The following is a 111,811-nucleotide window of genomic DNA, read 5'->3' as shown; positions in this document are numbered from 1 at the left end:
CGTTCCTGATCCTGGTCGGCCTGACGAATCTGTTCGCCGCGGTCGGGATCGCCAAGGTTTTCCGGGCCATGCGCCGTGGCGAGTACGACGAGGCCGAGCTCGAACGTCAGCTCGACAGCCGGGGTTTCGTGGCCCGCCTGTTGGGCCGGGTGATGCGACGGGTCAACAAGCCCTGGCACCTGTACCCGGTGGGGTTCCTGATGGGACTGGGCTTCGACACCGCCAGCCAGGTCGCGCTGCTGGTGCTGGCGGCGGGAACCGCAGCCTTCTCCCTGCCCTGGTACGCCATGCTGGTTCTGCCGGTGCTGTTCGCGGCGGGGATGAGCCTTTTCGACAGCCTGGACGGCATCTTCATGGCGCGGGCCTACGGCTGGGCCTTCCTGCAACCGGTCCGCAAGGTGTACTACAACCTGACCGTCACCGTGCTGTCGGTGATCGTGGCGCTGGGCGTCGGGGTGATCGTGCTGGCCGGTCTGCTGGTCGAGCGTCTCGGGATCACCACCGGGCCACTCGCCCTCGTCGGGTCGGCCGACCTGGAATTCGTCGGTTTCGCGATCGTCGGACTCTTCGTCGTGAGCTGGCTTGTGGCCCTGGCGATCTGGCGGTTCGGCCGGATCGAGCAGCGCTGGGCGGCCCGGGCCTAGTCGCTCAGGCCCAGCAGGGCGTTCTCGATCACCTCGGCCAGCGCCGGGTGAATCCAGTATTGGCCCCGGGCAACCTCCTGGGCGGTCTGCCCGAAGCTCATCGCCTGGATCAGCGGCTGGATGATCGAGGACGCCTGATAGCCCATGATGTGGGCGCCCAGGATCTTGCCGGTGGTGCGGTCGCCGATCAGCTTGGCGATGCCGGTGGTGTCCTCCATCGCCCAGCCGTACGCGGTGTCGCCGTAGGCCTGAACCTTGGTGACGTAGTCGTAGCCCTCGTCGCGGGCCTGCTCCTCGGTCAATCCGACCATGGCGATCTGCGGTTCGGTGAACACCGCCGACGGCACGAACCGGTGATCGCTGCGCACCATCGCCTCGGTGTCGTCCCAATCGCGGAGCAGGTTCTCCTTGACCACGCGTGATTCGTGGTTGGCGACATGCTTGAGCTGGAAGTCGGAGGACACGTCGCCGAGTGCGAAAATGCCACGCGCCGTGGTGCGTTGGTATTCGTCGACGATGACCAGACCGTCTTCGTCCACCTCCACCCCGGCGAGCTCGGCGTCGAGCAGGTCCCCGTTGGGGATGCGGCCGGTGGCCACCAGCAGCATGTCTGCGGGCAGCGTCTTGCCGTCGTCGAGCTCCAGCACGATCTGGTCACCCTCGTGATGGGAGCCGATCACGTTCTCGTGCCTACGCAGATCCCACTTCTCGGCGGCCAGCGCACTGAACTCGTGGCAGATCGTCTCGTCGCAATGGCTGAGCAGGCAGTCGCCGCGCACCACGATCGTGACTCGCACGCCGAGTGCGGAGAACACGTGGGCGAACTCGGCGGCGACGAACCCGCCGCCGACGATCACCAGGTGCTCCGGCAGTTCGGGGATTCGCATGATGTCGTCGCTGGTGTAATACGTCACGCCGCAGTCCACGATCGCCGGTGGGACGTAGGCGCGGGATCCGGCCGCGATCACCACCTGATCGCTGCTGAATTCGTCACCGGCCTCGGTGCGCAGCGTGTAGCGACCGTCGGCGGTCTTGGGCCCGAACCGGGTGTGGCTGGCGTACACCGTGATGTCCGGATCGTTGCGGCGGTAGTCCTCGCCGCCTGCGGCGATCGGATCGATCCGGCCGAACACCCGCGCGACGATGTCGGGCCAGCGCACCTTGTCGATGTGGGAATCGATGCCGTACCTGGCGCTGGCCTTGATCGTGTCCGCCACATCGGCGGCGTAGACGAACATCTTGGTGGGGATGCAGCCGACATTCAGGCAGGTGCCGCCGAACGTGCCCTGTTCGCAGATCGCGACCTTCTTGCCGGCGTAGCGCTCGTCGAGAACGCTGTTGCCCGAGCCGGTGCCGATGATGGTCAGGTCGTAATGCTCCATGTGCGCTCCCTATCCGGAAGATGTTGTGCTCGGCCGGGTTTGCAGGTTCAGGTAGTAGTCCAGCCAGCGGTCGAGCTCGCGGTAGGCCGCGGCCCTGGCGTCGGCCGTCGACAGGAAGACGTCGTGCTTGGCGTCGGTGATCGGAGCGACGGTGGAGTGGTTACCCACGCAGCCGGACCACCGCGCGATCTGCCGGACATCGAGCACGGCGTCACCGCGCTGCATCGCGGCCGGATCGGATGTTTCGGTGACACTGCGGTCCGACCGCAGGATCAGGTTCGGCACACCGACGTCCAGGCCGCGGTGTAGCCGGGCCTGTCCGCGGCGGATCGCATTGATCCACCCGAGGGTGACGGGGAAGCCTCCCAACGGTTTCCAGTCGAGGTTGTAGTCGAACTCGCCGCCGTAGTCGCGGTGCAGGGTGGTGCCGTACCCGCCTTCGGTGGGTTTGCGGATCACCGACAGCTTGCGCAGCCGGGCCAGCGCGATCAGGGCGGCCGACGTGGGTGCGGTACGCAGGATCGCCGGTCCGTGCAGGTCGAAGAACGGACTGTTGAGGATCAGCCCGCCGACGTGATGGGTGTCGAGCCTTCCGCTTCGGCGCAGCCGGTCGGCGAACAAGGTGATGATCAACCCGCCCGCCGAGTGCCCGTACAGGCACACCGTGGCGTTGCCGGTGTCGGCGGCGATGATCTCCAGAGCCCGCTGCAGTTCGTGGTCGTAGCGCGCCAGGTCGGTGGTGAAATGTGCGGTCTGCCCGTCGCGCCGGGAGCGCCCGCACTTGGGCAGATCCAGTGCGTAGAACGCGAAGCCGCGCTCGGCGAATCGGTCCGCGAGTTCGGTGTGGAAGAAATAGTCGGTGTAGCCGTGCAATGCCAGCACCGCGTGGCCGTTCCCGTCGGGCGCCGGGCCGCGGCGAACGAGGGTGGCGACCAGGTCGCCCTCGCCGTCGGGATCAGGCCCTGCCTCGATGGTCTGCTGCCAGAACCCAGGCAATACATCCGGCTCCCAGTCGGGCTCCCGTGACGTCACGGTTCCACCCTAACCGCGCGCCGAAACTCAGAGCCGCAACGAAGCCAGGAATTCGGTGGTCTTCGCCACGGTCGAGGTGTCGCCCTTGGGGGAGGCGACGAACTCGGTGACCCCGATCCCGGCGAACCGCCGCAACTGCTTCTCGACCTCGGCCTCGTCGCCGACGATGCACACGTCACTGATGCCGTCCGCACCTTCCTTGTCCAGCACGGCGCGGTAGGCCGGTGCCTGCCCGGCGATCTCGAAGGCGGCCGCCAGGGCGTCGCGCGCTGCTTCGGGGTCGTGGGTGAGCACCACGGGCAGCCCGACGATCACCTGCGGTGCGGGTCGGCCGGCGCGGGAAGCGGCCCGGGTCAGGCGCGGAATGATGAACTGCTCCAAGGCAATCGGCCCGGCCCAACTGGTGATGGTGCCGTCGGTGAGCTCACCGGCGACGTCGAGCATGTGAGGGCCGAGGGCGGCGGTCACCACCGGTGGCGCCTTCGCGCCCGCGAGCGTCACCTGCCCGGTCGTGGTGATCCGGGGGCCGCGGTGCTCGACGGGCTCGCCGGCCAGTGCCGGGACGAGCACCTCCAGGTACTCGCGCAGGAACGCCGCCGGTCGCTCGTAGGAGTAACCCAACGCCTCGACCATGAACGGGTGGCTGACACCGATGCCGAGCGTGAGCCGCCCGCCTGCGGCGGCGTTCGTGGTCAGTGCCTGGCGGGCCAGTGCCAGCGGATGCTGGGTGTAGGCGACGACGACACCGGTGCCCAGGCCGATGCGACTGGTGCGCCCGGCGGCGACGGTCAGTGCGGTGAGTACGTCCCACGGCGCCATGCCGGCCATCGGCGGTAACTGGGGCATCCAGGCCCGGTGAAACCCGGAACGATCGGCGGCGACGACGGGCGCGATGGCCGCGTCGAGACTGTCCCGGCCATCGGGGGCCGGCCCCGGATCGGGCACGGACATGACGGAGACATGCATGCAGTGCTCCCGGAGATAGTATTCGGAGACTTCCTCCGGTTAATATATGGAGGCTGTCTCCGTTTGTCTAGATGAGTCGAGAGGAGCAGGGCGGTGTCCAACCCCAGCCCGCGCCCGTTGCGGGCCGATGCCGCACGCAACCGGCAGGCACTGCTGACCGCCGCCGCGGCCGCATTCGCCCGGGACGGTGTCTCGGCCTCACTCGACGAGGTGGCCCGGGCGGCGGGGGTGGGGCCGGGCACGCTGTACCGGCATTTCCCGACCCGGGATCAGCTGGTGCGTGCCGTCATCGACGACGGGCTGTGGGCTCTGCGTGATCACGGGGAGGCGCTGCTGGACGCCGCCGATCCCGTTGCCGCGCTGACGGAATGGCTCGATGCCTACATCACGCAGGGCAACGTGTATGACGGCCTGGCCCGCACCCTGGTCGACGCCGTACCCGACGGAGAAGGGTCGCGGAGTTGCCACGCCGCGCGTCAGTCCGGGGCCCGGTTGGTTGCCCGGGCGGTCGCGCACGGCGCGATCAGGGCTGATCTCGAAGTCGACGACGTCCTGGATCTGGCCGCCGGGATCGCCTGGGTCGGTCAGCAACCCGATCGCGACGAGAATCAGCGTGCCCGGCTGGTCGGGCTGCTCATCGACGGGCTGAGGGTACGGGCCGGGTGATGGATCGCACTACCATGCCTGGCCAACCGGGATTCGTCGCGCGATAACCTTGGCATAACAGAAAGCCGTCGACGAAGACGGGCCGCGCAATACGAAGGACGAGCGATCAGGGTGTCTGAGGCAAACGTGGGTACGACCGAGAAGACTGACGTCGTGCTGGTTGGGGCCGGCATCATGAGCGCAACCCTCGGTGCGCTGATCCGGCTGCTGGAGCCCGACTGGTCCATCACCATGATCGAGCGGCTCGACGGTGCCGCCGCGGAGAGCAGCGATCCCTGGAACAACGCGGGCACCGGGCACTCGGCGCTGTGTGAGTTGAACTACACGCCTGAGCTGTCGGACGGCTCCATCGACACCACCAAGGCCATCAACGTCAACGAGCAGTTCCAGGTGTCGCGGCAGTTCTGGGCCTACGCCGCCGAGAACGGTGTGCTGCCCGACGTGCGGGGCTTCCTGAACCCGATCCCGCACGTCAGCTTCGTGCACGGAGCCGCCAACGTCGACTACCTCAAGCGCCGCCACGAGGCGCTGGTCGGCAACCCGCTGTTCGCCTCGATGGAATTCATCGACGACAAGGACGAGTTCGCCCGCCGGCTGCCGTTCATGGCCGCCAAGCGGGACTTCTCCGATCCGGTCGGGCTGAACTGGTCGCAGCACGGCACCGACGTCGACTTCGGTGCGCTCTCGCGCCAGCTGATCGGCTTCACCGCGCAGCGCGGGATGAACACGCTGTTCGGTCACGAGGTCCGCAACCTGCACAAGGAGTCCGACGGCAGCTGGACGCTCAAGGTGACCAACCGGCGCACGGGTCTCAAGCGCAAGTTCAACGCCAAGTTCGTGTTCGTGGGCGCCGGCGGCGGTGCGCTGCCGTTGCTGCAGAAGTCGGGCATCCCGGAGGCCAAGGGCTTCGGCGGGTTCCCGGTGGGCGGCGCGTTCCTGCGGACCAACAACCAGGCGCTGACCGCCGGACATCAGGCCAAGGTGTACGGCCTTCCGCCGCTGGGTGCCCCGCCGATGTCGGTGCCGCACCTGGACACCCGCGTCATCAACGGCAAATCCTGGCTGCTGTTCGGTCCGTTCGCGGGCTGGACGCCGAAGTTCCTCAAGCAGGGCAAGTTCACCGACCTGCCGTTGTCGGTCAAGCCCAACAACATCATGTCCATGCTCGGTGTCGGGCTCACCGAGATGGGCCTGGTCAACTACCTCGTCGGCCAGCTGCTGCTCAGTGAGGCCGCACGGGTCGACACCTTGCGGGAATTCGCGCCCAGCGCAGTCGATTCCGACTGGGAGCTGGACATCGCCGGCCAGCGTGTGCAGGTGATCCGGCGCAAGGGTGCCGGCGGGGTGCTGGAGTTCGGCACCACCGTGCTCACCGCGGCCGACGGCAGCATCGCCGGCCTGCTGGGTGCCTCGCCCGGGGCGTCCACCGCAGTGCCTGCCATGCTCGACGTGCTGGAGCGTTGCTTCGCCGATCGGTACCAGAGCTGGCTGCCCAAACTCAAGGAGATGGTCCCGTCACTCGGAACCAAGCTGTCCAACGAACCCGGCCTGTTCGAAGAGGTCTGGGCGTGGGGCACCAAGGCGCTCCAACTGGACGTCCCTGTGACTGCGTGACAGGCTCGGGCGGATGACGGTCGCACTACGCCGCAGCTGGGCCAAAGACCTCGACGTACCAACGCTTTACGAGCTGCTCAAGCTCCGTGTCGAGGTGTTCGTGGTGGAGCAGGCGACTCCGTATCCAGAGCTGGACGGCCGAGACCTGCTCGCCGAGACCCGGCATTTCTGGCTGGAAAGCCCCGACGGCGAAGTGATTTCGACGTTGCGGCTGATGGAGGAACATCCCGGCGGCGAGAAGGCGTTCCGGATCGGCCGGGTGTGCACCAAACGCAGCGACCGAGGCCGGGGCCACACCGCCCGGCTGATGCAGGCCGCACTGGCCGAGGTCGGCGACTACCCGTGCCACATCAATGCCCAGACCTATCTGGTCGACATGTACGGCCGGCACGGATTCGTCCGCGACGGCGACGAATTCCTTGATGACGGAATCCCGCATGTGCCGATGGTGCGCCCCGGAATCGATATGACGCGAGAGCGAGTCTGATGACGGTGGAGACCCACACCTACCCCTTCAGCGCACTGGTGGGGCAGGACCGGCTGCGGCTGGCCCTGCTGCTGTGCGCTGTGCACCCGGAGATCGGCGGCGTGCTGATCCGCGGGGAGAAGGGCACCGCGAAATCGACTGCGGTACGCGGCCTGGCCGCGGTGCTGTCCGCGGTCGACGACGACGCCCGGCTGGTGGAACTGCCGATCGGGGCGACCGAGGACCGGGTGGTCGGTTCGCTGGATCTGCAGAAGGTGCTTCGCGACGGCGAACACGCCTTCTCGCCCGGCTTGCTGGCCCGCGCCCATGGTGGCGTGCTCTACGTCGACGAGGTCAACCTGCTGCACGACCACCTGGTCGACGTGTTGCTGGACGCCGCCGCGATGGGCCGGGTTCATGTTGAGCGCGAAGGGATTTCGCACTCACACGAGTCCCGCTTCGTGCTGATCGGCACCATGAACCCTGAGGAAGGCGAGCTGCGTCCGCAGCTGCTGGACCGATTCGGGCTGACGGTGGACGTGGCCGCGTCCCGTGACGTCGACGTCCGCGTCGAGGTGATCCGGGCCAGGATGGCGTTCGAGGCCGATCCGCGGGCTTTCGTCGAGCGCTACGCCGTCGCCGACGCGGAGCTGGCCGATCGCATCGCCGCCGCCCGCAAGGCGATCGGGTCGGTGGAACTACCCGATACCGAACTGCGCCGAATCGCGGCCCTGTGCGCGGCATTCGACGTCGACGGGATGCGAGCCGATCTGGTGGTCGCGCGCACCGCCGTCGCCCATGCGGCCTGGCGCGGCGCCACCACGGTCACCGAAGAGGACATCCGGGTGGCAGCTGAACTGGCTCTGCCACACCGGCGTCGTCGCGACCCCTTCGACGATCCGGGGCTGGACCCCGAGCGTCTCGATGAGGCGATGCAGCAGGCCGACGAGTCTGCCGCACAGTCGGGGCAGGACACCGAGCCGCCCGATCCCGACTTCGATCCTGACTTCGACCCGCCCGGCGGCGGTGCCGATGCCGGCGCTGAAAGTTCTGCGCCGCAGGGTAATTCGAAATCGTCGACCCGTCCGAGCGCGCCACCGTCGGCGGTGTTCCGGACCAGGGCCCTCGTGGTGCCCGGGGTCGGCGAGGGCGCCCCGGGGCGCCGTTCGCGGGCCCGCAACCGTACCGGCACCCCGATCGCGTCCACCGCCGAGCCCGGCAGCGGACACGGACTGCACATGTTCGCCACCCTGCTCGCCACGGCGGGCCGCCAACAGGGTGCGGGTGTGCCGAGGCCGCGCCCCGAGGACGTCCGGCGCGCGGTACGTGAAGGCCGCGAGGGCAATCTGGTGATCTTCGTCGTCGACGCCTCCGGGTCCATGGCGGCCCGTGACCGGATGTCGGCCGTCACCGGGGCGACACTGTCGCTGCTGCGCGATGCCTACCAGCGCCGGGACAAGGTCGCGGTGATCACGTTCCGGCAGCAGGACGCCCGCGTGCTGCTCCCGCCCACGACGTCGGTGCACATCGCCAGTCGCCGGCTGTCCCGCTTCGACACCGGCGGCAAGACGCCGCTGGCGCAGGGCCTGCTGGCCGCCCGCGATCTCGTGATCCGGGAGAAGGCCCGCGACCGTGCCCGGCGCAGCCTGGTCGTGGTGCTCACCGACGGCCGCGCCACGGGAGGTCCGGATCCGCTGGGCCGCACCAGGCAGGCCGCGGCCGCGTTGGTGGCCGAGGGGGCCGCGGCCGTGGTGGTGGACTGTGAGACCTCGTTCGTGCGACTGGGATTGGCCGGTCAACTGGCCGAGCAGCTGGGCTCGCCGGCGGTACGGCTCGAGCAGTTGCGTGCCGCCGAACTGACCCGGCTCGTCCAGCACCAGACCGCCGCCTAGCCTGGCACGAGATCCTGCGCAGGAAGGACCGCCCATGCCACAGGGACAGCCGCTCACCGTTCCCGACGACGGTTTGACCACCAAGGCCCGCCGCAACGCACCGTTGCTCGCCGTGCATACCGGCCCCGGAAAGGGCAAGTCCACCGCGGCCTTCGGGATGGCGCTGCGGGCGTGGAACCAGGGCTTCTCGGTGGCGGTGTTCCAGTTCGTCAAGAGCGCGAAGTGGAAGGTCGGCGAAGAGGCCGTGTTCAACCAACTCGGCCGGCTGCACGATGAGCACGGTGCCGGCGGGCCGGTCGAATGGCACAAGATGGGCTCGGGCTGGTCCTGGACCCGCAAACACGGCAGCGACGTCGACCACGCGGCCGCGGCTGCCGACGGCTGGGCCGAGATCAGACGGCGGTTGGCCGACGAGCGCCACGATTTCTACGTGCTCGACGAGTTCACCTATCCGCTCAAATGGGGATGGGTGGACGTGGACGAGGTGGTCGAGGTGCTGGCCAACCGTCCGGGCACTCAACACGTGGTGATCACCGGCCGTGACGCCCCGCAGGCCCTGATCGACGCCGCGGACCTGGTGACCGAGATGACCAAGATCAAGCATCCGATGGATGCCGGCCGCAAGGGCCAGAAGGGCATCGAGTGGTGATTTTCGGCATGCTCGTGGACGCTGAGTGTGCGCATAGTGCTGCGGTTTCGCGGCGTGTCGGGCAGCAGACACGCACGCTCGCGGTGCTGAGGTGAGCACTCCGGCGGTGGTGATCGCCGCACCGGCATCGGGCAGCGGAAAGACCACCGTGGCAACGGGTTTGGTCGGCGCGCTGCGTCAGGCCGGGCACACCGTGGCGCCGTTCAAGGTCGGGCCGGACTTCATCGACCCCGGCTACCACGCCCTGGCCGCAGGCCGTCCGGGCCGCAACCTGGACCCGGTGCTCGTCGGCGAGGATCTGATCGGCCCGCTGTACCGGCACGGGTGTGCCGGCGCCGACATCGCGGTCGTCGAGGGGGTCATGGGCCTGTTCGACGGTCGTATCGAAGGGCAGATGACCGGCGTCCCTCGCGGTTCGGCGGCCCAGGTCGCCGGCCTGCTCGGAGCCCCGGTGGTGCTGGTGGTCGACGCCCGCGGACAGAGTCACAGCATCGCCGCGCTGCTGCACGGGTTCGTCACGTTCGACCCGGCGGTGCGAATCGCCGGGGTGATCCTTAACCGGGTCGGCTCCGACCGGCATGAGGCGGTATTGCGACAGGCTTGTGAGCATGCCGGTGTGGCCGTGCTCGGCGCGATTCCACGAGCCGACGAATTATCTGTTCCGTCAAGGCATCTCGGGCTCATCACCGCTGTGGAGCACGGCAGGCAGGCGCGCGACGCGGTGGCTGCGATGACGGCTCTGGTGGCACGGCACGTCGATCTCGGGGCCCTGGTGGCGGCATCCGCTGCCCATGTGACCGGCGCGCCGTGGAGCCCCGTGGCCGAGTCGGTGACCGATGTCACGGTGGCCCTGGCCGCGGGTAAGGCGTTCAGCTTCAGCTACGCCGAGCACGCCGAGTTGTTGCGCGGAGCCGGCGCGCAGGTGGCCGAGTTCGACCCGCTGGCAGAACCCCTGCCCGCCGGGGTGGACGCGCTGGTGCTGCCCGGCGGATTCCCCGAACAGTTCACTGCCGAGCTGTCGGCCAACGATCTTGTCCGCCAGCAGATCAGGGATCTGGCCTCCCGCGGCGCCCCCATCCATGCCGAGTGCGCGGGCCTGACCTATCTGGTCGACGATCTCGACGGCATACCGATGTGCGGTGTGCTGGCCGGCTCGGCGCGGTTCACCGAGCGTCTCACCCTGGGTTACCGCGACGCGGTCGCAGTAGTCGACTCCAGCCTGCACGCGGCCGGTGCTCGCCTCACCGGACATGAATTCCACCGGACCGCAGTGGAATTCGCCGACGATCTGGCGCCGGCCTGGGCGTTCGCCGGTCCGGGACAGGCGGGTCGGCGCGACGGCGCGGTGCAGCGCGGCGTGCACGCCGGGTACCTGCACACCCACCCTGCGGCGCACCCAGAGGCCATCACCCGCTTCGTCACCACAGCAGCAACCACTAAGCTCGGCGGGTGACCACCGAGAATGCCTACCTCGTCGGCCTGCGCCTGTCGGGCAAGAAGGTCGTCGTCGTCGGCGGCGGAACCGTCGCGCAACGCCGGCTGCCCCTGCTGATCGCGCACGGCGCCGACGTACACGTGATCGCCCGGGCGGCCAGCCCCGCGGTGGAGGCGCTGTCGCACGACGATCCGGGGATCACCCTGCAGCTGCGTGACTTCCGCGCCGGGGATCTCGACGGTGCCTGGTATGTGCTGGCGGCCACCGACGATCACGAGGTCAACGCCGCCATCGCCGCCGAAGCCGACGAGCGGCGCATCTTCTGCGTTCGCGCCGACATCGCGCGCGACGGATCCGCGGTGACCCCGGCGACATTCGATTCCGACGGCCTCTCGGTGGGCGTCCTCGCCGGCGGCGAGCATCGCCGCTCGGCGGCCATCCGCACCGCCATCCACGAAGCGCTCCAGCGCGGCCTGCTCACCGCCGACTCCGGCGCGGAGCCGGGGGAGGCACCCACGGGCGTGGCCCTCGTCGGCGGCGGCCCGGGAGACCCCGAGCTGATCACCGTGCGCGGACGGCGCCTGCTGGCCCGCGCCGACGTCGTCGTCGCCGACCGGCTGGCCCCCCAGGAGTTGCTCGCCGAACTCGGGCCCCATGTCGAGGTCATCGACGCGGCGAAGATCCCGTACGGGCGGGCGATGGCGCAGGAGGCGATCAACCAGGTTCTGGTCGACCGGGCCCGCGCCGGCAAGTTCGTCGTCCGCCTCAAGGGCGGCGATCCCTTCGTCTTCGCCCGCGGCTACGAAGAGGTTCTGGCGTGCAGCGAGGCCGGCATCCCCGTCACCGTGGTCCCGGGTGTGACAAGTGCCATATCGGTGCCCGCCCTGGCCGGGGTTCCGGTCACCCACCGGGGCATGACCCACGAGTTCGTGGTGGTCAGCGGCCATGTTGCGCCTGGTCACCCCGAATCGTTAGTGAATTGGAATGCGCTGGCGGCGCTGACCGGCACGATCGTGCTGCTGATGGCCGTCGAACGCATCGAGCTGTTCACCAAGGCCCTCCTGGACGGCGGCCGACCTGCGGATACGCCGGTTCTGGTGGTGCAACACGGCACGACCGTCGCGCAGCGCACCCTGCGGGCCACCCTCGGCGACGCGCCCGAGCGGATCCGAGCGGACGGTATTCGACCTCCGGCGATCATCGTGATCGGACCTGTGGCCGCCTTCGCCGGTTAAAGGATTCTTAAGATTCCGGTAAGGTGGCCCCCTATGACGGCACTCAACGACGCAGAGCGCCAGGGCCTCGCCGCCCGCCTCCCGTCCTGGTTCCCGTCCTGGGGCTTCCTTTCCGCTGTGATCGCGATCGGCGGTATGCAGCTGCTGGCCACGATGGACAGCACGGTCGCGATTGTCGCGTTGCCACGGATCCAGGACGAGCTCGGCCTGTCCGACGCCGGACGTAGCTGGGTCATCACCGCCTACGTCCTCACCTTCGGCGGACTGATGCTGCTAGGCGGACGCCTCGGCGACACCATCGGCCGCAAGCGCACCTTCATCGTCGGCGTCGCGTTGTTCACGATCGCCTCGATCCTGTGCGGCATCGCCTGGAACGAAGCGACGCTGGTGACCGCCCGGCTGCTGCAGGGTGTCGGCGCGGCGATCGCCTCGCCCACGGGCCTCGCGCTCGTCGCGACCACGTTCCCGAAGGGTCCGGCCCGCAACCTCGCCACCGCGGTGTTCGGTGCCATGACGGCCATCGGCTCGGTGATGGGCCTGGTGGTCGGCGGTGCGCTCACCGAGGTGTCCTGGCGGCTGGCATTCCTGGTCAACGTGCCGATCGGCCTGGTGATGCTCTACCTGGCCCGTACCGCACTGCGTGAGACCAACCGCGAACGCATGAAGCTCGACGCCGCGGGCGCCCTGCTGGCGACGCTCGCCTGCACGGCCGCAGTGTTCGCGTTCACCCAGGGCCCGGAGAGCGGCTGGCTGGCGCCGGTCACGCTCGGCTCGGGCGCCGCGGCCGCGGTGTTCGGCATCGCGTTCCTGATCGCCGAGCGCAGCGCCGAGAACCCGGTGGTGCCGTTCGACCTGTTCCACGAGCGCAACCGGGTCGCCACGTTCGCGGCGATCTTCCTGGCCGGCGGCGTGCTGTTCACCTTGACGGTGCTGATCGGCCTGTACGTGCAGGACATCCTCGGCTACAGCGCACTGCACGCCGGCATCGGCTTCATCCCGTTCGTGATCGGCATGGGCATCGGCCTGGGTGCGTCCTCCCAGATCGTCCGCTTCTTCCAGCCCCGCATCGTGGTCATCGCGGGCGGCATCCTGGTGCTCGGCGCGATGCTCTACGGCTCGACCCTGCACGCAGGCATCCCGTACTTCCCGAACCTCGTGCTTCCCATCACCATCGGCGGCATCGGCATCGGCATGATCGTGGTGCCGCTGACCCTGGCCGCGATCGCCGGCGTCGGCTTCGACCGCATCGGCCCGGCCTCGGCCATCGCCCTGATGCTGCAGAACCTGGGCGGTCCGCTGGTCCTGGCGATCATCCAGGCCGTCATCACGTCGCGCACCCTGTACCTGGGCGGAGTCACCGGACCGGTCAAGGATATGAACGGTCCGCAACTGGCGGCCCTGGACGCGGGCTACACCTACGGCCTGTTGTGGGTGGCCGCGGTCGCAGTCCTGGTCGGTCTGGCGGCGCTGTTCATCGGCTACACCTCTGAACAGGTGGCGCATGCCCAAGAGGTCAAGGACGCCATCGATTCCGGAGAGCTCGAGCTCGACTGACGGCTGGCCTGATCGATGCCGCTGAATCGCCGGGACATCTCCGAGGCCGTCGGCCCGCTGGGTTGGCGCCTGGTCCTCGGCGCCGTCTACACCGAGGTGCTGGTGCCCTCGATGGCCGACGCTGCCGCTGCCGCCTCCCATGCCGTGCACGCGGCCGGTCGTGATGCCTCAGGCCATCTTTCGATCGACATCCGATCCGACCGGGCGGTGCTGCGTCTGCGCACGCGCGACGCTCATGCGCTGACCGAGCGGGACCTCGAACTGGCCCGCGAGCTGTCGCAGGCGCTGGCCGCACATGGCTTCGAACTGACCACCGGGGCCGGGGCCATCCAGGCCTTCGAGGTCGCGATCGACGCGCTCGACATCGGCGCTGTGCGCCCCTTCTGGAAGGCTGTCACGGGCTACATCGACGAACCGGGCAATGCGGACCTCAACGCCGGGCTCGTCGACCCGTTCGGCCGCGGCCCGGCCATCTGGTTTCAGCAGATGGATGCGCCCCGGCCCCAGCGCAACCGAATCCACCTCGACATCGACGTCACCCACGATGCGGCGCAGGCCCGGGTCGACGCGGCCTTGGCCGCAGGCGGCAGATTGCTCAGTGACCGCGTGGCGCCGCGCTTCTGGGTGCTGGCCGACGCGGAGGGCAACGAGGCCTGCATCTGTACCTGGCAGGGCCGTGACTGACGACACGCCTTAAGGTTGTCGGCTGTGATCACCCGCATGTCCGAGCTGTTCCTGAGAACCCTCCGCGACGACCCCGCTGATGCCGAGGTGCCCAGCCACAAGTTGCTGATCCGGGCCGGCTACGTCCGTCCGGTCGGCCCCGGCATCTACAGCTGGCTGCCGCTGGGCCTGCGGGTGCTGCGCCGGATCGAGAAGATCGTGCGGGAAGAGATGAACGCGATCGGCGGCCAGGAGATCCTGCTGCCCGCGCTGCTTCCGCGTGGGCCCTACGAGACCACCAACCGGTGGACCGAGTACGGCGACACCCTGTTCCGGCTGCAGGACCGGCGGGGCAACGACTATCTGCTCGGGCCGACGCACGAGGAGATCTTCACGCTGACGGTCAAGGGGGAGTACTCCTCCTACAAGGACTTCCCGGCGATCCTGTACCAGGTCCAGACCAAGTACCGCGACGAGGCGCGCCCGCGTGCGGGCATCCTGCGTGGCCGCGAGTTCGTGATGAAGGACTCGTACTCGTTCGACGTGGACGACGACGGCCTCAAGAACGCCTACCACGCCCACCGCGAGGCCTATCAGAAGATCTTCGGGCGCCTCGGCGTGCGCTACGTGATCGTGTCGGCGGTCTCGGGCGCGATGGGCGGCAGCGCCTCGGAGGAGTTCCTGGCCGAGAGCGAGGTCGGCGAGGACACCTTCGTGCGCTGCCTGGATTCCGGGTACGCCGCCAACGTCGAAGCCGTGATCACCCGGGCGCCGGCGCCGCTGCCGATCGAGGGGCAGCCCGCGGCGCAGGTGTACGACACCCCGGACACCCCGACCATCGCGACGCTGGTCGACTGGGCCAATTCGGCTGGTCTGGCGCAGTTCTCGGGCCGCGAGGTCACCGCCGCCGACACGCTGAAGAACGTCCTGCTCAAGACCCGTGAGCCCGGCGGCGAGTGGGAGCTGCTGGCCATTGGCGTGCCCGGTGACCGTGAGGTTGACGAGAAGCGCCTCGGCGCTGCGCTGGAGCCCGCCGAATTCGCTCTGCTCGATGACGCCGACTTCGCCAAGAATCCGTTCCTGGTCAAGGGCTATGTGGGCCCGAAGGCGTTGTTGGACAACGAGGTTCGTTATCTCGTTGATCCGCGCGTGGTGGACGGCACAGCCTGGATCACCGGGGCCGACGCACCCAACAAGCACGTGGTGGGCCTGGTCGCAGGCCGCGACTTCACCCCGGACGGCACCATCGAGGCAGCCGAGGTCCGCGACGGTGACCCGTCACCCGATGGTGCCGGTGTACTGACCTCGGCGCGGGGCATCGAGATCGGCCACATCTTCCAGCTGGGTCGCAAGTACGCCGACGCCTTCACCGCCGACGTGCTCGGCGAGGACGGCAAGCCGGTGCGGCTCACGATGGGCTCGTACGGCATCGGCGTGTCCCGCATGGTCGCGGTGATCGCCGAGCAGCAGCACGACGATCTGGGCCTGCGCTGGCCGGCGTCGGTGGCGCCGTTCGATGTGCACGTGGTGGTGGCCAACAAGGACGACGCCGCACGGACCGGTGCGACCGAACTCGTGGCCGCGCTGGACCGGCTCGGTCACGAGGTGCTGTTCGACGATCGCAAGGCCTCGCCCGGCGTGAAGTTCAAGGACGCCGAGCTGCTGGGCATGCCGTGGATCGTGGTGGTCGGGCGCGGGTTCTCCGACGGTGTGGTGGAGCTGCGCAACCGATTCACCGGCGAGAACCGCGAGATCGCAGTCGACGACGCTGCGACAGAGATCTCGGCTGCGATCAGCGAGGGCTGAGCGGCGTCGACTTCTACGCCAGGGCTGCTGCTGATCGCGGGCAGCAGCCCTCGTGTGGAAAGCGGCGACCCGGCTATTCGCCCCCGCCAGGGAAGGCGACCGTAACCGGCCAGGCGTTCACGATCGCGCGCCACTTGGCCGCCGTGACGGCCGTCTCTGACAGTGCGGTCACCGCGAACGCGCGGTCCTCGGCGCTGGTGGCCTGTTCGAGCACCGCGCGCCAGGCCACCGAGGTGTCCTCTTCCATGCGTATCGCGAGGTTGGCGGCATCGGTCGGGTCGGTCACCGGCGAGGGCAGCTGATATCCGGCCGCGGGCAGCGGCGGGGTCACCGAGCGTGCTTCGAGCATGCTGATGGCGGATTCGCGACGTGCCCGGTGTTCGGCCATCGCCGTGGCCACCAGGGCGTTGTCCTCGGCCGTCGAATGGGCCGACACCAGCCCGTAGCCGTAGATGGCGCCGTGCTCGACGGCCACCGCGTCGAACAGTGCGGCGTCAGCGGCAGTGGTCGGGCGGCTGGGTGAGGTGGTCGAGCGTGGTCCCGGTGAGGTCACTGCGCACCTCCCAGCGCGACGGTGTAGGCCGCCGTGCACGAGGCGGCGATCGATCCGAGCAGGCCGGCGCGATAGCCGGAGAGTGTGCGCGCCAGACCCGCCGCGCGCTCCGCGGACTCTTTGAGCGCGTTGGCGACGTCGTCGACCCCGGGAGCGGACCCGCCTGCCTGGGTGCCCGGGATGGTCTTGGCCGTGCTCCGGGGGGCGGTGGTGCTCGTAGCGGTGTCCGCAGGGGCCGAACCCGTCATCCGGGTCAGCTCGTCGGCCAGGGCCTTGGCGTGCGCAGCGCGATCGCCTGCGACCGCGTTCAGGGCGCGGGTCGCCGCTGCCTGCGGGGGCTGGGCGGCTGCCGCGTCGGCGGCCAGCGCACTGTCGGCCCGCGCGCGGTCCCACTGCTCGGTCAAGTCGTCCACTTCGGGCTGGGGCGGCGTCGTACCGCATGCGGCGGCGGTGGCGCCCAACAGGGCAAGGGCCGCGGCCGAGAGCAGTACGCGCCGCCGGCTGATGTCTGCATGGGCGCTCGGCACGTGAACATCCTGCCATTGCTGCCGCACCGGTCTGACGCCGCGCCGACCGGTCGGCGCGTGCCGGGGCGACGACATTCGCCACGCACCAAGTTGCGATTGACCGTTGCTACGGCGGGCCTGGCGTATCGTGAATAGGCGATTCCAGGGCCGAACCAGGTGGCTGGCCCTGGGATTTGTGTCGGAGACAATTCAAGATGAGGAGCTCGCCGTGGCACCGGATCCAAAGTTGCGGTCTGCGGATTTGCCGTCGCAGACGCAGGTGATCGAGCTACTTGACGGCGAGTTCGCGCGCGCCGGTTATGAAATCGATGATGTCGTGGTCGACGCGGCTGCTCGCCCGCCCCGCATCACCGTTATCGCCGACGGCGACGAGGGCCTCGATCTCGATTCCCTGGCCGCGCTTGCGCGGACGGCCTCGGAACTGCTCGACCAGCTGGCGCAGGGCGACACGCCGTATGTGCTCGACGTCACCTCGCCGGGTGTGGACCGCCCGCTGACGCAGGCCAAGCATTTTCGCCGCGCCCGCGGGCGCAAGGCTGAATTGACGCTGACCGACGGCTCGGTGTTCACCGGCCGCCTCGGGGAAACCGATGGCACGGTGCTCAAAGTCGTGGTGCCAGAAGGGCGGGATCTGGCCGTCCGCGAACTTGCTCTTGCCGACATCGCCAAAGCTGTTGTGCAAGTGGAGTTTTCACCTCCAAACCGACGTGAACTGGAACTGTCGGGAGAAACCGGGAAGGGGGCCGGCGAATGAACATCGACATGGCGGCGCTGCATGCCATCGAAGCGGACAAAGGCATCACCGTCGATGTGGTCGTCGAGACCATCAAATCGGCATTGCTCACCGCGTATCGGCACACCGAAGGGCATGAGCCCGACGCCCGGATCGACATCGACCGCAAGACCGGTGTGGTCAAGGTGATCGCTCGTCAGACCGATGCCGACGGCAACGTCCTGCACGAATGGGATGACACGCCTGAGGGATTCGGCCGCATCGCGGCGACCACGGCCCGGCAGGTGATCCTGCAGCGGCTCCGCGACGCCGAGAACGAGAAGACCTACGGAGAGTTCGCGGCCCACGAGGGCGACATCGTCGCCGGGGTGATCCAGCGCGACGCCCGGGCCAACGCCCGCGGATTGGTCGTCGTCCGGATGGGCAGCGAGACCAAGGGGTCAGAAGGGGTGATCCCCAGCGCCGAGCAGGTGCCGGGGGAGCGCTATGAGCACGGTGACCGGCTGCGCTGCTACGTCGTGGGCGTCACCCGCGGCGCTCGTGAGCCGCTCATCACGCTTTCGCGCACGCATCCGAACCTGGTCCGCAAGCTGTTCTCGCTGGAGGTGCCCGAGATCGCCGACGGGTCCGTGGAGATCGTGGCGGTCGCCCGCGAGGCCGGTCACCGGTCCAAGATCGCGGTGGCCTCACGGGTGCCCGGGCTGAACGCCAAGGGAGCGTGTATCGGCCCGATGGGCCAGCGCGTGCGCAATGTGATGAGCGAACTGTCCGGCGAGAAGATCGACATCATCGACTACGACGAGGACCCGGCACGCTTCGTCGCGAACGCCCTGTCACCGGCCAAGGTGGTGTCGGTATCGGTGATCGACGAGGCCGCGCGCGCGGCACGGGTGATCGTGCCGGACTTCCAGCTCTCGCTGGCGATCGGCAAGGAAGGGCAAAATGCCAGGTTGGCGGCTCGGCTCACCGGTTGGCGGATCGATATCCGCAGCGATGCGGCGCCGCAGCCCGAGCATGACGTCCGGCCCGGGGCGGTACACGATTGACAGTAGTGACCGGCGTTTCGGACCACAGCCCTCGGGGCGGTAGACTCAGCCGTGATCCAGCGCGAGACTCCGGCTCTGTCGCATCGAAGCACCTCCGACACATCTGTCGGACCAGTGCGGACTTGCGTCGGGTGCCGGAAGCGAGAGTTGGCCGCCGAGTTGCTCCGAGTGGTCGCGGTGACCGACGGGAACGGGACGTGTTCCGTAACCGTTGACCCCGCGGCGAGCCTGCCAGGGCGTGGTGCGTGGCTGCACCCCGACCAGCAGTGCGCGCAGATGGCAGTGAAGCGACGAGCCTTCGTCCGAGCGTTGCGACTCACCGGTTCACCGGATACATCCGCGGTGATCGAGTACGTCGAGAACATCGATCTCGACAGGCCCGACACCCCGGCAACAGAACAGGTAGCGAAGAACATGAGCACACCGTGAAGTCCCGATGACCATGCGTCATAGCTAAACCCGAGGCGCGGCGCCTACCACCGCTGTTGCCTCCAGACGAGGAGATGTAGTGGCAGCAGGTAAGGCCCGTGTACACGAGTTGGCGAAGGAACTCGGTGTCACCAGCAAGGAACTCTTAGCCAAGCTCAAGGAGCAGGGCGAGTTCGTCAAGTCGGCGTCCTCCACCGTGGAGGCGCCGGTCGCGCGTCGGCTGCGCGAATCGTTCGGCACAAAGGCCGGCGGTAAGAAGCCCGAAGACAAGCCGCGCCCGCAGGGCGCCTCTGGCGCCGCATCTGCGGCGCCCAAGCCCGGTGCACCCAAGCCGGCTCCGGCCAAGCCCGCCGCCGCGCCCGCGGCGCCGGCGGCCGAACCGCAGGCCCCGGCCGCTGAGGCCGCCCCGGCCGCCCCGCGGCCCGCAGCACCCAAGCCTGCGGCTCCGCAGCCCCCGGCCGCGCCGAGTGCACCGGCTGCCGCGGCGCCCAGCGCCCCGGCGGCGCCGACTCCGGGCGCGACGCCCGGTCCTCGGCCCACCCCAGGTGCCACCCCCGGCCCGCGTCCGGGCCCGGCATCCGGCGCGCCGAAGCCTGCCCCGCGCGCCCCGCGGGTCGGCAACAACCCGTTCTCTTCGCAGCAGCCCGTCGAGCGGCCCATCCCGCGTCCGCAGCCGCGGCCGGGTGCCCCGCGTCCCGGCGGTGGCCCGCGTCCGTCGCCCGGCAACATGCCGCCGCGACCGGCAGGTGCCGGTGCTCCCGGCCGTGGCGGCCCACGCCCCGGCCCGCGTCCCGGCGGTGGTCCGCGTCCCGGCGGTGCCGGTGGCGGCGGCCGTCCCGGTGGTGGCGGCGGCGGTAACTACCGCGGCGGCGGTGCCGGTGGCGGTGGCGGCGCAGGTGGTGCGGCTGCCGGTGGCTTCCGGGGTCGTCCCGGTGGCGGCGGCGGTCGTCCCGGTCAGCGCGGTGGCGCGGCGGGTGCGTTCGGTCGCCCCGGCGGTGCCCCCAAGCGCGGTCGCAAGTCGAAGCGGGCGAAACGCGCCGAATACGAGAACATGCAGGCGCCCGTCGTCGGTGGCGTGCGGTTGCCCAAGGGCAACGGCGAGACCATCCGGCTGGCCCGCGGCGCGTCGCTGAGCGACTTCGCCGAGAAGATCGACGCCAACCCGGCCGCACTGGTCCAGGCGCTGTTCAACCTGGGCGAGATGGTCACCGCGACCCAGTCGGTCGGTGACGACACCCTGGAGCTGCTCGGCAGCGAGATGAACTTCAAGGTGCAGGTCGTCTCGCCCGAGGACGAGGACCGCGAGCTGCTGGAGTCCTTCGACCTCACCTACGGCGAGGACGAGGGCGGCGAGGAGGACCTCGAGGTCCGTCCGCCGGTGGTCACCGTCATGGGTCACGTCGACCACGGCAAGACCCGACTGCTGGACACCATCCGGAACGCCAGCGTCCGCGAGGGCGAAGCCGGTGGCATCACCCAGCACATCGGCGCCTACCAGGTCGAGGTCGATCTGGACGGCACCGTCCGGCCGATCACCTTCATCGACACCCCGGGTCACGAGGCGTTCACCGCCATGCGTGCCCGTGGCGCCAAGGCCACCGACATCGCGATCCTGGTGGTCGCGGCCGACGACGGCGTCATGCCGCAGACGGTGGAGGCCATCAACCACGCGCAGGCCGCTGACGTGCCGATCGTGGTGGCGGTCAACAAGATCGACAAGGAAGGCGCCGACCCGGCCAAGATCCGGGCGCAGCTGACCGAATACAACCTGGTGGCCGAGGACTACGGCGGCGACACCATGTTCGTCGACATCTCCGCCAAGCAGGGCACGAACATCGAGGCGCTGCTGGAAGCGGTCGTGCTGACCGCCGACGCGGCTCTGGACCTGCGGGCCAACCCCGACATGGAGGCCCAGGGTGTGGCGATCGAGGCGCACCTGGACCGCGGTCGCGGCCCGGTGGCCACCGTGCTCATCCAGCGCGGCACGCTGCGGGTCGGCGACTCGGTGGTGGCCGGCGATGCCTATGGCCGCGTCCGCCGCATGGTCGACGAGCACGGCGACGACGTCGAAGAGGCGCTGCCCTCGCGTCCGGTCCAGGTCATCGGCTTCACGTCGGTGCCGGGTGCCGGTGACAACTTCCTGGTTGTCGACGAGGACCGCATCGCCCGCCAGATCGCCGACCGGCGCAGCGCGCGCAAGCGCAATGCCCTGGCCGCGCGCAGCCGCAAGCGGATCAGCCTGGAAGACCTGGATTCGGCACTGAAGGAAACCAGCCAGCTGAACCTGATCCTCAAGGGCGACAACGCCGGTACGGTCGAAGCCCTCGAGGAAGCCTTGATGGGCATCGAGATCGACGACGAAGTGGAGCTGCGGGTCATCGACCGCGGTGTCGGTGGCGTCACCGAGACCAACGTCAACCTGGCTTCGGCCTCGGACGCGATCATCATCGGGTTCAACGTCCGTGCCGAGGGCAAGGCGACCGAGCTGGCCAACCGCGAGGGTGTGGAGATCCGGTACTACTCGGTGATCTACCAGGCGATCGACGAGATCGAGAAGGCCCTCAAGGGCATGCTCAAGCCGGTGTACGAGGAGAAGGAGCTCGGCCGCGCCGAGATCCGGGCGATCTTCCGGTCGTCCAAGGTCGGCAACATCGCAGGCTGCCTGGTCACCTCGGGCATCATGCGCCGCAACGCCAAGGCCCGACTGCTGCGTGACAACACAGTGGTCGCGCAGAACCTCACGGTGTCCTCGCTCAAGCGCGAGAAGGACGATGCCACCGAGGTGCGCGAGGGCTACGAGTGCGGTCTGACGCTGACCTACTCCGACATCAAGGAAGGCGACGTCATCGAGACGTACGAACTCGTCGAGAAGGTGCGGACCTAGGGTATGGCTGATCCGGCACGGGCCAAGCGGCTCGCCAAACGGATCTCCACCATCGTCGCCTCGGCGATCGAGTACGAGATCAAGGATCCCCGCCTGGCGGGGGTCACCATCACCGACGCGAAGGTGTCGGGCGATCTGCACGACGCCACGCTGTACTACACGGTGCTGGGGTCCTCGCTCGAAGACGAACCGGACTATGCCGGTGCGGCGGCGGCGCTGGAGAAGGCCAAGGGCGTATTGCGGACCAAGGTGGGCGCCGGGACCGGGGTGCGATTCACCCCGACCCTGGCGTTCGTCCGCGATACCGTGCCTGACGCGGCGCACCGGATGGAGGAGTTGCTGGCCCGGGCGCGGGCTGCCGACGAGGACTTGGCAAGAGTTAGGCAGGGCGCCAAGCACGCCGGCGACGAGGACCCGTACCGTGTGAGCGGGGCGGAGAACATGGACGGGCTTGCCGACGGGGCAGACACAGAGGATGCCGGTGACCGCGATCGAACGGATGACTGATACTGCTCATTCGGGGGCTCCCAACGGGTGCCCTTCCACCGGTCTGCGTGTCGACGCACGTGCGGCAGCCGACCTCCTCTCGGACGCGACGAGCATCAGCGTCGTGTGCCACGTCTATCCCGATGCCGACACCATCGGCGCCGGTCTGGCGCTCGCGCAGGTCCTCGACGACGCGGGTAAGCAGGTCGAGGTAGCCTTCGCGGCTCCCGACCAGCTGCCCGAGTCGTTGCAGACCCTGCCGGGCGGGCATCTGATGGTTGCCCCCAACAGCATCCGGGATGACGCGGATCTGGTTGTCACAGTGGATATTCCGAGCGTCAACCGGCTCGGTGCGCTGCGTGAGCTGGCCGAGAACGGTCGCGAGGTGCTGGTCATCGACCACCATGCGTCGAATCAACTGTTCGGCACCGCGAACTACGTCGACCCCACGGCGGACTCCACCACGATGCTGGTGGCCGAGCTTCTCGACGCTTGGGACAAACCCATCGACAAGCGGGTGGCGCACTGCCTGTATGCCGGGCTGACCACCGACACCGGTTCATTCCGCTGGGCCACCGCCCGGGCGCACCGGCTGGCGGCCCGGTTGGTCGAACTCGGGGTGGACAACGCCTCGATCAGCCGCGCCCTGCTCGACACCCACCCGTTTGCGTGGCTGCCGATGCTGTCACGGGTGCTGGCGTCGGCGCGGTTGCTACCGGAGGCCGTCGGTGGCCGGGGGCTCGTGTATGCCGTTGTGCCGCATGATGAATGGTCCAGCGCCCGGCCGGAGGAAGTGGAGAGCATCGTCGACATCGTGCGCACCACTCAGCAGGCAGAGGTCGCCGCGGTGTTCAAAGAGATTGAGCCGCAACACTGGTCGGTTTCGATGCGGGCCAAGTCGCTCAACCTGGCCACCGTCGCCAGCTCGTTCGGGGGCGGCGGACATCCGCACGCTGCCGGGTATTCCGCGGCAGGCCCCGCCGACGACGTCGTTCAGGCGCTCGCGGAGGCGCTCGCGTAGCCATGGTTGAGCCGGAAGGCGACATCCCGGTCGCACCGGCCACCACCCGTCGCATCGCCGGCTTGGCGTTGCCTGCGCTGGGTGTCCTGGCGGCCGAGCCCATATACCTGCTCTTCGACATCGCGATCGTCGGACGTCTCGGCGCGTTGAGTCTCGCCGGTCTGGCCATCGGCGGCCTGATCCTGGGCCTGGTCAACTCGCAGGGCACGTTCTTGTCCTACGGCACCACGTCACGCTCCGCCCGCCTATTCGGGGCAGGTGACCGCAAGTCGGCGGTGGGCGAAGGTGCCCAGGCCACCTGGCTGGCGCTCAGCCTAGGGCTGCTCATCATCGTGGTGGTGCAGGCCGCGGCGGTGCCGCTGCTGACCGCGATCGCCGGACACGCCGATATCGCCGACGCCGCGCTGCCGTGGCTGCGCATCGCCATCCTGGCCGCTCCGGCGATCCTGGTGTCGCTGGCCGGCAACGGCTGGATGCGCGGTGTGCAGGACACTGCCCGCCCGCTGCGGTACGTGGTGTTCGGATTCGCGGTGTCGGCGGTGCTGTGCCCGCTGCTGGTGTACGGCTGGCTGGGGTTGCCCCGGTTGGAGTTGGCCGGGTCGGCGGTCGCGAACCTCGTGGGCCAGTGGGTGGCGGCGGTGCTGTTTCTGCGTGCGCTGGTGATCGAGAAGGCTGCGCTACGGATCCAGCCCGCGATTCTGCGGGCGCAGTTGACCATGGCCCGTGACCTGCTCATGCGATCCCTGGCGTTCCAGGCCTGTTTCCTGTCCGCGGGAGCGGTGGCGGCACGATTCGGAGCGGCCTCCGTCGCCGCGCATCAGGTCGTGCTGCAGGTGTGGAGTTTCCTTGCGCTGGTATTGGATTCACTCGCCATCGCCGCGCAGTCGCTGGTGGGGGCGGCGCTGGGGGCCGGTGAGCTCGTGCACGCCAAGAGTGTGGCCTGGCGCGTGACCCTGTTCTCCACGCTCGCCGGGGTGGTGCTGGCGGTGGTGTTCGCCGTCGGCTCGACGGTGCTGCCGTCGGTGTTCACCGACGACGCGTCGGTGCTGGCCGCCATCGGGGTGCCGTGGTGGTTCATGGTGGCCCAACTACCGGTGGCCGGAATCGTCTTCGCGCTCGACGGCGTACTGCTGGGTGCGGGCGACGCGAAGTTCATGCGCAACGCCACCCTGACGAGCGCGCTCGTCGGCTTCCTGCCGCTGATCTGGTTGTCGCTGATCTACGGCTGGGGACTGTTCGGCATCTGGTCGGGGCTGAGCACTTTCATGGTGCTGCGGCTGATCTTCGTCGGCTGGCGCGCGTTTTCCGGTCGCTGGCTGGTGCCGGGTACCGCCTAGAGTCGCACCGCGAGCGTGCGTGTCTGCGCCCCGACACGCCCTGCAGCGTCAACATTCTGCGCACGCTCACGCCGCGCGAGCTACCGCCGTGTTGCGCTGACCACCCAGGCGGCTCGCTTGCCGGCACCGTGTGCGGCCACGGACACGCCATCGAACCCAGCGTCACGACACAACGCACCGAACGCCTCGGCCTGTTGCCCCGTCCAGCCGTGGCTGGCCAATCCGGTTGCGTCATCGGGTGATTGACGTTCGATCGCGATCAACTGTCCGCCTGGCGCCAGCACGCGGCGGGCCTCGGCAACCGCCTTGTCGACGTCCTGCCAGTGGTGCACCGTGGCCAGCGCCCACACCACGGTCGCCGACCCGTCGGTCACCGGCAGGGCCTCGGCGGTGCCCTCACCCCAGGTGATGGGCGCGCGCTTCGGCGTGACCAGACGTGCGATGCGCAACATGGTGGACGACGGATCGACGCCGGTCACCCGCGCACCGCGGCGGGCTGCCACCCGGGCGGCGGTCCCCGGTCCGCATCCCACATCGACGACGTGGTCTGCCGGCGAGACCTGTGCGACATCGGCGGCCATCCTGGCTTTCGCCCGGCCGACCAGGAGGAAAAACAGCCCGCACAACACCCCGGCGACCCCTGCGAATCCGGGGTGGTCGGCATGGTGATTGATCGCACGCGTGGCGCTCATAGGTAGACCTTGCCGGTTCAAGCTGGGTTGAAGTCAAATGGGGGCATGGACGTGATCCCGATCGGCGAGGCCGCCGCGCGGTTGCAGATGAGCCCGTCGGCGTTGCGGTACTACGACGAACGTGGATTGGTGTCGCCGCGGCTGCGGCAGGCCGGCAAGCGCATGTACGGACCCGAGGAGCTCCGCCGGTTGGCATTGCTCAAGATCGTGAACCGGCTGGGCCTTCCGCTCGACACCGCGGCCGCCGTACTGGATGCACCGAGCGAGCAGTGGCGCGAGACGGTGCGCGAGCAGATCGCCGCCCTGGACCGGGTGATCGCGCAAGCGCAAGGGGCACAGCAGTTTCTGACCCATGCGCTGCGCTGTCCGAAAGACCACCCCGCTCGGGAGTGCGAAACGATGATCGGAGCGCTCGACCGGCTCGTCGACGGCATGAGCGTCGAGGAACTCGCGGCCGACCAGACCGGTAAGGGCTGGCTCGTCGACTGACCCTCATCTGCACCGCGAGCGACCGCTGATGTATGCGACACGCCGGGCATTGCTGTACAGACACGGTCGCTCGCGGTGCAGGGCGACGAAGCGGTGTCAGCGCACCTGGGATCGTCCCCGCTCGATCACGGTGCTGCGGCTGGCCGCGATGTCGTCACCGGTCGCCGTGGCCATCCACGCTCGCGCGGAGGCCGCTTCGATCCACAGGCCCTGATCGGTCTGCGCCTCGTCGATGCGGTGGTAGGACGCGAGTAGCGCACGGACGGCGGCCTGATTGTTGGCGACGATGGACGCGGCGACCGTGCGTGCCGTGGGCAGCAGCTCGTCGTGGGGGACCACCTCGGTGACCAGGCCGGCGCGCAGCGCGTCGGCCGCGGAGAGGTAGTCACCGGTGAGGCTCATCCGCCGGGCCAGACCCACGCCGACCTTCTGCGGCAACCGAACGCTCAGGCCCCAGGTCGGCAGCAGCCCGACGCGGGCGTGGGTGTCGGCGAACGTGGCCTGCTCGGAGGCGATCAGGATGTCGCAGTACAGCGCCAGCTCCAGACCGCCCGTGACCGCCGCGCCGTTGATGGCCCCGATCACCGGTTTGCTCATGGCCGGCCATTTGGGGGAGATGTCGGGCAACTCGGTGGTGTCGCCGAGTTCCTTGAGGTCCAGGCCCGCACAGAACACCGGATCGGCGCCGGTGAGGATGACGACGTCGACGTCATCATCGGCCTGCGCGGCCCGTAGCGCACCGTAGAACTCCGTACGCAACTGCGCAGAAAGCGCATTGCGCGACCGGGGCCGGTTCAGTGTCAGGGTGCGAATCCGGTCGGTGGTGTCGATCAGCAGGACGTCATCGCTCATCCGGTCAACCTATCGTGGTGTCATGTGCCGCAATATCACCGAGCTGCGCGGGCTGGAGCCCGCCGCCACTGACGAAGAGATCGAGGCCGCGGCTCGCCAGTACGTACGCAAGGTCAGCGGTATCACCCGCCCGACCGGCGCCAACGTCGAGGCGTTCGAGGCCGCCGTCGCCGAGGTCACCGCCACGACCACGCGGCTGCTCGACGGGCTGGCCCCGCGCCGGCAGCCGCCCAAGACGGTTCCGCCGCTGCGTCGTCCAGAGGTGCGGGCCCGGCTGGCAACGTGATCCAGCACGAGCTCGCCCAACCCGCGCTCAAGGAGTGGAGCGCGGCCGTGCACGCGCTGCTCGACGGCAGGCAGACCGTGCTGCTGCGCAAGGGCGGCATTCACGAAAAGCGGTTCTCGGTCGCCGCACCGAAGTTCGTGCTGTTCCCGACGATCGCGCACAGCCACACCGAACGGGTGCGCCCCGAACACCACGACCTCCTCGCGGAGGCAGCCGCAGACAGCACCGAGGACGCGGTGACGATCCGAGCCGGCGCGACGGTGGTCGAGGCGGTGGAGGTCAACCGCCCCGAGGCGATCGACGAACTCGCCGACCTGCACATCTGGACGGCCGATTCGATCCGGGCCGACCGGCTCGACTTCCGCCCCAAACACCGGCTGACCGTCCTGGTTGTTCAGGCGAGTCCGCTGCGCACGCCGATCCCGTTGCCCCGCACACCCGAATTCGCCGGGTGCAAAAGCTGGGTCGACGTGCCCGTGCCGGTGGATTGGGCCCCACCGGTGCATGACGACGCGATTTTGCGCGACGTCGCCGACCGGGTGCGTCGGTCAGTCGGCTGAGGGCGGCACCGGTCCGGCCGGCAGTACCACCCGCGACAGCCCGCCCTCCCCGTGATGCACGGTGTGGGTGGCGCGGACCAACAGAGAGCCGGAGATCGGCGGTTCGCCGGTGCCCAGATTCCGGGCGAACCGGGGATGTGAGCCACCGGCGATCAGCACCCGGATCCGCGACCCCGCCGGGAAGCGGTGTGCGACGGCATCGAGCTCGAGGCGCACCGGTCCGGTGTGACCGTTCAATCGGCGGAATCCGTCGGATACGTTGCGGGACCGGCCTTTCGCATCCACTTCACTGATCCGCACGAAGATGTCGTGATGAGGGTTGTCGCAGCTGTGCGCCAGCTCGACCACCGGGTTGCCGGCCAGGTACAGATCGGCAGGCAGCGGCTCTCCCTCGAACGACAGCACATCGCGGCGCCGGGCGAGCTTGGTGTCGTCCCGGTAGCCGCCCGCAGCGGCCAGCAGCCTGCCGCCGACAGTGGGGGTGGGGTCGGCGGGATGGTAGGTGAATGTGGACGGCGGTTCGGCCTCCGACGGCGGGGTCTGGGCCAGCCGACCACCCGGCTGCAGGAACAGCTCACGCTCGGGCATGGCCGGGGGCCAGTCGGCCATCTCCACCCAGCCGTGGCCGTTGACGTGGATCCGCACGGTGCTGCGGTCGGTCTCGCCGTCACCTGCCAGGTGAGCGCCCAACCATTCCAGCGATTCGCCCACCACGGTGGTGAGCCCCTTGGTCAGCAGTTGCGTATGAGTCCACGGCCCGACGGTCAACGCCACCGGGACGCCGCGGCGGTGCAGCTGTTCGTACTGCTCGAGCGTCTGGTCGAGGAAAAGGTCCTGCCAGCCGCTGAGCAACAGGATGGGGACCTCGACGTGCTGCAGTGCTTCATCGAACCGCAGCAGGTCCCAGAACGGATCATCGCGCTCGGGGTGCTCCAGCCAGGATTCGAACCAGGGCGCACCGGTGCCCAGCAGCCTGCGGCCGGCCGCACCCATGGGCAGCCCGGCGGTCGCCTTGGCCAGTTCCGCGGGTCCTCGCAGCTGGCGAGCCAGCGCGGCCACCACACCGGGATCCTCCTGGCGGGCCACCATCGCGCTCCAGCCCAGAAAGTCGTTGAGGGTGAACGAGCCGGTGCCCCAGGCCGATTCGCTGAAGTCGTGCGGGCCGACGGTGATCACGGCCGCTTTCATCTCCGGTGGCGGGTCGGCCAACAGCGCCCACTGGGTGAAGCCCAGGTATGACAGTCCGACCGTGGCGAAGGAGCCGGTGAACCACGGCTGGTCCCGCAACCAGGCCACGGTGTCGGCGCCGTCGGCCATTTCGTGGACCATCGGGGTGAACTGCCCGCCGGACCCGAACGTGCCGCGCACACTCTGGAACACCACGTGATACCCGCGCGCCGCATACACCTGCGCGAACACCGGTGAGAACGGGAAGCGGCGGCCGTACGGTCCGCGCACCAGCAGCGTGCCCGCCGGGCGATCGGTGACGGGCGCGTAGTGATCGGCGACCAGTTCGACGCCGTCGCGCATCGGCACCCGCAGCCCGTGCTGCACGGTGAAGTCGGTCTCGTGCGGCGGCAGGCCCAGAACCTTGCTGACCGCCTTACCGGCGTACCGGCGGAATGTGCTCACGTAGCCAGGCTACGTATCGGGGCGCGTCAGAACTTGTAGTAGGGCGCCAGTTCGTGCGCACGCTGCAGGTTTGTCTGCAGGCAGTCCGGCCGGTCCGGGGAGTGGATGGGGGAGTAGAACATCGACTGCTGGATGACGCCGTAGCTGGTGTCGAAGGCGATCATGCAGGTGATCCACCAGCGGTCGTTCCAGTCGGTGGGCTTCATGATCCAGTACTGAGCGGCCCGGTGACCGTTGATGTCCAGCTCGACCGCGTCGGGAGGGATGGTCTGCTCGTAGGTGCGCCAGACGAATGCCTCGACCGCCATCTGGTAGTTGCCGGCGTCGTAGTGGCACCGCAGGCTGTCCTCGGGCTCCGGCGGGGTGACGGCCAGGCCGATCCGCTGGACCACGTCGAACGGGATGTCGTTGCACGGATCGAACGGTGACGGGTCTGTGGTCTCGATGACCGGCCACTTGATCGTCGTCGACACGTTGGTCATCGGGAGATCCGTGACATCGAGCTGAAGCGGCCCGGAGCCCACAGCCTCGGTCGGGTTCGACTGCCACCCCACGATCACCGCCGCTACCAGCGCCGCAACCAGGCCTGTCGACGCCGACAGCAGTCGCAACTTGGCGGCCATCACACCCCCTCATAGTTTTGTGGCAAAACGTTCCCCGGCTTGCGGGGAGTGTAGCGGTCGGTCGCAACGGACTCGACCATAAACGAGAACCTGTTCTAGTTGTCAACGGCGCGCACTGCCGCCGCCCGGTTAGGCTGGTCCGTTGTGGTGGTGCAACTGTGGTGATGGATCACGAAGCGAGGGACCGGCAGCCGATCCTGTGGGCGATCAGCGATCTGCATACCGGGCACAACGGAAACAAGCCGGTCACCGAGTCGCTGTACCCGGCCTCGCCCGAGGATTGGCTGATCGTCGCCGGTGACGTCGGGGAGCGCACGGACGAGATCCGATGGGCCCTGGACCTGCTGCGCAAGCGGTTCGCCAAAGTCATCTGGGTTCCCGGCAACCACGAACTGTGGACCACCAACAAAGACCCGATGCAGATCTTCGGCCGGGCCCGCTATGACTACCTGGTCGACATGTGCGACCAGATGGGCGTCATCACCCCCGAACACCCGTTCCCGGTGTGGACCGAACAGGGTGGACCGGCCACGATCGTGCCGATGTTCCTGCTCTACGACTACACCTTCCTGCCCGAGGGAGCGTCCACCAAGGGCGAAGGGCTGGCCATCGCCCGGGAGCGCAACGTCGTCGGCACCGACGAGTTCCTGCTGTCCAGCGAGCCGTACGCCACCCGCGACGCGTGGTGCCGTGATCGGGTGGCGGCCACCCGCAAGCGACTCGACGACCTGGACTGGATGACCCCGACCGTTCTGGTCAACCATTTCCCGCTGGTCCGCGAACCCTGCGACGCGATGTTCTATCCCGAGTTCTCGCTGTGGTGCGGGACGACGGCGACGAAGGACTGGCACACCCGCTACAACGCGATCTGCTCGGTGTACGGCCACCTGCACATCCCGCGCACCACCTGGTATGACGATGTGCGCTTCGAAGAGGTGTCGGTCGGCTATCCGCGCGAATGGCGTCGCCGCAAGCCCTTCCGCTGGTTGCGCCAGATCCTGCCCGACCCCAATTACGCGCCCGGATATCTCAACGAGTTCGGCGGACATTTCCAGATCACCGCCGAGATGCGCGCCCACGCGCAGCAGATGCAGGAGCGGATCAAGGCCAGGCGTGCATGAGCGACACGTTGTTGGGGCAGGTGCTGCCCGATCTGCCGAACACGCTCGCCGCGGCCGAGTTGTACGACGACCCGCCGGGCCTGACGGCGTTGCCAGAGGAGGCGGCGCTGGTGGCCCGTGCCGTGGCCAAGCGGCGCAACGAGTTCACCACGGTCCGGTACTGCGCCCGTCAGGCGTTGGGCGAGCTGGGCGTCGGCCCGGTGCCGATCCTCAAGGGAGACAAGGGCGAACCGTGCTGGCCCGACGGCATCGTCGGCAGCCTGACGCACTGTCAGGGTTTTCGCGGCGCCGTGGTGGGCCGCGTCGGCGGTGTGCGTTCGGTCGGGATCGACGCCGAACCCCATGATGTACTGCCCGACGGGGTGCTTGGCGCGATCTCGCTCCCGCTGGAACGCGCCGAACTCGGCGCGCTGCCCAACGGCCTGCACTGGGACCGAATCCTGTTCTGCGCCAAGGAGGCCACCTACAAGGCCTGGTACCCGCTGACGCACCGCTGGCTCGGGTTCGAGGATGCGCACATCACGTTCGGGGTGGACGGAACAGGCAGTGCGGGAACGTTCCGGTCGCAGATCCTCATCGACCCGGCCGCCGAACACGGTCCACCACTGACCGCCCTCGACGGCCGCTGGTCGGTGCGTGACGGCGTGACGCTGACGGCGATCGTGCTGTGAGCGGTCCAGATCCGGCGCACGTGAGGAGCAATCCAGATCCCGGCCTGGTGATCGTCGACAAGCCTGCCGGAATGACCAGCCACGATGTGGTGGGACGGTGTCGTCGGCTGTTCGGCACCCGCAAGGTCGGCCACGCCGGCACCCTCGATCCGATGGCGACCGGCGTGCTGGTGGTCGGGATCGAACGCGCCACCAAGATCCTCGGCCTGTTGACGGCCACCGACAAGTCCTATTCCGCGACCATCCGGCTCGGCCAGACCACTACCACCGAAGATGCCGAAGGTGAAGTGCTGCAGTCGGTCTCGGCCGCGCACGTGACGGACGAGCAGATCGAGTCCGCGGTCGCGCCGCTACGCGGAGACATCGAGCAGGTCCCGTCGGCGGTGAGTGCCATCAAGGTCGCCGGCCAGCGGGCCTACAAACTGGCCCGCGAAGGGCAGACCGTCGAGCTGGCCGCCCGCCCGGTGCGCATCGACCGGTTCGAGGTGCTCGCGGTCCGCCGGGTGGACGAGTTCGTCGACGTGGACGTCGATGTCGATTGTTCGTCGGGTACGTATATCCGCGCCTTGGCCCGCGACGTGGGTGGGGCACTCGGCGTCGGTGGGCATCTGACCGCCCTGCGCCGTACCAAGGTGGGCCGCTACGGGCTGGACGAGGCCCGCACACTCGACGACCTGGCCGATGAGGCACGGCTGAGCTACTCGCTCGACGAGGCTTGTCTGGTCGGCTTTCCGCGCCGCGACCTGAGTGTGGAGGAGACCGAGGACACCAGGCACGGCCGGGCGTTGAAGCCGGCCGGCATCGACGGGGTGTACGCCGCTACCGCGCCCGACGGCCGGGTCATCGCCCTGCTGCAGGACGGTTCGTCACGCACCAAGAACGTCGTGGTGCTGCGGCCCGCCACCCTGTAGGCGCGGCGCCCAGCGAGTGTGATGGTGCCGGCTGCGGCGGTCGGTCCCCATTATCGGGCCGCGCGACCGGACACTTAGATGCCGATTTGCCGGTTTCTTGTGCGACGGCAGTCGACGTGCGACGTAGGATGCAGCCGTGGCCACACGTGTGGACGGGCAAACCAAGCGGCGCACGCAGGCTGAGCGTAGCGCCGCGATGCGAGCGCGCCTGCTGGACGCCACCGTGGAGTGCCTGGTCACCTACGGTTACGCGGGAACCACCACGCAACGGGTTGCCGAGGTTGCCGGCGTCACGCGCGGCGCCCAAGTCCACCATTTCCGGTCCAAGGAGGACCTCGTGGTGGCCGCGATCGAGCATCTGGCCGAGCAGCGAGTTCAGGCCGCGGTTCGCGATCTCGGGCGCGCGGCGAGCAACCCCGACGTGGTTTCGACGATGCTCGATTATCTGTGGGAATCGCATCAAGGGCCGGTTTTTGTTGCCACGCTTGAACTCTGGGTGGCAGCCCGCACCGATCCGGTGCTGGCCGAGCAGATCGAGCGGGTCGAGCCGATCGTCACCGGGGCGCTGATCGGGGCGCTGGCGCAACTGGTTCCGAGCCGGGCCACGCAGAAGGATTTGCGGGATCTGGCCTTCACCGCGATGGACGCGTTGCGGGGGATCCTGTTGTCCAGCTTCGCCGACCGCAATCTTGAGCGGGCCAAGAAGCGTTGGGATCGGGTCTGCGTCCAACTGCGGGGCATGCTCGCCGACGCTCTGGGCGGCGAAACCCTGAGCATCGACAAGCTGGACGCCGGCTCCTCTTCGTAACGGCCCGACGGGGCTTCTACCTGCAATTTTCTCGTGCTTCGCCGATGGCGGTTCTTGCCCTCTTGTTAAGATACAAACCAGTTGGTATGTTTCTGGCACCGCACAGAAAGAGAGGCTTTGATGCCCAACAAGGTGTTTGTGATCGGCGTCGGGATGACGAAATTCGAGAAGCCCGGCCACCGCACCAACGACGACGGGTCGGCGTGGGACTACCCGGACATGGCTCGTGAATCTGGCTCGAAAGCGTTGGCGGACGCGGGGATTGACTACCGCGAGGTCCAGGAGGCCTACGTCGGCTACGTCTACGGCGAGTCGACGTCCGGTCAGCGCGCGGTCTATGAGCTCGGGATGACCGGCCTTCCGGTCGTCAACGTGAACAACAACTGTTCGACAGGTTCGACGGCGCTGTACCTGGCAGCACGCGCGGTCCGCAGTGGTATGGCGGACTGTGCGCTGGCACTCGGTTTCGAGAAGATGCAGCCCGGTTCGCTCGGGTCGACGTACGACGACCGGGCGCAGCCGATGGAGAAGCACATCCTGGCGATGGCCGAGATCTCCGAGGTGCTGTTCCCGCCGGCACCGTGGATGTTCGGAGCGGCGGGGCGCGAGCACATGAAGCAATACGGTTCGACCGCAGAGCATTTCGCGAAGATCGGCTACAAGAACCACAAGCATTCGGTGAACAACCCGTACGCGCAATTCCAGGACGAGTACAGCCTCGACGACATCCTGGGCTCGAGAATGATCTACGACCCGCTGACCAAACTGCAGTGCTCGCCGACCTCCGACGGTTCGGGCGCGGCCATCCTGGCGAGCGAGGAGTTCGTCGACAAGCACGGGTTGGCCGACCAAGCGGTGGAGATCGTGGGTCAGTCGATGACCACCGACTTCGAGAACAGCTTCGACGGCAGCTGCAAGGCGTTGATCGGATATCACATGAATGTCGCTGCCGCCCGGCAGGTTTACGACGAGTCCGGGTTGGGGCCCGACGATTTTCAGGTCGTCGAACTACACGACTGCTTCAGCGCCAACGAGCTGCTGCTCTACGAGGCGCTGGGATTGTGCCGTGAGGGCGAGGCCGCGAAGTTGATCGACAACGGCGACACCACCTATGGCGGCCGCTGGGTGGTCAACCCGTCCGGCGGGCTCATTTCCAAGGGGCATCCGCTCGGTGCCACCGGCCTGGCCCAGTGCGCCGAATTGACCTGGCAACTGCGAGGCACCGCCGACAGGCGCCAGGTGGACAACGTCACCGCTGCGCTGCAGCACAACATCGGCCTCGGCGGCGCCGCTGTGGTGACCGCCTACCAGCGCGCCGAGCGCTGACCCGAACAACAACCAACACCTCAACAACACAAGGAGAGAACGATCATGGGACACATCGAAGCCACCAAGCAGCTGTCGGCCAGCCCGGAGGCCATCTGGGCCATCGTCTCGGATCTGCCCAACTGGGACAAGTGGTTCACCGTCCACGAGAAGTGGCTGTGCGATGTGCCGGCAACGGTCACGCCCGGCACCGCGCTCACCGCCAAGATCGTCATGCTCGGCATGGCCAACAAGATCGAGTGGACGATCGAGAAGATGGAGGCACCCACCACCTTCGTGCTGTCCGGGACCGGGATGGCCGGGGTCAAGGCACTCTTCGAGTTCACCGTGACGCCGTCGGGCACCGGTTCGGAGTTCAAGGTGGCGGGCGATTTCGAGGGTGCGCTGGTGAAGGGCGCCCTGGCCAAGGCCGTCGAGAAGGACGGTGCCAAGCAGCTGGACAAGACGCTCGAGCAGCTCGACGCGCTGGCCTCGGCGGCGGTCTGACATGTCCGACGAGGATCTGGCGTTCGACGACGAGGGCCTGAACAAGTGGACCGACGAGGACCGGTTCGAGGTGACCAGGGAACGGCTCGTCGAGTACGCGAAGGCGACCAACGACCCGATTCCGGCTCATCTCTCCGGTGAGGTGGCGCCGCCGGTGTTCGCGATCGTGCCGGTGTTCGAATCACTGCTCACCCCGACTGTCGATGTCGCGCCGGTCGAGCTGATCCCACGGGTAGTGCACGGCGAGCAGGACTTTCACTTCCACCGCCCGATCCGCCCCGGCGACAAGCTGGTCTCGCGCGGGAAGATGATCGGCTACGAAGGGCTGGAGAAGGGCACGCGCGCTGCGGTCTACCTCGAATGCCGCACCGAGGACGGCGAACTCGTCAACGAGCAGTACGTGACGTGCTTCTTCCGGGGGCATGACGCCGGCAAGAAGATCGGTGAGTTGAGCCCCGAGCACAAGTTCGACGACTCCCTGCACAACCGGGCCCCATTGGCCAAGGTCGTCCAGCACGTCGACGCAGACCAGACCTTCCGGTATTCACCGGCGTCGGGCGACCCGATGCCGATCCACCTGGACGAAGAGGTCGCCAGGGATGCCGGATTGCCGGGCATCATCGCCCACGGCCTGTGCACCATGGCATTCACCTCCTGGGCGATCCTCACCGAGGTCGGCGGATCGGATGTCAACCGCCTCAAGCGGTTTGCGGTCCGGTTCTCCAAGATGGTGTTCCCCGGCGACGACCTGGAGACCCGAATCTGGCAGACCGACCGCAGCGGTGGTGCCACCACGTACGCGTTCGAGACCGCCCGGAACGGGGACGCCGGCGAGGAATTCGCCATTACCGACGGCCTGGCCGTCATCGCCGACTAGACGAATCACAGGAGTACGCACATGGGAGCTTTGGAAGGACGGGTCGCCGTCATCACCGGCGCGGGCCGCGGTATCGGCCGGGAGCACGCGCTGTTGTTCGCCCGCGAGGGGGCGAGCGTTGTCGTCAATGATCTGGGCGGCAGCAACACCGGGGAGGGCGCCGACACCGGACCCGCGCATGAGGTCGTCGATGAGATCGTCGCCGCCGGCGGTAAGGCGGTGGCCAACACCCAGAACATCGCCACCTGGGACGGGGCCGCGCGTCTCGTCGAGCAGGCGATCAGCGAGTTCGGCGGGCTGGATGTGGTGGTCAACAACGCCGGGATCCTGCGTGACGGATTCATCGCCGGGATGGAGGAGTCCCAGTGGGACACGGTCCTCGCCGTGCACCTCAAAGGCCATTTCTCCGTACTGCGGCATGCCGCGACGTACTGGAAGGAGCAGAGTAAGGCCGGCCACCAGCCCAATGCCGCCGTCATCAACACCGCTTCGGGTTCGGGCCTGACGATCCCGAACGCGGGCCAGGTGAATTACGGCGCCGCGAAAGCGGGCATAGCGGCGATGACCCTGGTCGCGGCCGAGGAGTTGGAACGCTACGGCGTACGGGTCAATGCCATCGCGCCGATTGCGCGCACTCGCCTGACCTTGGCTACGCCCGGCATGGGGGCACTGATGGGCGAGCCCGAGGAAGGCGAAGTCGACCTGTTCAGCCCGGCGAACATCTCGCCGCTGGTGGGTTACCTGGCATCGGAGAAGTGCCCGATCACCGGCAAGGTGTTCGCGGTACAGGGCGGCGCGATCTCCGAGCTGGGCGGCTGGCACGACGTGAAGACCATCGAAACCGATGGTGTCTGGGAGGTCGACGACATCGCGGTGAGGCTGCCATGATCGAATGGTCCGAATCCGACGAACTCATTCGCGAGAGCGTCCGAGAGTTCATCGACAAGGAGATCGAGCCGCATCGCGACGGTTTGGAAAGCGGTGCGCTGTCGCCCTATCCGATCGCCCGCACGCTGTTCAGCGAGTTCGGCCTGGATGTGGTGGCCGCGGAAGCCATCAAGACGATCCTGGACAAGGAGCGGGCGAAGGCCGCCAGGATTGCTGCCGGAGAGCCGAACCCGGAGAAGAGCGAGGGATCGTCCGGTGGGTTCGGCGACCTCGCGGGTCAGGTGTCGATGGCTGCGGTGCTGGTCTCCGAAATCGCCAGGGTCAGCATCGGATTGCTGAGCACCATCGGTGTCAGTATCGGCCTGGGCGCGGCCACCATCATGAGCCGCGGCACACTCGCGCAGAAGGAGCGCTGGCTACCCGAGTTGGTGACGCTGGAGAAGATCGCCGCCTGGGCGATCACCGAACCCGATGCGGGCTCGGATGCGTTCGGCGGCATGAAGACCTACGTCAAGCGTGACGGTGCCGACTACATCCTCAACGGTCAGAAGACGTTCATCACCAACGGCCCGGACGCCGACGTGCTGATCGTCTACGCCAAGCTGGATAAAGGGGATTCCGGGGTCGACAAACGCAACCGGCCGGTGCTGACTTTCGTTCTGGATTCCGGTATGCCGGGCCTGACGCAGGGCAAGGCGTTCAAGAAGATGGGCATGATGTCCTCGCCCACGGGTGAGCTGTTCTTCGACAACGTGCGGATCACCCCGGACCGACTGCTGGGGGAGACCGAAGCGCATGGCGGCGGCGACGGACGCGAGAGCGCCCGGGCGAACTTCGCCGCGGAACGGCTCGGGGTGTCGCTGATGGCACTGGGGATCATCAACGAGTGTCACCGGCGCTGCCTGGATTACGCCAAGACCAGGACGCTGTGGGGGCAGAACATCGGCCAGTTCCAGCTGATTCAGCTCAAGCTGGCCAAGATGGAGATCGCCCGGATCAACGTGCAGAACATGGTGTTCCAGACACTGGAGAAGCTGCAGGCGGGCAAGATTCCCTCGCTCTCGGAGGCGTCGGCGGTCAAGCTGTATTCGTCGGAGGCGGCAACCGAGGTGGCGATGGACGCGGTCCAACTGTTCGGCGGCAACGGTTACATGGCCGAGTATCGGGTGGAGCAGCTGGCCCGGGATGCCAAGTCGCTGATGATCTACGCCGGCAGCAACGAAGTACAGGTGACCCACATCGCCAAGGGGCTGCTCGCGGGATGATCACCGAGAGCCGGGCCACGTTCGGCGGGGTGGGCACCCGGGTGCTGTCGGTGCCCGGCAACGGAACTCCGGTGGTTCTGCTGCACGGCTACGCCGACAGTGCCGAAACCTGGCGCGGAGTGCTCGCGCGGCTGGAAGCATCGGGACGCCAGGCGTTTGCGGTCGATCTGCCCGGCTTCGGCCGGGCAGATCGCCGCCGCCCCGGCCCGTTGCTGCCGCAGTTCGATGCGTTTGCCGACGCGCTCCTGGCGGAGACCGGCCCCGTGGTCCTCGTGGGAAACTCGCTCGGCGCGGCGACGGCGGTTCGGGCGGCGGCGCGCAATCCGGATCTGGTTGCCGCGCTGATTGCGTTGGACGATCCGCTCAACGCACGCCACTGGATCGCCAGGATGGCACGGAAGCGCGCTATCCCGGCCGGATTCTGGTTGTTCGTCGCGCGCATCCCGGTTCCGGGGCGCGCGCTGCGCTGGCTCACCGTGACCGCTGTGCCGAGAGCGCTCTACGGCCCCGGGATCACGGCGGACCCTGAGGTGGTGACGTATTGGTCCGGTCTGGTGTCGAGGACCGCTGATGTCGCGGCGTTGGGTCGGGATGCCTTCCGTTACGGGCATGAAGCTCTCGGTACTCACCGCGACGTCCGCGTCACGTGCCCCACCGTGGTGGTGCATGGCGCGTGCGACCGAATCATCCCTGTCCATGCGAGTCGGATTCTGCACCAGCAGATTCCAGGAAGTGAGTTCGTCGTGCTGTCCAGATCAGGCCATTGCCCGCAACTCGATGACCCCGAGTCCGTGGTTCGGCTCATCACGGGGATCGGAGCCGCCGCATGATGGGTGTCATCCGTCAGCTGTGTGATGTCGTGGCGGCGGCGATGGTGCTGCAACGCCGGGGTCTGGTCGACCTGACCGATCCTCTCGGGGCCGTCCGGGCCTCGCACGACCTCCGCAAGTACGGGTCGTTCGGCGGCCTGATCACCCATACCGCCGCGCGCTACGGTGACGCGACCGGGCTGGTGGACGAGGCCGGGACGCTGAGTTTCCGCGATCTCGAACGAGCGTCGAATGCCTTGGCCCGCGGGCTGTCTCGCAAGGGGATCGGTGCGGGCGCGGTGATCGGGGTGCTCGAGCGCAATCATCGGGGACTGATGCTGACGTTGGCGGCGGCGGGCAAGATCGGGGCCAAGGTGGTCCTGCTCAACACTGGGTTCGCGGCCCCGCAGTTGGCTGATGTCTGTGCCCGGGAGCAGGTTTCGGCGGTCGTGGCCGATGAGGAGTTCGCCGCCATGCTCGATGTGTTGCCGGGGGCTACCGTGCGCATCGTCGGGTGGTCCGATGGCTCGACGGCACTGCCGACGCTCGATGCCATCGCGGGGGATGAGTGGACCGATCCGCTGCCCGCGCCGGGGAAGGTCGGCGGAATGGTGTTGTTGACCAGCGGTACCACCGGAACTCCCAAGGGGGCACCGCGAAACAAGGTGAGCCCGCTGCAATCCGCCCAGCTGCTCGACCGGATCCCGTGGCCGGCGGGCGGAACCTACTGCGTGGCGGCTCCGCTGTTCCATGCCACCGGCCTGGCCACCTGTTCGCTCGGGCTGGCCCTGGGCAACCGTGTCGTGCTGGCCCGCCGGTTCGATCCCGAGGACACTCTTGCGTCGATCGAGACGCACCGGGCAGGCGCGCTCATCGTCGTGCCGACGATGTTGCAGCGCATCCTCGACCTGGGGCCCGATGTGCTCGCCCGCTACGACACCTCCTCGCTGGAGGTGGTTTTCGCCGCAGGTTCGGCGTTGTCACCGGACCTGTGCCGGCGCACCGCGGAGGTGTTCGGCGACGTGCTCTACAACCTGTACGGCTCGACCGAAGTCGCTGTTGCGGCGGTCGCCACACCCGCCGACCTGCGTGCCGCCCCGGGCACCGTGGGCCGGCCACCGGTTGGATGCACCCTGGCCGCCTACGATGAGCAACGTCGCAGAATTTCCGAACCAGGATGCACGGGAACGCTTTTCGTCTCCAGTGGGCTGAGTTTCTCGGGCTACACCGACGGCGGGAACAAAGAGATCGTCGACGGGCTGTTGTCGTCGGGTGACACCGGGCACTTCACCGCCGACGGGCTGTGGTTCGTCGACGGCCGCGATGACGAGATGATCGTCTCAGGTGGGGAGAACGTCTTCCCGCTGGAGGTGGAGAACCTCCTTGTCGCGCACCCCGGTGTCACGGATGTCGCGGTGATCGGCGTCGATGACGCCGATTTCGGAAAGCGATTGCGCGCCTTTATCGTCAGCGATCCGGCTGCTGAAGTTGACGCCGACAGCATCAGGGCCTACGTGCGTGCGCACCTGGCCCGGCACAAGGTGCCGCGCGACGTCGTCTTTGTACCGATGCTGCCCCGCAACGAGACCGGGAAGCTGCTCAAAGGGCAGCTGGCCCGAAACTAGAAGGTGCAAGAATGACCAAGACACACAACGGTATTCGAGGCCAGGTAGTGGCGATCACCGGCGGCGCGCGCGGTATCGGCAAGGCGACCGGCGCGGCGTTCCTCCGGGCAGGCGCACGCGTCGCACTCGGCGACGTGGACGTCGGTCTGGTCGAGAAGACCGCGGCTGAGCTCGCCGAGGCGACCGGCGGTGCGGTGTGCGGATTGCCACTCAACGTGACCGACCGGACGTCATTCGCCGAGTTTCTGGATGCCACGGCGGACCGGCTCGGCCCACTGGATGTGCTGGTGAACAACGCCGGAATCATGCCCACCGGAATCTTCATCGACGAGGCGGACGAGATGACCGACCGCATGGTGGCGATCAACCTGCTCGGCGTCCTCAACGGATCGAAGCTTGCGGCGCACCGGATGTCAGGACGCGGCGGTCACATTGTCAACATTGCTTCGTTGGGTGGTGTGAGCACGTTTCCGGGGCTGGCCACCTACTGCGCGACCAAGTACGCAGTCGTCGGGTTCACCGAAGCGCTGCACCTCGAACTCGCCCCAGTCGGCATCGGCGTCACGGCGGTGTTGCCTGGTGTGGTGCATACCGAACTCTCTGCGGGGAACAGTGCGCCCAAGTGGGTCCGACCGTTGACAGACGTGGAACCCGAGGACGTGGCGCACGCGATCGTGGGCGCGGTCGTCAGCGGGCGACCCAAGGTGGCTGTGCCCCGGGGCCTCGGCTATGTGATCAAGGCCGCCTCGGCGATACCCGACAATCTGCGGCGCAAGGCATACCGCGCGGCACATTTCGACACGGCGTTCACCAAGGTCGATGCCATGGCACGAGAGGCCTACCACCGCCGCCTCGACATCTGAGGGCTCAGAGCTGGCCGTGGCGAGGCGGTTTCGTACCCGACAAGGTGTAGTTGCCGATGTGGCGGATCTTCCACCGGGTGGCGTCGTGCAGCGTGTGTGTCCGCGCATCGCGCCAGTACCGCGACAGGTTGCCCGAGGCCGAGGCGCTGCGGGTCCCACCGAACTCGAACAATGCGCTGCCGGCGTCCACCGCCGCCCGGGCGGCAGCCACCTTGGCGATCGCCACCGCGATCGAGGCCGCCGCGGCGCTGTCCTCGGTGAGATCGCCCCGCGCCGTGTCGACTTGGCGGGCCGCCTCGGCCAGCAGCGCCTGCGCACCCCGCACCGTCACGGTCAGTTCACCGGCCACCTGCACCAGCGTCGGGTCCTCGACTGCGCTGGACACCGACGCCTCGAAATGCGGCCGGGCCTTGGCGGCCTGACGGACCGCCTCCTCCAGCGCGGCGGTGGCGATCCCGACGTCGAGGGCCGCATGCAGCAGCTGGGCCCGGGCCCCGTACACCGTGGGGCGCGCGAAGATCGGACTGAATTCGACGACATGCGCGGCCGGCACCTCGACGGCGTCGAGCGTGACGGTGCCCGAGGCCGTGGTCCGCTGGCCCATGCCGTCCCAGTCGTCGACAACCTCGACCCCACGGGCGTCCCGCGGAACGAACGCGATCGCCTTGGGTGAGGCGGCCGTCGGCACCTGTGCTGAACCGTCGGAGTGCGAGGCCCGCACGATCAGCCAGTCGGCGAACAACGCACCGGTGGAGTAGTACTTGCGACCACTTAGGACGTAACCCGTGTCGGCCACCGTGAGTGTCGTGGTGTCCACGTCGACGGGATGCGGTCCGCGTTCGGACTGGGCATTGGCGAACAACGCCCCATCGAGTACCAGCCCGTAGAAGTAGGCCTGCTGTTCCGGGGTGCCCTGTAGTCGCAGTGCCTCCAGGAACGTGAAGTGCGAGTGCGGGATCTGACCGATGGACGGATCGCCGTGCGCGATCAGTCGCAGCACCTCGGCCAGCACGGCGATGGGCACGTCGAGCCCGCCGTACTCGGCCGGCACGGTCAGCGCCAGCAGCCCCGAGTCCTTCAGTGCCTGAACCTGCTCGTGCGGCAGGATCCGGTGCGCGTCGCGGGCGCCGGCGCCCTCGGCGAACGACCTCGACAGCTGCGTGGCGATGACCAGCGCTGACTGAGCCGACGAGATACGGGTGGCGCCGGCCAGATCGGTCATCGCGGCGTGCCGACGAACGGGATCGAGGCGGGCGCGCCCGACTGTGGGCCGCCGCCGAACAGTCCGCGCTCACGCAGGATCGGCACCACACCCTCGCCGAACCAGAACAGCTCCTCCAGATGCGGATAGCCGGAGAAGATGAACTCGTCGATGCCGATCTCGGCGTACTCGGCGATCCGGTCGGCCACCTCGGTGTGGCTGCCCACCAGCGCGGTGCCTGCGCCGCCGCGCACCAACCCGACACCCGACCACAGGTTCGGCGCGATCTCCAGGCTGCGGGCGTCACTCCAGGTGCCGCTGGCGCGGTTGGCCTCGTGCAGGGCCAGCATGCGCTTCTGGCCCTCGGACTGGCTGCGGGCCAACCCGGCCTGTGCGGCGGCCACGGTCTCTTCGTCCAGAGCGGCGACCAGCCGGTCGGCCTGTGCCCACGCCTCCTCGGAGGTGTCCCGCGAAATGGTGTGCAGGCGGATGCCGAACCGCAGCTTGCGTCCCTGCTCCTCGCCGAGGGCCCGGATCCATTCGATCTTCTCGCGCACCGCGGCGGGCGGCTCGCCCCAGGTCAGATACACGTCGGAGTGCCGGGCGGCGACCGGGCCCGCCGCCTGCGAGCTGCCGCCGAAGTACAGCGGCGGCACCGGGGTGGGCGGCAGGGCCAGGGACGCCTCTTCGACGTCGATGTACTCGCCCTTGTGCGTCACGGTCTCGCCCGCCCGCAGCCGGCGGACCACGTCGAGGAACTCGTCGCAGCGCGCATACCGGGCGTCCTTGTCCAGATGGTCGCCGAAGGCCCGCTGCTCATGCGCCTCGCCGCCGACGACGACGTTGAGCAGGATCCGTCCCGGTGCGTGCCGGGCGAACGTCGCCGCCATCTGCGCCGACAGGGTCGGGCTGACCAGGCCCGGGCGGAACGCCACCAGGAACGCCAGCGAGGTGGTCTCCCGGGCCAGCAGCGCCGCGGTGATGAACGCGTCCTCGCACCAGGCGCCCGTCGGGATCAGCGCGCCGGTGAAGCCGAACCGCTCTGCCGAGCGGACGATCGAGGCCAGGTAGTCGATCGAGGCCTCACGGTCGCCACCGGCAGCACCGGCGGGGGTGCCGTGGCCGCCGCCGACGATCAGCCGGCTGTCGCCGTAGGTGGGCAGGAACCAGTGCAGAGAGACAGTCACGAACAGGACATCTTGGTGCCCAACCGGCTATCGCGCACGGGTAAAAATCGCGATGATCTGCTCCCGCGTGTCGTCAGCTCGCGACGACCCAGATCGCTTCGGCCGCCGGATTGCCCAGCTCGACCTGGACGCCGGCATCGGCTCCCGCCGGGTCCCCGGGACTGGCTGGATTTTCTATGGCCACCGAGATCACCCCGGCGAAATCACGCCGCGCCAGCACCCGCACCCGGGAATCGAGGCTGATGCCGACGCTGTCGAAGTACCGCAGCATCTCCGGATCGGCGTCTGAGATCCGGGCCACCGTGCCGGCGTCGCCGTCCTGGCACGCCGACAGCTGCCGGGCCGGCGGGGTGGGAACCTGGCCGTCGGCCGCGGGGATCGGATCGCCGTGCGGATCGCGGGTGGGGTGGCCCAGCTTGGCGTCGATGCGGTCGAGCATCCGGTCGCTCACGGCGTGCTCGAGGATCTCGGCCTCGTCGTGCACCTCGTCCCAGCTGTAGCCCAGCTCCTGGACCAGGAACGTCTCCATCAGCCGGTGCCGGCGGACCATCGCCAGCGCCGCGCTCCGGCCCGCGTCGGTCAGCGTCACCGCGCCGTACTTCTCGTGGTGCACCAGGCCCTGGTCGGCGAGTTTGCGAATCGACTCCGACGCTGTGGACGCCGACACGCCGATCCGCTCAGCCAGCAGTTTCGTGCTGACCTTCTCGCGAGACCACTCCTGGGCTGTCCAGATGACTTTCAGATAGTCCTGGGCAACCGTGGAGAGGTCTTGGTGGTTACCGTCTGGACTCACAGTAGGAAAGTTTAGGCAATCATCACCTGATCGGGGGATCTAGAGCAGACCGTGCCGCCTTCGGGTCGTAGGCTGATTGCGTGCAGCGCTGGCGTGGGCAGGACGAGATCCCCACGGACTGGGGCAGGTGTGTAGTCACCATCGGGGTGTTCGACGGGGTTCACCGTGGACACGCGGAGCTGATCAGCCACGCGGTGAAAGCGGGCCGATCACGCGGAGTGCCGGTGGTCCTCATGACCTTCGATCCCCATCCGATGGAGGTGGTGTTTCCGGGGAGTCACCCGGCGCAGTTGACCACACTCACTCGGCGTGCCGAGCTGGTCGAGGAACTCGGTGTCGACGTGTTCCTGGTCATGCCGTTCACCTCGGACTTCATGAAGCTCACCCCTGAGCGCTACATCCACGAGTTGCTGGTCGAAGACCTGCACGTGGTGGAGGTCGTGGTGGGGGAGAACTTCACCTTCGGCAAGAAGGCCGCGGGCAACGTGGCGATGCTGCGTGCGGCCGGGGAGCGCTTCGGTTTCGCGGTCGAGAGCATGTCGCTGGTCACCGAGACGCTCGATGCCGAGCACCGTGACGAGCGGGTCACCTTCTCGTCGACCTACATCCGGTCCTGTGTCGACGCCGGCGATGTCGTGGCCGCCACCGAAGCTCTCGGGCGTCCGCACCGGGTCGAGGGCGTGGTGGTGCGCGGCGACGGGCGCGGCCGGGTGCTGGGCTTCCCGACGGCCAACGTGGCGCCACCGATGTTCTCGGCGATCCCGGCCGACGGCGTCTACGCCGCCTGGTTCACCGTGTTGGGGCACGGCCCGGTGATGGGCACCGTGATCCCCGGAGAGCGCTACGAGGCCGCGGTGTCGGTCGGCACCAACCCGACGTTCTCCGGCCGGACGCGCACGGTCGAGGCGTTCGTGCTCGACACCGAGGCCGACCTGTACGGGCAGCACGTCGCGGTTGATTTCGTGGCCCGCATCCGGGGCATGGAAAAGTTCGACCGGGTGGAAGAACTGGTCGCGGAGATGAAGCGGGATGCCGACAAGGCGCGCACGATTCTGAGTTCGCACTGACTCGGGATTCAATTCGCGGCTCACCGCAGGATTTAATTCGCGGCTCACCGCGGTGATAGACTTCCTGCCGGTCCGGTGCATGCTGCAGTCCGCGGTGGCTGTGCCGAGAATTTGTTCGCGGGACTGAAATGATGGAGTTACTTTCGTGGCGCTTACTGCCGAGCAGAAAAAAGAAATCCTGAGCAGCTACGGTCTGCACGAGACCGACACCGGTTCGCCGGAGGCCCAGGTCGCCCTGCTGACCAAGCGGATCTCGGATCTGACCGAGCACCTCAAGCAGCACAAGCACGACCACCACTCGCGCCGCGGCCTGCTGCTGCTCGTCGGTCGCCGTCGCCGGCTGCTGAAGTACGTCGCCCAGGTTGACGTGGCGCGTTACCGCTCGCTGATCGAGCGCCTCGGGCTGCGTCGCTGACGCGGCGTCGATGCCACCACTTTCCGCGGCTGCCCCTCTCGGGGCAGCCGCGATACTTTTCCTCGGCGGTCTGACCGCATGCTCGTCCGCGGCGGCCGCGGACATGAAGGCAGGGGACTGCCTGAAGATGAGCGGCACGTACGAGCGCCCGGACGCCAGCCGGGCCGAGTGCGGCAGCGAAGCGTCTAACTACAAGGTCATCTCCACGGTCACCGACAGCGACCAGTGCCCCGGCGACGTCGACACCTACTACTCGGTGCGCAGCGCATTCGATGACGAGACACAGACGCTGTGTCTGGACATCGACTGGCTCACCGGCGGCTGCATGAGCATCGATCCGGAGAACGACAAGGACCCCTATCGGGTGGATTGCTCGGATTCGTCTGCGCCGCACCGACAACGGGCGACCGAGGTTCTCCGCGGGGTGTCGAACGTCGATCAGTGCGCCAGCGGAGTGGGCTACGCCTACCCGGAACGCCAGTTCACCGTATGTGTGGAGGACGTGTCCTAGCTGGCACGGATACGGATTGGGCCGTTGCTGCCGTGTAACATGAGGTCGTTCAGCGGCCGAAATCTGCGCTGAACACAGGTGCGGCACCCGCGATCCGCGGGCGTTGTTCCTGCGAGTCATATCGGGCCCGCCTGGACGGGCGGTCTTCGGTAGTGGCTGCCGGAACCCCGGTCACAGAGTATTGCTCTGGGGGTCCATCCGGCCGCTTCGATCGACGGCCGTAGCCGTATCCAGGGCCCGTGGCGTATCGCCACCGTGACGCCGCGAAACAGTTGAATGAATTCGAAAGAGGCCAACGGACTCTATGTCTGTAGTTGAACTTGAAGACGGTGTGTTCGAATCCACCGCAACCCTCGACAACGGGAGCTTCGGCACCCGCACCATCCGTTTCGAGACCGGGCGGCTCGCCCAGCAGGCCGCCGGCTCCGTCGTCGCCTACCTCGACGACGAGACCATGCTGCTCAGCGCCACCACCGCCAGCAAGACGCCGAAGGACCACTTCGACTTCTTCCCCTTGACCATCGATGTCGAGGAGCGGATGTACGCCGCGGGCCGGATCCCCGGCTCGTTCTTCCGGCGCGAGGGCCGTCCCTCCACCGACGCGATCCTGACGTGTCGCCTGATCGACCGGCCGCTGCGCCCGTCGTTCGTCAGCGGTCTGCGCAACGAGATCCAGGTCGTGGTCACCGTCCTGAGCCTGGATCCGAAGGATCTGTACGACGTGCTGGCCATCAATGCCGCCTCGGCGTCGACGCAGATCTCCGGCCTGCCGTTCTCCGGTCCGGTCGGCGGCGTGCGCGTCGCCCTGATCGACGGCCAGTGGGTCGCCTTCCCGACCGTCGAACAGCTTGAGAAGGCTGTCTTCGACATGGTCGTCGCGGGCCGCAAGGTGGGCGATGACGTCGCGATCATGATGGTCGAGGCCGAAGCCACCGAGAACGTGATCGAGCTGGTCGCCGGCGGCGCCCAGGCTCCGACCGAGGCCGTCGTCGCCGAGGGTCTGGAGGCTGCCAAGCCGTTCATCGCGACGCTGTGCGACGCCCAGGCCGCGCTGGCGGAGAAGGCCGCCAAGGAGATCGCCGAGTACCCGCTGTTCCCGGATTACGAGGCAGACGTCTACGACGCCGTGGCCGCGGTGGCCACCGAAGCGCTGTCGGAGGCTCTGACCATCGCCGGCAAGCACGAGCGCGACGACCGCACCAACGAGATCAAGGTCGAGGTGCTCGAGCGTCTGGGCGACACCTACGCCGGCCGCGAGAAGGAGATCGGCGCGGCCTACCGCTCGCTGACCAAAAAGCTTGTGCGCCAGCGCATCCTGACCGACCACTTCCGTATCGACGGTCGTGGCGTGACCGACATTCGCGCCCTCTCGGCCGAGGTGGCCATCATCCCGCGGGCGCACGGCAGCGCGTTGTTCGAGCGCGGCGAGACCCAGATCATGGGTGTCACCACGCTGGACATGGTCAAGATGGCCCAGCAGATCGACTCGCTGGGACCCGAGACCACCAAGCGCTATATGCACCACTACAACTTCCCGCCGTTCTCGACCGGTGAGACCGGTCGCGTCGGTTCGCCCAAGCGCCGCGAGATCGGCCACGGTGCGCTGGCCGAGCGGGCCCTGGTTCCCGTGCTGCCCAGCGTCGAGGAGTTCCCGTACGCCATCCGTCAGGTGTCGGAGGCCCTGGGCTCCAACGGCTCGACCTCGATGGGCTCGGTGTGTGCCTCGACCCTGTCGCTGCTGAACGCCGGTGTGCCGCTCAAGGCGCCGGTGGCCGGCATCGCCATGGGCCTGGTCTCTGACGAGGTCAACGGTGAGACCCGCTACGTGACGCTGACCGACATCCTCGGCGCCGAGGATGCCTTCGGCGACATGGACTTCAAGTGCGCAGGCACCAAGGACTTCGTCACCGCCCTGCAGCTCGACACCAAGCTGGACGGCATCCCGTCCAAGGTGCTCGCCGGTGCGCTGGCGCAGGCCAAGGACGCACGGCTGACCATCCTCGACGTGATGGCCGAGGCCATCGACACGCCCGACGAGATGAGCCCCTACGCACCGCGGATCACCACGATCAAGGTTCCGGTCGACAAGATCGGCGAGGTGATCGGGCCCAAGGGCAAGATGATCAACTCGATCACCGAGGAGACCGGCGCGTCGATCTCCATCGAGGACGACGGCACCGTGTTCGTCGGCGCCAGCAATGGCGAGTCGGCTCAGGCCGCGATCGACAAGATCAACGCGATCGCCAACCCGCAGCTGCCCAAGATCGGTGAGCGTTTCCTCGGAACCGTGGTCAAGACCACCGACTTCGGCGCGTTCGTGTCGCTGCTGCCGGGTCGTGACGGCCTGGTCCACATCTCCAAGCTGGGGCGCGGCAAGCGCATCGCCAAGGTCGAGGATGTGGTGAAGGTCGGCGACAAGCTGCGCGTCGAGATCGCCGATATCGACAACCGCGGCAAGATCTCGCTGGTGCTCGTCGACGAAGAGGGCGCGGAGAAGGCCGAACCGGCTGACGACGGTGCCGCGGCACCGGCCGAAGCGGCCGCCGCCGAGTCCTGATCACCTCAGCTCGACCCAAGGCGTCTGCACTGAACACCAAACATGTCCGCCGGACAGATCTGCCCGGCGGACTCCGGGTGGTCACTGAGTACATCCCGTCGGTGCGTTCGGCATCGGTCGGGGTCTGGGTGGGTGTCGGTTCCCGCGACGAAGGACGAAGCGTCGCGGGTGCCGCCCACTTCCTGGAACACCTGCTGTTCAAGGCCACCCCGACGCGCAGCGCGGTCGACATCGCGCAGGCTGTCGATGCCGTCGGCGGTGAGCTGAACGCGTTCACCACGCGCGAGCACACCTGCTACTACGCACACGTGCTCGACTCCGACCTCGAACTCGCGGTCGACCTGGTGTCCGACGTGGTGCTGCGGGGACGTTGCGCCACCGAGGATGTCGAGGTGGAACGCGACGTCGTGCTCGAAGAGATCGCCATGCGCGACGACGATCCCGAGGACAGCCTCGGCGACGTCTTCCTCACGGCCATGTTCGGCGATCACCCGGTCGGAAGGCCGGTGATCGGCAGCGTCGAGTCGATCGAGACGATGACGCGCGCGCAGCTGCATTCGTTCCACGTGCGTCGTTACACGCCGCAACGGATGATCGTGGCGGTGGCCGGCAACATCGACCACGACGTGGTCGTGTCGTTGGTGCGGGAGCATTTCGGGCCGCGGCTGGAATCCGGGCGTGCCGCGGTGGCCCCGCGCAAGGGGGCCGGACGAGTCGGTGGCAAACCGTCGCTGCTCGTGGTCGACCGCGACGGCGAGCAGTCCCACGTGTCGCTCGGGGTTCGTACGCCCGGCCGGCACTGGGAACATCGGTGGGCACTGTCGGTGCTCAACACCGCACTCGGTGGCGGCTTGAGTTCCCGTCTGTTCCAACAGATTCGGGAATCACGCGGCCTGGCCTACTCGGTGTACTCGACGGTGGACACCTTCGCCGACAGCGGAGCGCTTTCGGTGTACGCGGGATGCCAGCCGGAACGGTTCGACGAAGTGGTCCGGGTGACCACCGAAGTTCTCGAAGGCGTGGCGAGGGACGGCATCACCGCAGACGAATGCCGAATCGCCAAGGGGTCGTTGCGTGGTGGTCTGGTGCTCGGCCTGGAGGATTCCGGGTCGCGCATGCACCGCATCGGCCGCAGCGAGCTCAATTACGGTGAGCATCGGACCATCGACCACACGCTGGCCCAGATCGAGGCGGTCACGCTCGAAGAGGTCAACGCCGTCGCCCACCAATTGCTGTCCCGCGACTACGGTGCCGCCGTGCTCGGCCCCTATCGTACGAAAAAGGCCCTGCCACAACAGCTTCAGACGATCGCCGGCTGACCCGCTACGCTGGGTCCGATGACCGGACTCTCGCGGCGCAATGTTCTGATCGGTTCGCTGGTGGCGGCTGCTGCCGTCGGTGCCGGTGTGGGTGATGCCGCACCGGCTCTGGCAGCCCCGGTCGATGACCAGATCGCGGACCTGGAGCGCAGGCACAACGCCCTGATCGGCTTGTACGCAGCCAATCTGGATTCCGGGCGGACACTCGCGCACCGTTCCGACGAGATGTTCGCCATGTGCTCGACGTTCAAGGGTTACGCCGCCGCGCGCGTGTTGCAGATGGTCGGACGCCGCCAGATCTCGCTGGACAACCGGGTGTTCGTCGACCGTGAGGCGATCGTGCCCAACTCACCGATCACCGAGACCCATGCCGGTGCCGAGATGACATTGGCAGAACTGTGTCAGGCGGCGCTGCAGCGCAGCGACAACACCGCGGGCAACCTGCTGTTGAAGACCATTGACGGGCCGGCGGGTATCACCGCGTTCGCCCGCAGCATCGGAGATGAGCGGACCCGCCTGGACCGCTGGGAGGTCGAGTTGAACTCGGCGATTCCCGGGGACCCGAGAGATACGTCTACTCCGGCGGCTTTGGCGTCCGGGTACCGGGAGGTGCTGGCCGGTGACGCCTTGAGCCCGCCGCAGCGCCGCCTGTTGGAGGACTGGATGCGGGCCAATCAGACTTCGAGCGTGCGCGCCGGGCTTCCGGAGGGCTGGACCACCGCCGACAAGACCGGGAGCGGGGATTACGGCAGCACCAATGACGTCGGGATCGCGTACGGGCCCGACGGGCAGCGTGTGCTGCTGGCTGTGATGACGCGGTCGCAGGCCGACGACCCGAAGGCCGACAACCTGCGCCCGCTCATCGGTGAGCTGACGGCTGCCGTACTGCCGTCCTTACTCTGAGTGTTCGGCGGATTCGATTGCGGTCGAGCCGTTCTCGGTGCCCTGGATCGCGATCTGACGGGCGCCGGCGGGGTTCTGCGACAACGGCACGCGGACAGTCAGGATGCCGCGCTCGTAACCGGCGGTGATGTTGTCCTCGTCGGCTTCGGCGGGCAGGGTCACGGTGCGCAGGAACGAGCCGTAGGAGAACTCCGACCGCGCGGTGGTGTCGGCGCGCTCTGAACGCTCGGCTTTCACGGTCAGCTGGCCGTCGGCGACGGTGATCTGAACGTCGTTGGCCGGATCGATACCGGGGATCTCGGCCCGCAGTTCATAGTGGTCCTCGGTGACCTCGTCTTCGATGCGCATGAGGTTGCGCTCGAAGATCGGCCGCAGGCTGGCGAACGGGGTGATGCCGGCGAAGAACTCCGAGAGCTCGGGCAGCAGCGGGCGGGGCTGGTGCGCGACGGGCAGGTTGACCATGGGTGACTCCTCAGTCCTGGAACGTCGATCGGAGGATAAGGCCTTGTAACGCTTGCCCTTTCGATCCAAGCACCGGCGTGGAGCCACCGGTCGAATGCGGGGTGAACAGCTCGGGTACGCGCGGCTGCCAGGTGACCCGCAGGGAGCCGAAACGCACATCGCCCGGCCGGAGCGAGCTCCAGCCGGGCGACGGTCGGGGTGGGATCAGGCCAGGACGGTGGCCGGATCGGTGAACGGCATGTCGAGGTCGGCGGCGACCTGCTCGGACAGCAGCGCGCCCTCGTGCGTCGAGAGGCCCTTGGCCAGGGCCTGGTCGGCCTCGCAGGCCGCCTTCCAGCCCTTGTCGGCCAGCTTGAGCACGTACGGCATGGTGGCGTTGGTCAGCGCGAACGTCGAGGTGCGCGGCACCGAGCCGGGCATGTTGGCCACGCAGTAGAACACCGTGTCGTGCACGGGGAACGTCGGGTCGTCGTGGGTGGTGGGACGGGAATCCTCGAAGCAGCCACCCTGGTCGATGGCGATGTCGACCAGCACCGCGCCCGGCTTCATGTGGGCCACGGTCGAATTGGTGACCAGCTTGGGGGCCTTGGCGCCCGGGATCAGCACCGCGCCGATCACCAGGTCGGCCTTCTTGACGGCCTCTTCCAGTTCCAGCGACGACGAGTACCGGGTCTCGATGCCGGCGTTGGTCTCGTTGTCGATCTTGCGCAGCGTGTTGACGTTCAGGTCGAACACCGTGACGTGAGCGCCCATGCCCTTGGCGATGCGGGCCGCGTTGTAGCCGGCGACGCCACCGCCGATGACGACGACCTCGGCCGGTGCGACGCCGGGGACGCCGCCCATCAGGACGCCGCGACCACCCTGGGTGCGCATCAGGTGGTAGGAGCCGACCTGTGCGGACAGTCGGCCGGCGACCTCGCTCATCGGGGCGAGCAGCGGCAAAGCTCCGTCAGCGGTCTGCACTGTCTCGTAGGCGATCGAGGTGGTGCCCGAGGCCAGCAGCGCGTCGGTGCATTCCTTGGACGCCGCCAGGTGCAGGTAGGTGAACAGCGTCTGGCCCTTGCGCATGCGCGAGTACTCGGCCGCGATGGGCTCCTTGACCTTGAGCAGCAGCTCGGCCTCGGCCCAGACCTGGTCGGCCGTGGCCACGATCTCGGCACCGGCGGCCTTGAAGTCGTTGTCGGTGATGGCCGAGCCTTCGCCTGCGCCGGCCTGGATGATCACGTCGTGGCCGCGCCGGGTCAGCTCTGCCACGCCCGCCGGGGTGATAGCCACTCGGTACTCGTTGTTCTTGATCTCGGTCGGGATACCGACGAGCATGGTCGCTCCTTCAAAGGTTGGGGTGCTGAAAATAATTGTGAAGAACCTTCGATAAGTGAGCAATATCTCCGATGAAGATTCGCTAGAGTCGGTCTGTGCATGAAGAATCATCAAACTTGCCGGGGCGTGTGACCCGTTCGCCGAAGGATGTTCGGCCTGAACTCGATGACGTGGACCGCCGCATCCTCTTGGCGCTGCACGCCGACGCCCGGATGTCCAACAGCGCGCTGGCCGACGCGGTCGGTGTCGCCGCGTCCACCTGCCACGGCCGGGTGCGCAGACTTCAGGAGATCGGCGTGATCCGGGGCTTCTACACCGACATCGATCCCGCCGCCGTCGGGCTCAGCCTGCAGGCGATGATCTCGGTGAGCCTCCAGTCGAACGCGCGGGGCAAGATCCGTAACTTCATCGCCCATATCCGCACGCGGCCACAGGTGATGGACGTGTATTTCCTGGCCGGGGGAGACGACTTCATCCTGCACGTGGCCGCGCGGGACACCGAGGATCTGCGGGCGTTCGTGGTGGAGAACCTCAACGCCGACGCCGACGTCGCGGGCACACAGACCTCATTGATCTTCGAACATCTGCGTGGGGCGTCACCGCTGTAGGTTCACTGCGCGCGCAGTACCAGCCCGTTGCCGTCGGCGCCGGAGAGCTTCAGTTCGTCGGCATCGATGGAAGTTTGGACCGAGCCCTTGAGCACCCGGAGCACGGCCTGCTCGACCTCGGAGACTTCCGGAGAGCAGGCCATCCTGGTGGTGGCCAGCGGGCCGAAGTCGATGACAGCCGGTGACCCGGAAACGGTTGCGCGGCCGGTGATCCGGTTGCAACCAGTCGAACCGCTGACGGCGCCGTCGTCCCCGATGACCAGTGTGGGCTTGGACTGCTCGAGAGCGACCGAGGTGCTGACCGCCTGCGCGGACACCAGGCTGGTGACCTGCCAGGTGGTGCCGGTGAGCGGGCGATCTGGGTCGGCCACCTTCTTGTCCCGCAGCGTGACGGTCGCAGCCTCGGTCTGCAACGTGAGGGTGTCGCCCGACAACGACCAGGTTGGCTTGGCGTCGAAGAACTTCGACACCCAGGCGTCGGCATCGCCGACCGGTGGCGCGCAGGCCATCATGGTCATCGCCAGCTGGGTGGTGATCCGGCCGTCGGACAACTCGGCGGAGCCGGAACCGTGGTTGCAGCCGGCGAAGGTGCTGATCTGCTTCCCGTCGAAACCGATCGTCAGCGGTCCACCGCCGGGGATCTGGTCACCTTCCACCCGCTCCGAGATGAAGGTGCGGCCGTTGAGGTCTTCGGCGTCGGCGGCCGCGTTGTCGGAGCATCCCATGAACGCGAGCACGGCGATGGCGAACGGCACCACACGGGTCAGACGCATGGCTCCACCGTAGATGGTGGCTGCATCCACGGGTCGGGCATGCGCAATCAGGCTGGGTGACAGGCGGTTTCGTCGTCATCCTCACTCGTATCGACGTCAGGTGCACATCACTGAGGGATGGGCGGGAGGCGTGCGCGTCCGGCCCGCGCTGCCGCGGATCCAACTCGAGCGACGTTATGTCGATTACTTCTACCCACAAGGTGTGACGCGTGCCTCCCGGTGGTGGGAATTTGATGTTTGCCGCACTCGGGGCCTTGCAGTTGCAGTCGTCTCTGATCGTTTGCGAGAGTTCTGCTCGCTCACTCGCTGACCAACTGGTTGGCCGTGTCAACAGTCTGGAGGTTTGTGCGTGGCCTCATCGCGGTTCCAGCCCGAACGGCGGTTCAAGCACTGGCGATACGATCCGCCCTACAAGACGGCCTGCGCGGGGATGATCATCGTGCTGGTCGCGGTGCTGACGCTGACGTGGATGCAGTTTCGTGGGTCCTTCGAGAAGAGGGCTCAGTTGACCGTGTTGTCGGGCCGGGCTGGTCTGTCGATGGATCCGGGGTCGAAGGTGACCTTCAACGGTGTGCCGATCGGCCGGTTGGCGTCGGTTGATGTGGTCACCGTCGATGACAACCCGGAGGCGAGGCTGACGTTGGACGTCAAGCCTCAGTACTTGAAGTTGATCCCGGAGAATGTGACTGCCGAACTGCGGGCGACCACGGTGTTCGGCAACAAGTACATCTCGTTTTTGTCGCCGTCGAACCCGTCGCCGAATCGGTTGACGCCCGATACGCCGATTCGTGCTCAGGGTGTGACGACGGAGTTCAACACGTTGTTCGAGACGATCACTGCGATCTCTGAGCAGATCGATCCGATCAAGCTGAACCAGACGCTGACCGCCACGGCGCAGGCGCTCGATGGTTTGGGGGACAAGTTCGGTCAGTCGATCGTCAATGGCAATGACATCTTGGCTGATCTGAATCCGCGGATGCCTCAGATTCGTCGGGATACCGCGGGTCTGGCCGACTTGGGTGAGGTGTATGCGAATGCGGGTCCGGATTTGTTCGATGGTTTGACCAATGCGGTGACCACGGCCCGCACGCTCAATGAGCAGCGGGGCAATCTGGATCAGGCGTTGGTGGCCGCGGTCGGTTTCGGCAACACCGGTGGTGACATCTTCGAGCGCGGTGGCCCGTATCTGGTCCGCGGTGCCCAGGACCTGCTGCCGGTCAGCGAGATGCTCGACCGCAACAGCCCGGCGTTGGCGTGTTCTGTCCGCAACTATGCGGAGGCCGCGCCGAAGTTCGCCGCCCAGACCCGGAACGGTTACGCGCTTGAGCTGCACGATTTCCTGATCGGCGTGGGCAACCCGTACGTCTATCCCGACAACCTGCCGCGGGTCAACGCCAAGGGCGGGCCCGAGGGCCGCCCCGGCTGCTGGCAGCCGGTCACCAAGGACCTGTGGCCGGCTCCATACCTGGTGATGGATACCGGGGCGTCGATCGCGCCCTACAACCACCTCGAGATGGGTCAACCGCTGGTGTCCGAGTACGTGTGGGGCCGCCAGATCGGCGAGAACACCATCAATCCTTAGGTCTGATGCCTCTCGGACCGGTCCGAACATCCACGACAGCGCCGGGCAGTAGGCTCCCAACCATGCGAGTTGGTGTTCTCGGGGCTAAGGGCAAAGTCGGCGCGACCATGGTGCATGCGGTCGAATCGGCGGACGATCTGACATTTTCGACCGGCGTCGACATGGGCGATCCGTTGACCCTGCTCACCGACACCAAGACCGACGTGGTCATCGATTTCACCCATCCCGATGTGGTGATGGACAACCTGAAGTTTCTCATCGACAACGGGATTCACGCCGTTGTCGGGACCACCGGATTCACCTGGGACCGCATCGAGCAGGTCGAGGCCTGGCTCAAGGACAAGCCCGAGTCCGCGGTGCTCATCGCGCCGAACTTCGCCATCGGGGCAGTCTTGTCGATGCACTTCGCTCAGCAGGCTGCGCGCTACTTCGAATCCGTCGAGATCATCGAACTGCACCACCCGCACAAGGCCGACGCGCCGTCAGGCACGGCGGCCCGTACCGCGAAGCTCATCGCCGAGGCACGAAAAGGCATGGCGCCCAACCCGGACGCCACCAGTACCGGTCTCGACGGTGCCCGCGGCGCCGATGTGGACGGCGTGCCGGTGCATTCGGTGCGGTTGGCCGGGTTGATCGCCCACCAGGAGGTGTTGTTCGGAACGCAGGGGGAGACGCTGACGATCCGCCACGACAGCCTGGACCGGTCCTCCTTCGTGCCGGGGGTGCTGCTGGCCGTACGCAAGATCGGCGAGCGGCCCGGTTTGACCATCGGCATTGAACCGCTGCTCGATCTGTCGTGAGTGACGGCGCGCGATCGCTGCGCATCCAACTGGTGATCGGCTTCATGTGCCTGGCGCTGATCGTCTACTTCCTGATGCTGGGGCGCACCGCGGTCGTGTTCATGGCCTCGGGAGAGCCGGCGGCGATCGGACTTGGCGTGGCGCTGATGGTGTTCCCGCTGATCGGTGTCTGGGTCCTGTTCACGACCCTGCGTGCGGGTCTGGCGCACCAACGGTTGGCCCGCCTGGCGCGGGAGCAGGGTATGGAGCTGGACGTGAGCGAGCTGCCGACCCGGCCTTCGGGGCGCATCGAGCGCGACGCGGCCGATGACCTGTTCATGACGGTGAAGGCCGAATTGGAAGCGGATCCGGACAATTGGGTTCGCTGGTATCGGCTGGCCCGTGCCTACGACTTCGCCGGCGACCGCAGCCGCGCCCGCGAGACCATGCGCACCGCGGTGCGGATGCAGGAACAGCAGTCGGCATGACCAAGACGCTGCTCGTGGTGCATCACACGCCCTCTCCGGCGACACGGGACCTCCTGGAGGCCGTGCTGGCCGGGGCGCGCGATCCGGAGATCTCCGGCGTGACTGTCGAACTGAAGCCCGCGTTAGCTGCGACGGTCACCGACATGCTGGCCGCCGACGGCTATTTGTTCGGTACCACAGCCAATTTCGGTTACATGAGCGGTGCGTTGAAGCACTTCTTCGATACCGTGTATTACCCGAGCCTCGATCATGTGGCCGGGCGTCCGTACGGTCTGTGGGTGCACGGGAACAACGACACGGTCGGTGCGGCGAATGCGGTCGACAAGATCGTGACGGGGCTGGCGTTGGTCAAAGCGGCCGACGTGCTCGAAGTTACGGGTGTGGTCGACGCCGGAGTCCGGGAACGGGCCTACGAGCTGGGCGGCACCCTGGCCGCAACCCTGATGGAGTGATGGAGGGACGTAATGCCAGGAATCGCTGAACTCGCGCTGGGGGCGGCGCCCATTGCCGGCGGAGCCCTGCTGGGTGCGGCCGCAGGCAATCTCAAGCCACCGGACGTCCGCGGTCTGATCGCCAAGGATTTCGACCTGCTGGCCAAGATCCCGCCCGAGCAGACCGAGCGGCGGGCACGGTTTCAGGCCAGCATCGACCGGCGCATCGACGAACTCATCGAGGCCGGCGACCGCACCCGCGAAATCCGGGAGGCCGCGATGTCCTACCGCGGCAACTGGCGCGACATCCTGGTGTTCGTCTGCGCGCTGCTGTTCACGTTCATCTGGTGGAACGTCAGCCACAGCCGGCCCAACTGGACACTGACCTTCGTCGTGATGATCATCGTTTCGGTGGCTGCGGCCATCTACGCGGGCCGCGGTATCGCCCGCGCGATCAACACCTACCTGCACCGAAACGACGCCAGGCCGTCGGCCTGAGTCGACTCAGTAGTGGTACGTGTCGGACGGGGCCGGCACGTGATCGGGATCGTCGCTGTACTCGGGTTCGTGGATGCCGTACGCCCTGGCCAGGTCGAGGATCTTGTTGGCCCGGGCGATACGGGGCAGGTCGGACCCGTTGCGGATCTCTCCGCCGTCGCGCTGGAATTCGGCGAAAAACTCCTTGGCCCAGCTGATCTCGTCCTGTGAGGGGGCCAGCCCCTCGTTGACGGTCGGGCACTGATCGGGCGTCAGGCAGATCTTGCCGGTCATCCCGAACTCGGCCGAGACCGCCGTGGCCTCCGACAGCCGCAGTGCGCTGGACCCCACGGTGGGCCCGTCGATCGCGCCCGGGAGTCCGGCGGCCTTGGCGGCGATGGTGAACCGCGACCGCGCGTAGGCCAACGTTGCCGGATTGTCGCCGAATCCGGTGTCGCGCCGGAAGTCGCCGATGCCGAACGCGAGGCGGAATGCGCCCTTGGCCGAAGCGATCTCGGTGATCCGCTCGAGGCCGCGGGCGGTCTCCACCAAGGCGACGATCGGCACATCGGGCAGCCGGCGGGCAGTCTCGGTGACATGGTCCACCGACTCGACCATGGCCAGCATGACGCCGCCCACCGAGGTGCCCGCCAGCATTTCGAGGTCATCGGCCCACCACGGGGTCCCGAAGCCGTTGATCCGCACCCAGTCGCTGTTGCCGTCGGCCAGCCACCGCGTCACCTTCTCGCGGGCGGCCACCTTGTCCTTGGGTGCGACCGCGTCCTCGATGTCGAGCACGACGATGTCGGCGCGGGAACGGGCCGCCGGCGCGAACCGCTCAAACTGTGCGCCGTTTACCAGCAGCCAGCTCCGGGCCAGTACCGGATCGATCCGGAATCCGGGTTCGGTGGGATGGGACTCGTCGGAGAAGGGCTGGTCATACACGCCGTCAATCGTCGCTTACCGCCTATGCCGGGGCGAAAGCGGCCCCGAACACCCGCTCGGTGTTCTCCCAGTGCCGCTTTGCGGCTGCCTCGTCGTACACCGCCTTGTGATCAGGCACCGCGAAGCCGTGGGCTGCGGGATAGAACTCGATGGTGTGGTCGACGGCGGCTCCGGACAGCGCGTCCTCAAGGCGCTTGGCATCGTCCTCGGTGAACGAGGCGTCGTTCTCGGCCGCGGCCACGTAGACCGTCGCCCGGATCTTGTCGGCCAGCAGATGCGGGCTGTCGGGATCGTCCGCCACGGCCAGCCTGCCGCCGTGGAAGGACAGCGCGGCCGCAACCCGCTCCGGCACCCGGGTGGCGACGATCAGCGATGCCCGCCCGCCCATGCAGTAGCCGGTGGTGCCGAACTTCTCGCCGGAGACGTCGGGCCGGGCGGCGAGGTAGTCGAAGAACGCCTCCGCGTCGGCGGCGTAGATCTCCGGGGTGAGTGTGCTCATCAGCTCGAACAGCTGCTTGCGTTGCTCCTGGTCGGTGAACACCGTGTTGAGGTCGAAGGGTCCCCAGCCCGGGGTGCGGTAGTAGACGTCCGGGACCAGCACGACGTAACCGAATCCGGCCAGCTTGGCCGCCATCTCTTCCATGGTGGGCCGTAGGCCGCCGGCGTCGGGAAACAGCACGACCCCCGGCCAGGGGCCGTCGGCTTCCGGCGTCGCGACGGTGACGGGGCAGGTGCCATCGGGGGTGGTGATCGTGTCTGTGGTGGTCGGCATGGCTTCCGTTCTACTCCCCGGGTCGGCACGTAAGCTGAGAGCGTGCCGATCCAAACCCCCTACGAAGACCTGCTACGAAAGGTGACCGAGCAGGGGGTGGCGAAATCCGATCGCACCGGCACCGGCACCCGCAGTCTGTTCGGGCATCAGATGCGTTACGACCTGGCGGCCGGCTTTCCGTTGATCACCACCAAGAAGGTGCACACCAAATCGGTGATCTACGAGTTGCTGTGGTTCTTGCGCGGCGATTCGAACGTGCGGTGGCTGCAAGACCACGGCGTCACGATCTGGGATGAATGGGCCAGTGAGACAGGCGATCTCGGACCGGTCTACGGCGTGCAGTGGCGGTCGTGGCCGACGCCGTCCGGTGACCACATCGATCAGATCTCGAATGCCCTCGATCTGCTCAAGCGGGACCCCGACTCACGGCGCAACATCGTCTCGGCGTGGAATGTGGGGGAGATCCCGCAGATGGCCCTGCCGCCGTGCCACGCGTTCTTTCAGTTCTACGTCGCCGACCAGAAGCTGTCCTGCCAGCTGTATCAGCGGAGTGCGGATCTCTTCCTGGGGGTGCCGTTCAACATCGCCAGCTACGCCCTGCTGACGCACATGATGGCCGCACAGGCCGGGTTGGGCGTCGGTGAATTCGTCTGGACCGGCGGCGATTGCCACATCTACGACAACCATGTCGACCAGGTGGCCCTGCAGCTCGGCCGTGAACCTCGGCCATACCCGGAACTTGTTCTGGCGCAACGGGATTCACTGTTCGACTACACCTATGAGGATATTGCGATTCTGAATTACGACCCGCACCCGGCGATCAAGGCACCTGTCGCTGTATGACCGACGATCTTCGACAGCTGGCGATGATCTGGGCGCAGTCGACCTCCGGCGTCATCGGCCGCGACAACGGCATTCCCTGGCACCTGCCGGAGGATCAGGTCCGGTTCAAGCAGCTCACTCTCGGGCAGACGGTGGTGATGGGCCGGCTGACCTGGGAATCGCTGCCGGCCAAGGTCCGCCCGCTGCCGGGGCGGCGCAACGTCGTCATCACTCGCGATCCCGGATACGTGGCCGACGGTGCCGAGGTACTGACCGGACTCGACGACGTCTTCCGCGGCTGGGTGATCGGCGGGGCCCAGATCTACGCACAGGCGATGCCGTTCACGGTCCGGTGCGAGATCACCGAGATCGACATCGACCTGCCACCCGCCGAGGGCGACGCGATGGCGCCTGAGCTGGACGCCTCGTGGACCAAGACCACCGGCGAGTGGCTGACCAGCAGCTCGGGTCTGCGTTACCGGTACTGCAGCTACCTGCGAGCGCGGTAGCCCGCCAGCCTGCGCACCTCGCTGTCGGGATCTTCGGCCGCGAGTTGGTCGATCCGGTCCTCCAGCGCGCTGACTACGTCACGGTCGAGGTCGCCGGATCCCATCGGTCCGATCAGATCGCTCAGCACGATGACCGCGTGACGACGGATCACGGGCTCGGGGTGCTCGAGCCCGGGCCGGACGCCGGGGAGATCGGCGGCGTCGAGCGTGCAGTACCCCCGTCCCGGCTTCAGATCGTCTGCCACGATCGTCGCGACTGCCGGGTCGGCAAGCCCGGCGGCCAGCAGCGTGTAGTCGAGCGGCGGGTGGCCGCGGCCGTGATCGCGGAACGAACGGTACGGGGCGGCGACGGCGGCAGCCCTGCTGCCGGCCGGCAGGTCGCGGCGGGCCAACACCTCCAGTCCGGCACCGAGCCGGCCCAGGGCGGTGGCCACCCAGTCGTGCGCGTTGCCCCGCAGCGGCAACGCCGCCCACAGCGCCTCCAGCACCTCGGGCGTGGCAATGTTGAGGTCTGCGAGTAATTTCGCTCCCGCCCAAGCGGTTTCGGGATGGCCGAGGGCCGTGATCCCTGCCGGCACGGCGGCCGCACCGGCGTCGAGCAGCAGTTCGGTCGCACGTTCCCGGCCTAGTGCGCCCGGCGGGCCGGGAAGGAAACCTGCCGCGGCCACGAGCGAGGCCACCCGTTGCTCGATCGGCATGGCCAGCAGATTCCGTTCGGCCTCCGCAGCGGCGAGGTAGTCGGGAAAGTGCCGGCGCAGTTCCTCGGCGGTCAGCGAACGAACGAGAAGATCCGCGTCCTCGTCATCGAGGTAGACCACGGCGTCGTCCGGCAAGGTTCCTGCGGCGACGAGCGTGGTCCGTGTCCGCGCGGCGATGTTCAGCATCGCCTGGGCGAACCGGTCCCATTCCTGCTCCCATTGCGTGCGGGGCAGATCTGTCACCGCGGCGCTGAGCCGCTCACCCCACTGCGAATCCGTCTCGCCCCACTCGTAGTCCTGGTACTCCCAGTCGGGCGGACTGAACCGGCAGTCCGGGTCGTCGACCGATTCTTCGGTGGCCAGGGCCAGGTTGGGTAGGTAGATCACCCCGGTGGTCTCGGCATAGAACTCGCTGAAGGCCACCGCATACGGTGTCTCCGACGCGGCCGCCTCGACCATCTCGCGGACCGCCTTCGCGGCGGCCAGGCTCAAATCCGTCTCGAACGCTTCCCAGTCGAACGCCACGCGGACCAGTATCGCGCCAATCCGCTCCGCTACTTGTCGTGCCCCTCGCTCCAATCCGCTCCGCTACTTGTCGTGCCCCTAGTGCACGATGGCCAAGTGGCCACCCTGACGACAACCCAGGCGCGCCGGATCGCTGTCGCCGCGCAGGGCTTCCACGACGCGAAGCCGCGCGGCCCCGTCACCCGTGCCCATCTGCGCAAGTTGGTCTCCAGGATTCAGGTGTTGCAGCTGGATTCGGTGTCGGTGGCGGTGCGCGCGCACTACGCACCCGTGTTCAGTCGGCTGGGGCCCTATGACCGGGACACCCTGGACCGGGCCGCGTGGACCCACAGCGCGCGCACACCCCGGTTGTTGGTGGAGTACTGGGCACACGAGGCGGCGCTGATGGCGGTGGAGGACTGGCCGCTGCTGCGGTGGCGGATGCGTGAGTACACCCACGGTCGGTGGGGCACCGAGATCGTCCGGAAGAACCCCAAGCTGGCCGAGGACATCGTGGCCGCGGTCGCCGAGCTCGGCCCGTCCACCGCCGGTCAGATCGAGGCCCACCTGGAGTCCGAGCCGCGCGGCCGCAAGGGGCCGTGGTGGGACCGCAGCGAGACCAAGTGGGTGGCCGAAGCGCTGTGGTCGTCAGGGGTCCTGACGACGGCGACACGCGTCGGGTTCGCCCGGCACTACGACCTCACCGAACGGGTTTTGCCGCCCGAGGTGCTCGCCAGGGAGCTCGATGACGAGGACGCGGTCCGCGAGCTGACGCTGCGGGCCGCCACCGCGCTCGGGGTGGGCACCGAGGCCGACATCCGCGACTACTTCCGGATGGGGGCCAAACAGGTCAAGCCGGCGATCGCCAAGCTGGTGGCCGACGGGGAGCTGGAGCCCGTCGACATCGAGGGTGTCCCGGCGTACCTCCGTGCGGGCCAGACTGTGCCACGACGTGACCGTGGAACGGCGCTGCTGTGCCCGTTCGACCCGCTGATCTTCTTCCGGCCCCGGGTGGAGCGGTTGTTCGGCTTTCACTACCGGATCGAGATCTACGTCCCGGCGGCCAAACGCCAATTCGGTTACTACGTATGGCCGTTTCTGCTCGACGGTCGGCTGGTGGCCCGGGTCGATCTCAAACGCACCGACACCGCGTTGCAGGTTCCCGGGGCGTTCATAGAGAACGGCCAGGACCCCGCGCGGGTGGCGGAGGCCCTGGCCGTCGAGCTGAGGACGATGGCGTCGTGGCTGGGGGTGGGCGAGGTCGAGGTGGGGGGTCGTGGCGACCTCGCCGAGCCGTTACGTCGCCGGTTCCTCAGCTAGTTCAGGGACCCCGCGTCCCCGGATCATGTTGGAGGCGAAAATGATCCCGCCGATCACCAGCCAGACGATGCCGCCGATCTTGGCCAGCGCATCGGCGTTGATCAACACGTAGCCGATGATCAGGAAGCCGATGGTCGGCACCACGAGGTGCAGCAGGTAGTTCCTCGATTTCTGGCGCACCGCGTAGTACCAGATGACCGAGGCGTGCAGCAGGCAGAAGCCGAACAGCGCGCCGAAATTCACCAGCGACGAGATCAAGCCGATCTGGCCGACGAAGAACAGCACCAGCACCAGGCTCAGGGCGCTGACCACCAGGATGGCTGCGATCGGCACCTTGCGTGAGCTGATCGTGGACAGGAACGCGGGCAGTTGGCGGTCGCGGCTCATCGAGAACAGCAACCGGCTGGTGGCGGCCTGGGCCGCCATCGCATTGGCGAAACCGACGGCGAGCACGTTGACCACGAAGAATGCGTTCATCCAGCCGGTGCTCGACGCGGCCTGCACCAGCAGGAAGAACGCGTTGCCGACCTCGTCGTCACCAAACGATTCGCGGCCGCCGGCCAGCAGGCTGGCCAGCCAGGTCTGGGTGATGAACAGGAACGCCACCACGAACAGGGCGACGATCATCGCGCGGCCGGCCGGGTTCTTCTTCCCGGTGGATTCCTCGGCCAGCGTGGAGATGCCGTCGAAGCCGAGGAAGCTCAGCACCGCGATCGACAGTGCCGCCGCGATCAAGGGTGCGGTGACCAACTCGGAGTTCCAGATCGGCAATGCGCTCCACCCGACGTCGGGGAGTGACTGCCCGTTGATGGCGCGCACCGCGATGATCACGAACAGCACGACGAAAACCAGTTCCACCGCGAGGAATACGCGGTTCACGATCTTGAGCGAACCCACGCCGAGCAGGTTGATGATCGTGTTCACCACCACGAAGACGACGGCCCACACCCATCGCGGAGTACCCGGGAACAGTCCGACCATCGATTCGGCGGCGAAGACGTAGAGCAGGGTGGGGATCAACAGGTAATCGAGCAGGATGGCCCAGCCGGCGAAGAAGCCGAGGCCGGGGTGGATACCGCGGCCCACGTAGGCGTACACCGACCCCGCCAACGGGAACGACTTGGCCATCTGGGAGTACGCCAGTGCGGTGAACACCATCGCGATCAGGCCGATCAGGTAGACCAGCGGCACCATGCCCGACGCGCTGTTGTAGACCGTCCCGAAGATGGTCCACGGCGCGATGGGCACCATGAACACCAGGCCGTAGACGATGAGGTCGGCCGTGGAGACCGAACGGCTGAGTTCCTGCTTGTAGCCGAATGATTCGAGATCGCGTTGCCCTTCACCGGTGGTGAGGTGGGCGGCGGCCGCTTCTGTTGCCATGGTGTTCCTGTCGAGTCGAAGGGGAGGGTCAGACCCGGGCGGCAGCGGCCAGATCGTGCTGATTCAGGAACTCGGCGATCACCGAGCGGAACTCCTCGGGTTTTTCCAGGTGAGTGCAGTGGCTGGTGTCGGCGAACACGTGACTGCGGGCGTCGGGAATGAGATCGACATAGGGTTGCCAGGTCGCCGGGGTGGCCTCGTCGAACTCGCCGGCGATGACGAGCGTCGGGGCGGTGACCGATGGCAGCCGGTCGATGATGCTCCAGCCGCGCAGAGTGCCGATGACGTGAAACTCGTTGGGGCCGTTCATCGTGTGGTACACCGTCGGTTCGGCCTCCATCTGGGCGACGGTGTCGGCGAAGTCCTTGGGCATCGGCTCGACCCGGCAGACGTGACGACGGTAGAACTCCTCCGTGGCGGCCAGGTATGCGGGATCGGTGACCGTGCCGTCGGCCTCGTGGCGGTCCAGCGCGGCCCGGGCCTCCGGCGGCAGTTGAGCGCGAAGCTCGGCGGCGCCCTCGACCCACAGTTGCATCGAGGCGGGGGAGTTGCAGATCGACAGCGACGCCAGTCCCTCCGGGGCCCGGACGGCGATCTCGGCGCCGAGCATGCCGCCCCACGATTGCCCGAGCACGTGGTACCGGTCGATTCCGAGATCCTCGCGGACGGTGTGGAACTCGTCGACGAAGAGCTGCGGTGTCCAGAAGTCGGCAGGGGCGTCGGGCAGGTGTGTGCTGTTGCCGCAGCCCAGCTGGTCGTAATGGATGACGGTGCGGCCGGTCTCGTCGGCCAGGGCGGCGATGTTGGCGACGTAGTTGTGCGCCATGCCGGGGCCGCCGTGCAGGACGAACAGCGGAAGAGCGCCGGGGTGTGCGGATTCCGGGGTGGTGATCTGAACCCACGTCTCATGACCGCGGAATGGCACTGTGCGGGTGCAACGAGGCATGGCGGTCAGCATGAACCATTAATGGTCTTGTGACAAGACCATTAATGAGGATTTAATTTGGGACGTCGATATTGTGTGCCCATGGGGAATCCCGAGCCGCCGACTACCGAACCCGCGGGCGCCACGCCCGGGTTGCTCGAGCGCGAACTCGAACCCTCGTCGCGGGTGGATGAAATCACCGACCGTCTCGTCACCGCGGTGGCGATCGGCGAATACCTCCCCGGCTCCCGGCTGCCTGCCGAGCGTGAACTCGCGGCGTCCCTGAAGGTCGGCCGGATGACGGTCCGCGCGGCCCTGGCCCGGCTGGTCGAGTTCGGATTGGTCGAAACCCGGCGCAGCGGCCGCGGCGGCGGCACCTACGTGCTGCAGCAGTGGCCTGAGTCGTCGACGGCCGCTGTCGGGCGCACCCTGACCACGCGGCTCGACGAACTACGGGACCGCTGCGATGCCATCTGCCGAATCCACGGTGCCGTATGCCGTGCGGCCGCGGAGGCCCGAACGGACCGTGATCTCGTGGTGCTGCGGGAGCGGCTCGAGGCCTACCGCTGCGCCGAGAGTGGTCTGGCCGCCCAGCAGGCGGACAGCGCGTTGCACCTGGCAATCATGGACGCGGCCGGCAATGCCGTGCTCAAACAGATGCTGCTCGAGTTGGAAGCCTCCGTCAGCATCGCCGCACCGGCGCACCTGTGGGGTGAATCGGCGACCATGCGCGAGATGGAGTTACGGGCCCTGCGGGAGCACGAACAGCTGATCGAAGCGATCGCCGGGCGTCGCGGCGACGACGCCGAAGCGCTGGCACGCGCACACCTGGCGATCGACTTCGAACACATCACCGCCGCGATGCGGCGGGTCGGCGGCCAGGGCGGCTAGCTGAGGAACCGCTCGCGGTAGTCGCGGAAACGCTCGGCCAGGGCGGCCGGATCGAGGTGAAGGTCCGCCGCGTCGTAGATGACACCGCCGTAGCGCCCGCGCGGATGCTCGGTGAGGAAGTCGGTCATCGCTGCCCGCACGTCGTCGCCGAACGGTTGGTCGGCGAGACGGTAGATGTCGGCCAGGGTGCCCCGCTCGTCGGCCATGAAGTCGTCGAACCGGACATCGATGGATTGCCCTGCGGGCAGGGTGTCGCGATCTCGGATGCAGCCGGCGAGCAGATCGTCGATACGGCCCAGCCAATGCCCGGTCAGCTGCGCCACATCGGGACGGGTCACCGCCATCCGGGTCGCGTAGCAGATCATCGTCATCATCGACAGTGTCACCTCGACCGGATCACGGTGGGTGACAACGAAAGTCGCATCGGGGAAGGTGGCGGCCAGCGTGGGGAACTGCTCCAGATGCTGGGGTGATTTGAGTACCCAGCGGGTGCCGCCGCGCAGCCATTGCATCGCCTGCAGGCTGCGCTTGACGTACCGATAGGACGCCGCCTGGTCGTGTGTCTTGTAGTGAGCGGCGAAACTCGGCACGTAGTAGGTGGTTTCGAACAGCATGCCCGAGATGTCGTTGGCCAGGAGCTGGATCTCCTCGTGGGCGTGCTCGACGGTCATGTCATGCATCCGCCGGAACTCCGGCAGCGAGGCGTTCACCAGTTCCAGGCCCGCACCGCATCGATCCCGGCGCGGCTGTGGGGTGTCCTCGCCGGGTCCCGGCACCGGTTCCAGGCTCTCCCAGTAGGGCAGATGGCGCAGGGCAGGGTCCGCGGCGAGCAGGTTGTGCAGATGCGTGGTGCCGGTTCGGGGGAGGCCGCAGATGATGACCGGCCGTTCGATGTCGACGTCCTCGATCTCGGGATGATCGGCGATCAGCGCCTCCAGGCGCAGCCGGTTGACCAGGTTGCCGACCAGTTGCTCGAACGCGATCGCCACACCGGTATCGCACAGACCCGCTTCGTCACGCAGCGAGGTACAGAGCACGTCGAGACGTTCCCGGAACGCGGGGTCGCCGAAATCGTCCAGCCCGGTCCGCTCGGTCGCCGCCGTCAGCAGCGACTCGGGGTTGAGGTCCAGGTTCGCGCCGTAGGCGGCCAGTCCGTCGCGGATCGGTTGGGCCGCCGGGGGATACACCGGATTCGCCAGGTCGTCGAACCGGATCGGCGCCGGGCGTTGCATGCTGGTGGTCACAGAGCCGATACCTCGGCCACATCGACCACCCGGCACTGCGGGTGCGCCGGGGTCTCCTCGGGCAGGAACCAGCGCAGCCAGATGAGGCCCTTGGACCGTCCGGCCGTGGACACCCAGTTCGGGTGGCCCGGGTCTTTGTCGCTGATGACGATGCGCCAGGAGCCGTCCGGCTCGTAGGTGACGTGGGCGACGTTGATCGTCACCCGCTCGTGGGTGTAGTCGTAGGTGTGCAGGAACGGATTCCACAGGCACAGGTTCCAGAACACGCAGTCTGGTGAGGTGCCCTCGATGATCAGGGCCTGATCCGGCGCCAGGTCGTAGGCGCCCATCGCGTAGGCCGCGTCGGCCGCCGACCAGCCGTAGGCGTTCTGCGGGACCGGGAATGGCGGGTGCAGCTGATTGGCGGGCTCGACCTTGGTGGGCAGGAACGAAACCTGTTCGTGCAACCAGTTTTTGGCGTACTGGAAGCGGCGGGCCAGCTCGGCTGCGCTGTCGGAGCGGCGGGCCGGCGGGTTCAGCGTCTCGATCCGCCATTCCGGCCGGCGCCCGGTGTCCGGATCATTCAGATAATCACGGGTCAGGGCGAATTCGGTGTCCGGATCGAGCTTGAGCCAGACACCCGGCTGCGGGTCGGGGCTCATGACGAACTCGAAGTTTCCGTCCTCGTCGAATTCGAGGTCGCGGTTGTTGATCGTGCCGACGATGCGGTCGCTGTAGCGGCCTTCACCGGGCCCGCCGTAGACCGTCATCGACAGGTACACCGCATCGCCGCGGTTGCCCGTGACCCGGTACGTGCGGGCCGGGTCCAGCGGTGCGAGCTGGTAGAACGCATCGGAGTTGTCACCGCCCCATTTGAGGTAGGGACTGATGACGTCGACCAGGATCGGCTTGTCGCGGTCACCCCATACGTACGCGTCGACGGCGACGCGCAGCACGCTGAACGCCAGCCGGTACCCGTCGAGCAGATCGGGCTCGCTGAGCGCGGGGTCGGCATCGAGCAGTTTCCGCTCGATGGCGCGCACCTCGTCGAGCAGCCCGTTGAACGCTGCGGACAGCTCGGTCTTGTCGGTCATACTTGGTCCTTCCTTCGGGGGTGGGTACGTCCGGCTCCTTCGATCAGCAAGGAGCACAGTCGATCTGCGGTGGCGTCGACATCGACGTCAGGTTCCATGTGGGCGGTGTAGAACGCGGTGCCGATCACGGCCTGGTAGACCATGTCGACGTCGACATCGGGGCGGACCCGGTTCTGCTCGATGCCGGAGGAGACCAGCGAGCGGAAGGCGTCCTTGGTGCGCTCATCGAGCAGTTGCTGGGTACGGATGTGCAGCTCGGGGTCGCGGCGGCGTTCGGTGAGGATCCCGAGCGCGGCGGCCTCGACCACGGGATCGAGCCAGAACGTGAGCACCGCGCCGGCGAAGGCGCGCACGTCGGTCTCGAAATCTCCTGTCACCGAGAGGAGTTCGCCGCCCGGCGGCTGCTCGAACGCGGCGTCGAAGACCAGGTGCGCCTTCGACGGCCACCGCCGGTAGACGGTCGGCCTGCTGACACCGGCCTCGCGGGCGATGGCCTCGATGGACAGCTGGTCGTAGCCGTCACGTGCCAGCAGGTCACGGGTGGCGCGCATGATGTCGCGCTGAGTTTGGGGGTCACGTGGCCGGCCAGGGCCTGTGATCGAGGACACATCGTTAAATTACGGTGTGTCACGTAATTGAGTCAATAGGTGAATTCGGTGCGGATGGCTCACGGTTTTCGACTCCTGGGTCGTGGTCGTCGTCGAACGGCAGCCCTGCGGTAGAAACCGACGCGGAACCGTCAGGTTCCCTTGTCGATCAGGTCGAACACCACGACGGCGTGTGAAAACCGTTGGGGGGTAACCCCGACCGGACCGTACGGATGGTCCAGCATGAACACGAGGAACAGCAGCAGAGCCAGCAGCACAGTGACGGTGCTGACCAGGATCATGTGAGCCCGGCTGCTCTCGAGCCGCATGAAGCTCGCCAGGGTGATCAGCACCAGGCTGCCGAAGATCAGGGCGCACCACAACAGCACCGGTATCCGTGGGCTTGAGTTGAGGATGCGCGCACTGCGGTCCGACGTCAGGGTGGCCAGTTGGCTGAGGAACTGGCTGTTGATCGGGCCGGCGGTCGCGTCCGATTTGGCGGTGCCGACGATGCGATACATCTCGGTGAGTGCGTGCCGGCCGTTGTTGCTGATGGTGCCGAACTCTGCCTTGCCCCATTCGGGGCCCTGTACCGCGGCCGCATACCTGCGCAGCTGTTCGCGGACCTGGGTCTGTTCCGGTTGCGGCATGGCCACCGTCTGGCGGTACATGGTTACCAACGTCGAGGCTTCGTTGGACACGTTCGTCTGAGCAGACAGGTACTGCTGCCATCCGACGACCACAGTGAATCCGAGGAGAGCGCCGTAGACCAGACCGACGACGGTGAGAAACGGTGACAACACCGAATTGTGCTCGGGTCGTGTGTCACGCGCGATGACCCGGCTGGCCAGCAGCACGCTGCCGACAGCCAGGCCCACCGCACCCACGATGACCACGGCGAGCAGGAGCCAGGTTCCGACCAACCCAAAGTCGCCCATAGTTGAAAAAGGATGCCAGCAAACTTCTCGGCGCGGAGGCGGATCGTTCGGTTTGGGTCCGGCCGGATCCGGATCAGATCATCTGAAGTGCCGCCAGGCACAGATCGGTCGAGACGAAGGCATTCGCCGGCTTGACGCGCTTGTGGGCGACGCCGCCGAGCCGCCGCTCGGAGAAGACGATGCGACCGTCCGGGCTGAACCCGATCTCCAGTTCGGTGGCCACACCGGATGCGCTCAGCAGAGGGTGTTCCCACACCATGGTGCGGTACTCGGCATTCGGGCCGCTGTCGAAGATCAGGTCCCAGTCTTTCTCGTTGGCGCGTTCTCGGACCAGATCCAGAATCTCGTAATGCACGGTGGCTCCTCTCATGATCAACGTTGGTTCGGTACTGCGGAGATTCGGTGCGCTACAGGGATATCGAGTGCACCCTCAGCTTCGTTCAAATCGGGCCGGTGGTCTGTCCGCCGATCGGGCCGCGGTCTGGACCAACCCCCGATCCGCCGATCGGGGGACAACATGGTCGCTGCGACAAGTCCGGATCAGGAAGTCTGTGCCCGCTCGTACTCGGCGGCACTGGAAACGGCGAGCGCGACGGCGCCGCCGACAGCCGCGATGAAGGCGATGACCACCAGCGGCCCGTACCCCGGCCTCGAGACATCGCCCAGCAGCGCCACGCCGACGATGCCGGGCACCACGGTCTCGCCGACCACCAAAGCCGCCGCTACCCCGTTCACCGACCCGACCTGCAGGGCGACGGTGAACAGGTAGAAGCCGCCGAGGCCGGCGAGCACCACGGCCCACGTCGCCGGGTCAGCGACCAGCACACGAAGATTCAGGGGATCGAGACCGTCGACGAGCCGAATCGCCACCGCCATCGCCCCGTAGAGCACGCCGGCGATCAGGCCGGCAGGCACGGCGGCGTTCTTCCCGAGCAGTCGGACCAGTGCGGCGCCCAGGCCCAGGATGATCGCCGACACCACCAGCACGCCCCAGTGCATCACCGTGCCCGGATCGCGATCGCCCAGACGTCCGGCGGTGGCCCCCAGAATGCACAGCGCCACAAGAACTATGGCGATCGCGGTCCAGTCGCGCCGGTGCAGCCGTACGTGGAGAACGAACATGCTCAGCACCGCGGTCACCACGAGATTGGCGCTGATGATCGTCTGCGACAGGAACAATGGAATCAAACGAGCCGAGACCAGGCTGCCCACGAAGCCGAGAAGGTCGAGCGCCATACCCGCGATGAAGATCGGTGCGAGCATCGCGCCGATCGTCGACCGCAGGGTGGGGCCGCTGTCTGCGGTGTCGGGTCCTGTGACAACCGAACGTCCCGCGGCATACGACTGCAACACCGAGGCAGTGCCGTATCCGACGCACGCGAGTACCGCGGCGGCCACGCCGATCAGCACTGCGAACCGCCGGACATCAGGCGATTGTAGGAGCGTGACCGTTCTGGCTCGGTGAACCGCGGTCGATTTCTACCGCGTGGTCGCAAATCGGCGGTTCAACAGCCATGGGGTAGAAGTCGGCGCGCTGCTGAGCCGACCCAACGGGCTCGACAGTAGGGTGAGCGAGTGGCCGAGATCGCGCCGCTGCGCGTGCAGCTGATCGCCAAGACGGAATTCCAGGCGCCGCCTGACGTGCCGTGGAGCACCGATGCCGACGGCGGGCCCGCGCTCACCGAGTTCGCCGGCCGGGCCTGCTACCAGAGTTGGTCGAAGCCCAATCCGAGGACGGCGACCAACGCGAGCTACATCCGACACATCATCGACGTCGGACATTTCTCGGTGCTCGAACACGCCTCGGTGTCCTTCTACATCACCGGCATCTCCCGCTCGGCCACCCACGAGCTGATTCGGCACCGGCACTTCTCCTACTCGCAGCTGTCGCAGCGCTACGTGCCCGAGAACGACGCCGAGGTGGTGGTCCCGCCCGGATTCGAGGACGACCCGGAGCTGGTGGAGATCTTCACCGCGGCGGCCGACGCCAGCCGGACCACCTACACCGAACTGCTGGCCCGGCTCGAAGCGAAGTTCGCCGACCAGCCCAACGCTGTTCTGCGTCGCAAACAGGCCAGACAGGCCGCCCGGGCGGTGCTGCCCAACGCCACCGAGACCCGCATCGTGGTCACCGGCAACTACCGTGCCTGGCGCCATTTCATCGCGATGCGGGCCAGTGAACACGCCGACGTGGAGATCCGCAGGCTGGCGATCGCCTGCCTGCGTGAGCTCGTCGAAGCGGCTCCGGCGGTGTTCTCCGATTTCGAGATTTCGACGCTGGCGGATGGTAGTGAGGTGGCAACGTCGCCTTTGGCGACGGAGGCTTGACCGAGTCGCCGGTCAACACGGCGACGGAGGTCCGATCGACCCAGGGTAATCTTGGCGCGTGAGTACGAGCGGAATCGATGTAACAGCGCAGTTGGGCACGGTGTTGACCGCAATGGTGACGCCGTTCAAGCCCGACGGCTCGCTTGACCTCGATGCTGCCGCTCGGCTGGCAAATCACCTGATCGACGCCGGCTGCGACGGCCTGGTGCTCTCGGGCACCACCGGCGAATCGCCGACCACCACCGATGCCGAGAAGCTCGCGCTGCTGCGTACGGTGCTCGAGGCGGTGGGGGACCGGGCCCGCATCATCGCCGGCGCGGGCAGTTACGACACCGCCCACAGCGTGCACCTGGCCAAGGCCAGCGCCGCCGAGGGCGCGCACGGCCTGCTCGTGGTGACGCCGTACTACTCGCGGCCCCCGCAGGCGGGTCTGCTGGCGCACTTCACCGCCGTCGCCGATGCCACCGCGCTGCCGAACCTGCTCTACGACATCCCGCCGCGATCCTCGATCCCGATCGCCTGGGAGACCATCCGCGCGCTGGCATCGCATCCCAACATCGTGGGCGTCAAGGACGCCAAGGGCGACCTGCACGGCGGTGGCCAGATCCTCGCCGAGACCGGGCTGGCGTACTACTCCGGCGACGACACGCTGAACCTGCCCTGGTTGGCCATGGGTGCGGTCGGATTCGTCAGCGTCTGGGGCCATCTGGCCGCCGGGCAGCTGCGCGACATGTTGACCGCGTTCAACTCCGGCGACATCGCCACCGCCCGCAAGATCAACGTGTCGCTGGCCCCGCTGGCCCGCGCCCAGGCCCACCTCGGCGGGGTGACCATGTCCAAGGAAGGCCTGCGGTTGCAGGGATTCGACGCCGGCCTGCCACGGCTGCCGCAGATCCCGGCCTCCCCGGCGGAGATCGAGGCGCTGGCCGCCGACATGCGTGCGGCGGCGGTGTTGCGATAGTGACCGCCGAACTCGCACCCCCCAAGCCACTGGCCCCCGGCGGTCTGCGAGTTACCGCGCTGGGCGGAATCAGCGAAATCGGCCGCAACATGACGGTCTTCGAGCACCTGGGCAGACTGCTCATCGTGGACTGCGGGGTGCTCTTCCCCGGGCACGACGAACCCGGGGTCGATCTGATCCTGCCGGATCTGCGGCACGTCGAGGACCGGCTCGAGGATGTCGAGGCGCTCGTCGTCACCCACGCCCATGAGGACCACATCGGCGCGATCCCGTTCCTGCTCAAGCTGCGCCCCGACATTCCGGTGGTCGGCTCGAAATTCACCATCGCGCTGATCCGGGAGAAATGCCGCGAGCACCGCATCAAGCCGGTGTGCGTCGAGGTCGCCGAGCGGCAGAGCAGCCAGCACGGTGTCTTCGAATGTGAGTACTTCGCGGTCAACCACTCGATCCCGGGATGTCTGGCCGTCGCGATCCATACCGGTGCCGGCACCGTACTGCACACCGGGGACATCAAGCTCGACCAGCAGCCGCTCGACGGCCGACCGACCGACCTGCCGGGCATGTCGCGGCTCGGTGATGCCGGCGTCGACCTGTTCCTGTGTGACTCGACCAATTCCGAGCACCCGGGCGTCAGCCCGTCGGAGAGCGAGGTCGGCCCGACGCTGCACCGGTTGATCCGCGGGGCCGAGGGCCGCGTGATCGTGGCCTGCTTCGCCTCGAATGTCGACCGTGTGCAACAGATCGTCGACGCCGCGGTGGCGCTGGGGCGTCGGGTCTCGTTCGTCGGACGTTCGATGGTGCGCAACATGGGTATCGCCCGCGAACTGGGCTACCTGCGGGTGGACGACTCGGACATCCTCGACATCGGAGCGGCCGAGATGATGCCCGCCGAGAAGGTCGTGCTGATCACCACCGGCACCCAGGGGGAGCCGATGGCGGCGCTGTCGCGGATGTCGCGCGGCGAGCATCGCAGCATCACGCTGACCGCGGGCGATCTGATCATCCTTTCCTCGTCGCTGATCCCGGGCAACGAGGAAGCGGTCTACGGGGTCATCGACGCGCTGGCCAAGATCGGCGCCCGCGTGGTCACCAATGCCCAAGCGCGCGTACATGTTTCCGGCCACGCCTATGCGGGGGAGCTGCTGTTCCTCTACAACGGGGTGCGTCCCCGCAACGTGATGCCGGTGCACGGCACCTGGCGGCACATGCGTGCCAACGCGGCGCTGGCCGCCAGCACCGGCGTTCCACAGGAGAACATCGTGCTGGCCGAGAACGGCGTGAGCGTGGATCTGGTGGCCGGCAAGGCTTCGATCGCCGGTGCGGTGACCGTCGGCAAGATGTTCGTCGATGGGTTGATCACCGGTGACGTCGGTGACGCCACGCTCGGCGAACGCCTCATCCTGTCATCGGGTTTCGTGGCGGTGACGGTGGTCATCCACCGCGAGACCGGAAAGCCCGCCGGCCCCGCGCATCTGCATTCCCGCGGGTTCTCCGAGGACCCGAAGGCGCTCGAGCCCGTGGCCCGCAGCGTCGAACGGGAGCTGGAAAGCCTTGCCGCCGACAACATCACGGATCCAACCCGGATCGCTCAGGCGGTGCGGCGCACTGTGGGCAAGTGGGTGGGGGAGACCTACCGGCGTCAGCCGATGATCGTCCCCACCGTCATCGAGATCTAGCCGAATTGGTGCGCTGACAGCTCCGCCGGTCCGGTTAGATTGGATCGGTGAACCGCCCCACGCCACACGTGCCGTTCGAGCGTCGCCGTCCGATCCCTCCGTTCGGTTCTGCGGACGAGATCAAACGTGCAGTGGAGTACCCGTACTTTCTCCGCGCGACGTTGATAGTGATGGCAGTCGCGGCGGTGTTCTTCCTGAGCATGGTCGCCTATGCCTTCGCCAACCGCGATCACCAGAACATGGTTCTGTACACGGTATTCGTGGCGGTGTTCCTCGCATTCCAATTCGGCGCTACCAAGTTCGCACTCCCGCTCCTGGCGCGTCGGTTCTATGACCGGGTGATGAGGGGCGGTGTTCTGTGCGACGTGTACCCGGCCGGATTACCGGATGCCAAGGCCGCGATCCTGATCGACGCGCGGCTACCTGACGCGCAGGCGGCTTACGTGCACGATGTCATCGTCTCGTGGCTCGGGCGGGTGGCTTCGGACCCGGCGGCCCGTGCGCAGGCGCCAGACCTGTTCGCCGGCAGTAGGATTCGCAGCGCTGATGAGCTCGCCGGGCCGCATGCCCGGGGTGGCTTTCTGGTGGCTCACGACAAGGACCCGCACGAGGGATGGCGTCTGATCCTTCCCGAGACGAAGCCAGGTGACCCGAACCGGCCGTATTCGAACGGCCTTGTGGTTCAGGTCAAGACGCCGAGCCTGGAGTCAGCCGGCCAGTAGCAGGATCCCGCCGGTGAGCAGCGCGACGACCTTGATGAGCTCGAAGCCGACATAGTAGTAGTGCGCCGGTGAGCGGCCTGCGGCCTCTTGGCCCGGGGCGACGGCCAGCACGGCGTCGGAACGCTGAGTCAGCTTGGGCCGCACTGCGATCAGTTGCACGGCCAGGGCTGCGATGGCTGCCGTGAAGGCCGCGACGACGGCCGCCGACGGACGTTGCACCACCAGGATCACGAGAATGATCGCCGCAAAGCCGGATTCGACCGAGTTCAGTGCGCGGAGAACCCTGCGCCCGATGCCCAGACCGATCTGCAGGGTCACGCCGGGCGCCCGGAACTTCAGCGGTGCCTCGATGAACGAGATTGCCAGCACCATGCCCAGCCAGCAGAAGGTGACCGCGACCGCGACAGCCGGACCGGCAGTCATCATCAATCTCCTTTCGGGCTCAGGTGAGCCACACACAGATCCGGTTCGACGAAGGCGTCGAGCCGTTCCACGGCAACGGGTGCCTGCCAGGTCTCCAACGCCCCCTGCATCAACCCGAGATGGATCGGGCACACCACCGCCGACCGGGTCTGGGCCAGATCGAGAAAGGGGCAGTGGCGCAATCGGAGTTGGTCATCCTCGGGCGGGTCCGGCGCGAAGCCGATGTCGTCGAGCATCGCCACCAGGGCATCGACGGCCGAGCCGGCGAGGTCCGCTGCCCGCCGTGGCATCGTGCGTCCCCAGGAGCGGCCCATTTCCCGAGCCCTGGCCGCCGCATCGTCCCGGGCGGCCAGTCCGTTCACGAGGATTTCGGCCAATATCCGGTAGTGGGTCGGCCCGGTCGGGTCCATCCGGCGCACCGCTCGGTACAGCTGCGCCGGCCGGCCCGGGGCGCGGTGGTGAGGTTGGACACGTTCGACCTGTCCGTTCTCCTCGAGGTGTTCCAGGTGAAATCGCACGGTGTTGGTGTGAACTTCGAGGCGGGCGGCGATCTGCGCGGCGGTCATCGGTGTCGCCGAGGCCTTCAACGTGCTCAGCACGTCGATTCGGCGCTTCCCGATCGCGTTGATCATGGCTAGAGTTTATACAAGTAGAACTTGTAAAAACTAGGGCGCTGTGCGACCGGCCCGGAAAGGGATCTCTGTCCGATGGCTGAAGATCTGTCAGGCCACGACGATGTCGAGCTGCTGCTGTGGCGCTTCTACGGCAAGGCACTGTCGGATCCCGTGCTCGCCGAACCGTTCGCCGAGCTGCGGGCGAAGGGTCTGCGCTCTCATCTCCCTGTCATGTGCGACTTCTGGGAGACGGTGCTGTTCCGTGCCGGGCTGTACCAGGGCAGTGCCCTGATCGTGCATCGCGAACTGCACGCCCGTCATCCATTGTCGGCACGGCATTTCGTGCGGTGGCTGACCTTGTGGACCGACACCGTCGACGAGTTGTTCGTCGGTCCGTACGCGGAGCGGGCCAAGCTCCAGGCCGGTCGTATCGCCAAGGCCATGCACCGGAGACTGGCCGGCGTCGACGCCGCCGAGCTCGACGCGCTGGTTGCCTGCTAACGCTTTTCGGCGTAGGCGGTCCATTCCACCTGTGAGGCGGTCAGTTTCCGGCCGGCCGGCGAAATGTAGTGCTCGGTGAGGTAATCGGGCCCTGCCTGCTCGACCAACTGCCAGCCGTAGGGCTCGACGAACGCCTCCACCCGGTCGGGGTCCAGGCCGAACTGCCACAACTGGCTACGGACCCGGAACCGCCGATACAAGGATTCCGCCCCGTACCTGTTGGTGCCGTCGATGAAATCGCCGCGGACATAGGTGAATGCGAGCCGGCTCCCGGGCGCCGCGGAGCTGAGGAACTCGAACGTCGACGCGACACCTTCGGTGCTCAGGTACTGCGTCACGCCCTCCCAGATGAAGAAGGTGCGGTGCTCACGGCGGTGTCCATGTCTGGCGAGTTCAGCGGCCAGGTCGTCGTGTTCGAAATCCACCGGCACCAGGTGCACCGAGTCCGGCACCGCTCCCAGTGCGCCGCGCACCACTGAGCGCTTGCGCTCGATGTTCACCGGCAGGTCCACCTCGAACACCGGGACCGCGCTGTGTCGGGCGAGCCGGTAACCCTTGGTATCCAGCCCGGCGCCGAGGATCACCACGGCGTCGACAGTCGGGAGCGCCTGCGTGAGCTTGTCGCCGATGTAGCGCTTGCGGCAGGTCAGATTCGCCCACAGTCCCGGACCTGAACGTTCGGTTGCCTGGATCAGAAGCCTGCGGGCAACAGACCATCGGGTGGCCCGGGTGAACGCGCGCAGCCCGGCCGGCAGAAACGCGCTCGCCAGGTCGTCGTCGACCAACCGCCGCGCTACCGGCTCGTATTGTTCGACGGCGGCCAGCACCATCGGGCCGATCGCGGTTGCGGCGACAGGATTGCTCATCGTTTGTTGACGATGCCAGCATCCACCGGAAGTGTCACGCCGGTGATGTAGCGCGCCTGATCGGACACCAGCCAGGCCACCGCGTTCGCGACATCTTCGGACTGAATCACCTGCACCGGAAGGGCATTGCTGAAATCAGTCGGAGCGTTCAGTTCCTCCGCGATGTGTTTGAGCCACCCCCGGGTGAACTCATTGTTGATCATCGGGGTGTCCACCCCGGTGGGGTGGATCGTGTTGACTCGAATGCTGTGAGGCGCAAGGAAGTTGGCGTAGGCCCGCATCAATCCGACTACGCCGTGCTTGGCTGCGGTATAGCCCAGCGAGCCGCGGTCGCCGCCGCCCACACCGATCAATCCGGCCGCCGAGCTGATCAACACGATCGATCCGCCCTCACCCTGCTCGACCATGATCGGGATCGCCGCCTCGACGGTGTTGTGCACGCCGGTGAGGTTGACGTCGATCACGTCACGCCAGCCGTCGGAACCCGACTGCATGGGGGCGATCCCGGCATTGGCGACGACGATGTCGAGCCGCCCGAGCTGCTCGACGCCGGTGCGCAGCGCCGCCTGCAGGGCCTGCTCGTCGCGGACGTCGGCCTGCTGCGCGACGATGCGCGCACCGGTCTCCTCGACCAGTTTGACCGTTGCGGCCAGATCATCGCGGGTGGCCAGCGGATAGGGCACCGAATCGATCTGGTCGCACAGATCGATCGCGATGATGTCGGCCCCGTCGGCGGCGAGCCGCAGGGCCTCGGCCCGCCCCTGGCCGCGTGCGGCGCCGGTGATGAACGCGACCTTCCCGGCCAGGGGAGCGGCGGCGCTCATCAGCGTTGGCTCCTCTTCGCGCAAGCGCTCATCGGTGCTGTCTCCTCTTCGCGCAAGCGCTCATCAGCCGCGCAGCTGTCCCTTGGCAGGGTCACCCGCAACCACGGGTTGCAACATTTTGATATCGGGCGCGCCGTCGAGGAGTTCGCCGATCGAGCCGAACAGGGTTCCGATCGCCGGGGCGGTGCTGTGCGCCTTGAGTGCGTCGGCGTCGGCCCACTGCTCGACGAACACGAAGGTGCCATCGGCCTCATGTAGCGAATACAGCTGGCAGCCCGGCTCGTCGTGGACGGCCGCGACGGCGTTGGTGCAGGCCTCGCGCACGGCGTCGACGGACTCGGGCTTGGCCTTCATGGTGGCGACGACGACAACAGGCATAGGTGCAGGACTCCTCGATGAGTGCCGAAACTGGACGAGTGTCCACCCTAGGCGATGCGGGGGCGAATTCGATGAGTATGGCTAAGTGTCATTTGATACCGCTTTGTGACCCGTGTGGCAGATGGTGATTGTGGGGCATATGCGACTAGGCTTGCGGGCATGGCTAACAAGACCGCCGGCCGGTCCGGAGCGCGTTCGAGCAGGTCGAATGCCAGCTCGCGGGGCGGTTCGCGGCGTCAGGCGCCGGCCCGTTCCGGTCGCCAGGGACGCCCGGCTGCGCCCCGGCGCAAGCCCGCACGCAAGCCTGCGCACTCACCCGTCTCCGCCGCCGGCCAGAAACTGGGCCAGGGGGCCCGTGCCGGCTGGCTGATGCTGGCCAAGGGCGCCGGATCGACCGCCCGCTCGGTGGGCCGCGCCCGGGACATCGAACCAGGGCACCGCCGGGACGGCCTGGCGCTCGCCCTGCTCGGCATCGCCGTGGTCGTGGCAGCCAGCTCGTGGTTCCATGCTGCCGGCCCGGTGGGGCAGTGGATCGACACCGCGGTGCGCACCCTCATCGGAGGCCCGGTGGTCCTGGTGCCCGTCGTCCTGGGAGCGGTCGCCGTCATCCTGATGCGCACCGAACCCGATCCGGAATCCCGCCCCCGGCTGATCCTGGGGTCGGCCATGATCGCGCTGCCGATGCTCGGCCTGTGGCACCTGTGGTCGGGCTCGCCGCAAGACCCGATCGCGCGTCAGCACGCCGCCGGATTCGTCGGCTTCGCCATCGGTGGGCCGCTGTCGGACGGCCTGACCGAGTGGATCGCCGCGCCGCTGCTGTTCATGGGTGTGCTGTTCGGCCTGCTGCTGGTGACGGGTACGACGATCCGCGAGGTGCCCTCGACCCTGCGGACCATGTTCAGCACCCGGGCGTTCCGCGACGACGACTACGACGACGAGTACGACGGGGACTACGCCGACGAGTACGACGACGAAGACGGCTACGACGACCTGTCCGACGGCTACTACGACGACGACGCCTCGCGCGGCGACGCTCAGGCCTGGCCCACCGCGGCCATCGAGGCGCCCAAGGCTCCGACGGGTACTCCGATGGACAACTACCCGCTGTCCGAGGACGCACCCACCGTCCCCGAACCTGCGGTCAAGCCGCGCCGCAAGAAGGCCGAGAGCAAGCCCAAGACCGACGACACCCTGGTGATGGACCGGGTGGTCGAGGGGCCCTACACCCTGCCCTCCCTGGATCTGCTGATCGCCGGTGACCCGCCGAAACTGCGCACCGCCGCCAACGATCAGATGACCGACTCCATCACTTCGGTGCTGGAGCAGTTCAAGGTCGACGCCGCCGTCACCGGCTGCACCCGTGGCCCGACCGTCACCCGCTACGAGGTCGAGCTCGGACCGGGTGTCAAGGTCGAGAAAATCACTGCGCTGCACCGCAATATCGCCTACGCGGTAGCGACCGAGAGCGTCCGCATGCTGGCGCCCATTCCCGGCAAGTCGGCCGTCGGCATCGAGGTGCCCAACACCGACCGCGAGATGGTGCGGCTGTCCGATGTGCTCACCGCGCCCTCGACGCGCCGCGACCACCACCCGCTGGTGATCGGCCTCGGCAAGGACATCGAGGGTGACTTCGTCTCGGCCAACCTGGCCAAGATGCCTCACCTGCTGGTCGCCGGTTCCACCGGCTCCGGTAAGTCCAGCTTCGTCAACTCGATGCTGGTGTCACTGCTGGCGCGGGCCACCCCGGAAGAGGTCAGGATGATCCTGATCGACCCGAAGATGGTGGAACTCACGCCGTACGAAGGCATTCCGCATCTGATCACGCCGATCATCACCGAGCCCAAGAAGGCCGCGGCCGCGCTGGCCTGGCTGGTCGAGGAGATGGAGCAGCGGTACCAGGACATGAAGGCGTCCCGGGTCCGTCACATCGACGTGTTCAACGAAAAGGTGCGCTCCGGGGAGATTTCGACGCCGCTGGGCAGCGAGCGGGTTTACAAGCCGTATCCCTACATCCTGGCCATCGTCGACGAGCTCGCCGACCTGATGATGACCGCACCGCGTGACGTCGAGGACGCCATCGTGCGGATCACCCAGAAGGCGCGTGCGGCCGGTATCCACCTGGTGCTGGCCACCCAGCGACCGTCGGTGGACGTCGTGACCGGTCTGATCAAGACCAACGTGCCGTCGCGGCTCGCGTTCGCGACGTCGTCGCTCACCGACAGCCGCGTCATCCTGGACCAGCCCGGTGCCGAGAAGCTGATCGGCATGGGCGACGGCCTGTTCCTGCCGATGGGCGCAAACAAGCCGTTGCGTATGCAGGGCGCGTTCATCACCGACGAGGAGATCCACGCCGTCGTCGAGGCCACCAAGTCGCAGGCCGAACCCGAGTTCGTCGACGGCGTGACCGCGGTCAAGGCCGGCGAGCGCAAGGACGTCGACCCCGACATCGGCGATGACATGGACGTCTTCCTGCAGGCCGTCGAGCTCGTGGTGTCCTCGCAGTTCGGGTCCACCTCGATGCTGCAGCGCAAGTTGCGTGTCGGTTTCGCCAAGGCCGGCCGGCTCATGGATCTCATGGAGACCCGCGGAATCGTCGGCCCGTCAGAGGGTTCCAAAGCGCGTGAGGTGCTCGTCAAGCCCGACGAGTTGGCCGGAACGCTGATGCTGATCCGCGGCGGCTCGGACGCCAACGGCGCCGATGCCGACGACGATCCCGACGAGTTCTGAACCTGCGTTCGTGGAGTCTCGCCCGTGACCGGTGCGGGTGAGGCTCCACCAAACGCTTAGAGCGTCAATAACATCCGCGTATTGCCCAAGGTGTTGGGCTTGACGTACGACAGGTCGAGGAACTCCGCCACACCGGTGTCGTACGAGCGGCACATCTCCTCGTACACCTCGGCGGTCACCGGGGTGCCGTCGATTTCCTCGAACCCGTGCTTGCCGAAAAAGTCGACCTCGAAGGTCAGCACGAATATCCGTCGCAGGTGTAGGTCGCGGGCGACGTCGAGCAACTGCTCGACCAATTGGTGGCCGAGGCCGGTGCCGCGGACCTTGGGATGCACGGCAACGGTGCGCACCTCGCCGAGATCGGCCCACAGCACGTGGAGCGCGCCGCATCCGACCAGCTCACCGTCGAGCTCGGCGACCCAGAACTCCTGGACCGCCTCGTACAGCGTCACCAGGTTCTTCTCCAGCAGGATCTTGCCCGCATAGACGTCGACCAGGCTCTTGATCGCCGGGACATCGGACGTGCGGGCACGGCGCACCACAGCGTGTTTGCGCGACTCGACACTGCCTGCGTTCACAGGCGCAAGAGTATCCGCTGCGGCAACCGATATTCTGTTGCGGTGCCGGGCCAACCTTCTACCGATCCGGTGGTCCCGCGTGCGCGCGTGGCCAACCTCGCCAACGTGCTCACCGGGGTGCGGATGGTGCTCGTTCCGGTATTCCTCGTATTCCTGTTCGCCGGTGACGGCCATGAAACCGGCTGGCGGATCGCCGCTTTCACGGTGTTCGCGGTCGCGGTGATCACCGATCACTTCGACGGGGCGCTGGCCCGCAGCTACGGCATGATCACCGAGTTCGGCACCCTGGCCGATCCGATCGCCGACAAGGCGCTGATCGGGGCGGCACTGATCGGCTTGTCGATGCTGCACGACCTGCCGTGGTGGATCACCGCGGTGGTGCTGGTCCGTGAGATCGGGATCACGGTGCTGCGGTTCGCGGTGCTGCGACACGGCGTGATCCCGGCCAGCCGCGGCGGCAAGCTCAAGACACTGGTGCAGGCCGTGGCCATCGGGCTGTTCATCCTGCCGCTGCACGCGTGGCCCGACATCTGGCTCAACGTCGCCTGGGTGATCATGTGGGCCGCCGTGGTGCTGACCGTGCTCACCGGCGCCGACTACGTCATATCCGCGATCAGGGATTCGCGTGGACGATCCGCTGCTCACTGACGACGCCAGGGCCCTGGTCGCCGACCTGACGGTGCGCTCACAGAGCGTGGCCACCGCAGAGTCGCTCACGGGCGGGCTGCTCGCCGCGACGCTGGCCGGGGTGTCCGGGGCCAGCGCGGTCTTGCAGGGCGGCCTGGTGACCTACAACGAGGACACCAAGATCTGGCTGGCGGGGGTGGCCCCTCAGGTGCTCGACGCGGTCGGTCCGGTCGCGGCTCCCACCGCGCGGGCGCTGGCCGTCGGGGCCAGGCAGCGTTGCGCGGCTACCTGGGGCGTCGGCCTGACCGGCGTGGCCGGACCGGAACCGCACGGTGGACACCCGGTGGGCACGGTGTTCATCGGTCTCGCCGGCCCGGTCGACACCGAAGTCGTCGAGCTGTCGTTGTCCGGCTCACGCTGGGACATTCGTCGCGCCGCCGTCGATGAGGCGATCGCCCGGCTGCGTTTCCTGGTCGAGAACCAGTAACCGAGATCTTCCTTGATCGTTCTCCTCGGGAACCTTGTGGTGACCGGCGGCGTTGGTGTTTTAGCGAACCTGTGACAGGCGAGGCGAAGGAGAGCGCGATGACGACATTGCTGCGCGAGGTGATCGGCGACGTACTGCGTAACGCCCGCACCGAGCAGGGGCGCACCTTGCGTGAAGTCTCCGACGCTGCCCGCGTGAGCCTCGGATACCTCTCCGAGGTGGAGCGGGGCCGCAAAGAAGCCTCGAGCGAACTGCTCAGCGCCATTTGTGACGCCCTGGACGTGCCGCTGTCGCGGGTACTCACCGATGCGGGGGAGAACATGGCCGAGCGTGAGCACGCCGACAGCGTCGATCTGACCGCCAACGTCGCCCACATCGATGCGGCCACCAAGGTGGTCATTCCGCACGCCGTGTCGATGGCCGTCGCCTGACCTGTTGACGGCGCCGACACCGGTCTGATTGCGCTGCTCGTGCCCGCGGTGCGAATTTTCGCAAAACACCCACGCGAACAGCGTGCGGGGCTGTGGCTGCCTGTCCGGAACCGATAAGTTGGCATAAGAGGAATTGCGGCAACCTGAAGCAGTAGGACCCGAGCGCCGGCTTGAACTCTGAGCCGGACAAGCCCGATAGATAAGGCGGAACGAACCAATGGCCAATCCGTTCGTCAAGGCGTGGAAGTACCTGATGGCGCTGTTCAGCTCCAAGGTGGACGAATACGCCGATCCGAAGGTGCAGATCCAGCAGGCCATCGAGGACGCGCAGCGTCAGCACCAGGCCCTCACCCAGCAGGCCGCCCAGGTGATCGGCAACCAGCGCCAGCTGGAGATGCGGCTCAGCCGCCAGCTGGCCGACATCGAGAAGCTGCAGGTCAACGTCCGTCAAGCACTGACGCTCGCTGATCAGGCCACGGCTGCCGGTGACGCGGCCAAGGCCACCGAGTACAACAACGCCGCCGAGGCGTTCGCGGCCCAGCTCGTCACCGCCGAGCAGAGCGTCGAGGACCTGAAGGGTCTGCACGATCAGGCCCTGCAGGCCGCCGCGCAGGCCAAGAAGGCCGTCGAGCAGAACGCGATGATGCTGCAGCAGAAGATCGCCGAGCGCACCAAGCTGCTGTCCCAGCTGGAGCAGGCCAAGATGCAGGAGCAGGTCAGCGCCTCGCTCCGGTCGATGAGCGAGGTCGCCGCGCCCGGTAACACCCCGAGCCTCGACGAGGTGCGGGACAAGATCGAGCGTCGCTACGCCAACGCGATCGGCCAGGCCGAGCTGGCCCAGAACTCCGTGCAGGGCCGCATGATGGAGGTCCAGCAGGCCAGCGTCCAGATGGCGGGCCACTCCCGGCTCGAGCAGATCCGTGCTTCGATGCGCGGCGACGCCCTGCCCAGCGGCGACGCGTCGCCGGCCACGCCGGCCTCCCCGGCGACCAACCAGACGCCTGCCACCCCCGAAAACCCGCTCGGCCAATAGCGATTCGAGTGTTTTAGATCATGGCTACCAAGACCGGTCGACCGGAGGCCTGGAGATCGCTGGCACAGCGGGCTATCGACACCGCGGCCGATCTGTCCGGTGCGCTGACCGAAAAGCTCAGTGCCGCCGCCGATCCGCGCGCCAAGCTGTTGCGCAAGCGGCGGTGGGCACTGCGCTTCGGGGTGTTCTTCACCCTGTCCAGCGTGTTCTGGGTGCTCGTGACGGCGCTGCTGGCGTCGTGGAGCACACCGGTCTGGGGCCTGATCATCAGTGGCGTTCTCGCGGCCGGGGCGGCTTTCCCCGCCACGCTGTTCTGGCTGCGTTACCGATGGCTACGCGCGGAACCGCTTCCGGCGCAACGGCCGATCGCCGGACGCCGGCTGCCGCCATGGGGTTCGGCGGCTCGGCAGCCCATGGCGGCGCTGATGGCTTCCGAGCGGGGCATGTTCTCGCTGCTCGGCGTGCTGGAGCGCGGCCGGATGCTTCCGGCCGACGAACTGCGTGAGCTGACCGCGGTGGCCAATCAGACGGCGCGGACGATGGCGGCCACCGCCACCGAGGTGGTGTCGATGGAGCGGGCGATCAGCAACGCCCCGCAGTCGCGTCAGCATCTCGTGCCCACCATCAACGCGTTCACCGCTCAGCTCGGGCAGGGTGTGCGGCAGTACAACGAGATGGTCACCGCCGCAGCGCAACTGGTGTCGACGGTGAACAGCGGCCAGGGCGCGGCATCGCCGTTGGCACAGCAGCGCTACCGCAGCGAGCTGACGGGCGCCACCGATCGTCTGCTCGGCTGGGCGCAGGCGTTCGACGAACTGGGCCAGCTGCGCCGCGCCTGAACCGCGGTTACAGCGACGTGCGCAGGGACGGCACGACCACGCCGACGAGGCCGCGCACCGTCGCCTTGACCATGTCGAACATGTCGAAGTAGTCCCGCCACAGCGTGATTCGGCCTTCGTGCACCTCGAACACCCCGCACACCCAGAACTGCAGGCGCATCGGCCCGAACACCAGCGCATCGGTGCGTTCGGTCAGCACGGCCGCGCCGTCGGCGGCGATCCGGTGGATCTTCACCTCGAAGCCCATCCGGCCCGGCATCGACCGGAACAGCTTCATCGCGCGGTTGCGACCGTAAATGGTCGGAAAACCGACGTTCTGGTACACCAGGTTCTGCGCCAGCGCGCTCTCGGCTGTGTCGAAGTCCTGCTCCTGCAGTGCGTTGAGGAAGGTCTCGACCGTGCTGGTCTGGGACGCAGCTGCGGTGGTGGATTGGTCAGCCATGCCCGCAGCCTAGTGGGGGACGGCTATGGCAGGGTAGGCCGGTGCGCGTAGCTGTGGTCGCCGGACCCGATCCCGGACATGCCTTCCCGGCCCTTGCGTTGTGCCTGAAGTTCCTGGCCGCGGGGGATGTCCCGACGCTGTTGACCGGCGTCGAATGGCTCGAAACCGCGCGGGCGGCGGGTGTCGACGCGGTCGAACTGGTCGGCCTCGATGCCACCGATGACGATGACGATGCCGACGCCGGGGCCAAGATCCACCAGCGCGCCGGGCGGATGGCGCGACTCAACGTGCCGGTATTGGAGCAGTTGCAACCGGATCTCGTGGTCTCCGACGTGATCACGGCCTGCGGCGGGCTGGCCGCCGAGCTGCTCGGGCTGCCGTGGGTCGAGCTCAACCCGCATCCGCTGTACCTGCCGTCGAAGGGCCTGCCGCCGATCGGCAGCGGGCTGGCGCCCGGGGTCGGCCTGCGCGGACGCCTGCGTGACACCGTCATGCGCGCCCTGACCGCTCGATCATGGCGCGCCGGCCTGGCCCAGCGGGCCGCGGTGCGGGCCGACATCGGCCTTCCGCCGGTCGATCCGGGCCCGCTGCGGCGGTTGATCGCCACCCTGCCCGCATTGGAGGTGCCGCGCCCGGACTGGCCGGCCGAGGCCATCGTGGTGGGTCCATTGCACTTCGAGCCCACCGACGCGGTGCTTGCCGTGCCGCCGGGATCGGGGCCGGTGGTGATGGTGGCGCCGTCCACCGCGACCACCGGGACACAGGGCATGGCCGAACTGGTGCTCGAGTCGCTGCGCCCGGGCGACACGCTGCCCGACGGGGCCCGTGTGGTGGTGTCGCGACTGGGCGGTGCCGACGTCGAGGTGCCCCCATGGGCGGCGGTGGGCCTGGGCCGCCAGGACGAGCTGCTGTCGCACGCCGATCTGGTGATCTGCGGCGGTGGGCACGGGTTCGTATCCAAGGCGTTGTTGGCCGGTGTGCCGATGGTGGTGGTGCCGGGTGGCGGTGACCAGTGGGAGATCGCCAATCGTGTTGTGCGCCAGGGCAGTGGACACCTGGTGCGGCCACTTTCGGGCGAGGCGTTGACGGCGGCGGTCGGTACCGTTCTCGGTTCACCCGCATACCGCGCTGCCGCCCGGCGGGCGGGTGCCTCGGCGGCCGAGGTGGCAGATCCGGTACGGGTGTGCCATGACGCCCTCGCGGGCACTGGGTAGGTTGAGCCCGTGCGGTTGACGGAATTCAATGAGCTCGTGGACGGCCAGTTCGGCACCATTCGGGGCCGTTCGCTGCTCGTCGACCACGTGCTCACCGCCCTCGACGGGCGCACGGCCGCCCAGGCCATCGAGGACGGCGAGGAGCCGCGCAACGTGTGGCGGGCGCTGTGCGCGGACTTCGACGTCCCCCGCGACCAGTGGTGAACGACCAGCGGCGATATCGGGGTGGGTCTGCGGCGATTTACACCGCTTCCCCTGCGCACATTTTCGGCGTATACCGGAGTCATGGGTCTCGGTGACCACCCGATGCGAACACCCCTCTACGGAGTGTTGCTGGTGATCGCAGCAGTTCTGCTGTGCTGGCTGGTCGCGTCAACTCTGAGTGGCTGGCAGGCCGCCCTCGGATATTTCCTGGCCGTCGCCGTCGGCGCATTCGGCTTCGTCCTGACATTGCGGGATCTCGACAACTTCCCGAACTGGCGTCACTGACCGAGACCATCTCCGGCGTGTCCACTTGAGTCGAACAGATGTTCGTCTAGTGTGGGCGGTGTTCGACCGATTTGTCGGTGCCCTGGCCTAGCGTCACGGCCAACCGATCGGAACACCGGTCAACACGACTACTTGGAGAGGCACCATCATGGCGCAGCAGGCCCCTGATCGCGAAAAAGCGCTCGAACTGGCGATGGCCCAGATCGACAAGAACTTCGGTAAAGGCTCGGTGATGCGCCTCGGCGAGGAGGTGCGTCAGCCGATCTCGGTGATCCCCACCGGCTCGATCTCCCTGGACGTTGCCCTCGGCATCGGCGGGCTCCCGCGTGGCCGCGTGGTCGAGATCTACGGCCCGGAATCCTCGGGTAAGACCACTGTGGCGCTGCACGCGGTGGCCAACGCCCAGGCCGCAGGCGGCATCGCGGCGTTCATCGACGCCGAGCACGCCCTGGATCCCGAGTACGCCAAGAAGCTCGGGGTGGACACCGATTCCCTGCTGGTGAGCCAGCCGGACACCGGTGAGCAGGCACTGGAGATCGCCGACATGCTGGTGCGCTCGGGCGCGCTGGACATCTTGGTGATCGACTCGGTGGCGGCCCTGGTGCCGCGTGCCGAGATCGAGGGCGAGATGGGTGACAGCCACGTCGGTCTGCAGGCCCGCCTGATGAGCCAGGCGCTGCGCAAGATGACCGGTGCGCTGAACAACTCGGGCACCACCGCGATCTTCATCAACCAGCTTCGCGAGAAGATCGGCGTGATGTTCGGCTCGCCCGAAACCACCACGGGCGGTAAGGCTTTGAAGTTCTACGCCTCGGTCCGCCTGGACGTGCGCCGTATCGAGACGCTCAAGGACGGCACCGACGCGGTCGGTAACCGCACCCGCGTCAAGGTCGTCAAGAACAAGGTCTCGCCCCCGTTCAAGCAGGCCGAGTTCGACATCCTGTACGGCCAGGGCATCAGCCGCGAAGGCTCGCTCATCGACATGGGTGTCGAGCACGGCTTCATCCGTAAGTCCGGGTCCTGGTTCACCTACGAGGGTGAGCAACTGGGCCAGGGCAAGGAGAACGCCCGCAAGTTCCTGCTGGAGAACGTCGACGTCGCCAACGAGATCGAGAAGAAGATCAAGGAAAAGCTCGGTATCGGTGCCGTCGTGACCGCCGAGGCGAAGGCTGATGACGTCCTTCCCGCCCCGGTTGACTTCTGAGCCGTCGGGTACGCCCGAGGGGGAGCAGGCGCAGGATCCTCGCAAACGCGAGGAGCAGGCCAAGAATGTCTGCCTGCGCCTGCTCACCGTGCGGGCCCGCACCCGTGCCGAACTGACCGAGCAGCTCACCAAACGAGGTTACGAAGAGGACCTCAGTGCCAGGGTGCTCAACCGGCTCACCGAGGTCGGGCTGATCGACGATGAGGACTTTGCCGAGCAATGGGTGCGGTCCCGTCACGCCAATGCGGGAAAAGGCAAGCGCGCCTTGGCTGTCGAGCTCCGCAAGAAGGGCGTCGACAACGACGTCATCGACGCCGCGCTGGCCGATCTGGATCCGGCGGCCGAGCGGCAACGGGCCGAGCAGCTGGTCCGCGACAAGCTACGCCGTGAACGGCTCGATGACGATGACGGTGACGTGAAGGTGACTCGCCGGCTGGTCGGCATGCTGGCCCGCCGCGGGTACAACCAATCGATGGCCTTCGACGTCGTCAGTGTCGAGCTTGCCGGCGAACGCGAACGGCGGCGGGTCTGATCAGTCCCGTTGCGTGTGCAAAACCTGCGCGCCCGGGGCGCCTTCCTGCTCGACGGCCTCGGCCTCCAGCGGGGCGGGTCCGCGGCTGGAGCGACGCAGGCGCTGCTCGATCCTGGTGGCCAGCGACGACAATGCCATGTTGACGCTGATCATCAAGATCGCGATGACGATCAGGGCGGGCAGGATGTTGGCGTAGGCCGACCCGATGTTCGTGCCCTGACGGACCATCTCCACGAACGTGATCTGGTAGCCGATCGCGGTGTCCTTGAGCACCACGACCAGCTGCGAAACCAGCACCGGCAGCATCGCGGTGATCGCCTGCGGCAACAGGATCAGGCGCATCGTTTGCGTCCACGTCATCCCGAGTGACCATGCGGCCTCCTGCTGGCCGCGGGGAAGGGAATGGACGCCGGCTCGGACGATTTCGGCGATGACCGCACCGTTGTAGAGCGTCAGTCCGGTCACCACACCGGCCAGGGCGATGTACTTGGACGGGAACACGTCGTACATGCCGTAGAGGAAGAACGCGAACAGCATCATGATCAGCACCGGCACCGCGCGGAAGAACTCCACGATGACCGCGCAGATCCATCGGATCGGTGCGACAGGCGCCAGTCGGCCGACGCCGAGCACCATGCCCAGCGCCAGCGCCAGCACGATCGACACCGCTGCCGCGGTGAGCGTCCCCTGCACACCGGGAAGGACGTAGGTGATCCACAGATCCGAGGTGAGGAACGGTTTCCACTTCTCGGGCTGGAGTTGATCCTTTTCCCACAACCGGACCACGACGAAGGCGATCAGTGCCACCGCGGCGACTGCGGTGAGCACCGTCAGGATGTTGTTGCGTACCCGCGCCCGCGGACCCGGGGCGTCGAACAGGACCGATGCACTCATCAGCGTGCCACCGCCAGGCGCTTACCCAACCACCCGAACAGCAACCCCAGCGGCAATGTCAGCAGGATGAACCCGGCAGCCATGATGGCACCGACGGTGAGCACCGCGGCAGTCGACTCGATCATCGCCTTCATCAACAACGCCGCCTCCGCCACGCCGATCGCCGACGCGATCGTGGTGTTCTTCGTCAATGCGATCAACACCGATCCGAGCGGGATGAGCACCGCGCGAAATGCCTGCGGCAGCAGGATCAATCGCAGATTCTGACCGAAGGTCAGTCCCAGCGACCGGGCGGCCTCGGCCTGACCCATCGGAACAGTGTTGACCCCGGAGCGCACCGTCTCGCACACGAAAGACGCGGTATAGATCGTCAATCCGAGTACCGCCAAGCGAAAGTTGCTGTCGGCGATCGATGTCGGTGAATGCGGGTCGACCAGGGTGATCCGCAGCGTCTGCCCGACCCCGAGCGCACAGAACACGATGATCAGGGTCAGCGGAGTGTTGCGGATGATGTTCACGTACGCGGCACCGAGCCAATTGAGCACCGGCACCGGGGCCAGCCGCATTGCGGCCAGCACCGTGCCCAGGATCAGCGCACCGATCGCGGAATACACCGTCAGCTGGATCGTGGTCCAGAACGCCGCGAATATCTGGTCGCGGTATGCGTCGAATATCTCCACGGTCGGTGGGCTGTCTCCGGATCAGTTGCGGTCGACGGCGGGCGGTGCCGGGGTGGGGATACCGGCGGGCCCGAGGTTGCGCTCGAACGCTTCCTTCCAGGCGCCGCTGGACTCCATCTTCTCGAGCGCGGCGTTGATCTTGGTGCGCAACTCGGTGTCGCCCTTCTTCAGGCCGATGCCGTAGCGCTCCTCGGAGAAGGGTTCACCGGCGATCTTGAACGTGCCCGGGCTCTGCGCGGCGTATCCGGCCAGAATCACCTCATCGGTGGTCAGCGCGTCCACGGCCCCGCTCTTGAGCGCATCCAGACACAGCGTGTACGTGTCGTACTGCTGCAACTGGACCTTCGGGTACTCGTCCTTGATCCGCTGCGCCGGGGTCGATCCCGAAACCGAGCACAGCTTCTTGTTGTTCTCCAGGGAGGCTGCCCCGGTGATGTCGGTGTTGTCCGCGCGGACCAGCAGGCTCTGCCCGGTGAGCAGGTACGGTCCGGCGAAGTCGACCTTCTCCTTGCGCGCATCCGTGATCGAGTAGGTACCCACGATGTACTCGACCTGGCCGTTCTGGATCAGCGTCTCGCGCTGCGGCGAGGGTGCTTCCTTCCATTCGATCTTGTCCTCGGGGTAGCCGAGTTCGTTGGCCACGTACTTGGCCACGTCGACGTCGAATCCGGACATGGAACCGTCGGGCTTCTTCAGACCGAGTCCGGGCTGGTCGTATTTGGTGCCGATGACGATCTTGCTGGAGTCGCCACCGCCGCCGCCACAGGCCGTCGCGGCGAAGGGAAGGGCGATCGCGAGCGCGAGGGTACCGACCAACTTGAACGGCACGGATGGCATGTTCGGGTTCCTTTCGGGTGCAGCGTCAGTGCGGGGCGTCAGTGGTGAAGGATTTTGCCGAGAAAATCTTTGGCACGATCGGATTTCGGATTTTCGAAGAACTCGGCAGGCGCTGAGTCCTCGACGATGGCGCCGTCGGACATGAACACCACGCGGTGAGACGCCCGGCGGGCGAACCCCATCTCGTGGGTGATCACGACCATCGTCATGCCCTCTGAAGCCAACGAGGTCATCACCGCCAGCACCTCATTGATCATCTCGGGGTCCAAGGCGCTGGTGGGTTCGTCGAACAGCATGACCTTCGGGTCCATCGCCAGCGAGCGCGCGATGGCGACGCGTTGCTGCTGGCCGCCGGACAGCTGCGCCGGGTACTTGTCGGCCTGATTGGCCACCCCGACGCGGTCCAGCAGGGCCATCGCCTTCTCCCTGGCATCGGCCTTGGACTTCCGGCGCACCTTCACCGGGGCGAGCGTGACGTTCTCCAGGATCGTCTTGTGCGCGAACAGGTTGAAGGACTGGAACACCATGCCGACATCCGAACGCAACTGGGCCAGCTTGCGCCCTTCGGCGGGCAGCTCCTGGCCGTCGATCGCGATGCTGCCTGAGTCGATGGTCTCCAGCCGATTGATCGTGCGGCACAGCGTCGACTTGCCCGAACCTGACGGTCCGAGCACGACCACGACCTCGCCGCGGCCCACGTCGAGATTGATGTCATTGAGTACGTGCAGGGATCCGAAGTGTTTGTTCACCCCCGAGAGTGAGATCATCGGCACATCTTCTGGTGCTGCGTCATCGACCTGCGGCTGCTCGCCGGGGCTCCCCATGGCAGGTGACCTTACCCAGGGAACGTCCAGCCTGCCCGGATCTCGTGAATCCGCCGCGTTAACGTTTCGGACGCCTCCGTACCATTGAGGCCGTGACGACGATGGTGAACCGGGGAGCGGCTGCCGGTGAGCGCTCGCGCACGTATCAGGTCCGCACCTACGGCTGCCAGATGAACGTGCATGACTCCGAGCGGCTGTCGGGCCTGCTGGAGGACGCCGGCTACCGGCGGGCCGCCGACGGCACCGACGCCGACATCGTGGTGTTCAACACCTGTGCGGTGCGCGAGAACGCGGACAACAAGCTGTACGGCAACCTCAGCCACCTGGCCCCCCGCAAGCAGGCCGACCCGAACATGCAGATCGCGGTCGGCGGTTGCCTGGCTCAGAAGGACCGCGACTCGGTGCTGCGCCGCGCGCCGTGGGTCGACGTGGTGTTCGGCACCCACAACATCGGATCCCTGCCCGTGCTGCTGGAGCGGGCCCGGCACAACCGCACCGCCCAGGTCGAGATCGTCGAGGCTCTGCAGGAGTTTCCGTCCACCCTTCCCGCGACGCGCGAATCCGCCTACGCGGCCTGGGTGTCGATCTCGGTGGGCTGCAACAACACCTGCACGTTCTGCATCGTGCCCTCGCTGCGCGGCAAAGAGGTCGATCGCCGGCCCGGTGACATCCTGGCCGAGGTGCAGACCCTGGCCGACCAGGGCGTGCTCGAGGTGACGCTGCTGGGACAGAACGTCAACGCCTATGGCGTCTCGTTTTCGGACGAGCGCTTGCGCGAGGACCCGGCGAATTGGGACCCCGAACTGCCGCGCGACCGCAGCGCGTTCGCCAAGCTGCTGCGCGCCTGCGGTGACATCGACGGACTGGAGCGGGTCCGGTTCACCTCGCCGCACCCGGCCGAGTTCACCGACGACGTGATCGAGGCGATGGCGCAGACCCCCAACGTGTGCCCGACGCTGCACATGCCGCTGCAGTCCGGTTCGGACCGCGTCCTCAAGGCGATGCGCCGCTCGTACCGGGCCGAGCGCTACCTGGGCATCATCGACAAGGTCCGGGCCGCGATCCCGGATGCCGCGATCACCACCGACCTCATCGTCGGATTCCCGGGGGAGACCGAAGAAGACTTCCAGGCCACCCTGGACGTGGTCGAACGGTCGCGATTCGCGAGCGCGTTCACCTTCCAGTACTCGATCCGCCCCGGAACCCCGGCGGCGGACATGCCCGACCAAGTGCCGAAAGCTGTTGTCACCGAACGCTATCAGCGGCTGATCGAGCTGCAGGAGCGAATCTCCCTGCAGGAGAACCAGGCTCAGATCGGGCAGACGGTCGAACTGCTGGTCGCGACAGGTGAGGGGCGTAAAGACGCCGCCACTGCCCGCATGTCGGGCCGGGCCCGCGACGGCAGGCTGGTGCACTTCAGCCCTGGGCCTGCTGCCGAGAGCATCCGGCCCGGCGACATCGTGACCACCACGGTGACCGGCGCCGCGCCGCATCATCTGATCGCCGACGCTCCGTTGGCCACCCATCGGCGCACCCGCGCCGGTGACGCCCACGCGGCCGGGCAGCGCCCCCGTACCGGCGTCGGCCTGGGGTTGCCGCGCATCGGCGCGCCGGAGACTGCGCCGTCATCAGAAGGATGTGGCTGTTGAGCAAGGAAAGCGACTTCGAGCCGTTCAAGGACGACCTCGCCGCGGTCGAACGCAAGGTCACCCGGGAGTTCGACTCGGGTCCGCGCGCCATGGTCGTCGCGATCCTGGTGTTCGTGGTGCTGCTGTCGTTCGTGCTGCCGCACACCGGTTCCAGCAAGGGTTTCGACGTTCTCGTGGGTGACGCCACGGCCGTCGCCGACGGCATCTCACTGCCGTCGCGGGTCTTCACCTGGTTGGCTCTGGTGTTCTCGGTCGGATTCTCGACGCTGGCGCTGATCACCCGCCGCTGGGCGCTGGCCTGGGTGGCCCTGGCGGGTTCCGCAGTGGCCAGCGCGCTCGGGATGCTCGCCGTGTGGTCACGTCAGACCGCGGTGGACCACCCCGGCCCCGGCATCGGGCTGATCATCGGCTGGCTGGCGGTGATCGTGCTCACCTTCCACTGGGCGCGGGTGGTGTGGTCGCGCACCGCGCTGCAGTTGGCCGCGGAGGAGGACCGGCGTCGCCAGGCCGCGGAGCATCAGCAGCGCGGCGTGCTCGACATCCCCAAGACCGACGTGACCGAGAAAACCGACGTCAAGAAGACGGACCCCACCGACTCCGCCGGCGATCAGCCGGATCAGGCCTAGCTGCGCTCTCCGAGTTCAGGCTTACTTGTGCTCTCCGAGCGCGGCTGCGGCCGCGTCGGCCCACTGACGCCACTGCTCGGCGCTGGCCCTGGCCTCGGCCGCATCCTTGGTGCGCCCGGCCGCCTCGGCCTTCTCCGCCTGCCGCTCGAACTGCTCGGCACGTGAGCGGAACTGATCGGCACGCGCCTGGGCCTCGGGATCGACGCCACCGGCAGGAGCGTCACGGACCTTCTTCTCGATAGCGCGCAGACGTCGTTCCAGGTCAGCGGCGCGTTCACGGGGAACCTTGCCGATCGCGTCCCACTTGTCGCCGATGGTCCGCAACGCCGCGCGGGCGGCATCGAGATCGGTCGTGTCGATCTTCTCGGCCTCGGCCAGCAACGCCTCCTTGGCGGTGGCATTGGCCTTGAATTCGGCGTCACGCTCGGCGTTCGCGGCGTTGCGGGCCCCGAAGAACGTGTCCTGGGCGGCCTTGAACCGGTGCCACAACGCGTCGTCGACATCCTTGGCGGCCCGCCCCGCGGCCTTCCACTCGGTCAGCAGATCACGGAAGGCGGCCGCGGTGGCGCCCCAATCGGTAGAGCCGGACAGGTGCTCGGCCCGCTCGCACAGCGCCTCCTTGAGCTGGCGGGCGCCGGCGCGGCCGCGGTCGAGTTCGGCGAAGTGCGATCCGCGGCGACGATTGAACGTCTCGCGGGCGGTCGAGTAACGCTTCCACAGGGCGTCGTCGAGCTTGCGATCCAACCCGGTGATGGTGCGCCACTCGTCGAGAATCTCGCGCAGGCGGTCACCGGCGGACTTCCACTGCGTGGAGTTCGCGGCCAGATCCTCGGCCTCGGCGGCGAGCGCCTCCTTGCGCGCGGTCTGGGCGGCGCGGTGCTCGTCACGCTGGGCCCGCTCGGTCTTTGCTGCCTCGTCGGCATGCTCGAGGATGGCCGACAGTCGGGTGCTCAACGAATCGACGTCGCCGAGAACTGCTGCGGTGGGCAGACTTTCGGCCAGTGCGGCGGCTGCCGACTTGATCTTGCGGGCATCGCCGGTGCCGGAGGACAGCCTGCGTTCCAGTAGCGCCACCTCGGTGTGCAGATCATCGAAACGCCTGCCGAAGTGGGCGAACGCCGATTCGGTGTCGCCGGCCTGCCACGAACCGATGACACGTTCACCGGATCCGTTGATCAGCCACACCGTGCCGTCGTCGTCCACGCGCCCGAAGCGGTGCGGATCACTGGTCGGCGCCACCGCAACCACCGGGGCAACCCGGCTGGGGCGGGGAACGGGGCGGGGCGGCCCTGGCCTGGGTGCAGGCGTAGGAGTGGGCCTCGGCGTGGGCCCGGAAGTCTGCTGGGGGGTGGCTTCGCCTGGCTCACTGGTTGTCATATCCGCTCCTCGTACTCCGCACGGTTGCCCGTGCATCTACCGCGCGACGCGGCGCCTGATGCTGTCGCTGTGTCCGCTATTCAAGCAGGTCGTGCTGTGCCGTGCCCATGGCTTTAGGCGCAATGCCCCGACAAACTAGTTTGGTGACGTGCTGAGCGCCATAGCGATCGTCCCCGCCACGCCGGTTCTCGTGCCCCAACTCGTGGGTGCGGCCGCGGTCGAGGTGGCCGGGTTGCGCGCCGCCGCGCTGGCCGCAACAGCGTCGTTACCGCCGCACTGGCTGGCTGTCGGCGTCGGCCCCCGGGACGAGGTGTTCGGATCTGACTGCGTCGGGACCTTCGCCGGCTACGGCGTCGACGTCCCGGTGGCGCTCGGTCCTCGACCGGTCGGCGAGCCGGCCGAACTGCCGCTGTGTGCCCTGGTCGCGGCATGGATCCGCGGCCAGGCCGCTCCCGATGCCGGCATCGAGGTGCACGCTTATGCCGCATCGCACCAGACCGAGGCCGCGGTGGGGCTGGGCCGGACGCTTCGCTCCCAGGTCGACGAGACCCCGGACCCGGTCGGTGTGCTGATCGCCGCCGACGGCCTGCACACCCTCACGCCGGCAGCCCCGGGCGGTTACCTGCCGGACTCGGTGGCCACCCAGCAGGACCTGGATGACGCGTTGGCCACCGGAGACGTGGCGGCACTGGCCGAGCTGCCCGAGCCCGTGCTCGGCCGGGTGGCCTATCAGGTGCTGGCCGGGCTGACCTGGCCAGCGCCCGGCACCGCCCGCGAGCTGTACCGCGGCGCGCCCTACGGGGTCGGCTACTTCGTCGGCGAATGGCTGCCATGACGCGGCCCATCGCGGTGATCGGGCCGACCGGCACCGGCAAATCGGCCCTGGCGCTGGCGATCGCCGAGGAGTTGGGCGGCGAGATAGTCAACGCCGACGCGATGCAGCTCTACCGCGGCATGGACATCGGTACCGCCAAACTGCCCTTCGCCGACCGGCGCGGCATCCCGCACCACCAGCTCGATGTCCTCGAGGTCACCGAGACCGCCACGGTGGCCCGCTATCAGCAGGACGCCGCGGCCGACGTGGAGGCCATCGCCGCCCGTGGCGCGGTACCGGTGATCGTCGGCGGCTCGATGCTCTACATCCAGTCGCTGCTCGACGAGTGGACGTTCCCGGCGACCGATCCGGCGGTGCGGGCCCGGTGGGAGGACCGGCTGGCCGAGGTGGGGGTCGCGGCGTTGCATGCCGAGCTGACCCGGGTCGACCCGGCCGCGGGCGCGTCGATCCTGCCGACCGACGGCCGGCGGATCGTGCGGGCCCTGGAGGTCGTGGAGCTCACCGGCCGGCCGTTCGCCGCTTCGGCACCGACCATCGGTGCCCCTCGATGGGACACCGCGATCATCGGATTGGATTGGGAGACATCCATTCTCGACGAGCGTCTGGAGCAACGCACCAACCTCATGTTCGCCGACGGCCTGGTGGGCGAGGTGCAGACCTTGATCGGCCGGGGGTTGCGGGACGGGGTCACCGCGGCGCGGGCGCTCGGCTACGCGCAGGTGCTGGCCGACCTCGACGCCGGGGGAGACGGGAGCGCGGCGCGAGAGCCCACGTTCATCGGTACCCGCCGCTATGTCCGTCGGCAGCGGTCGTGGTTCCGGCGCGACCATCGGGTGGTGTGGCTGGACGGTGCCGCCGACGGACTGGTGCACGACGCGCTGCGCGCCTGGCGGCACGTATCCTGATCAGGTGATCTTCGGCTCGATCCCTTTCGCGAAGGGACATGGCACCCAGAACGATTTCGTGGTGCTGCCCGACGTCGACGCCGCGCTGTCGTTGACGCCGGCCGCCGTGGCCGCGCTGTGCGACCGTCGCCGCGGCCTCGGCGCCGATGGTGTGCTCCGGGTGACGACCGCGGGCGCTGCGCAGGCCGCCGGTGTTTTCGACCGGCTGCCCGACGGGGTCGCGGCCTCCGACTGGTACATGGACTACCGCAACGCCGACGGCTCGATCGCGCAGATGTGCGGCAACGGGGTCCGGGTCTTCGCGCATTACCTGCGTGCCTCCGGCCTGGAATCCGCCGATGAGTTCGTGGTGGGCTCGCTGGCCGGGCCACGGCCCGTGGTGCTGCACAGCGTCGACGCGACCACCGCCGACGTCACCGTCGAGATGGGCAAGGCCAACCGGTTCGGCACGGGGACCGCGGTGGTCGGTGGCCGTAGCGTCAGCGGGGTGGCCGTCGACGTGGGCAATCCGCATCTGGCCTGCGTCGGGCTGACCGAGAGTGAGCTGGCGGCCCTCGATGTGGGTGCGCCGGTGAGCTTCGACGCGCAGCTGTTCCCCGACGGCGTCAACGTCGAGGTCCTCACCGTCCCGGCCGACGGCGCGGTGTCCATGCGCGTGCACGAGCGCGGTGTGGGCGAGACCCGCTCCTGCGGTACGGGCACCGTCGCGGCCACCCTGGCGGCCCTGGCCCATCAGGGCGCGGACACCGGGACGTTGCGGGTCCGTATCCCGGGCGGGGAGGTCACCGTGACGATCACCGAGTCCACCAGCTACCTGCGGGGACCGTCTGTGCTGGTCGCCCGGGGTGAGCTGGCCGAGCAGTGGTGGAACGCTGCCCACGGGTAATTGGGGTGCGCGCGGCCCGATGCACGTGACAACCTGTAAGTACATATGACTCATCCAGAACATCCCGTCACTCCCAGCACCGGTGAGCTGGCCCTCGAAGACCGCGCCTCGTTGCGCCGCGTCGCCGGGTTGTCCACCGAGCTCACCGACGTCACCGAGGTCGAATACCGCCAGCTGAGGCTGGAGCGCGTGGTCCTGGTCGGCGTCTGGACCGAGGGCAGCGCGGCCGATGCCGATGCCAGCCTGACCGAGCTGGCGGCCCTGGCCGAGACCGCGGGCTCGGAAGTACTCGAGGGGCTCATCCAGCGTCGCGACAAGCCCGACCCGTCGACCTACATCGGCTCGGGCAAAGCCCAGGAGCTGCGTGAGATCGTGCTGGCCACCGGTGCCGACACCGTGATCTGCGACGGTGAACTCTCACCCGCGCAGCTCAACTCGCTGGAGAAAGTGGTCAAGGTCAAGGTCATCGACCGCACCGCGCTGATCCTGGACATCTTCGCCCAGCACGCCACCAGCCGGGAAGGCAAGGCGCAGGTGTCGCTGGCCCAGATGGAGTACATGCTGCCCAGGTTGCGTGGCTGGGGTGAATCGATGTCGCGTCAGGCCGGCGGTCGCGCCGGCGGGGCCGGTGGTGGAGTCGGTACCCGCGGACCCGGCGAGACCAAGATCGAGACCGACCGCCGCCGCATCCGTGAGCGGATGGCCAAGCTGCGCCGCGAGATTCGCGACATGAAGAAGATCCGCGACACCCAGCGCAGCCGGCGGCTGTCGTCGGACGCCGCGTCGGTGGCCATCGTCGGTTACACCAACGCCGGCAAGTCCAGCCTGCTCAACGCCCTGACCGGCGCCGGTGTGCTGGTAGAGAACGCCCTGTTCGCGACCCTCGAACCCACCACGCGCCGTGGGGAATTCGATGACGGACGCCCCTTCGTGCTGACCGATACCGTCGGCTTCGTCCGGCACCTGCCCACCCAGCTGGTCGAGGCGTTCCGGTCCACCCTGGAAGAAGTGGTCGACGCCGACCTGCTGGTGCACGTCGTGGACGGATCTGACGACCATCCGCTGGCACAGATCAACGCGGTCCGCCAGGTGGTCAACGATGTGGTCGCCGAATACGACATCGCCCCGCCGCCGGAACTGCTGGTGGTCAACAAGATCGACGCGGCCACCGACCTCGGGCTGGCCACGCTGCGGCGTGCGCTACCCGACGCGGTGTTCGTCTCGGCACACACCGGCGACGGACTGGACCGGCTGCGCGCCCGCATGGCGGAGATGATCCCGCCGACCGACGCGACGGTGGACGTGACGATTCCCTACGACCGTGGCGAACTGGTGGCGCGGGTGCACGCCGAAGGCCGGGTGGACGCCACCGAACACACCGCCGACGGAACCCGTATCAAGGCGCGGGTACCGATGGCGCTGGCCGCGACCCTGAGCGAGTTCGCCACCTTCTGAGCGCCTGCCGGCCGGAGCTCAGGCCGCGGGCTTCTTCTCGGTGGCGCCGGACGGCTTGGCCTTTTCCTTGCCGGTGTCCTGTCCGCCGAGCGCCTTACGCACGGTGCTGCGGATCGACTTGGCCACCTCACGCACCGGGTGGGCTCCGCCGGTCCGCAGTTTGGGACCTTTGGTGTCGGTGACCGATGTGTCTTCCGCCGCGGTGGTCGCCTTGGCCTGCGGGTTCGCCTTGAGCACGCTGAGCTTGGGCAACACGGGCAGCTCAGGGACTTCGGGCGTCTCGGGTTCCGCGGCGGCGGTGGTGGCCGAAACCTTCACGGTGTCCTGCGCTTTGGCGGAATCGGCGGATTCGGTCGGGTCGGTCCATCCCGGCAGTGGGTCGAGGCCGGGGTTGCGCGCTGCCTCGATCCCCTCGGGGATGTCGTTGATGAGGTCGCCGACCAGTTTCACCGGGTTGACCCTGGGCACCAGCTGGAATGGCGTGGGGTTGCCGTAATCGCCACGGTCATAGCCGGTTTCGATCAACGTCTGCATCGCCGGTGACACCAGGTCGACCAGCGGTATCACGATGGCCGAGGTCCCGGTCGCCGCGCCGAGGTCGATCAGCGGCTGCATGAGCGGCAGGTACTTCGCCGGCAGCGTGATGTAGCGGGTGTCGCCGTGCACTTGGCAGTGGGTGGCCTCCGAGCAGTTTGCCTGGGCGTTGGCGACCGCGGCCTGCACCTGCTCGGGCGTGTATCCATACGGTGTCGCGCCGGCCTCGTCACCACCTTTCGGGGCGAGATAGGTGCCGTGCACGTATTCGAACCCGGCGAGAGCATTCGCCAGAGCCAGCGGATTGAGCACCCAGGACGGTGCGTCGGCGACGCCGTCGTACTGCAGCGCGATGTCATCGGTGTTGATCACCCCGTCGGGCGCGGTATCGGTGGGCGTCGGGTTGCCGAATGTCGCATCGAGAATGGGCACGGTGCCCAGCGCAGCGAGACGCTCGAACAAGCCGCCGTTGGGCCGGTTCGGGTTGCCGATCAACACGAATGAGACGTTGCTGGGCAACGTCGGGTCGGCGGGGTTGTTGAGATACGCGAGATCGCGCTTGTAGATCCCCGCGACGGTGGCGCCCTGCGAATAGCCGAAGATCACGACCTCGTGGTCGGGGTTGTAGTTCTGCTCCTGTCCGGGACCCGGCGGGGTCAGCTGGGCACCGTAGGCGGTGGCCAGACTCGAGACGCCGCTCTGCACCGAGACGTTCCACTTGGCGCCCTCGAGCCCGCCCCACCCGGCGAACGGGAACGGCCAGAACTGGGCGATGTAGGGAACGCCGACGCACGTCACGTCGGTGCAGGTGCTGCCGGGTGCCACGTAGTACTGGACCGCGTGGTCCTCGTAGTTCGGTGACAACGCCGGATTCGGGGTGCCGGTGCCCGGAACCACCAGCACCGTCGCACTAAGCACCACCTCGGCAGTCAGCGTCGTGGTGACGCCGATCGCGGCAGAGCCGGACACCGCGACAGCGGCGACCAGCAGCGACCTGGCAGCAGCACGGGGTGAGAATCGCATCGGCCAGGATCTCCTTCTGCTGACGCCACCGTCAGCGCTGAAGGGATCTTTGCACCGGCACGCAATCGCTACCGGGCAAACGGCCGAAGTGGTGACCGCCCAACGGTTTCAGCGTTGCCGGATCACCGGTGGCTCGTGTGCCCGCACCGGCGGCAGCGCACCGTCGTACTTCTCCACCTGCACCAAAACGTGGGCCCCGGTGCAACCGCGGGCCAACGAAGAGGTGCCGATGTCCTCGGTGAGCACGTTGGGATTGCCGTGCACGCACATCGAATCGGGGTCCGCCGGAGCGGCCGGATCGAACCAGGCCCCGGTCGACAGCTGCACCACCGCCGGGCGCAGCCGATCGTCGATCACCACGCCGGCCAGGCATGCGCCGCGGTCATTGAACACCCGCACCACGTCTCCGTCAGTGAGACCGCGTGCCGCCGCATCCTCCGGGTTGATCCGGATCGGTTCGCGCCCATGGACTTTCGACGCCTGGCTGGTGGCACCGCCGTCGAGTTGGCTGTGCAGCCGGGTCGCGGGCTGGTTGGCCAGCAGATGCAGCGGATACGTGCGGGCCCGCGCTCCGCCGAGCCACTCCGTCGGCTCGTACCACCGCGGATGGCCGGCGCAGTCGTCATAGCCGAATCGGTCGATGTCGGCGGAGAAGATCTCGATACGACCGCTCGGGGTACCCAGCCTGCGTCCGATCGGGTCGGCCCGGAAGTCGGCGAGCAGCGTCAGTCCTGGTTCGGTGGGTAGCCGGACGCTTCCCGCGGCCCAGAACTCGTCGAACTCGGGGACCTCGAAATCCAGCCCGGCAGACCACTTTTCATACATGTGCACCAGCCACTGCCGCGCCGTGCGGCCCTCGGTGAACTGCAGACCGAAACCGAGCCGCTCGGCCAGCGCCGAGAACGTGGTGTAGTCGTCACGCGAGTCGGCATATGGCGGCGCCAGCGCGGGCATCGCCACCAGTAGCGGGTCATTGCGTGATCCCGAGTAGTCCTCGCGCTCGTATGCGGTGGTCGAGGGCACCACGATGTCGGCATGTTTGGCCATCGCCGTCCAGTACGGGTCGTGCACCACGATCGTGTCGACCCGGGCCAGGGCCCGGCGCAGCCGGGGAATGTTCTGGTGGTGATGGAACGGATTGCCGCCGGCCCAGTACACGCACTTGATGTCGGGGTAGGTCAGCTGCAGGCCGTTGTAGTCGAACGGCTGCCCTGGATGCAGCAACATGTCGGTGACCGCCGCGACCGGGATGAACGTCTGCACCGGGTTGGGCCCCTGTGGCAGAGCAGGCAGGGGGCAGCGCAACGGCGGCAGCCCCGGCTCGTTCATCGACCCGTAGCCGTGCCCGAAACCGCCTCCGGGGATGCCGATCTGGCCGAGCATCGCCGCCAGGGTCAGCCCCATCCACGGAGCCTGCTCGCCGTGCCGGACCCGTTGCAGCGACCAGCTGACGGTGACCAGGGTGCGTGAGGCCGCCATCCGCCGGGCCAGTGCGGTCAGCTCCTCGGCAGGCAGGCCGCTGAGCGCCGACGCCCACTGTGGGCTCTTGGCGACGCCGTCGTCGCGGCCCAGCAGGTACCGCTCGAACCGCTGATACCCGGTGCAGTGCGTGTCGAGAAAGTCGAGATCGGCCAGGCCCTCGGTGGCCAGGACGTAGGCCAGCGCGAGCATCACCGCCACGTCGGTGCCGGGGACCGGGGCCAGCCACTGGCAGTCGCCGTCGACATCGTCGCGCAGCGGGCTCACGGATACGATCTGTCCGCCGCGGTCACGCATCCGCCGGAGCGCGTCGCGGGCCGGATGTGCCGTGGTACCACCGTGATTGATGCCGGTGTTCTTCAGCGCGACACCGCCGAAACACACCAGCAGGTCGGTGTGTTCGACGATGACGTTCCAGTCGGTGGACCGTTTGAACAGGTCGTCGTGGGTGCCGACCACCCGGGGCATGATCACCCCGGTCGCGCCCAGGCTGTAGGAATGACGGGAAAACGTATAGCCGCCAAGCATTTTCAGAAAGCGGTGCACCTGACTCTGGGCATGGTGGAACCGTCCGGCGCTGGACCAGCCGTAGGAGCCGCCGTAGATCGCTTCGTTGCCGTATGTGTCGACGACCCGGCGCAGCTCGTCGGCGAGCAATTCGGTGAGCTCGTCCCAGGACACTCCCACGTACTCGTCGGCGCCCCGCGCGGTACTCGGGCCGGGGCCGTCCCGCAGCCAGCCGCGCCGGACCGCGGGCCCGGCGATGCGGGACCGGTGCCGGATCGAACCGGGGAGGTTGCCGAGCAAAGGTGACGGGTCGGCGTCGTCGGCCCGCGGCGCGATGGCGGCGATGTCTCCGTCCGCGATGGCGGCGGTGAAGGCGCCCCAGTGCGCGAGGCTCGCGGGGGACTGGGGCATGGCCCGAGTTTACGGGCGGTACGCCCCCTCCCCGGGACTGACCAACCACCCGGTTGGTATAGGTTGGCCCCAAATCCGTAACCAGTACCGGAGGTCACACCATGGGCAGTGCTGTGAAGTACGACCGCACGTTGTTCGAGCCGGAGCACGAGCTGTTCCGCGAGTCGTACCGGGCGTTCCTCGACAAGCATGTCGCGCCCTTCCACGACCAGTGGGAGAAGGACAAGATCGTCGACCGCGGGGTCTGGCTCGAGGCGGGTAAGCAGGGCTTTCTCGGGATGGCCGTGCCGGAGGAGTACGGCGGCGGCGGTAACGACGACTTCCGGTACAACACGATCGTCTGCGAGGAGACCGTGGCCGGCCGCTACAGCGGCATCGGCTTCAGCCTGCACAACGACGTCGTCGCGCCCTATCTGCTGCGGCTGGCCAACGAGGAGCAGAAGCAGCGCTGGCTGCCCAAGTTCTGCACCGGTGAATCGATCACGGCGATCGCAATGACCGAACCCGGTACGGGCAGCGACCTGCAGGGCATCAAGACCCGTGCGGTCCGCGACGGCGACCACTACGTGCTCAACGGGTCGAAGACCTTCATCACCAACGGCATCAACTCCGACCTGGTGATCGTCGTCGCCCAGACCGACCCGGAGAAGGGCGCGTTGGGCTTCTCGCTGCTGGTCGTGGAGCGTGGCATGGAGGGCTTCGAGCGCGGCAGGCACCTCGACAAGATCGGCCTGGACGCCCAGGACACCGCCGAGCTGTCGTTCACCGACGTCAAGGTCCCCGTCGAGAACCTGCTCGGCGAGGAAGGCCAGGGATTCGTCTACCTGATGCAGAACCTGCCGCAGGAACGCATCTCGATCGCCATCATGGCCGCCGCGGCGATGGAGGCGGTGCTGGACCAGACCGTGCAGTACACCAAGGAGCGCAAGGCGTTCGGCAAGCCCATCGGCAGCTTCCAGAACAGCCGGTTCCTGTTGGCCGAACTGGCGACCGAGGCCACCGTGGTGCGGATGATGGTCGACGAGTTCATCCGGTTGCACCTCGACGAGAAGCTCACCGTCGAGCAGGCCGCGATGGCCAAGTGGTACTCGACCGAGAAGCAGGTCGAGCTCATCGACCGCTGCCTGCAGCTGCACGGCGGCTACGGCTACATGCGGGAGTACCCGGTTGCCCGGGCCTACCTGGATGCCCGGGTGCAGACCATTTACGGCGGTACGACCGAGATCATGAAGGAGATCATCGGACGCAGTCTGGGGGTCTAGCGGACCGATCGACCCCCGGATTCATCCGGTATCACGCCCCGAGAAGCCCAATTCTGGGTCGCCAGACCCAGATATTGGGGCTTTTTTGGTCATGATCGGCCACGTTCCTTGGTTATCGTCACGTGCTGAAGCAAAGTTGTCGGGGCGGGACATTTCTGAGGAAACTTTGCCGAACGAGCGGGGAGAGCGCATGACTAGGCCTGGAGCGAGGCTGAACGCGGCCGTGTGGCGGTTGGCGGTCGGCCTGCTCGCACTCGTGGTCGCTGCTTTGACGGTTCCGGCGGTGGCGTCGGCCACCCCTGAATCGGATGCCGATGCGGCGGTCACCGCCGCCTGGGAGGCCAGCGGCGGTGACGGCGGGCCACTGGGTCCCCGTCAGGGCGGCGTCTACGCGGTGGGTTCGGGCTTCGCGCAGAACTTCGCCGGCGGCAAGATGTTCTTCACTCCGGCAACCGGCGCGCATTTCATGCAGGGCGCGATTCTGGACAAGTACGAGTCCCTCGGCGGCGCGGCCGACGGCGATCTGGGATTCCCCACCATCGACGAGGGCGCCGGACGTGCCCCCGACAGCCGCAACTCCACGTTGAGCGCGCCTGACAACCCGGTCATCTTCTGGACGCCGGCCACCGGTGCCCGGGTGGTCCGGGGCGCCATCAACGCCGCCTGGGACAAGCTCGGCGGTTCTGCCGGAGTGCTGGGCGTTCCGTCCGACGACGAGTCGTTCGACGGCGATGTGATCTCCCAGAAGTTCACCGGCGGTGAGATCTCCTGGAACCGCAAGACCAAGGCGTTCACCACGGTGCCGCCGGACCTGGCCGATCAACTCGCCGGCCTGGACGTCCCGTCGGATCCCGCGGCGGCGATCGCCGCGGCACGCCGGGCCGCGGGTGGGCCGATGGGTCCGCTGGGCGCCAAGGACGGCGATCAGTACCCGGTCGGCGACGGTGGGCTGGGCCAGAACTACGCGGGCGGCAAGATCTTCTACAGCCAGGCCACGGGTGCCAACGCGATCACCGGTCAACTGCTGGAGAAGTACGAAAGCGTCGGCGGCCCCGAAGGCGATCTGGGCTTCCCGACCGCCAGCGAGGCCGAGGGCGGGCTCGGCCCGAACAGCCGGATCAGCACCTTCGCCGCGGCCGACAACCCCGTCATCTTCTGGACACCCGACTACGGCGCAGTGATCGTGCGTGGCGCCATGAAGGCGGCCTGGGACAAGCTCGGCGGGGCCAAGGGCGCACTGGGCGCTCCGATGGCCGACCAGACCGAAGACGGCTCCGTCATCACCCAGCGGTTCAGCGGGGGAGCGATCTCATGGGACCGCGAGGCCAACAAGTTCACCACGGAGCCGTCCAAACTCGCTTCCGAGTTGAGCGGGCTGCAGGTTCCGGGTGTCGGGCAACCTCATGCCGGTGGTCCCCAGCCGTCGGCAGCGGATACCAAGAAGCCGTTCTCCTGGCATTGGAGCTGGTGGTGGCTGATCGCGGTCATCCCGGTGCTCCTGCTCGCAGGTCTGATCGTGGGAGCGGCACTGTGGCACCGCCGTAGGGGCGGTGGCGATGACGACTTCGACCACGATCCGTTCGACGACGACTACGACGGTGGGCCCGGTGAAGCGCGCTACGACGACGGCCGCTACGACGAGGCGCACTACGAATCGCGGGGATACGACGACGACGAGTTCGTGGACGACCGCGGTGCCGAGGCGCCGAGTTACGCGCCCGCAAGCGCCTATGGTGCCGGCGAAGCCACGACGGCGCGATTCGCCGAGGCGGGTGAGGACTCGGCCGGCGGCGCGGCGTCGCCGTACGACGGTCCCACCGATATCGCGATGCCGGTGAGCCAGTGGGCGGCTCCCCACCGACCGTCCGGCGGGTACGGATCCCCGGACGATGACGACGAGCCGCCGGAAGATGCCGCGCGGCTGGCCGGCCCGGAGTCGGAACGGGGCTTCGAGGATTACGACGACGGCTATCAAGACGACGACGATTACGAGGACGACGATTTCGAAGAGGACGACTTCGACGACGACGATTTCGATGAGGACGACGATCTCAACACGCCGATCGATGCGGACTTCGAGGAAGTAGCCGAGGGCGAAGACACCGAGGACGAGATCGAAGCGGAACTCGCAGACGACGCGGCCGATACCGCGGCGTTCGGTGGTGCGGCGGGCGGCGCGTCTCCGCAAGGGTTCGCGGCCCTCGGCGGGCTGGCGGTGCCGAGCGGCCTGGCTGTGCCGAGCGATCAGGACAACGTCGACACCGCGCCGACCCGGGTGATCACCGAGGCCGAGGCCTACGGCAGCGAGTCCCACAGCGGCCGCCATGCTGCCATCGAACTCGACGAGATCCCCAGTGCCACCGCGATCCACCTGCCGCTGGACGACCCGAACCGCGCGCCGGAGGGATACCCGATCAAGGCCGACACGAAGTCCGGCCGGTACTGGGCACCCGACAGCAGTGAGTACGACGACGCGGTGGCCGAGATCTGGTTCGCCAGTGAGGAATTCGCCCGCACCAACGGATTCGTGCGCACCGACTGAACTTGAGTCGGAAGGACCCGGCCACATCTCGATGCGGCCGGGTCTTGTCTGGGTTCGTCAGATCTTGCGGATCACGGTGACGACCTTGCCGAGCACCGCCGCGTCGTTGCCCGGGATCGGGTCGTATGCCGGATTGTGCGGCATGAGCCAGACCTGACCGCGGGTCCGCTTGAACGTCTTGACCGTGGCTTCGCCGTCGATCATGGCTGCCACGATGTCCCCGTTGTCGGCCACGCTCTGCTGGCGCACCACCACCCAGTCACCGTCGCAGATGGCGGCGTCGACCATCGAGTCCCCGACGACCTTGAGCAGGAACAGCGAGCCCTCGCCGACCAGTTCGCGAGGCAGCGGGAAGACATCCTCGACGGCCTGCTCGGCCAGGATGGGCCCGCCCGCGGCGATCCGCCCGAGCACCGGGACGAACGTCGGCTCGGGCAGTGCATCGGAGCCGGCCACATCGGTCGACACCACCGCGGCCGCCGGATCGTCGGCGCCGCGCACGTCGACGGCGCGGGGTCGGTTGGGGTCGCGCCGCAGGTAGCCCTTGCGCTCCAAGGTGCGCAGCTGATGGGCGACCGACGACGTCGAGGTCAAGCCGACCGCGTCGCCGATCTCGCGGATGCTGGGCGGGTAGCCGCGGCTGGTCACCGATGCCCGGATGACATCGAGAATCGTCCGTTGCCGGTCGGTGAGGCCGCCCTCGGCCCGGCGTGGGCCCGCGCCGTCCGATCCGGCCGGGGTGTCGGTGCTGCCGTCCCTGCTGCGGTCGTCGCTCATGAGGGCGAATGTAGTCGCTGGTCGAACATTAATCAAACATGTGTTCGACGCGTGTTGCGGGCGTGTCTGCAGGTGGGTGGTGCGCGGTGCCGCGTCGCGGGCGTCGGCGGACTCGGCCGCCCGAACTTGTCGGTGCCCTGTTCTATCGTTTGGCAACAGTTCGATCACATGTTCTATCCATCGAACACTTGAGCGACTATGTTCGAACACAAGAGCGAATACGTCTCACCGAAAGGCAGTCAGATGGCGATCATCGATATCCCCGCCGATAGCCGTTCCCGCGCTGTTCGGGCCACTCCGCGGTCGCAGTCGCCCCGCGCCCAGTTCGGTGCCGGTGCGCCCAGGCCGTTGCGCCGGGTCCAGCGGCCGGCGCCGTCCCGGCCGTCCGCCGGCTCGGTCCGATACCGCGGAACCGGAGTGCTGATGTCGCGGGCATCTCATCGCAGCCGCCCCATCACGCCGTTGACCACCGTCTTGTTGGCCCTGGTCGCCGCGGGCATCACCGTGTGGCTGGGCCTGGTGGCCCAACTCGGCGGGGTCGTCGGGACCGAGACGCCCACGCCGACCGAACTGGCGGTGGTCCAGGTGAAGTCGGGCGAAACGCTGCAGCAGGTGGCCCGGCGGGTCGCGCCGGACGCCCCGGTGGCCCGGGTCGTCGAGCAGATCCGTGATCTCAACCAGCTCGACTCCGCCGCCGTCGACGCGGGACAGACGCTGCTCGCCCCGGTTGGCTGAGCAGCGCGATGACCGCTGAATCGTCCTGGCTGCCAGTCACACTGGTCGGCGTCGGCGTGGGCACCTACACCCCACTGGACCCGGCGGTGAGTCTGCCGCGGGCAACGCGGGTACGCTCAAGGGCGCTCGAGCTAGTTGTCCGGCGGCATGACGAAGGAGCGGTAATGCATTGTCCGTTCTGCCGTCACCCTGATTCGCGTGTGGTCGATTCCCGCGAGACCGACGAGGGCCAGGCCATCCGGCGCCGGCGGTCCTGCCCGGAATGCGGACGCCGATTCACCACCGTCGAGACGGCCGTGCTGGCCGTGGTGAAGCGCAGCGGGGTGACCGAGCCGTTCAGTCGGGAGAAGGTCATTCGCGGCGTACGCCGGTCCTGTCAGGGCAGGCAG

116 protein-coding genes (2 of these 116 only partly in view) are annotated in these 111,811 nt (G+C 67.6%); 75 read left to right on the top strand and 41 right to left on the bottom strand.

All coding sequences use genetic code 11. The features are described 5' to 3' along the window. On the top strand, positions 1-644 hold the 3' portion of the coding sequence (nicT, locus tag G6N57_RS24705) for a Nickel transporter NicT (protein WP_077738988.1). The gene continues 463 nt to the left of window position 1, outside the view; the window shows 644 of its 1,107 coding nt (coding positions 464-1,107); its start codon lies beyond the left edge, outside the window; the stop codon is at positions 642-644. Here the strand turns inward: nicT and mtr are convergent. The 3 genes from mtr to G6N57_RS24690 are packed head-to-tail and all read right to left on the bottom strand — an operon-like array spanning position 641 to position 4,024. Next, the gene (gene mtr / locus G6N57_RS24700; protein WP_077738989.1) at positions 641-2,026 is read right to left on the bottom strand and encodes a mycothione reductase; all 1,386 of its coding nucleotides are present in this window, start codon (positions 2,024-2,026) and stop codon (positions 641-643) included. The genes nicT and mtr overlap by 4 nt on opposite strands. A 9-nt stretch (positions 2,027-2,035) precedes the next feature. Next, positions 2,036-3,058 (bottom strand): alpha/beta hydrolase, encoded by a 1,023-nt coding sequence (locus G6N57_RS24695; protein WP_077738990.1) that lies wholly within the window; start codon positions 3,056-3,058, stop codon positions 2,036-2,038. A gap of 27 nt (positions 3,059-3,085) precedes the next feature. After that, positions 3,086-4,024 (bottom strand): TIGR03564 family F420-dependent LLM class oxidoreductase, encoded by a 939-nt coding sequence (locus G6N57_RS24690; RefSeq protein ID WP_077738991.1) that lies wholly within the window; start codon positions 4,022-4,024, stop codon positions 3,086-3,088. 93 nt (positions 4,025-4,117) lie between these two features. Between G6N57_RS24690 and G6N57_RS24685 the strand changes: the two genes are divergently transcribed. The 10 genes from G6N57_RS24685 to G6N57_RS24640 all read left to right on the top strand — a co-directional run bounded on the left by G6N57_RS24685 (position 4,118) and on the right by G6N57_RS24640 (position 16,004). Continuing rightward, entirely contained in the window at positions 4,118-4,690 is a 573-nt protein-coding gene (locus tag G6N57_RS24685) for a TetR/AcrR family transcriptional regulator (RefSeq protein WP_077738992.1), read from the top strand. Between the two features lie 174 nt (positions 4,691-4,864). Beyond that, complete coding sequence (gene mqo / locus G6N57_RS24680) at positions 4,865-6,304, top strand: malate dehydrogenase (quinone) (RefSeq protein WP_407665995.1); 1,440 nt, start codon at positions 4,865-4,867, stop codon at positions 6,302-6,304. 13 nt (positions 6,305-6,317) lie between these two features. Beyond that, positions 6,318-6,791: a GNAT family N-acetyltransferase gene (locus G6N57_RS24675; RefSeq protein ID WP_077738994.1), complete on the top strand. Its 474-nt coding sequence runs from the start codon at positions 6,318-6,320 to the stop codon at positions 6,789-6,791. After that, entirely contained in the window at positions 6,791-8,662 is a 1,872-nt protein-coding gene (locus tag G6N57_RS24670) for a magnesium chelatase subunit D family protein (protein ID WP_163646666.1), read from the top strand. The genes G6N57_RS24675 and G6N57_RS24670 overlap by 1 nt, the downstream gene beginning before the upstream one ends. 34 nt (positions 8,663-8,696) lie before the next feature. Beyond that, complete coding sequence (cobO, locus tag G6N57_RS24665) at positions 8,697-9,311, top strand: cob(I)yrinic acid a,c-diamide adenosyltransferase (RefSeq protein ID WP_077738995.1); 615 nt, start codon at positions 8,697-8,699, stop codon at positions 9,309-9,311. Positions 9,312-9,402: 91 nt separating this feature from the next. Beyond that, positions 9,403-10,764, top strand: a complete 1,362-nt coding sequence (locus G6N57_RS24660; RefSeq protein WP_077738996.1) for a cobyrinic acid a,c-diamide synthase CobB — start codon at positions 9,403-9,405, stop codon at positions 10,762-10,764. Continuing rightward, positions 10,761-11,981 carry a uroporphyrinogen-III C-methyltransferase gene (gene cobA / locus G6N57_RS24655; protein ID WP_097925973.1) on the top strand — a complete coding sequence of 407 codons (1,221 nt, stop codon included), beginning with the start codon at positions 10,761-10,763 and terminating at the stop codon, positions 11,979-11,981. Before G6N57_RS24660 ends, cobA begins: the two co-directional genes overlap by 4 nt. A gap of 33 nt (positions 11,982-12,014) precedes the next feature. Then, the gene (locus G6N57_RS24650; protein WP_077738998.1) at positions 12,015-13,535 is read left to right on the top strand and encodes an MFS transporter; all 1,521 of its coding nucleotides are present in this window, start codon (positions 12,015-12,017) and stop codon (positions 13,533-13,535) included. 15 nt (positions 13,536-13,550) lie between these two features. Then, positions 13,551-14,219, top strand: a complete 669-nt coding sequence (locus tag G6N57_RS24645) for a 4a-hydroxytetrahydrobiopterin dehydratase family protein (protein WP_077738999.1) — start codon at positions 13,551-13,553, stop codon at positions 14,217-14,219. Between the two features lie 24 nt (positions 14,220-14,243). Next, complete coding sequence (locus G6N57_RS24640; protein WP_077739000.1) at positions 14,244-16,004, top strand: proline--tRNA ligase; 1,761 nt, start codon at positions 14,244-14,246, stop codon at positions 16,002-16,004. A 73-nt stretch (positions 16,005-16,077) separates the two neighbouring features. Here the strand turns inward: G6N57_RS24640 and G6N57_RS24635 are convergent, their stop codons facing one another. Continuing rightward, positions 16,078-16,557, bottom strand: coding sequence for a ferritin-like domain-containing protein (locus G6N57_RS24635; RefSeq protein ID WP_077739001.1), 480 nt, complete (start codon positions 16,555-16,557; stop codon positions 16,078-16,080). Next, a complete protein-coding gene (locus G6N57_RS24630; protein ID WP_097925986.1) occupies positions 16,554-17,084 on the bottom strand; it encodes a hypothetical protein in 531 nt (176 codons plus the stop codon). Before G6N57_RS24630 ends, G6N57_RS24635 begins: the two co-directional genes overlap by 4 nt. Before the next feature lie 208 nt (positions 17,085-17,292). Between G6N57_RS24630 and rimP the strand changes: the two genes are divergently transcribed. The 7 genes from rimP (at position 17,293) to G6N57_RS24595 (ending at position 25,020) form a co-directional block, all read left to right on the top strand. Further along, a complete protein-coding gene (rimP, locus tag G6N57_RS24625) occupies positions 17,293-17,838 on the top strand; it encodes a ribosome maturation factor RimP (RefSeq protein WP_077739002.1) in 546 nt (181 codons plus the stop codon). Then, positions 17,835-18,863 carry a transcription termination factor NusA gene (gene nusA / locus G6N57_RS24620; protein WP_077739003.1) on the top strand — a complete coding sequence of 343 codons (1,029 nt, stop codon included), beginning with the start codon at positions 17,835-17,837 and terminating at the stop codon, positions 18,861-18,863. Before rimP ends, nusA begins: the two co-directional genes overlap by 4 nt. Before the next feature lie 51 nt (positions 18,864-18,914). Further along, entirely contained in the window at positions 18,915-19,292 is a 378-nt protein-coding gene (locus G6N57_RS24615) for a YlxR family protein (protein ID WP_076111750.1), read from the top strand. A 79-nt stretch (positions 19,293-19,371) separates the two neighbouring features. After that, positions 19,372-22,176: a translation initiation factor IF-2 gene (infB, locus tag G6N57_RS24610; RefSeq protein WP_097925974.1), complete on the top strand. Its 2,805-nt coding sequence runs from the start codon at positions 19,372-19,374 to the stop codon at positions 22,174-22,176. 3 nt (positions 22,177-22,179) lie between these two features. Next, positions 22,180-22,683: a 30S ribosome-binding factor RbfA gene (gene rbfA / locus G6N57_RS24605; protein WP_077739006.1), complete on the top strand. Its 504-nt coding sequence runs from the start codon at positions 22,180-22,182 to the stop codon at positions 22,681-22,683. Further along, on the top strand, positions 22,676-23,683 hold the full coding sequence (locus tag G6N57_RS24600) for a DHH family phosphoesterase (protein ID WP_077741678.1): 1,008 nt from the start codon (positions 22,676-22,678) through the stop codon (positions 23,681-23,683). Before rbfA ends, G6N57_RS24600 begins: the two co-directional genes overlap by 8 nt. 2 nt (positions 23,684-23,685) lie before the next feature. After that, a complete protein-coding gene (locus G6N57_RS24595; protein ID WP_077739007.1) occupies positions 23,686-25,020 on the top strand; it encodes an MATE family efflux transporter in 1,335 nt (444 codons plus the stop codon). An 80-nt stretch (positions 25,021-25,100) separates the two neighbouring features. On the opposite strand, the gene G6N57_RS24590 is transcribed toward G6N57_RS24595, so the two are convergent. Continuing rightward, positions 25,101-25,712 carry a class I SAM-dependent methyltransferase gene (locus G6N57_RS24590; protein ID WP_077739008.1) on the bottom strand — a complete coding sequence of 204 codons (612 nt, stop codon included), beginning with the start codon at positions 25,710-25,712 and terminating at the stop codon, positions 25,101-25,103. A gap of 45 nt (positions 25,713-25,757) precedes the next feature. On the opposite strand from G6N57_RS24590, the gene G6N57_RS24585 reads away from it, so the two are divergent. Then, positions 25,758-26,201, top strand: coding sequence for a MerR family transcriptional regulator (locus G6N57_RS24585; RefSeq protein ID WP_077739009.1), 444 nt, complete (start codon positions 25,758-25,760; stop codon positions 26,199-26,201). A gap of 96 nt (positions 26,202-26,297) precedes the next feature. On the opposite strand, the gene G6N57_RS24580 is transcribed toward G6N57_RS24585, so the two are convergent. Then, complete coding sequence (locus G6N57_RS24580; RefSeq protein WP_077739010.1) at positions 26,298-27,053, bottom strand: enoyl-CoA hydratase; 756 nt, start codon at positions 27,051-27,053, stop codon at positions 26,298-26,300. 22 nt (positions 27,054-27,075) lie between these two features. Here G6N57_RS24580 and G6N57_RS24575 point away from each other — a divergent pair, with 22 nt between their 5' ends. Both G6N57_RS24575 and G6N57_RS24570 read left to right on the top strand, forming a co-directional pair. Then, on the top strand, positions 27,076-27,339 hold the full coding sequence (locus G6N57_RS24575; protein ID WP_077739011.1) for a DUF2277 domain-containing protein: 264 nt from the start codon (positions 27,076-27,078) through the stop codon (positions 27,337-27,339). After that, a complete protein-coding gene (locus G6N57_RS24570; RefSeq protein ID WP_077741679.1) occupies positions 27,339-27,899 on the top strand; it encodes a DUF1802 family protein in 561 nt (186 codons plus the stop codon). The genes G6N57_RS24575 and G6N57_RS24570 overlap by 1 nt, the downstream gene beginning before the upstream one ends. On the opposite strand, the gene G6N57_RS24565 is transcribed toward G6N57_RS24570, so the two are convergent. Continuing rightward, positions 27,888-29,531, bottom strand: coding sequence for a CocE/NonD family hydrolase (locus G6N57_RS24565; protein WP_077739012.1), 1,644 nt, complete (start codon positions 29,529-29,531; stop codon positions 27,888-27,890). The genes G6N57_RS24570 and G6N57_RS24565 overlap by 12 nt on opposite strands. A gap of 26 nt (positions 29,532-29,557) precedes the next feature. Next, a complete protein-coding gene (locus tag G6N57_RS24560) occupies positions 29,558-30,154 on the bottom strand; it encodes a DUF3558 domain-containing protein (RefSeq protein WP_077739013.1) in 597 nt (198 codons plus the stop codon). Between the two features lie 164 nt (positions 30,155-30,318). Here G6N57_RS24560 and G6N57_RS24555 point away from each other — a divergent pair, with 164 nt between their 5' ends. From G6N57_RS24555 to G6N57_RS24500, 12 genes are all read left to right on the top strand, one after another. Then, a complete protein-coding gene (locus G6N57_RS24555) occupies positions 30,319-31,275 on the top strand; it encodes an ACP phosphodiesterase PptH (protein ID WP_077739014.1) in 957 nt (318 codons plus the stop codon). Next, positions 31,272-31,946: a 4'-phosphopantetheinyl transferase PptT gene (gene pptT, locus G6N57_RS24550; protein WP_077739015.1), complete on the top strand. Its 675-nt coding sequence runs from the start codon at positions 31,272-31,274 to the stop codon at positions 31,944-31,946. The genes G6N57_RS24555 and pptT overlap by 4 nt, the downstream gene beginning before the upstream one ends. A gap of 71 nt (positions 31,947-32,017) precedes the next feature. After that, on the top strand, positions 32,018-32,857 hold the full coding sequence (truB, locus tag G6N57_RS24545) for a tRNA pseudouridine(55) synthase TruB (RefSeq protein ID WP_234815672.1): 840 nt from the start codon (positions 32,018-32,020) through the stop codon (positions 32,855-32,857). A gap of 196 nt (positions 32,858-33,053) precedes the next feature. Beyond that, positions 33,054-33,665: a TetR/AcrR family transcriptional regulator gene (locus tag G6N57_RS24540; RefSeq protein WP_077741681.1), complete on the top strand. Its 612-nt coding sequence runs from the start codon at positions 33,054-33,056 to the stop codon at positions 33,663-33,665. Positions 33,666-33,785: 120 nt separating this feature from the next. Further along, positions 33,786-34,991 (top strand): lipid-transfer protein, encoded by a 1,206-nt coding sequence (locus G6N57_RS24535; RefSeq protein ID WP_077739016.1) that lies wholly within the window; start codon positions 33,786-33,788, stop codon positions 34,989-34,991. Between the two features lie 45 nt (positions 34,992-35,036). Beyond that, positions 35,037-35,477 (top strand): type II toxin-antitoxin system Rv0910 family toxin, encoded by a 441-nt coding sequence (locus tag G6N57_RS24530; protein WP_077739017.1) that lies wholly within the window; start codon positions 35,037-35,039, stop codon positions 35,475-35,477. 1 nt (position 35,478) lies between these two features. Next, positions 35,479-36,354: a MaoC/PaaZ C-terminal domain-containing protein gene (locus G6N57_RS24525; RefSeq protein WP_077739018.1), complete on the top strand. Its 876-nt coding sequence runs from the start codon at positions 35,479-35,481 to the stop codon at positions 36,352-36,354. Positions 36,355-36,375: 21 nt separating this feature from the next. After that, complete coding sequence (locus G6N57_RS24520; protein WP_077739019.1) at positions 36,376-37,242, top strand: SDR family oxidoreductase; 867 nt, start codon at positions 36,376-36,378, stop codon at positions 37,240-37,242. Continuing rightward, positions 37,239-38,507 carry an acyl-CoA dehydrogenase family protein gene (locus G6N57_RS24515; RefSeq protein WP_077739020.1) on the top strand — a complete coding sequence of 423 codons (1,269 nt, stop codon included), beginning with the start codon at positions 37,239-37,241 and terminating at the stop codon, positions 38,505-38,507. Before G6N57_RS24520 ends, G6N57_RS24515 begins: the two co-directional genes overlap by 4 nt. After that, the gene (locus G6N57_RS24510; protein WP_077739021.1) at positions 38,504-39,337 is read left to right on the top strand and encodes an alpha/beta fold hydrolase; all 834 of its coding nucleotides are present in this window, start codon (positions 38,504-38,506) and stop codon (positions 39,335-39,337) included. The genes G6N57_RS24515 and G6N57_RS24510 overlap by 4 nt, the downstream gene beginning before the upstream one ends. Further along, entirely contained in the window at positions 39,334-40,941 is a 1,608-nt protein-coding gene (locus G6N57_RS24505) for an acyl-CoA synthetase (protein WP_077739022.1), read from the top strand. The genes G6N57_RS24510 and G6N57_RS24505 overlap by 4 nt, the downstream gene beginning before the upstream one ends. A gap of 11 nt (positions 40,942-40,952) precedes the next feature. Beyond that, complete coding sequence (locus tag G6N57_RS24500) at positions 40,953-41,804, top strand: SDR family oxidoreductase (RefSeq protein ID WP_077739023.1); 852 nt, start codon at positions 40,953-40,955, stop codon at positions 41,802-41,804. 4 nt (positions 41,805-41,808) lie between these two features. On the opposite strand, the gene G6N57_RS24495 is transcribed toward G6N57_RS24500, so the two are convergent. The 3 genes from G6N57_RS24495 to mntR all read right to left on the bottom strand — a co-directional run bounded on the left by G6N57_RS24495 (position 41,809) and on the right by mntR (position 44,985). Further along, complete coding sequence (locus G6N57_RS24495) at positions 41,809-43,026, bottom strand: SfnB family sulfur acquisition oxidoreductase (RefSeq protein WP_077739024.1); 1,218 nt, start codon at positions 43,024-43,026, stop codon at positions 41,809-41,811. Further along, positions 43,023-44,192: an LLM class flavin-dependent oxidoreductase gene (locus G6N57_RS24490; RefSeq protein ID WP_163646664.1), complete on the bottom strand. Its 1,170-nt coding sequence runs from the start codon at positions 44,190-44,192 to the stop codon at positions 43,023-43,025. The genes G6N57_RS24495 and G6N57_RS24490 overlap by 4 nt, the downstream gene beginning before the upstream one ends. 73 nt (positions 44,193-44,265) lie before the next feature. Next, positions 44,266-44,985 (bottom strand): manganese-binding transcriptional regulator MntR, encoded by a 720-nt coding sequence (gene mntR, locus G6N57_RS24485; protein WP_077739026.1) that lies wholly within the window; start codon positions 44,983-44,985, stop codon positions 44,266-44,268. Between the two features lie 80 nt (positions 44,986-45,065). Here mntR and G6N57_RS24480 point away from each other — a divergent pair, with 80 nt between their 5' ends. The 6 genes from G6N57_RS24480 to bla all read left to right on the top strand — a co-directional run bounded on the left by G6N57_RS24480 (position 45,066) and on the right by bla (position 51,757). After that, entirely contained in the window at positions 45,066-46,052 is a 987-nt protein-coding gene (locus tag G6N57_RS24480) for a bifunctional riboflavin kinase/FAD synthetase (protein ID WP_065463534.1), read from the top strand. Between the two features lie 145 nt (positions 46,053-46,197). Further along, the gene (gene rpsO, locus G6N57_RS24475; protein WP_003880490.1) at positions 46,198-46,467 is read left to right on the top strand and encodes a 30S ribosomal protein S15; all 270 of its coding nucleotides are present in this window, start codon (positions 46,198-46,200) and stop codon (positions 46,465-46,467) included. A 10-nt stretch (positions 46,468-46,477) separates the two neighbouring features. Then, a complete protein-coding gene (gene lppU / locus G6N57_RS24470) occupies positions 46,478-46,978 on the top strand; it encodes an LppU family putative lipoprotein (RefSeq protein ID WP_407665951.1) in 501 nt (166 codons plus the stop codon). 304 nt (positions 46,979-47,282) lie between these two features. Next, complete coding sequence (locus G6N57_RS24465; protein WP_077739028.1) at positions 47,283-49,535, top strand: polyribonucleotide nucleotidyltransferase; 2,253 nt, start codon at positions 47,283-47,285, stop codon at positions 49,533-49,535. Then, positions 49,532-50,854: a M16 family metallopeptidase gene (locus tag G6N57_RS24460; protein ID WP_407665994.1), complete on the top strand. Its 1,323-nt coding sequence runs from the start codon at positions 49,532-49,534 to the stop codon at positions 50,852-50,854. Before G6N57_RS24465 ends, G6N57_RS24460 begins: the two co-directional genes overlap by 4 nt. 18 nt (positions 50,855-50,872) lie before the next feature. Continuing rightward, complete coding sequence (gene bla, locus G6N57_RS24455; RefSeq protein ID WP_077739030.1) at positions 50,873-51,757, top strand: class A beta-lactamase; 885 nt, start codon at positions 50,873-50,875, stop codon at positions 51,755-51,757. Here bla and G6N57_RS24450 read toward each other — a convergent pair. Together G6N57_RS24450 and ald are read right to left on the bottom strand one after the other, a co-directional pair. Then, positions 51,749-52,219, bottom strand: coding sequence for an Hsp20/alpha crystallin family protein (locus G6N57_RS24450; RefSeq protein WP_075924242.1), 471 nt, complete (start codon positions 52,217-52,219; stop codon positions 51,749-51,751). The two genes, bla and G6N57_RS24450, sit on opposite strands and share 9 nt — an antisense overlap. Before the next feature lie 204 nt (positions 52,220-52,423). Next, a complete protein-coding gene (ald, locus tag G6N57_RS24445) occupies positions 52,424-53,539 on the bottom strand; it encodes an alanine dehydrogenase (RefSeq protein WP_077739031.1) in 1,116 nt (371 codons plus the stop codon). Positions 53,540-53,634: 95 nt separating this feature from the next. Between ald and G6N57_RS24440 the strand changes: the two genes are divergently transcribed. Then, on the top strand, positions 53,635-54,147 hold the full coding sequence (locus G6N57_RS24440) for an HTH-type transcriptional regulator AldR (RefSeq protein WP_077739032.1): 513 nt from the start codon (positions 53,635-53,637) through the stop codon (positions 54,145-54,147). Positions 54,148-54,149: 2 nt separating this feature from the next. Here G6N57_RS24440 and G6N57_RS24435 read toward each other — a convergent pair whose 3' ends face one another. Further along, complete coding sequence (locus G6N57_RS24435; RefSeq protein ID WP_077741682.1) at positions 54,150-54,920, bottom strand: META domain-containing protein; 771 nt, start codon at positions 54,918-54,920, stop codon at positions 54,150-54,152. A gap of 430 nt (positions 54,921-55,350) precedes the next feature. Here G6N57_RS24435 and G6N57_RS24430 point away from each other — a divergent pair, with 430 nt between their 5' ends. From G6N57_RS24430 to G6N57_RS24410, 5 genes are all read left to right on the top strand, one after another. Continuing rightward, on the top strand, positions 55,351-56,502 hold the full coding sequence (locus G6N57_RS24430; protein WP_077741683.1) for an MCE family protein: 1,152 nt from the start codon (positions 55,351-55,353) through the stop codon (positions 56,500-56,502). Positions 56,503-56,564: 62 nt separating this feature from the next. Then, entirely contained in the window at positions 56,565-57,302 is a 738-nt protein-coding gene (gene dapB / locus G6N57_RS24425; RefSeq protein ID WP_077739033.1) for a 4-hydroxy-tetrahydrodipicolinate reductase, read from the top strand. Next, a complete protein-coding gene (locus tag G6N57_RS24420; protein ID WP_077739034.1) occupies positions 57,299-57,769 on the top strand; it encodes a hypothetical protein in 471 nt (156 codons plus the stop codon). Before dapB ends, G6N57_RS24420 begins: the two co-directional genes overlap by 4 nt. Then, positions 57,766-58,221, top strand: coding sequence for a flavodoxin family protein (locus tag G6N57_RS24415; RefSeq protein ID WP_077739035.1), 456 nt, complete (start codon positions 57,766-57,768; stop codon positions 58,219-58,221). The genes G6N57_RS24420 and G6N57_RS24415 overlap by 4 nt, the downstream gene beginning before the upstream one ends. Positions 58,222-58,233: 12 nt before the next feature. Then, entirely contained in the window at positions 58,234-58,698 is a 465-nt protein-coding gene (locus G6N57_RS24410; RefSeq protein ID WP_097926480.1) for a hypothetical protein, read from the top strand. 6 nt (positions 58,699-58,704) lie between these two features. On the opposite strand, the gene G6N57_RS24405 is transcribed toward G6N57_RS24410, so the two are convergent. Both G6N57_RS24405 and G6N57_RS24400 read right to left on the bottom strand, forming a co-directional pair. Further along, positions 58,705-59,622, bottom strand: a complete 918-nt coding sequence (locus tag G6N57_RS24405) for an HpcH/HpaI aldolase/citrate lyase family protein (protein WP_077739036.1) — start codon at positions 59,620-59,622, stop codon at positions 58,705-58,707. Positions 59,623-59,644: 22 nt separating this feature from the next. Continuing rightward, a complete protein-coding gene (locus tag G6N57_RS24400) occupies positions 59,645-60,394 on the bottom strand; it encodes a dienelactone hydrolase family protein (protein WP_077739037.1) in 750 nt (249 codons plus the stop codon). A 42-nt stretch (positions 60,395-60,436) separates the two neighbouring features. Between G6N57_RS24400 and G6N57_RS24395 the strand changes: the two genes are divergently transcribed. Both G6N57_RS24395 and G6N57_RS24390 read left to right on the top strand, forming a co-directional pair. Further along, on the top strand, positions 60,437-61,237 hold the full coding sequence (locus tag G6N57_RS24395; RefSeq protein WP_077739038.1) for a thymidylate synthase: 801 nt from the start codon (positions 60,437-60,439) through the stop codon (positions 61,235-61,237). Continuing rightward, complete coding sequence (locus G6N57_RS24390) at positions 61,234-61,725, top strand: dihydrofolate reductase (RefSeq protein ID WP_077739039.1); 492 nt, start codon at positions 61,234-61,236, stop codon at positions 61,723-61,725. Before G6N57_RS24395 ends, G6N57_RS24390 begins: the two co-directional genes overlap by 4 nt. Here the strand turns inward: G6N57_RS24390 and G6N57_RS24385 are convergent. Beyond that, positions 61,707-62,948 (bottom strand): DUF4303 domain-containing protein, encoded by a 1,242-nt coding sequence (locus G6N57_RS24385; protein WP_097926481.1) that lies wholly within the window; start codon positions 62,946-62,948, stop codon positions 61,707-61,709. The two genes, G6N57_RS24390 and G6N57_RS24385, sit on opposite strands and share 19 nt — an antisense overlap. A gap of 96 nt (positions 62,949-63,044) precedes the next feature. On the opposite strand from G6N57_RS24385, the gene G6N57_RS24380 reads away from it, so the two are divergent. Continuing rightward, a complete protein-coding gene (locus tag G6N57_RS24380) occupies positions 63,045-64,247 on the top strand; it encodes a winged helix-turn-helix domain-containing protein (RefSeq protein WP_077739042.1) in 1,203 nt (400 codons plus the stop codon). Here G6N57_RS24380 and G6N57_RS24375 read toward each other — a convergent pair. Then, complete coding sequence (locus tag G6N57_RS24375; RefSeq protein ID WP_077739043.1) at positions 64,224-65,630, bottom strand: APC family permease; 1,407 nt, start codon at positions 65,628-65,630, stop codon at positions 64,224-64,226. The genes G6N57_RS24380 and G6N57_RS24375 overlap by 24 nt on opposite strands. A 28-nt stretch (positions 65,631-65,658) precedes the next feature. Next, on the bottom strand, positions 65,659-66,588 hold the full coding sequence (locus tag G6N57_RS24370; protein WP_077739044.1) for a proline iminopeptidase-family hydrolase: 930 nt from the start codon (positions 66,586-66,588) through the stop codon (positions 65,659-65,661). A gap of 69 nt (positions 66,589-66,657) precedes the next feature. On the opposite strand from G6N57_RS24370, the gene G6N57_RS24365 reads away from it, so the two are divergent. Next, entirely contained in the window at positions 66,658-67,446 is a 789-nt protein-coding gene (locus tag G6N57_RS24365; protein WP_077739045.1) for a FadR/GntR family transcriptional regulator, read from the top strand. Here G6N57_RS24365 and G6N57_RS24360 read toward each other — a convergent pair. The 6 genes from G6N57_RS24360 to G6N57_RS24335 form a co-directional block, all read right to left on the bottom strand. Further along, positions 67,443-68,678: a sulfotransferase family protein gene (locus G6N57_RS24360; protein WP_407665993.1), complete on the bottom strand. Its 1,236-nt coding sequence runs from the start codon at positions 68,676-68,678 to the stop codon at positions 67,443-67,445. The two genes, G6N57_RS24365 and G6N57_RS24360, sit on opposite strands and share 4 nt — an antisense overlap. Before the next feature lie 8 nt (positions 68,679-68,686). Continuing rightward, positions 68,687-69,763, bottom strand: coding sequence for a DUF1214 domain-containing protein (locus G6N57_RS24355; RefSeq protein WP_077739047.1), 1,077 nt, complete (start codon positions 69,761-69,763; stop codon positions 68,687-68,689). Continuing rightward, complete coding sequence (locus G6N57_RS24350; protein WP_235680574.1) at positions 69,760-70,314, bottom strand: TetR/AcrR family transcriptional regulator; 555 nt, start codon at positions 70,312-70,314, stop codon at positions 69,760-69,762. The genes G6N57_RS24355 and G6N57_RS24350 overlap by 4 nt, the downstream gene beginning before the upstream one ends. Positions 70,315-70,502: 188 nt before the next feature. Continuing rightward, positions 70,503-71,288 (bottom strand): bestrophin-like domain, encoded by a 786-nt coding sequence (locus G6N57_RS24345; RefSeq protein WP_077739049.1) that lies wholly within the window; start codon positions 71,286-71,288, stop codon positions 70,503-70,505. A 73-nt stretch (positions 71,289-71,361) separates the two neighbouring features. Beyond that, positions 71,362-71,643 carry a hypothetical protein gene (locus G6N57_RS24340; protein ID WP_077739050.1) on the bottom strand — a complete coding sequence of 94 codons (282 nt, stop codon included), beginning with the start codon at positions 71,641-71,643 and terminating at the stop codon, positions 71,362-71,364. A 185-nt stretch (positions 71,644-71,828) separates the two neighbouring features. Continuing rightward, positions 71,829-72,698: a DMT family transporter gene (locus G6N57_RS24335; RefSeq protein ID WP_077739051.1), complete on the bottom strand. Its 870-nt coding sequence runs from the start codon at positions 72,696-72,698 to the stop codon at positions 71,829-71,831. A 165-nt stretch (positions 72,699-72,863) separates the two neighbouring features. Between G6N57_RS24335 and thyX the strand changes: the two genes are divergently transcribed. From thyX to G6N57_RS24315, 4 genes are all read left to right on the top strand, one after another. Further along, entirely contained in the window at positions 72,864-73,616 is a 753-nt protein-coding gene (gene thyX, locus G6N57_RS24330; protein ID WP_077739052.1) for an FAD-dependent thymidylate synthase, read from the top strand. Between the two features lie 112 nt (positions 73,617-73,728). Beyond that, a complete protein-coding gene (gene dapA, locus G6N57_RS24325; protein WP_234815882.1) occupies positions 73,729-74,577 on the top strand; it encodes a 4-hydroxy-tetrahydrodipicolinate synthase in 849 nt (282 codons plus the stop codon). Further along, positions 74,577-76,253: a ribonuclease J gene (locus G6N57_RS24320; RefSeq protein WP_077739054.1), complete on the top strand. Its 1,677-nt coding sequence runs from the start codon at positions 74,577-74,579 to the stop codon at positions 76,251-76,253. The genes dapA and G6N57_RS24320 overlap by 1 nt, the downstream gene beginning before the upstream one ends. Before the next feature lie 47 nt (positions 76,254-76,300). Beyond that, positions 76,301-76,975 (top strand): hypothetical protein, encoded by a 675-nt coding sequence (locus tag G6N57_RS24315; protein ID WP_133118398.1) that lies wholly within the window; start codon positions 76,301-76,303, stop codon positions 76,973-76,975. On the opposite strand, the gene G6N57_RS24310 is transcribed toward G6N57_RS24315, so the two are convergent. Continuing rightward, positions 76,961-77,398: a hypothetical protein gene (locus G6N57_RS24310; RefSeq protein ID WP_077739056.1), complete on the bottom strand. Its 438-nt coding sequence runs from the start codon at positions 77,396-77,398 to the stop codon at positions 76,961-76,963. The genes G6N57_RS24315 and G6N57_RS24310 overlap by 15 nt on opposite strands. Positions 77,399-77,400: 2 nt before the next feature. Further along, a complete protein-coding gene (locus tag G6N57_RS24305; RefSeq protein WP_077739057.1) occupies positions 77,401-78,030 on the bottom strand; it encodes a helix-turn-helix transcriptional regulator in 630 nt (209 codons plus the stop codon). A gap of 75 nt (positions 78,031-78,105) precedes the next feature. Here G6N57_RS24305 and G6N57_RS24300 point away from each other — a divergent pair, with 75 nt between their 5' ends. Beyond that, positions 78,106-78,513, top strand: a complete 408-nt coding sequence (locus G6N57_RS24300; protein ID WP_077739058.1) for a group III truncated hemoglobin — start codon at positions 78,106-78,108, stop codon at positions 78,511-78,513. On the opposite strand, the gene G6N57_RS24295 is transcribed toward G6N57_RS24300, so the two are convergent. From G6N57_RS24295 to G6N57_RS24285, 3 genes are all read right to left on the bottom strand, one after another. Continuing rightward, positions 78,510-79,379, bottom strand: coding sequence for an SAM-dependent methyltransferase (locus tag G6N57_RS24295; protein WP_077739059.1), 870 nt, complete (start codon positions 79,377-79,379; stop codon positions 78,510-78,512). The genes G6N57_RS24300 and G6N57_RS24295 overlap by 4 nt on opposite strands. Beyond that, positions 79,376-80,203, bottom strand: coding sequence for a mycofactocin-coupled SDR family oxidoreductase (locus tag G6N57_RS24290; protein WP_077739060.1), 828 nt, complete (start codon positions 80,201-80,203; stop codon positions 79,376-79,378). The genes G6N57_RS24295 and G6N57_RS24290 overlap by 4 nt, the downstream gene beginning before the upstream one ends. 63 nt (positions 80,204-80,266) lie before the next feature. Then, positions 80,267-80,581, bottom strand: a complete 315-nt coding sequence (locus G6N57_RS24285; protein WP_077739061.1) for a putative quinol monooxygenase — start codon at positions 80,579-80,581, stop codon at positions 80,267-80,269. A 159-nt stretch (positions 80,582-80,740) separates the two neighbouring features. Here G6N57_RS24285 and G6N57_RS24280 point away from each other — a divergent pair, with 159 nt between their 5' ends. Further along, positions 80,741-83,308 carry a DNA translocase FtsK gene (locus G6N57_RS24280; protein ID WP_174814510.1) on the top strand — a complete coding sequence of 856 codons (2,568 nt, stop codon included), beginning with the start codon at positions 80,741-80,743 and terminating at the stop codon, positions 83,306-83,308. A 56-nt stretch (positions 83,309-83,364) separates the two neighbouring features. Here G6N57_RS24280 and G6N57_RS24275 read toward each other — a convergent pair whose 3' ends face one another. Then, positions 83,365-83,886: an amino-acid N-acetyltransferase gene (locus G6N57_RS24275; RefSeq protein WP_234815878.1), complete on the bottom strand. Its 522-nt coding sequence runs from the start codon at positions 83,884-83,886 to the stop codon at positions 83,365-83,367. Positions 83,887-83,928: 42 nt separating this feature from the next. Here G6N57_RS24275 and pgsA point away from each other — a divergent pair, with 42 nt between their 5' ends. From pgsA to pspM, 5 genes are all read left to right on the top strand, one after another. Continuing rightward, positions 83,929-84,534 carry a CDP-diacylglycerol--glycerol-3-phosphate 3-phosphatidyltransferase gene (gene pgsA / locus G6N57_RS24270; RefSeq protein WP_097926483.1) on the top strand — a complete coding sequence of 202 codons (606 nt, stop codon included), beginning with the start codon at positions 83,929-83,931 and terminating at the stop codon, positions 84,532-84,534. Then, positions 84,512-85,000, top strand: coding sequence for a CinA family protein (locus G6N57_RS24265; RefSeq protein WP_019348227.1), 489 nt, complete (start codon positions 84,512-84,514; stop codon positions 84,998-85,000). Before pgsA ends, G6N57_RS24265 begins: the two co-directional genes overlap by 23 nt. 98 nt (positions 85,001-85,098) lie before the next feature. Continuing rightward, positions 85,099-85,431 carry a transcriptional regulator ClgR gene (clgR, locus tag G6N57_RS24260; RefSeq protein WP_077741686.1) on the top strand — a complete coding sequence of 111 codons (333 nt, stop codon included), beginning with the start codon at positions 85,099-85,101 and terminating at the stop codon, positions 85,429-85,431. 217 nt (positions 85,432-85,648) lie between these two features. After that, positions 85,649-86,464, top strand: coding sequence for a phage shock protein PspA (gene pspA / locus G6N57_RS24255; protein WP_077739064.1), 816 nt, complete (start codon positions 85,649-85,651; stop codon positions 86,462-86,464). Between the two features lie 20 nt (positions 86,465-86,484). After that, entirely contained in the window at positions 86,485-87,303 is an 819-nt protein-coding gene (pspM, locus tag G6N57_RS24250; protein WP_097926484.1) for a phage shock envelope stress response protein PspM, read from the top strand. Between the two features lie 7 nt (positions 87,304-87,310). On the opposite strand, the gene G6N57_RS24245 is transcribed toward pspM, so the two are convergent. Further along, positions 87,311-87,745, bottom strand: a complete 435-nt coding sequence (locus G6N57_RS24245) for a limonene-1,2-epoxide hydrolase family protein (protein ID WP_077739066.1) — start codon at positions 87,743-87,745, stop codon at positions 87,311-87,313. 41 nt (positions 87,746-87,786) lie between these two features. Here G6N57_RS24245 and G6N57_RS24240 point away from each other — a divergent pair, with 41 nt between their 5' ends. From G6N57_RS24240 to recX, 5 genes are all read left to right on the top strand, one after another. Continuing rightward, complete coding sequence (locus tag G6N57_RS24240) at positions 87,787-88,959, top strand: glycosyltransferase (RefSeq protein WP_077739067.1); 1,173 nt, start codon at positions 87,787-87,789, stop codon at positions 88,957-88,959. Positions 88,960-88,968: 9 nt separating this feature from the next. Beyond that, positions 88,969-89,163: a DUF3046 domain-containing protein gene (locus G6N57_RS24235; protein WP_036445015.1), complete on the top strand. Its 195-nt coding sequence runs from the start codon at positions 88,969-88,971 to the stop codon at positions 89,161-89,163. An 81-nt stretch (positions 89,164-89,244) separates the two neighbouring features. Then, on the top strand, positions 89,245-89,448 hold the full coding sequence (locus tag G6N57_RS24230; protein ID WP_077739068.1) for a hypothetical protein: 204 nt from the start codon (positions 89,245-89,247) through the stop codon (positions 89,446-89,448). A 148-nt stretch (positions 89,449-89,596) separates the two neighbouring features. Then, positions 89,597-90,652: a recombinase RecA gene (recA, locus tag G6N57_RS24225; protein WP_003880548.1), complete on the top strand. Its 1,056-nt coding sequence runs from the start codon at positions 89,597-89,599 to the stop codon at positions 90,650-90,652. After that, the gene (gene recX / locus G6N57_RS24220) at positions 90,621-91,184 is read left to right on the top strand and encodes a recombination regulator RecX (protein WP_077739069.1); all 564 of its coding nucleotides are present in this window, start codon (positions 90,621-90,623) and stop codon (positions 91,182-91,184) included. Before recA ends, recX begins: the two co-directional genes overlap by 32 nt. Here the strand turns inward: recX and G6N57_RS24215 are convergent, their stop codons facing one another. From G6N57_RS24215 to G6N57_RS24200, 4 genes are read right to left on the bottom strand one after another with little or no spacing between them, the layout of a single operon-like run. Then, positions 91,185-92,078, bottom strand: coding sequence for an amino acid ABC transporter permease (locus G6N57_RS24215; RefSeq protein WP_077739070.1), 894 nt, complete (start codon positions 92,076-92,078; stop codon positions 91,185-91,187). Beyond that, on the bottom strand, positions 92,078-92,758 hold the full coding sequence (locus G6N57_RS24210; RefSeq protein WP_077739071.1) for an amino acid ABC transporter permease: 681 nt from the start codon (positions 92,756-92,758) through the stop codon (positions 92,078-92,080). Before G6N57_RS24210 ends, G6N57_RS24215 begins: the two co-directional genes overlap by 1 nt. A 21-nt stretch (positions 92,759-92,779) precedes the next feature. Then, positions 92,780-93,595, bottom strand: coding sequence for a glutamate ABC transporter substrate-binding protein (locus tag G6N57_RS24205; protein WP_077739072.1), 816 nt, complete (start codon positions 93,593-93,595; stop codon positions 92,780-92,782). A 38-nt stretch (positions 93,596-93,633) separates the two neighbouring features. Beyond that, positions 93,634-94,362, bottom strand: coding sequence for an amino acid ABC transporter ATP-binding protein (locus G6N57_RS24200; protein ID WP_077739073.1), 729 nt, complete (start codon positions 94,360-94,362; stop codon positions 93,634-93,636). 158 nt (positions 94,363-94,520) lie between these two features. Here G6N57_RS24200 and miaB point away from each other — a divergent pair, with 158 nt between their 5' ends. Together miaB and G6N57_RS24190 are read left to right on the top strand one after the other, a co-directional pair. Continuing rightward, the gene (gene miaB, locus G6N57_RS24195) at positions 94,521-96,068 is read left to right on the top strand and encodes a tRNA (N6-isopentenyl adenosine(37)-C2)-methylthiotransferase MiaB (RefSeq protein ID WP_077741687.1); all 1,548 of its coding nucleotides are present in this window, start codon (positions 94,521-94,523) and stop codon (positions 96,066-96,068) included. Beyond that, on the top strand, positions 96,056-96,694 hold the full coding sequence (locus G6N57_RS24190; protein WP_234815880.1) for an Rv2732c family membrane protein: 639 nt from the start codon (positions 96,056-96,058) through the stop codon (positions 96,692-96,694). Before miaB ends, G6N57_RS24190 begins: the two co-directional genes overlap by 13 nt. A 21-nt stretch (positions 96,695-96,715) precedes the next feature. Here G6N57_RS24190 and G6N57_RS24185 read toward each other — a convergent pair whose 3' ends face one another. Continuing rightward, positions 96,716-98,071, bottom strand: a complete 1,356-nt coding sequence (locus G6N57_RS24185) for a DUF349 domain-containing protein (protein ID WP_077739074.1) — start codon at positions 98,069-98,071, stop codon at positions 96,716-96,718. A 148-nt stretch (positions 98,072-98,219) separates the two neighbouring features. Here G6N57_RS24185 and G6N57_RS24180 point away from each other — a divergent pair, with 148 nt between their 5' ends. The 4 genes from G6N57_RS24180 to hflX are packed head-to-tail and all read left to right on the top strand — an operon-like array spanning position 98,220 to position 102,152. Next, positions 98,220-98,906: a class III extradiol ring-cleavage dioxygenase family protein gene (locus tag G6N57_RS24180; protein WP_077739075.1), complete on the top strand. Its 687-nt coding sequence runs from the start codon at positions 98,220-98,222 to the stop codon at positions 98,904-98,906. After that, a complete protein-coding gene (gene miaA / locus G6N57_RS24175) occupies positions 98,903-99,811 on the top strand; it encodes a tRNA (adenosine(37)-N6)-dimethylallyltransferase MiaA (protein ID WP_077739076.1) in 909 nt (302 codons plus the stop codon). Before G6N57_RS24180 ends, miaA begins: the two co-directional genes overlap by 4 nt. A gap of 19 nt (positions 99,812-99,830) precedes the next feature. Continuing rightward, on the top strand, positions 99,831-100,697 hold the full coding sequence (gene dapF, locus G6N57_RS24170) for a diaminopimelate epimerase (RefSeq protein ID WP_077741688.1): 867 nt from the start codon (positions 99,831-99,833) through the stop codon (positions 100,695-100,697). Positions 100,698-100,742: 45 nt separating this feature from the next. After that, a complete protein-coding gene (hflX, locus tag G6N57_RS24165) occupies positions 100,743-102,152 on the top strand; it encodes a GTPase HflX (RefSeq protein WP_077739077.1) in 1,410 nt (469 codons plus the stop codon). Positions 102,153-102,170: 18 nt separating this feature from the next. On the opposite strand, the gene G6N57_RS24160 is transcribed toward hflX, so the two are convergent. Both G6N57_RS24160 and G6N57_RS24155 read right to left on the bottom strand, forming a co-directional pair. Beyond that, on the bottom strand, positions 102,171-103,709 hold the full coding sequence (locus tag G6N57_RS24160; RefSeq protein ID WP_077739078.1) for a PE-PPE domain-containing protein: 1,539 nt from the start codon (positions 103,707-103,709) through the stop codon (positions 102,171-102,173). A gap of 108 nt (positions 103,710-103,817) precedes the next feature. Continuing rightward, entirely contained in the window at positions 103,818-106,106 is a 2,289-nt protein-coding gene (locus G6N57_RS24155; RefSeq protein WP_077739079.1) for a molybdopterin guanine dinucleotide-containing S/N-oxide reductase, read from the bottom strand. A gap of 101 nt (positions 106,107-106,207) precedes the next feature. Between G6N57_RS24155 and G6N57_RS24150 the strand changes: the two genes are divergently transcribed. Beyond that, positions 106,208-107,368, top strand: coding sequence for an acyl-CoA dehydrogenase family protein (locus tag G6N57_RS24150; protein ID WP_077739080.1), 1,161 nt, complete (start codon positions 106,208-106,210; stop codon positions 107,366-107,368). A gap of 190 nt (positions 107,369-107,558) precedes the next feature. Continuing rightward, positions 107,559-109,910, top strand: a complete 2,352-nt coding sequence (locus G6N57_RS24145) for an LGFP repeat-containing protein (protein WP_077739081.1) — start codon at positions 107,559-107,561, stop codon at positions 109,908-109,910. A gap of 57 nt (positions 109,911-109,967) precedes the next feature. Here G6N57_RS24145 and lexA read toward each other — a convergent pair whose 3' ends face one another. Next, entirely contained in the window at positions 109,968-110,687 is a 720-nt protein-coding gene (gene lexA / locus G6N57_RS24140) for a transcriptional repressor LexA (protein ID WP_077739082.1), read from the bottom strand. A gap of 198 nt (positions 110,688-110,885) precedes the next feature. Between lexA and G6N57_RS24135 the strand changes: the two genes are divergently transcribed. After that, positions 110,886-111,422, top strand: a complete 537-nt coding sequence (locus G6N57_RS24135) for a LysM peptidoglycan-binding domain-containing protein (protein ID WP_077739083.1) — start codon at positions 110,886-110,888, stop codon at positions 111,420-111,422. Between the two features lie 164 nt (positions 111,423-111,586). After that, positions 111,587-111,811: the 5' portion of a transcriptional regulator NrdR gene (gene nrdR, locus G6N57_RS24130; protein WP_019348288.1), read on the top strand. The gene runs 231 nt beyond the window's last position; the window shows 225 of its 456 coding nt (coding positions 1-225); it begins with the start codon at positions 111,587-111,589; the stop codon falls past the right edge of the window.

This window comes from Mycolicibacterium boenickei (genome assembly GCF_010731295.1).
Lineage (GTDB): Bacteria > Actinomycetota > Actinomycetes > Mycobacteriales > Mycobacteriaceae > Mycobacterium > Mycobacterium boenickei.
Note: the sequence above shows the minus strand (reverse complement) of the source record. Positions and strands in the feature narration are given on the sequence as shown.

What these genes read in the sequence shown, in the direction of transcription:
- G6N57_RS24190 (WP_234815880.1), top strand. Translation starts at nt 96,056, where the DNA reads ATGTGGCTGTTGAGCAAGGAAAGCGACTTCGAGCCGTTCAAGGACGAC.
- dapA (WP_234815882.1), top strand. Translation starts at nt 73,729, where the DNA reads ATGGTGACGCCGTTCAAGCCCGACGGCTCGCTTGACCTCGATGCTGCC.
- G6N57_RS24450 (WP_075924242.1), bottom strand. Translation starts at nt 52,219, where the DNA reads ATGGTCAACCTGCCCGTCGCGCACCAGCCCCGCCCGCTGCTGCCCGAG.
- G6N57_RS24650 (WP_077738998.1), top strand. Translation starts at nt 12,015, where the DNA reads ATGACGGCACTCAACGACGCAGAGCGCCAGGGCCTCGCCGCCCGCCTC.
- G6N57_RS24580 (WP_077739010.1), bottom strand. Translation starts at nt 27,053, where the DNA reads ATGAGCGATGACGTCCTGCTGATCGACACCACCGACCGGATTCGCACC.
- G6N57_RS24280 (WP_174814510.1), top strand. Translation starts at nt 80,741, where the DNA reads ATGGCTAACAAGACCGCCGGCCGGTCCGGAGCGCGTTCGAGCAGGTCG.
- G6N57_RS24215 (WP_077739070.1), bottom strand. Translation starts at nt 92,078, where the DNA reads ATGAGTGCATCGGTCCTGTTCGACGCCCCGGGTCCGCGGGCGCGGGTA.
- G6N57_RS24410 (WP_097926480.1), top strand. Translation starts at nt 58,234, where the DNA reads ATGCCAGGAATCGCTGAACTCGCGCTGGGGGCGGCGCCCATTGCCGGC.
- pspA (WP_077739064.1), top strand. Translation starts at nt 85,649, where the DNA reads ATGGCCAATCCGTTCGTCAAGGCGTGGAAGTACCTGATGGCGCTGTTC.
- G6N57_RS24245 (WP_077739066.1), bottom strand. Translation starts at nt 87,745, where the DNA reads ATGGCTGACCAATCCACCACCGCAGCTGCGTCCCAGACCAGCACGGTC.
- G6N57_RS24290 (WP_077739060.1), bottom strand. Translation starts at nt 80,203, where the DNA reads ATGAGCGCCGCCGCTCCCCTGGCCGGGAAGGTCGCGTTCATCACCGGC.
- G6N57_RS24200 (WP_077739073.1), bottom strand. Translation starts at nt 94,362, where the DNA reads ATGATCTCACTCTCGGGGGTGAACAAACACTTCGGATCCCTGCACGTA.
- miaB (WP_077741687.1), top strand. Translation starts at nt 94,521, where the DNA reads ATGGTGAACCGGGGAGCGGCTGCCGGTGAGCGCTCGCGCACGTATCAG.
- G6N57_RS24230 (WP_077739068.1), top strand. Translation starts at nt 89,245, where the DNA reads ATGGGTCTCGGTGACCACCCGATGCGAACACCCCTCTACGGAGTGTTG.
- G6N57_RS24590 (WP_077739008.1), bottom strand. Translation starts at nt 25,712, where the DNA reads ATGAGCGCCACGCGTGCGATCAATCACCATGCCGACCACCCCGGATTC.
- miaA (WP_077739076.1), top strand. Translation starts at nt 98,903, where the DNA reads ATGACGCGGCCCATCGCGGTGATCGGGCCGACCGGCACCGGCAAATCG.
- G6N57_RS24285 (WP_077739061.1), bottom strand. Translation starts at nt 80,581, where the DNA reads ATGCCTGTTGTCGTCGTCGCCACCATGAAGGCCAAGCCCGAGTCCGTC.
- truB (WP_234815672.1), top strand. Translation starts at nt 32,018, where the DNA reads ATGACCAGCCACGATGTGGTGGGACGGTGTCGTCGGCTGTTCGGCACC.
- G6N57_RS24360 (WP_407665993.1), bottom strand. Translation starts at nt 68,678, where the DNA reads ATGCAACGCCCGGCGCCGATCCGGTTCGACGACCTGGCGAATCCGGTG.
- recX (WP_077739069.1), top strand. Translation starts at nt 90,621, where the DNA reads ATGACGTCCTTCCCGCCCCGGTTGACTTCTGAGCCGTCGGGTACGCCC.
- G6N57_RS24515 (WP_077739020.1), top strand. Translation starts at nt 37,239, where the DNA reads ATGATCGAATGGTCCGAATCCGACGAACTCATTCGCGAGAGCGTCCGA.
- G6N57_RS24370 (WP_077739044.1), bottom strand. Translation starts at nt 66,588, where the DNA reads ATGCTGACCGCCATGCCTCGTTGCACCCGCACAGTGCCATTCCGCGGT.
- G6N57_RS24310 (WP_077739056.1), bottom strand. Translation starts at nt 77,398, where the DNA reads ATGACTGCCGGTCCGGCTGTCGCGGTCGCGGTCACCTTCTGCTGGCTG.
- G6N57_RS24575 (WP_077739011.1), top strand. Translation starts at nt 27,076, where the DNA reads ATGTGCCGCAATATCACCGAGCTGCGCGGGCTGGAGCCCGCCGCCACT.
- lexA (WP_077739082.1), bottom strand. Translation starts at nt 110,687, where the DNA reads ATGAGCGACGACCGCAGCAGGGACGGCAGCACCGACACCCCGGCCGGA.
- ald (WP_077739031.1), bottom strand. Translation starts at nt 53,539, where the DNA reads ATGCTCGTCGGTATCCCGACCGAGATCAAGAACAACGAGTACCGAGTG.
- G6N57_RS24160 (WP_077739078.1), bottom strand. Translation starts at nt 103,709, where the DNA reads ATGCGATTCTCACCCCGTGCTGCTGCCAGGTCGCTGCTGGTCGCCGCT.
- G6N57_RS24670 (WP_163646666.1), top strand. Translation starts at nt 6,791, where the DNA reads ATGACGGTGGAGACCCACACCTACCCCTTCAGCGCACTGGTGGGGCAG.
- rbfA (WP_077739006.1), top strand. Translation starts at nt 22,180, where the DNA reads ATGGCTGATCCGGCACGGGCCAAGCGGCTCGCCAAACGGATCTCCACC.
- G6N57_RS24415 (WP_077739035.1), top strand. Translation starts at nt 57,766, where the DNA reads ATGACCAAGACGCTGCTCGTGGTGCATCACACGCCCTCTCCGGCGACA.
- G6N57_RS24135 (WP_077739083.1), top strand. Translation starts at nt 110,886, where the DNA reads ATGTTCGAACACAAGAGCGAATACGTCTCACCGAAAGGCAGTCAGATG.
- G6N57_RS24465 (WP_077739028.1), top strand. Translation starts at nt 47,283, where the DNA reads ATGTCTGTAGTTGAACTTGAAGACGGTGTGTTCGAATCCACCGCAACC.
- dapB (WP_077739033.1), top strand. Translation starts at nt 56,565, where the DNA reads ATGCGAGTTGGTGTTCTCGGGGCTAAGGGCAAAGTCGGCGCGACCATG.
- G6N57_RS24540 (WP_077741681.1), top strand. Translation starts at nt 33,054, where the DNA reads ATGCGAGCGCGCCTGCTGGACGCCACCGTGGAGTGCCTGGTCACCTAC.
- nusA (WP_077739003.1), top strand. Translation starts at nt 17,835, where the DNA reads ATGAACATCGACATGGCGGCGCTGCATGCCATCGAAGCGGACAAAGGC.
- G6N57_RS24525 (WP_077739018.1), top strand. Translation starts at nt 35,479, where the DNA reads ATGTCCGACGAGGATCTGGCGTTCGACGACGAGGGCCTGAACAAGTGG.
- G6N57_RS24690 (WP_077738991.1), bottom strand. Translation starts at nt 4,024, where the DNA reads ATGCATGTCTCCGTCATGTCCGTGCCCGATCCGGGGCCGGCCCCCGAT.
- G6N57_RS24350 (WP_235680574.1), bottom strand. Translation starts at nt 70,314, where the DNA reads ATGCGCGCCACCCGTGACCTGCTGGCACGTGACGGCTACGACCAGCTG.
- G6N57_RS24355 (WP_077739047.1), bottom strand. Translation starts at nt 69,763, where the DNA reads ATGACCGACAAGACCGAGCTGTCCGCAGCGTTCAACGGGCTGCTCGAC.
- G6N57_RS24295 (WP_077739059.1), bottom strand. Translation starts at nt 79,379, where the DNA reads ATGAGCAATCCTGTCGCCGCAACCGCGATCGGCCCGATGGTGCTGGCC.
- G6N57_RS24500 (WP_077739023.1), top strand. Translation starts at nt 40,953, where the DNA reads ATGACCAAGACACACAACGGTATTCGAGGCCAGGTAGTGGCGATCACC.
- pptT (WP_077739015.1), top strand. Translation starts at nt 31,272, where the DNA reads ATGAGCGACACGTTGTTGGGGCAGGTGCTGCCCGATCTGCCGAACACG.
- G6N57_RS24520 (WP_077739019.1), top strand. Translation starts at nt 36,376, where the DNA reads ATGGGAGCTTTGGAAGGACGGGTCGCCGTCATCACCGGCGCGGGCCGC.
- G6N57_RS24155 (WP_077739079.1), bottom strand. Translation starts at nt 106,106, where the DNA reads ATGCCCCAGTCCCCCGCGAGCCTCGCGCACTGGGGCGCCTTCACCGCC.
- G6N57_RS24305 (WP_077739057.1), bottom strand. Translation starts at nt 78,030, where the DNA reads ATGATCAACGCGATCGGGAAGCGCCGAATCGACGTGCTGAGCACGTTG.
- mqo (WP_407665995.1), top strand. Translation starts at nt 4,865, where the DNA reads ATGAGCGCAACCCTCGGTGCGCTGATCCGGCTGCTGGAGCCCGACTGG.
- hflX (WP_077739077.1), top strand. Translation starts at nt 100,743, where the DNA reads ATGACTCATCCAGAACATCCCGTCACTCCCAGCACCGGTGAGCTGGCC.
- G6N57_RS24600 (WP_077741678.1), top strand. Translation starts at nt 22,676, where the DNA reads ATGACTGATACTGCTCATTCGGGGGCTCCCAACGGGTGCCCTTCCACC.
- G6N57_RS24145 (WP_077739081.1), top strand. Translation starts at nt 107,559, where the DNA reads ATGACTAGGCCTGGAGCGAGGCTGAACGCGGCCGTGTGGCGGTTGGCG.
- G6N57_RS24435 (WP_077741682.1), bottom strand. Translation starts at nt 54,920, where the DNA reads ATGCGTCTGACCCGTGTGGTGCCGTTCGCCATCGCCGTGCTCGCGTTC.
- bla (WP_077739030.1), top strand. Translation starts at nt 50,873, where the DNA reads ATGACCGGACTCTCGCGGCGCAATGTTCTGATCGGTTCGCTGGTGGCG.
- G6N57_RS24530 (WP_077739017.1), top strand. Translation starts at nt 35,037, where the DNA reads ATGGGACACATCGAAGCCACCAAGCAGCTGTCGGCCAGCCCGGAGGCC.
- cobO (WP_077738995.1), top strand. Translation starts at nt 8,697, where the DNA reads ATGCCACAGGGACAGCCGCTCACCGTTCCCGACGACGGTTTGACCACC.
- G6N57_RS24505 (WP_077739022.1), top strand. Translation starts at nt 39,334, where the DNA reads ATGATGGGTGTCATCCGTCAGCTGTGTGATGTCGTGGCGGCGGCGATG.
- G6N57_RS24510 (WP_077739021.1), top strand. Translation starts at nt 38,504, where the DNA reads ATGATCACCGAGAGCCGGGCCACGTTCGGCGGGGTGGGCACCCGGGTG.
- G6N57_RS24390 (WP_077739039.1), top strand. Translation starts at nt 61,234, where the DNA reads ATGACCGACGATCTTCGACAGCTGGCGATGATCTGGGCGCAGTCGACC.
- G6N57_RS24185 (WP_077739074.1), bottom strand. Translation starts at nt 98,071, where the DNA reads ATGACAACCAGTGAGCCAGGCGAAGCCACCCCCCAGCAGACTTCCGGG.
- G6N57_RS24400 (WP_077739037.1), bottom strand. Translation starts at nt 60,394, where the DNA reads ATGCCGACCACCACAGACACGATCACCACCCCCGATGGCACCTGCCCC.
- G6N57_RS24430 (WP_077741683.1), top strand. Translation starts at nt 55,351, where the DNA reads ATGATCATCGTGCTGGTCGCGGTGCTGACGCTGACGTGGATGCAGTTT.
- clgR (WP_077741686.1), top strand. Translation starts at nt 85,099, where the DNA reads ATGACGACATTGCTGCGCGAGGTGATCGGCGACGTACTGCGTAACGCC.
- G6N57_RS24345 (WP_077739049.1), bottom strand. Translation starts at nt 71,288, where the DNA reads ATGGGCGACTTTGGGTTGGTCGGAACCTGGCTCCTGCTCGCCGTGGTC.
- G6N57_RS24495 (WP_077739024.1), bottom strand. Translation starts at nt 43,026, where the DNA reads ATGACCGATCTGGCCGGCGCCACCCGTATCTCGTCGGCTCAGTCAGCG.
- G6N57_RS24365 (WP_077739045.1), top strand. Translation starts at nt 66,658, where the DNA reads ATGGGGAATCCCGAGCCGCCGACTACCGAACCCGCGGGCGCCACGCCC.
- G6N57_RS24300 (WP_077739058.1), top strand. Translation starts at nt 78,106, where the DNA reads ATGGCTGAAGATCTGTCAGGCCACGACGATGTCGAGCTGCTGCTGTGG.
- G6N57_RS24560 (WP_077739013.1), bottom strand. Translation starts at nt 30,154, where the DNA reads ATGGCCGCCAAGTTGCGACTGCTGTCGGCGTCGACAGGCCTGGTTGCG.
- pspM (WP_097926484.1), top strand. Translation starts at nt 86,485, where the DNA reads ATGGCTACCAAGACCGGTCGACCGGAGGCCTGGAGATCGCTGGCACAG.
- G6N57_RS24535 (WP_077739016.1), top strand. Translation starts at nt 33,786, where the DNA reads ATGCCCAACAAGGTGTTTGTGATCGGCGTCGGGATGACGAAATTCGAG.
- mtr (WP_077738989.1), bottom strand. Translation starts at nt 2,026, where the DNA reads ATGGAGCATTACGACCTGACCATCATCGGCACCGGCTCGGGCAACAGC.
- lppU (WP_407665951.1), top strand. Translation starts at nt 46,478, where the DNA reads ATGCCACCACTTTCCGCGGCTGCCCCTCTCGGGGCAGCCGCGATACTT.
- G6N57_RS24555 (WP_077739014.1), top strand. Translation starts at nt 30,319, where the DNA reads ATGGATCACGAAGCGAGGGACCGGCAGCCGATCCTGTGGGCGATCAGC.
- G6N57_RS24645 (WP_077738999.1), top strand. Translation starts at nt 13,551, where the DNA reads ATGCCGCTGAATCGCCGGGACATCTCCGAGGCCGTCGGCCCGCTGGGT.
- G6N57_RS24595 (WP_077739007.1), top strand. Translation starts at nt 23,686, where the DNA reads ATGGTTGAGCCGGAAGGCGACATCCCGGTCGCACCGGCCACCACCCGT.
- G6N57_RS24375 (WP_077739043.1), bottom strand. Translation starts at nt 65,630, where the DNA reads ATGGCAACAGAAGCGGCCGCCGCCCACCTCACCACCGGTGAAGGGCAA.
- G6N57_RS24150 (WP_077739080.1), top strand. Translation starts at nt 106,208, where the DNA reads ATGGGCAGTGCTGTGAAGTACGACCGCACGTTGTTCGAGCCGGAGCAC.
- G6N57_RS24585 (WP_077739009.1), top strand. Translation starts at nt 25,758, where the DNA reads ATGGACGTGATCCCGATCGGCGAGGCCGCCGCGCGGTTGCAGATGAGC.
- recA (WP_003880548.1), top strand. Translation starts at nt 89,597, where the DNA reads ATGGCGCAGCAGGCCCCTGATCGCGAAAAAGCGCTCGAACTGGCGATG.
- G6N57_RS24675 (WP_077738994.1), top strand. Translation starts at nt 6,318, where the DNA reads ATGACGGTCGCACTACGCCGCAGCTGGGCCAAAGACCTCGACGTACCA.
- G6N57_RS24205 (WP_077739072.1), bottom strand. Translation starts at nt 93,595, where the DNA reads ATGCCATCCGTGCCGTTCAAGTTGGTCGGTACCCTCGCGCTCGCGATC.